Source organism: Brevibacillus sp. LEMMJ03 (assembly GCF_007197875.1).
Lineage (GTDB): Bacteria > Bacillota > Bacilli > Brevibacillales > Brevibacillaceae > Brevibacillus > Brevibacillus thermoruber.
The window spans coordinates 283628-370483 of sequence record NZ_VKJN01000003.1 but is presented as its reverse complement, the minus strand read 5'-3'; the positions used below and the strand labels follow the sequence as shown (position 1 = coordinate 370483).

Sequence of the window (86856 nt, the reverse complement as noted above, 5' to 3'; positions counted from 1 at the left end):
CGACTTGCATGTATTAGGCACGCCGCCAGCGTTCGTCCTGAGCCAGGATCAAACTCTCCAATAAAGTTGAGTTGAATCATTAGCTTAAAGAAAAAGAATTGCTAGGCTCGTTCAACGCTTTCGCTGTTCAGTTTTCAAGGAGCATTCATTTTCTCAGTCGCTCAAGCGCGACTTTTTCATTATATCACATCGTCTTCGCTATTGCAAGAAGTTTTTTTATTTTCCTTCTCGCTCAGCGGCGACAAGATTTAATATAACAAAAACCCATTTGCTAAGTCAAGGGGTTTTTTTATTTTTTTCGCAAGCATGTTAAGTGAACCTGATTGCTCGCGACAGTTTTTAAATATATATGAAATACAGCCGCAGGTCAAGAGAAAAAAACGAATATCGGTTCCTTTTTTATTTCACACTAGCCGTAGGACGTTTTCGCAAGAAAGGACGGTGTCGAAATGGCCCCCAAACCAACGTATGAGGAATACGACAACCAACGTTACAGTGAACTCTCCACGGTGGAATCGCAGCGAAACGAAATCATCCCCGAAGAGTTCCCGGAAGGCCCGTATGGAGCTGCCACGAACGATCGATTGGGCAAAGCGACCGGATGGGAACCCGGCCAGCATGCGATCTCCGCTTTCACTTACGAGTATCGTGATCTCCATCAGGACCTCCCGCGTCAAGACGAAAGCGCCCATCCCGTTCACGACGATCCGGGGATGAACGAGGAGCCGCTGTAAAACCTCATCCTGTCCGGCACAGCAAAACAAGACCCCTCCCACTCTGTGAAGGGGTCTTGTCCGTTGAGTTGAAAAACGGCCTAAGCCTTGCCGACTGTCACACGCGTAGTCAGCGTGCCGATGCCTTCAACGGTCACGGAAATCTCGTCGCCCGGGTGCAGTTCGCCCGCCCCCGCAGGCGTGCCGGTCAAAATCACGTCGCCCGGAAGCAGCGTCATGACGGACGATACCGCCTCCAGCAGACGAGGGATGGGGAAGATCATCTGCCTGGTGCTGGAATCCTGACGCACCTCCCCATTGACTCGGGTCACGATGCGCAAATCCTCGTAATCCAGCTTGGCGGCGATCGCCGGCCCCAATGCGCAGAACGAGTCAGCTTCCTCGGATTCCGTCTGATGCCCGTCGTGCTGCTGCCGCTCGCCGCCGGCAACTTCGACTGCGCAGGTAAACCCGAGAATGTACTCGTCGGCCTCTTCCGCTGTGATGTGACGCGCCTCCTTTTTGATCACGACAGCCAGTCCCCCTTCAAAATGAAGGGAGTGGGGCCGCCCCGGGAACACAATCGGCTCGCCCGGTCCGGCCGGCGCAGCGGACGGCTTCACAGCGATGGCCGGTTCCGCCGGAGGCTGAATCCCCATCTCTTCCGCGCGGTCCCGGTAGTTGAGACCGATGCCGACCACTTTGCTCGGGGTGCAGGGCGATTTCAGCACGATCTCGTCAAGCGGCAGTTCCAGTCCCGTCATGATGGGCTTGGCCGCCTTCACTTTGTAGATGTCCCCTTCAATCACCCGCACCTTGTTTTCCGCTTCCACCATCCAGCCATGCTTGACTTTGCCGTTTCGTTCATAGCGGATGATCATGGCCTTCCCCTCCCTGTTTTGATTCCGTCTCTTCCATCTGTCTCTGCCGCTCAGAACAAGTCGGTTTCCGCTTCGCGCGGCTCCGCCGTAATCTCCTCGATCACGGTGCGGTTCACGGCGTCCTCCACCAAGGCCTCCACGTCCAGTTTTTCCTCGAAACGTTCAGCCACATGCGGCTTGGGCCGGGTCACCGGATTTTTCGGCGTAAAAATGGTGCAGCAGTCTTCGTACGGCAAAATGGACAGCTCGTACGTATCGATACGCCGGGCAATGTCGGTGATCTCCGTCTTGTCCATGCCGATCAGCGGACGCAAAATCGGAATCGAGACGACCTTGTTGATCGTGTTCATGCTCTCCAGCGTCTGGGAAGCCACCTGGCCCAGGCTTTCGCCGGTCGCCAGCGCCAAGGCGCCGGTCCTGGCGGCGACCCGCTCGGCAATCCGCATCATGAACCGGCGCATGATGGTGATCAGGTAGTCTTCCGGACACTTTTCGCGAATGGCCGTCTGAATCTCCGTAAAGGGAACGACGTGCAGCCGCACGGTCCCGCCCCAGTGGGCCAGCTTGTGGGCCAGATCGCGGACCTTTTGCAGGGCCCGTTCGCTGGTAAACGGATAGCTGTGGAAGTGAATCGCTTCCAGGGTGACGCCCCGCTTCATCATCATCCAGCCGGCAACCGGGCTGTCAATCCCGCCGGAGAGCAAGAGCAGCACTTTGCCGCCGGAGCCGACCGGAAGACCGCCGGGACCGGGAATGGTTTCGCAGCTGATGTACGTGCCCTCGGCGCGGATCTCGATGTTCACGACCGCTTCCGGCTGGTGAACATCCACCTTGATTTCCGGGATGCTGCGCAGAATGTGCGTTCCCACCATGCGGCTTACTTCCATCGACTGTTTCGGGAAACGCTTGTCCGCGCGGCGGGTCTCCACCCGGAAGGTTTTCGGCTGCGGCTGCATGTGGCGGATCAGTTCCAACGCCTTCGCCTTGATCGTCTGTTCATCCGGCTCCACCTGAACAGTGGGGCTGATGGAGGAGATGCCGAAAACGCGGCGCAGCCGTTCCACCACCGCATGGGCGTCCTCTCCGTGCAGTTCCACGTACATGCGGCCGTAGTTGCGGCGCACCTTGATGTTGGCAAACGGGCGCAGCACGCTTTTGACGCTCTGCACCAGGGCTTCTTCGAACAAATCGCGATTCCGGCCTTTCAACGCCAGTTCGCCGTAACGAATCAAAATGACATCGTACTTCATGGTTTGCTCCTTTACATAGTTACGCTTTCGCTTTCATATGGGGACGGATGCTGGCGACGCACTCCGCCGCGGCGGCAACAAACGCTCGGGCCTCCTCGATGGTGTTCTCCCGGCCCACGCTGATGCGAATGGCCGACAGTGCCCGCTCCCGGTCCTGAAGAGCGGCCATCAATACCCGGCTGGGTTCGTTCGCCTTGGAGGAGCAGGCCGATTTGGTGGAGACGAGGTAGCCCCGTTCCTCCAGCGCATGCAGCAGCACTTCCGCCTTCATCCCGGGAAACGAGACGTTGACGATGTGGGGGGCCGCTCCCTCGCTCGGCGTGTTGACGACGCATCCGGGAATCTCGGCCAACCCCTGCCGCAGCACCTGGGTGATGGACGCCAGCCGGGCGGGTTCTTCCGGCCCCATCTCTTCCAGCAATCGGATCGCTTTGGCCATGCCGGCGATGGCCGGCAGATTCTCCGTTCCGGAGCGGAAACCGCCCTCCTGCCCCCCGCCCATCAACAGCGGCTGGAGAATCAATCCCTCCCGTTTGTACAGGATGCCGATACCCCGCGGTCCGTAAAATTTATGGGCCGATACGCTGAGCAGGTCGATGCCCCACTCCTTCAGGCGAATCGGCAGCTTTCCGACGCTTTGCACGGCATCGACGTGGAACAGGATTTTCGGGTACTGCTTCAGCAGGGCGCCGATCTCGGCGATGGGCTGCACCGTCCCCAACTCGTTGTTTACGTGCATGACGGAAACGAGAATGGTGTCGGGCCGGATCGCCCGTTTCAGGTCCTCCACCAAGACACGACCCGCGCTGTCGACCGGCAAATAGGTAACGGAAAAGCCGAACTCTTCCATCTGCTTGCATACATCATAGACGGCGGGATGCTCCACGCTCGTCGTAATGATATGTCTTCCCCGGCTCTGATACTGCATCGCCACACCTTTGATCGCCGCGTTGTTGCTCTCGGTGCCGCCGGACGTAAAGACGATTTCCGACGGTTTGCACCCGAGGAAACGGGCGGCGACCGCACGTGCCTGCTTCAGGATGTTCTCCGCCTCGAGCCCTTTTTGATGCAGCGAGGACGGATTCCCGTAGTAGGTCTCCATCGCCCGTTTGACCACCTCAACCACCTGCGGATGAGGACGGGTCGTGGCGCTGTTGTCCAAATAAATCACCAGTCCACACCTTCCTGAGGGCTGATCGCCCAAAGTCTACTTTTCATCATAACACGACAGTTCCGATCAACATATAGCCGGGAGCATACTTCCCCTTATTTTCTCCCACTTTTCGGCGGGGAACAACGCCGGGGAGAAAAAAGGTGGCACAACCTTCACAAATTGTTCACAAACACAAACGCTTACATTGGCAGGCAGGCTCTTTACATAACGCGGCCTATTCGTTAGAATAGTCAATAAATTTAGAGAACGAGGAGAGAAGCACCATGACGACACGGACGATGGAGATGGAAGAGAAAATCCGCAAAATGGAGGCGGAGCTGAAACGGCTGCAGGCCGAATTGGCGAAGCTGAGCAGCACGCAGTTTGATCAAACGGAAACCGCCTACTTAAACGAGGTGTACAACGGGTGACCCTTTGCCTTTCCTGTCAGCGTGGAAGAAGCACGGCTCCTTGTGCGGACTTCCACGCTTTTTTGCGCCTCTGCCCCGGTCCATGATTCCCCCCTTATCGTCTCACGCTCCGCCAGTACGCGTACCCGACCAGTATCAGCAATCCGACGATCGTCGCTGTCACATACGCAAACTTTGCCGCCATCAGCGCACCTCGCTTCACGTTCTTTTCCATAGTGTGCGCATGTGAGGCCGTTCCTTTGCAAAAAAAGACCGTCCCCTTTGCGCAAAGGGACGGCCAAGGCCAACGATCCATGATCAGCGGTCAGTCTGCATGCGGAATCGGACCGTGATATACGCCAGAATATACCTCTGTTGCCGGCCCGGTCATGTACACGCGGTTGTCGCTCTCCCGCCATTCGACCACCAGATCCCCGCCCGCCAGATGAACGGTTACGGTCCGGTCGGTCATGCCGCTGAGGCTCGCGGCAACCGCCGCGGCGCACGCTCCCGTGCCGCAGGCGAGCGTCACACCCGAACCGCGTTCCCAGACGCGGAACAGCACTTCCCGCCGGTTCAGCACCTGGATGAATTCCACGTTGGTGCGCTCGGGGAACCACTCGTGCCGTTCGATTACCGGCCCGTACTTCACCACGTCCGCTTCGTTCACTTCATCGACAAACAGAACAGCGTGAGGATTGCCCATCGAGACGGCGGTCATGGTAAACGTGCGGCCGTCGACGGTGAGCGGCTGTCCGATCACTCGCTCGGCGGGCTCTCCGGTCATGGGGATGGCCGCCCGGACAAACTGCGGTTCCCCCATGTCAATGGTCACCTGCTCCACCTTGCCGTCCGCTCCCACCGTGACGGACGGGGTGACAATGCCGCCCAGCGTTTCCACGGAAAACGACGTCTTGTCCGTCAGTCCGTGGTCGTACACATACTTGCTCACGCAGCGCAGGCCGTTACCGCAGTTTTTCGCTTCGCTGCCGTCGTTGTTGAAGACCCGCATGCGAAAGTCGGCCCGCTCCGAGGGCATGATCAGGATCAAGCCGTCACCGCCGATGCCGAAGTGGCGGTCGCTGACCCTCCGTGCCAGTTCCGGCAGATCCACGCCCGTCAGCGGTTCGGAAAAACAGTCCACGTATACGTAGTCGTTGCCCAGTCCGTGCATTTTGGTAAATTTCATGGTTCGCCCCTCATTTTTGCTCCGATTGTTTTTCTCGCTTTATCTTACCACAGAAGTCCGGGGCGTGGGAAAGTGGTATACTACCCCTAGCCAATCTGGAGCAGGAGGTGTGCGACATGGATATGTCCGCGCTGCGCTTTGCGCTGGGCACGACCAATCAGGCGAAAAAGACGGCAGTGGTGCTGGCGACGGGAACGGAACCGATCTGTCTGGCGGTGCCGTCCGGCGTCTCCGCCCAGCCGCTTTCGGAAGAAGAGACGATCGCCGGGGCGGTCAACCGGGCCAAAGCGGTGCTTGACCGGGTCCCGAACGCCGACATCGGCTTGGGGCTGGAAGGGGGCCTGACGTTTGACGACCGGTACACGAACCAATGGTATCTGCTCTCCGTCTGCGCTGCCTGGAACGGCAGGCAGCTCTGCCTGGGCAAGGGACTGTTCTTTCCCATCCCCAACAAGGCGGCGGAACGGATCCAGCGGGAAGGCATCGAGCTGCGGACGATCATCGACGAGTGGAGCGGCACCACAGGGAGCAATCAGCGGGGCGGCGCTTACGGATTGTTGACGGGGGGACGGATCCGGCGGGCCGAGGTGTTTCGCGACGCCGTCATCGCCGCCGTCACCCCGTTCGTCTCCGCTTTGTACCGATAATCCCCCAGGCCGCCCAGGCAAAACAGACAGGAAAAAACCTCTCCGTCACCGGAGAGGTTTTTTCGGCGTGGCGCCGTCGTCATCGGGCGATGTAATACGGGTAGATGATCAGCGCACCGAGAATAGCGATCGCCCCTACGATCATCGCCCAGACCCCGAGCGTACGAGCATTTCGCCGGTACGCCAGGTATCCCAGCACCATGCCAATGGGAGCCACGATATACGGGAGTAGGAACAGCGACAGAATGGACAAGCCCAATCCTGTCCAGCCAATCCCGCTGGCTCCGTTTTCCGCCTGCGCGTCGACGTCGTCAGTGGTGCGCGTCTCCCGGATAGGTTCGGCAATTTCGGCCGCCGTTTCCACGTCGTCCCCGGTCAGGGGAGAGGCATCCGGGCGATTGTCGCCCCGTTTGTCCCCTTCCCGGTTCACCTGCTGCGTCAGGTCGGCTCCTGCCGCGTCCACGCTTTGTTCCCCCAGATAACGTTCGGTCTGGGTGTGGGGATCATACTGGATGTTCCCACGGGAACGGACGGGATTCTCATCCAACACAGCCCCCATCCAGGAGTCGGCAAACTCGGTGTCCCGCTGATCGAACATCTCCGCAAGGCCGTTGTCCCCTTCCTTCCGCTCGGCATTCACACGTTCGTCTCGATCGTACGCCATGCCATGCTCAGCTCCTTTTTCCAAAGGATTGTGATGAAGGAAGTAGCCTTATTCTCTGCCGAGGGTGTACAATTTAAACTGGAGGCGAGAGGATGAAACCAGAGAAATCCCTAACGATTGGCATTGACATTGACGGCACCGTCACGGAGCCGAGCAGCATAGTCCCTCTGATGAATGAAAGCTTTGGCAAACAGTTGCGATACGAAGACTGTATCGATTACAATCTGGCCACGGTCTATGGGATCAGCGACGAGGTCTTTGCGGACTGGCTGGACAAGCACGGCGAGCGCCTGTACGACAACGCCCCTGTCCACGGCGCGGCCGACCGGGTACTGCGCCAGTGGTACAAGCGGCACAAGCTGGTGTACATCAGCGCCCGCGAGGCCCGTCATCTGGACGTCACCGCAAACTGGTTCTCCCGCTATCAGATTCCGTACCACCATATGGATTTGATCGGCTCGCACGACAAGTTGGCCGCCGCCCGAAAGTGGCAGGTGGACCTGTTTCTGGAAGACCGGCTGGAAAACGCGCTGCAGCTGGCTGACGCCCTCTGCATCCCGGTCTTTTTGTTCGACACCCCGTACAACCAGGGAACGCTGCCCCGGCTGGTGCACCGGGTCACCTCCTGGGAGCAGGTGGACGCCCTGGTGGAGCGGCTGGCGCTGGAAAAGGCCAACGCGTAAAGCGCCCAACCGCTCAACGGAGAGGGGACTCCCCCGCCGAGGAGCCGGCGAAGGGGCGCACGCCGGTCCGGAACGGTGTGTGCAGCGCTCGGAACGGTGTCCGCAGCGCTTGGAACGGTCCGCAGAGAATGGAACGGTCCGCAGCGCATGGAAAAAGACGCATCCCCGGCACGGGATACGTCTTTTTTTCCTTACTTTTTCTCGGTTTTCCTCGGTTTGAACGTGTGACAACAGGTCTGGGAGGAGTCATTCGCCTGATCCTTGTGCTGGCTGTCGTGTCCGTACTCGCCGGCAAACTCTTCTTTAAAGTCTGCGTGAGCGTGACTGTCCACTTCCACCATGATCATGTCGGCGGTGCAGTTGTTGCCTTCGCTCCAGTATTCACAGTTGGCGACACTGCATTTGACGATGGGCATGTGTTTCACCTCCTAGGGGCTATCCTTCACCACAAACAAACAGCTTATACCCCCGCAAACAGAGGCTTTACATGGCATCGCGCCCGTACAAAAACCATGCCAACTGCCGGTTCCCCCGGCATGTTTTCGCGAAAGGAGACCTGTTTCATGACCAACCCGCGCATCGTCGTCATTACCGGCGCAGCAGGCGGACTCGGGCAGGAACTGACGAGACTTCACCTGACGAAAGGGGATACGGTGATCGCGACCGGCCGGTCCATGGCCGGTCTGGAAGCGATGCGCGAACGGCTGGGCGCTCCGGACCGCCTGTTCCTCCACCGGCTCGACGTCACCGACAACGAAGCCGTGCGGCAATTTGCCGCCTGGGTACAGATTCGCTTCGGCCGCTGCGATCTTCTCTACAACAACGCGGGCACTGCCGTTTTCGTTCCGCTGGCCCAGATGCGCCTGGACGAGCTGGAAACCATCCTGGCCACCAACATCGCGGGTCCGCTGTACGTCATCCGCGCTTTTTTGCCGATGATGCTGGCGGCCCGCTCCGGCCACATCGTAAACATCGCCTCGCTGGCCGGCCAGGTGGCGACGGCAAAAGCGGCCGTGTACGCCGCCAGCAAAGCGGCCGTGATCCGGCTGAGCGAAGGCCTGCGCCATGAGCTGGCGGACAGCGGCATCCACGTCACCTGCGCCATGCCCGGCCCGATCGACACGCCGTTTTTGCAGCGGGCGGACCAGACAGGCGGGTATAGGGAAAAAGTCCGCCGCTATCTCCTGACGCCGGAGCAGACGGCGGCGCGGATCATCCGGGCCGTGGAAGCAAAGCAGCCGGAAGTGGCCATGCCCCTCCGGCTGCATCTCCTGTCACTGCTCTATGCGATGCTGCCCCACGGCGTGAAGCGCCTCCTCGCCCCCCTGCTGAACCGGAAGTAGCTCCGGCTCATCCAGCCGCCGCAGTGCCATAAACGCGAGCAGACCGGTCGCGGCGCAGACGACGGAGGCGGCGCCGAACAATCCCTGCACTCCGCATACGGGGATGAGCCAGCCGGCAGCGGCCGCCCCGGCGGGCATTCCCGTCCCCGTAATCGTGCGGACGCTCGTCAGCACCCGCCCCAGCAGTTCTTCGGGCACGTGTTTTTGCAGATGGCTGCGGTACAGGATGTTGTAGGGCGAAAAACTGAGTCCGGCCAGCCCCATCGCCAGCATCGCCACATCGATGCGGGTAAAGAGGGCAAGCGGCAGCGTCGTGATCCCCCACAGGCCGATGATGGCCGCCAGCGTCACGCCGGTCGGGATTTTCCAGGTAACGGCGGAAAACAGGATCGACCCGAGCAGCGCCCCCGCCGCCATGGCAGACCAGAGCAGGCCCAGCGAGACCGCCCCGCCGTCCAGGTCGTTCTTGGCGTACAGCGGCAGCCCCACCTCCACCGGGCCGTACGCCATGTTGAAGAAAAAGGTGAACAGCACGAGCCACAACAGGCGGCGACGCCCCAGCAGGTAGCGGTAGCCGGTGCGGATATCGGCGGCCAGCGAGCGCAGAAACGGACCGATCGCGACTACGCCTGTTCCGCCGCCGCTTTCCGCAGCCTTCCCTTGGACCCCCTCCGCCTCTTTTTCGTCCATCCGCCCGACGGCGAAGCTGCCCGATCCCGCCGCCGGCTTCAGGCGGGCGAAACAGAAGGCACAGAGGAAAAAGCTGATGGCGTCCACCACCAGCACGTTGGCCGCCCCGATCCAGGCGATCAACACCCCGGCCACGGCGGGCCCGAACAGATACGTGATCTGCCACTGGCTTTCCATCAGACCGTTCGCCTTGACCAGAAGGGATTTGTCTATCACCAGCCGGGGCAGCAGGGTCTGGGCACCCGCGCTGCTGAGCGGCGAGAGCATCCCGGCGATGACGATCAGCACGTACACCAGCCACAGCGGCGTCCCCTCCATCTGCAGCAGCACCACCAGCGCGAAAAAGATCAAGCCGCGCAGCACGTTGTCCAGCATGATCAGTTTTCGCCGGTCAAAGCGATCCAACAGAACGCCGGCGACCAGTCCGACCAAGACCGCGGGAATGTTGTACGCCAGGACGACACCGCCCATGGCGGCGGATGAACCGGTTTTGTTCATCACAAACCAGGTCAAGGCCATCCATCCGAACTGATTGCCCAGGCCGGACAGAAACACCCCCAACCAGTACCAGCGAAACGACGATTGCCTCCACAGTTCTTTCACGCGCATCTTCCTTTTCTTTCCGGTATGGCATCATTGTAGCCAATTTATTAAACTTTTTCAATTATTATATTTATAAATATACCGAAAAAATCCTCCCCTGCCTGTCTTCAGGCAAAGGGGATAGGTCCTCGCCGTCGGTGTGATCCGTTTACATCCCGGCTCTCGTTTCCTTTTCAAGCTGCCTGCCCGTCCTGCTGTCCGTTTGGCCGCGGCTGCCCAACAGCCAGATCAGGCCGGCCGCTGCCCCGAACACGGCCAACCCGCTGGAGACGGCGGCGCTTCCCGCCTGTTGGGCGCCGTACCCGTCGATCAGGCAGCCAACCGAGTAGCTGCCCATCGTCACCATTTCCCTGATGGAAAAGACGCGGGCCAGGTAATCGGGATCGGCCAACTGCTGCAGGCGCGTCACCGCCAGGATCGACGAGCCAAACGAGGCAAAGGCGCAGAACAGCGACGCTGCCGCCAGAGCGGCGATCGGCCCGGAGTGGAAGATCGCGTAGATTGAGACCCCCATCGCCGCCAGTGCCCAGCCGAGCGCCATGTTGATCCCTTTTGTCCCCATGCGGTCGGCCAGCCTGCCCGCCACCAGACCGGCACAAACGCCGCCCAGGCCGAGCGGGATGTCCAGCAGCCCGAAGACGAACAACCCCTCGCCTCTCTCCTGCAGCACGAAGTACATCAGCATGACGTAATACGCTCCCAGGAACCGCTCCGCCATCTGGTACAGCAGAACCCCGGCGATCTCCCGCTGCCTGCCGATGTATCGAAAGCCTTCGCGCAGGCGCTGCACAAAGCCGCTGCCGGTCCGCTCCGGCTCGTCCGCAAAGGCGGGCAGCCGCAGCAGGATCAAAAGCGAGACAGCGTAGCAGGCGGCGTCCAGAAGAAAGTTAAACCGGTAGGAAAACAAGTAGACCAACATGGCCGCGATCCCCTGGCAGACGATGATCAAAAACGACGTCGTGCCCTGCAGGAGCGAATTGGCCGCCAGCCTGTCGTCGGCTTTCACCGTGCGGACGATGGCCACCTGCATGGCCGGCTGAAAAAAGGCGCTGCAGATGTTGACCAGAATAAGGAGCACATAGGCCGCCCAGAGATAGGCTGGCGACGTGATCCAGAAGAAGAGGCTGACGAGGATGCCCCGCAGCAGATTGACGACGATCATGACGCGCCGTTTGTCCCAATGCTCCAGCAAGGCGCCGGAAAAAACGCTGGTGATCACATAAGGCATCAGGCGAAACACCGTGCCGGCCGCAAACGACAGCCCGGACCCGCTCAGGTCGTGCAGCAGGCCGACGACGGCGATAAACGTGAACTCGTTTCCGATGATATGGATGACATGAGCCGTGTACAGACGGCGAAAGACAGGATGACGCAGAAGCGCCGTCATGGTCAAACCCCTTTCACCGTTTTCTCCGTATTGTACCACGTTGCGTCAGGAAACGCTTCTATTGATCCCCCGTCCGAGAAGCCGGTTCATTTGCAGCGGACGATTTCACCGAAGCGTATGCCGGATGCTGACGCGGAGGTGCATCGTCCCGCAGAATCAGGAGGTGGCCTCAAGGAACATGCGATGCGGATTCCATCACAAATCGAAAAACATGCTTGAAAACCTGCAAGTTCATCTGATACAATTTGTTCAAACAAATTTGAACGTTTCAATAATAACGTTATGTTCAAATATTTAAAAGAGGGTGATTGTTTCTTGAAACGCTATCTGGTCATCGAAAGTCTGGAACAACTGCGCGCCATTAGTGACGCGCTGCGCCTGGAAATGATCACGCTGCTGACCAAAGACGCATACACGGGAAAACAGTTGGCCGGGATGCTTTCCCTCTCCCCTTCCAAGGTTCACTACCATCTGAAGGAGCTGGAGCACCACGGCTTTGTCCATGTGGTCCGCACCGAGGAGAAAAACGGGATTGTGCAGAAGTTCTACCGCTCCGTCGCTTTCGATTTCAAGGTGAGCGAAGACCTGCTGCCTTCCCTGCGCGAGGACACGCTTTTGCAGCAGGAAGCGATGCTCAACCACCTGCGTTCCAGCATCACCCGGCTGTACAACGCGCCGGACGAATCGTTTCTGCTCTTTGCCGAAGAGGAGAAACGGCCGCCGCTCTACGCCTTCAACGGGGAAGTAAAGGCGCCGCGGGACGAGCTCAAGGCGTGGATCAAAAAGTATCGCGCCCTGCTGGAGGAATTGAACGACATGGAGAAACGCCACCTGCAGCGGATCAAGGCCGGGGAGGCGGAAGACACGGGAGAAGTGTTTTACTTCGTCGGCGTCGGCTTCATGACCAACGAGCAGATCTACGTGGCCGACGATGAATCGCTGCCCGAGGGATTCGTGCATGCAGACGATGTGACGGCAGGGAAAATGTGCAGGAGGAAAACGGAACATGACCCGTCAGGAAAATAAACGCGCGCTGTGGAAAAACAGCCAGTTTGTCCGGCTCTGGTTCGGCAACCTGATTTCGGCGCTGGCCGACGGTGCGTTCTTCGTCGCCCTCTCCTGGTTTATCGTGGACGTGACCGGATCGGAGACGGTGCTCGGCACCACCCTGATCTGCATGTCCATTCCCCGCCTGCTGTTTATGCTGGCGGGCGGAGTGGCCGCCGACAGGTTCAGCCGCAAGCGGATCATGGTCGGCTCCATTCTGGCCCGGGGGATGGTGCTCTCCGGCTTCGGCCTGCTGCTCTTGTACGACTCCGGCCAACTGCTTCCCTACTCCGCCTACGCGATGGCCGCCCTGTTCGGCACGGTGGACGCCTTTTTCTGGCCGGCGCGCAGTTCCATTCTGCCGTTTGTCGTCGGCCGCGACCAGTTGGCCGGGGCCAACAGCCTGATGGAAATCTCGCAGCAGCTCAGCATGGTCGGCGGTCCGCTGGTCGCCGCCCTGCTGCTGCACGCCGTCCCGTACCCGCCGATGTTTTTGATCATGGCCGCCGCCTTTTTCGCCGGTACGCTGATTCTCTTCACGCTCCGGCTCCAGCCCGTCCCATCGGAGCCGGCAGCGGGACCGGATCGCCCGCACGCGTCGCGGCCTTCCTACTTCCGCGACGTCTGGGAAGGCATCCGCTTCACCTTTTCCATCCCGATCCTGACGATCATCTTCGGGACGTCCCTGGTGCTCAACATGATGTTTTCCGGTCCGGTCAACATGGGGCTGCCCCTTTTGGTCAAGCAGCTCGGCTGGGACGGCAGCGCCTACAGCTCGCTCAGTTCGGCGCTCGGCGTGGGCACCATCGCCGGCGGCGTCATCACTGCCCTGTGCGGCGGATTCCGCGGGCGCTACACGTTCCTGCCCCTGGTGGTCGGGCTGATGGGAGCGGGCATCGCCGCCGTCTCGCTCATGCATCAACTGGCGTTTGGGCTGGCAATGCTGTTCGCCGTCGGCATGGCGATGAGCATGACCAACATCCCGCTGATCACCTACATACAGGCGATCGTTCCCGCCGCCAAGCTGGGCAGGGTGATGTCGCTGCTCACGCTGATGTCGGTCGGCCTGGGACCGGTCAGCTACGCGCTTTGCTCTGTTCTCCTGGAGCGCAGGTGGGCCGCTCCGGACACGCTGCTCCTGGTCGGCGGCCTGGCGCTTGGGACGATCGGCCTCAGCCTGCTTTTGTTCCGGGAGTTTCGCCGAATGGAGGAGCATCCGCTCTGGTCCGGCCGGACGGCGGCGGAAACGACCGACTCGCCGCAGCCGCACCAACCTGGCGACGGCAGCCGCAACGAAAACACACCCGCAGCGCTGTAACGCCTGCGGGTGTGTGTGTTCGCCGTTCGAAGGCGCATCGGCCGGGCATGCATGCGCCCTTTCCCTGCGGAAACGGGCGCGTTTTGCCGCTACGTGCTACGACGTCTTCCATTTCGCCAGTTCGGCCGGAAACTTGTCGTTCAGCACTTTAATGTAGGTACCTTTCATGCCGAGAGAGCGGGACTCCAGCACACCGGCGCTGGCCAGTTTTCTGAGCGCGTTGACGATGACGGAGCGGGTCAGGCCGGCCTGGTCGGCCAGTTGGCTGGCGACGAGCAGCCCTTCTCTGGCATCGAGCTGTTCCATGATTTTCTCGATCGCGATCTGCTCGCTGTACGACAGCGACGAGAGCGCAATCTTGGCAAAGGTTTTGTCGCGCACCTCGCTTTCGATCTGCTCCGTGCGCTGACGGACGATTTTCATGCCGATCACGGTGGCGCCGATTTCCGCCAGGATCAGATCTTCCGTCTCAAACAGGCCGTACGCCCGCATCAGGACGAGCGTGCCGAGGCGGCTGCCTCCGGCGTTGATCGGCACGATGGTGGTCATCATCTGCGGGAAGAGTGACACCAGGTCGGGCGTCACCATGCTGTAAGGGCTTTGCACCGGTTCGTTGGCCAGTGATTGGCTTACCTCCAGCAGCCGCTGATGATAGCCAGACGGGAGCAGGTCATGCGTCCGCTCCCCGACGGCAAAGTCCTGCCGCAGGCCGCTGCCGATGATGGAGCCGTCGGCGGTGATGATGTAGACGTTGGCGTCGATGACGTCGGACAAAAGACGGGCCAGGTCATGGTAGCCGACACCGCTGCCTCCCATCGTTTTTTGCAGCATCACATTAATCTTTCTCGTTTTCTCCAGCAAATTCATTCCATTTCTTCCTCCTTGCGGTTATGTATGGTCTCAGTATTGTCTGAAAAATCCCGGCTCATACATGCAAATCAAAAAATAGGCAATAAAGGAACAGGCACCTTCAGGTCGTTGACCCATCGGCGCCTGTCCTGCACCTGCGCGGGTATTTGCCAATACCATGATAGAGAACCACATCCGGGAAGGGGCGAAGAGAATGAACCTGTTTAAAGGTGGAGGCTTCACCGGCATCGCTTTGATTCTCGTCCTGTTTGTCCTGCTGTCGATCGTCGGGGTAGATAACTGACCGCTGGTATCCGTGAGCGAAAAAAAACTGCCTGAGCGGCACTCGCCAGGCAGTCTTTTTGCCGTGCTTAGTGAATTTGACGGCGGATCAGTTCGTCGATCTGGTCGGCAATCACATCGGTCGGACGGTTCAGATCGGCCGCAGTCAGGCGGAAGCGGGCATACCGTTCATCCAGGTTGAACGCTTCTTCAAAGACGCCCAGGAAACCGCGCGCCCGTTTGTCCAGTTCCAGCAGCACTTCCAGCTCTCCGTCGCGAAGGTGGAAGACCGCTTCCAGCTCTTCCAGACGGCTGCGGTACGGGCCGGTCGGACGGAATTCGAATTCCTGCACGAACGGATAGCGGCGGCCCAGGTAGCGATTGTACTCGCAGTCCACCTTGAACAGTTGGAACCCGATCAGGTGGATGGCGTCCAGCACTTTTTCCATCAGGGGATGGGGCCGTACCTCGATGAAGTCGGAATCGCCCGGATCGATGGCGTTCTTGATGTCCAGCCCGGTGCGCAGATAGACCGGCTGCCGCCCCATCGTCAGGGGCGTCTCGTACGGCAGTTGGAAGGCAAACGGCAGCACTCTTTGTTCTTTCGGCTGCAGCGTGAAGCGCTCGGACAGACGGTGCTTGACCAGTATGCACTCCTCTTTTACCTTGTTGTCGTTCACTTCCCGTTCGTAGTGGGTGACGACGTACATGTAGATGTCGTCGATCTCCTGGGCTACGTCGCCGCCCACCATGTGGACTTCCCCTCTCACCATGTCGCCGGGGATGAGGGAATCCTGCTCCAGTCGGGTGTCAACCTGCGCGGAGCCGATCCCGACGCTGGCCAGCAGCTTTTTGAACATCGACATCGCTTCATTCTCTCCTTCGTTCCGTTTGCTCCGCTGCGGATCGCGGTCCGCCGGAGTTTCTGTATGGATATACGGGAGGAGGATCAGAAAGTTTCATCGCGGCGGCGTTTTTTCCGGCGATACCGCCTGTTCGCCGTCAGGTTCCCTCCCGCTTCGTTTCCACCGTGACGAACAGAAACAGATCGCGGCTGATCGCCACCGTTTTCACCCGCACCTCGGCCATCGTGCCCTCGTCGTCCACGACGTACTCCCTGCGCCTGAGCATTTCATGCAGCACCTCGTGCACGCCGGCCACCTGCTCCACTTTTTTGCCCTTCAGGGAGGCGAGGTCTTTTTCCAAATGGCGCACCACCTGCACCTCGATTGTCGGGTGCGGCTTCGGATCCAGCACGACCACGCGGATCTCCTCGATCACGACGTCCTGCTGTTTGCGGGAAACCCGCTGGGACTGCCTCAGCGCCTCGTTCTCTTCCCGCAATTTCTCCGTCAACAGTTTCAAACTCTGGTTCAGGACCAGCATTTGCTCCATTTCCCGCCCGTATACCAGCAGCACCCCGGTTCCGCCCAGCACGGCGCCTACCACCAGCAGGGCGACGTACCGCTTCCACAGACTCACGCTCATGAACGCACCTGCCACAGCCATTGGACGGTGATCGTGCCCATGTGGGCGCCGAGAAACGCCACCACGATCATCACCAACTGTTTTACCACGGGGTGGAAGTGGCCCACGAGGATCTTTTCGATCTGCAAAAAGGAGTCGAACGTGCCGCCCAGAGCGCCCACCAGCCCCCAGATCTTCAACTGGTCCGCCAGTTCCTTCATCGACCAGAGCGGCGGTTTTTCTGCCGCCAGAAAATAGCCCAATCCGCCGGAAAGGGACCCTCCGACGACAATGCCGTACGCGATAAAAAAGGTAAGAATCACCTGAGACATGCCTTCATTCCTCCCGACTTGGCAGCGTATGCTTATCCCTACGCCGCTTGTCAGGCAAATATGAAGAGGAAAACAACGGTGCCATATCAGGGGGCATGGCAATCCCGCCGGGTCGCCGGCGAGTTCCCGGGACACCACGCAAACGCAACCTGTCCCGGACGCGAAAAAACGGCATGCCTGCCGCTGACATGCCGCTCGTTCTCATCCTTTTTTTCGTCTCATCCGGCCCAGCTTGCGTTGGATGCGCGGCGCGTGCATGACCATCAAATTCATGAACAGATTGACCATGTTCGGATTGCGCAGAAGCTGCTGGAACACTTCCGGATTTTCCTTGAACCACTGTTCATTGGCCTGTACCCAAGCCCTGAAGCCCTTGTTGTCTTTGTAGTAGCGGTTCAATCGGCTGATCGGGCGGTATACGCTCATCCTACTCTATCCCTTCGTCAAAAAAAATGGAGAGAAGAAAGACAATCACCAGGATCCAGATGATGACTTCAAACCCTTCGTGTTTGAAAAAACTATTCATATCTGTCCCTCCTTGTTCCTCCAGCCTGTACCCGTGCTCCGTACGTTCGGCCCATGGCCGTATACAGTAATAGATATATGTCGCGGGGAGTCTGATGGATTGGACAGCCGCCTGTTCGCCGCGATTTTCCGCTTTCGCCCAACGGCAAGCTCGGGTGCATAGTTTTTGCCAGCGTTCATCCATACTATCGGAGAGACTGTGTCACAAGGAGGCGGCGCCATGATTTGGGGAACGGAATCGCTCCGGCGAAACAAAACCTACACGCTGCTCTTGGCGCTGGTTTTTTTCATGCATCTGGCCGCCTATCTGATCGTCCCCGTGTTTCCCGTCTTCCTGCAAAACGTGCGAGCCTTTTCCATCGCGCAAGTCGGACTGGTTCTCGGGGTGGGGAGCATTGCCTATCAGGCGGCCAGTCTCCTCGGGGGACCTCTGTCCGACCGCTTCGGCAGACGCTCCGTCATGATAGCGGGCGCGCTGCTGCAAGGGCTGGCGATGCTCGGCTATCACTGGGGCCAGACGTTTTGGCTGTTTCTCGTGTTTTCGGGCGTAAACGGGCTGGGCGTCGGGCTTCTCGCCCCGACGATCAAGGCCACGATTGCCGACGCCGTGGCGGAGGAGGAGCGGACGGCCGCCTTTTCCTGGCGGGGCATTTTTGCCCATCTGGGGATTATTGTCGCCGGGCTGACCATCACCTGGCTGACTGCCCTTGGCCGAACGCCCTTTCTGCTCGCCTCCCTGGTGTTTGCCACGCTGGCCGTCATCACGTGGCTGACGCTGCCCAACGACCGCTGCGTGGGGCCGGACTGCCGCCGGACGCCGCTGCCGGAGTATCTGCACATCCTGCGTCACCGCAGTTTCCTGCTGTTCTCCGGCATCTCGCTGCTCATCTGGGCGTTCTATGCCCAGTTTGCCCTGGTGCTCCCCCTGCGCGGCGAACACGTGCTGCACACTTCGACCCTGATCGGCCTGATCTGGACCATCAACTCCGTCAGCGTTGTGCTGCTGCAGGGGGTTATCTCCCGCTTCGTGCTCGCGCGGATCAATCCGTATCTGGCGCTTGTGGCGGGGATTGCGCTGTTGGGTGCCGGGCTGTTCGGGATCGGCTTTGCCAGGCAGTTCGCCACGCTCAGCGCATCGGCCGTGCTGTTCATTATTGGAGAAATGCTGTTTCTGCCCGTACTGGACAGCCTTGTCGGCTATTTTGCCAAGGAGAACTGGCTGAACGCCTACTTCGGTGTGGCCAACTTCGTCTCCGGGATCGGCACGGCGCTCGGCACCAGCATCGGCGGCGCCCTGGTGGAACGGCTGGGCGGAGTGGGCAGCCCTTACCCGTGGATCGCCTACGCGCTGGCAACGGTGCTGCTGGCTGCCATTCTCGGCCTGTTTGCCTTGTACGCCATGCCGCGCCACAAGCGGGGCCGGGTGCCGGACGCACAGGGAAAGCCGCGGACAGCGGGCAGAAAGGAGGGAGCCCGATGAATGGGGAACCGGGAGCCGACGAGCGGGAGATGCCCGCAGCCGAGGCGAAAATCCTGCTGCGCCTGCCGCTTTCGTCCCTGTTGATCCATCTCGAAGACAGCCTGCAGTACAAGCGTCTGAGCCGCGGGGAAACGGCCAGCCGCAAACCATGGCTGTGAAAGGAGGGAAACACACGTGAAGCTACCGGAAAAACGCGTCTCCAACAATCAGGACGTGCGTGCCGAGCGCAACGTCCAGCCTGCATCCACGCAAAACGACAGTCCGGGGTACGGGGACAAGAAGCTGGAAGGGCCAAATCGTCCCTCGACATAGCGGAAGGAGTGGTTCGACCACTCCTTCACTATTTTTCGACAATATTCGGGGAATTTATTGAAGGTTATGTCGATTTGCCCTATTATGAGGAAGAAGAATACCAAAATGCGGAAAGGACGTAGCGCCTTGCCTCTAAAACCTGCAACCCAATCGCGCCTTTACCCCTTTTTCCTCGTGCTGCTGCCCATTCTGTTTACCTGCGTCGTGTTCTTCGGGTACTCACAGGCACAACTGCTGTACTACAAAAACGGAGTGCAAGCGATGGACAGGCAGTTGGACACTGTCTTCCAAATCCTTTCCCTGTTTCACGAACGGGTCGAGGAGGGCTCCCTCACCTTCACCGAAGCCCAACAGCGGGTGAAGGATCTGATTGCCGGCCCCAAACGGCCTGACGGCACGCGCGACAGCAGCGCCGTCCGGTTGACGATGGGCGAGGGAGAAAACCTGTTTGCGTTCAATTCTCAGGGAACCCTGACGGTTCATGCCGAATGGGAAGGGCAGAACCTGAACAACACCCCCACTCCAGAAGGGCGCTATCTCATCCGGGAAGTGCTGAACGAGGGAAAACACCACCTCTCGTATCAGTGGCAACCCCCGGACGGCGCTTCTCCCGAAAGCAGAATTTCCGTCGTCCGCTACTTTCCGCAGTGGGACTGGTACGTCGGCATTGTCACGTCGGAAGAGCGTTTTTACCAGCAGTTTTCCAGCTTCAAGACGCTGCTGGTCCTGCTGGTGGCCGGCAGCTACCTGATCACGCCCGTCCTGATCTACCTGACCCAGCGGCAGGAAAAGCTGCTGCTGAGTTCCAAGCGGCGCGGCGAACAACTGGCCGAAGCCAACCAAAGCATCCTGAAATCGCTGGCGGTCGCCCTGGAGGAGCGGGATTCCTACACCTCGGGCCACTCCCAGCGGGTCGCCTACTACATGCGCGTCATCGGGAAGCAGATGGGCATGGACGAGGCGATGCTGGATACGGTGTACACCGGCGGACTGCTGCACGACATCGGCAAAATCGGCATTGAGGACAGCATTCTGCTGAAGCCGGGGCGGCTTACGGACGAAGAATACGAGATCATCAAAGCCCATCCGGTACGCGGGGAAGCGCTGCTGCGCAAACTGTTTGCCCAGGCCGGAACGCAGGATTCGCAGCAGATCGAGACGATTCTCGTCATCACCCGTCACCATCACGAACGCTTTGACGGAAAAGGGTACCCCGATGGGTTGAAGGGAGAGGACATTCCGCTCGTCGCCCGGATCTCCGCCGTAGCCGACGCGTTTGACGCGATGACCTCGTCCCGCGCCTACCGCAAAGGACTCTCCTTTTCCAAAGCGTGCGACGAAATCATCCGCAACACGGGCACGCAGTTTTGTCCCCAAGTGGTGGACGCCTTTTTTCAAAGCGTGACGGAAGAGACGTTCTTTCACGCCCATCACATCTCCCGGGCCAACCAGCTCCTGCTCGACCGCTTCGACGAGGCCCGCGAAATTGCCCTGGCCCAGCCGCCGTTCAACCGGGAACCGGGCATTCCGCAATAAAACAGCCATGCTGCTCACCCGTTTGGAGCAACATGGCTGTTTGTTTTTCAATCCTCCCCGTCGATGGGCACCCATCTATACGGCAGTCCGTACGCTTCCAGACGGGCGGCAAAGCGTTCCGCTTCCCGCTGTGGCGCGATCAACTGCAGGTAACGGGTAAAGTAAAAGACGATCCGGTCCTTCTCCTGTTCCTGCAGCCGGTAGTGGGACAACTGGGAAACGTCCGGGAGGGTATGAAAGTAGTCGTAGCGCTCGGGCGTCAGCGGGGCGCGAAACACGCGGCTGACCACCACGTCCCCGCTGTAGGTTTCCCTCATGTTCGCTTTGGACGCCCCCAGAAACCGGAGCAGTTCGCCCGCCCGGCGGGCCCCCAGTTTGTCGGCCAGCATGCCGTCGTTGTACTCCACTTCCAGGTGGGTCAAGCGGGGGCGGACGCTCTCCAGCATCGCCATAAGCACTTTGCGGACGGCCAGATTGCTCGGGGAGAAGCCATTGTCGTAGAAGTTGTACTCAAACGACGTCTCTTCGCCCTGACGCCGGGTGTAAAACGTTACAGCGTTCACGCCTCGTCCCTCCTAGCGCGGCAGGATTGCGTCCAGCGCCGACCGGTCCAGCCTGCGCACGGCGGCAAACAGCAGGCGCTTGGCCGCTTCGTAGTCGTCCCGGTCGATGATGGCCGCATGGCTGTGAATGTAGCGGGCCGGGATGCCGATGACAGCGGAAGGAACGCCCTTTCCGTGGTACTGAACCGGTCCGGCGTCCGTTCCCCCTTTGGCGACGTAGAACTGGTAGGGGATGTTCTCTTCTTCGCAGATCGCGATCAAAAAGTCGCGCAGTCCCGGCAGCAGGATAAAGAGCGGATCGTACAGCCGCATCAGCACGCCGCCGCCCAGTTTGCCGCCCTCCTCCCTGACGCCGGGGATGTCGCCGGCCGGACTCGCATCCAGCGCCAGGAACAGATCCGGTTCAATGACGGCCGCCGCCGTCTTGGCCCCGCGGGCGCCCGGCAATTCTTCCTGCACCGTGGCTCCCACGTAGACCACGTTGGGGTGGTCGGGGCGTTCGTGCAGTTCCTTGGCCAGCTCTACCGCCAGGCTGCAGCCGTAGCGGTTGTCCCACGCTTTTGCCATCAGCCGCTTCGGATTTGCCATCACGGTAAACGGACAGACCGGCACCACCGGCTGCCCCGGCCGCACGCCCAGCCGCTCCGCCTCCTGGCGCGAATCCACGCCGATGTCGATGTACATGTTGCGGATGTCCATCGGCCGGTGGCGCTGATCGTCGTTCAGCACGTGCGGCGGGATGGAACTGATCACTCCGTCGATCGCGCCGGCAGGCGTCAAGACCTGCACCCGCTGGGCCAGCAGGACCTGTCCCCACCAGCCGCCGACGGTTTGAAACGAGAGGAACCCCTTGTCCGAGATCCGCGTCACCATGAAGCCCACTTCGTCCAAGTGGCCCGCCACCATGATGCGGGGGCCGTTTTCATCCCCGCGCATGACGCCGAACAAGCTTCCCAGATTATCGCAGACGATTTCCTGCGTGTATGTCGATATGTACTCCCGCATAACGGTTCGCACGGGCCCTTCAAAACCGGGAATCCCCGGCGCTTCGGTCAATCGCTTCCACAGCTCAAGCTGAAACTGATGTTCCATTCCGGCAAACCTCCTCCTGTACGCGGCGAACCGCGTCCCTTCTATTATTAGCCAAGGGGTAGCGGGATGCAACCGCCCATCCGGCAGGAATACGGTTTCCCGCCCCGAATGGATGTACAGACACACACGGATGGAGGAAGCAGTCATGACCATAACCTTTCGCAAATTGACGGACAAGGCGGAGCTGCAGGAACTGGAAGCATTGGAAGGAACCATATGGAGCGGCTCGTCCGTGATTCCGCTGCACATGACGCTGACGGTCGCCAAGTTTGGCGGCCTCTTTCTCGGCGCCTACGACGGCGACCGGATGATCGGCTTTCTGTACAGCTTTCCCGGCTACACGGACGGGGAACTGCACCTCTGCTCGCACATGCTGGGATTTCTGCCCGAGTACCGCAAACAGGGGTTGGGTGTCCGGATGAAATGGATGCAGCGGGAGGAAGCCCTGCTCGCCGGGTATCCCAAGATCACCTGGACGTACGACCCGCTGGAGACGGTGAACGGCTATCTGAACATCGCCAAGCTGGGCGGCGTCGTCCGCCGTTATCTCCCCGACTGTTACGGCGAGCTGAACGACGACCTGAACCGGGGGCTGCCGACCGACCGCTTCCTGGTCGAGTGGTTCATCGCCAGCAACCGGGTGGAGCGGCACCGCGCCGGTCAGCCCAGACGCCCGGACACGGCCGGTGTGCCGGAGGTGCTGTCCTGCGACCTGAGCGGCGAGCTGCCCCGCCCGCGGGACATCCGGCCGGACTACGTCGGCGAACGGCTGCTGCTGCCCGTCCCCGCTCATTTTCAGGCGGTGAAACAGGCGGACATGGGAGCGGCCGCAGCCTGGCGGGAAGCGACCCGCACGCTGTTTACCCGTTACTTGGAGCAGGGCTATGTGGTGACCGATCTTCTGCGGGATCAGTCGGTCGTCCGCTACGTCCTGGAGAAGCGTCCGGTGGAGGACATTCTGCGGGGCTGAACGGGCGAAAGCGCTCGTCTTTTTGCTGTGGTACAATGGGAGATGCCATTTATCACAACGACAAAGGACGAGAAGACATGAAGGCAAGCGAATACGACGTGATCGTCATCGGCGGCGGACCGGCCGGGCTGATGGCTGCGATCGCCGCCTCCGGGGAAGGAGCGCGGGTCTGCCTGGTGGAAAAAGGGGCCAAGCTGGGACGCAAGCTGATCATCTCCGGCGGCGGGCGCTGCAACGTGACCAACGCCAAGGACATGGACGAGCTGATCAAGCAGATGCCGGGCAATGGCCGGTTCATGTACAGCGCGTTTACCCAGTTCGGCAACCGGGAGATCATCCGCTTCTTCGAAGAGATGGGCGTCGCCCTGAAGGAAGAAGACCGCGGCCGGATGTTTCCCGTCACCGACAAGGCGATTACCGTGGCTAATGCGCTGATCGAGCGGATGAAGCGGCAGGGGGTGCAGATTCGCCTGAACAGTCCGGTGGAGCGTGTCCTGTACGCGGACGGCCGCACCTGCGGGGTACAGCTCCGTAGCGGCGAGCGGCTCCACGCCCCCTGTGTGGTGATCGCCGTCGGGGGATGCTCCGTTCCGCAAACCGGTTCCACCGGAGACGGCTACGCTTGGGCGCGGGAAGCGGGACACACCATCACCGAATTGTATCCGACGGAAGTGCCGCTGGTGGCGAGTGACCCGTTCATCCGGGACAAGTCGCTGCAGGGGCTGTCTCTGCGCGATGTGGCATTGACGCTTTACGACGCCAAAGGCAAAAGGGTAACCACCCAGGAAGGCGACATGATTTTCACCCACTTTGGCATCTCCGGGCCGGCCGCCCTGCGCATGGGCCACTACGTCTCGGTGACGAAACGGAAGCAGGGCGACGCGCCGCTGCTGCTCACCATCGACCTGATGCCGGCGAAGCACCTTGACGAAGTGGCCGAGGAAAGCTGGCGCCTCCTGGAGGACCAGCCGAAAAAAGCGGCGAAAAACGTGCTGAAAGGCTATCTGCCGGAACGGATGATTCCGCTGCTGCTGGCGATGGCCGCCATCCCGGAGGACCAAACCGGAAACCACATGGGCAAACAGCAGTGGATGACCCTGGTCCGGCTGATCAAGGCGTTTCCCCTGACCGTGACCGGCACCCTGTCGCTCGAAGAGGCGTTCATCACGGGGGGCGGCGTCAGCGTCAAGGAGATCGATCCCCGGACCATGCAGTCAAAGCGGATGGCCGGGCTGTTTTTTGCCGGCGAAGTGATGGATGTGCACGCCCACACCGGCGGATACAACATCACCATCGCCTTCTCCTCCGGCTTCGTGGCCGGCACCCACAGCGCACGGATGGCGTTGGGGACGGCGTAACGGAAAAAACCTCTTCGTTTTGGGACGAAGAGGTTTGAATTGGGAGAAAACGGGAAAACTATGGAGCAGGTACTCTTTTCTTCGGAAAAAGAGTGAGCAGAACCCCTACTCCCCCTAGTTGCGGGGTTCTCACACCTCTACTCCCTTTATCTTCCTACATGGGGCGTCGATGAAACAGTCGGCGCTCCCCTTTTTTTGCCTTCCGACTTTACATCCCGGCGTCCGTTATTGTCTGCGGGCGGCTGTCCCTACACGGTCAGCCGGTACAGGTAGGCCAGCGCCGACAGGATGAAGGCGAAGCCCAGGAGAAAAAAGGTATGGGCCCGCTGCCTGACGCGCCGCTCGTCGCCGTTGAAGTGGGCGAGCAGGCGGGCGCGCCAGCGTTTGGTGCGGGGCTGCCACATCAGAAGCAGGCCGACGGCGAAGAGAAACAGGGGGAGCATCATCCACGCCTCACCCCTTTTTCTTGCGCCGCAAGAGCCATCCTTTTTCCGGCTCTTCGGATGCCCCTTCCACGATCAGGCGGGCTGCCTCCGCAAGCTGGTACGCCTCGTCGAACGCCAGTTGGCGAAACGCCTGCTCCGCTTTGGTCAGCATGTCATCCACCTGCCGGTTTTGGCGGCGGTAGCGGTTGGTATACTGGATCGCTCCCTCCGCCTTTTGGCAGGTGGAGATCGTCATTTCCGCCAGACGCTCCGTCTCCAGCAGCAGTTCATTGGCTTCATTGATCAGGATGGCCACCTCGTCCAGATCGTAGCGGTACTGCTCCATCATCGCCTTGATCCGCGCGAGGATCTGCACCACGTCTTCAAACAGGTATTTCAACCGGGCCGGAATCCCCGGCAGGTAGCTCCGCTTGATCTCCTGGCGAAGCCGCACCAGCGTGCCGGAGATTCGCTCCAGCTCGTCGAGGGCGTCATCCTCCGTCTCGATGACCAGCCGCTCCGGTTCCGGCTGCTCCTCCGCTTCCGCCTCTTCCCGCGTATCGTGGCCCTTGGGAATTACCAGTTCAAATTCTGCGTCCTTCTGGTCCGCCGGTTCTTCCATATGGCTGGCAGCCATGCGTTCCTCGGCTTGAAGCGCCGGGTTCTCACCGGGACGGGCAGCCGGGTGTTCCCGGACAGCAATGCCCCCCGCATGCCGGTCGTCCGCCTTTTCCCTGACACCAGCCGATTTCGTTCCGCCCAGGGCAGCCGGCGTGTCAAATAGCCATTCCCGCTCCGCCTGGGTCAGCGCCTCGTCCGCCGCTGCGGAGAGGGAGACACCGCCTTCCTCCCGCCGGCCTTCAACGCGCCCCGGTGCCGCAGGTGTCCGTTCCTCTCCTTCTCCTGTCCGGACATGTCCTGCTGCGCCCAATGCGGCGGCTCCCAATGCGGCGGCTCCCGATGCGGTTTCAGCCGCCGCCGCGGAAATGGCCGCCGCTGCCGTATCGGCGAGAGCAGCCGCAGGTGCCGCCGAACGGTCAACCACCGCCGCCGCCTCGCTCGGCATCTCGTCAGAAGAGACGTGTCCGATGCTCCCATCCGGCTCACCGCCAGCCTGCTCCCATTCCTCCGGTTCCGCCGCGGAAACGGTCGCTGCCGCCTGCCGTTGGCTCAGGACCATGTTCTCGATATTCTGGTACGTATTGTCAATCAGCACGTCAAACGCTTTGACATGGGTCTCCACCATGTCCAGGCTTCCCTCTTCCAAAGCCGACTTCGCCGCGTTGATGAGCTGCTTGGCCTGCAGCAGGGAGCCTTCCAGCGGGTCCTGGTTCAGATCGTACCCGTCGCCCGTCGCCTGGATGATGCCCTCCTCCAACTGCTTGAACTCTTCCGGCATCTCCTTCAACACGCGTCCGACCAGCGCCGGAATCCGCTCCAGGTCGCTCGCCAGCGTGCCCAGAAGCTTCTGCGCCTTCAGCGTGATGTCGTAGGCCAGCACGTCGTCGCCGTCCGCGCGCGCTTCCTTGATCTTGGCGCGCATGGTTTCCACCTCATCCAGCGCCGTCTTCAGTTCGTGGAACGACAGCCCGTACTCCAGACGCAGGTCGGACAGGCGCCGTTCCACCTGCTCCACCTGCTTGCCGATTTCCGGAATGGCCAGCTTGCTTTCCTTTTTCGTGGCGACCACCTGGGTGGTATCCGTCTTCAGTTCGTCCAGTTCCTGCTCGATGGCGCCGAGCATGTCCCGCGCTTCCGCCAGCAGGCCGAGCGCCAGTTGGAAGCGGAAGCGGTCGCACGCCTCCTCCGCGTCCAGAATCATCATCTCCACGTCGGGGATGCGGATGCGCAGCAGGTTTTCCTTCCGGTCGGCCAGATGCATGTACCGCTCCTCGGTCTTGCCGCGGGAACGGCGCAGCGGCTTGTCCACCTCGATGACGTTGATTTTTTCCACCAGTTCGTCCTTCCACTCCTCCACCGCATCCACCTGGGCAAAAATGGCGCGGCGGCGGATCATCGCGTACACCAGCGCAGCGGAGAGAGCGGCAAAGACCGCGCCGATCCCGTACAGCCACCAGGGCAGGCCCGCATCCGATTGTTCCTCCGGCTTCGCCGCCGGAGCGGACGGCTGGGCAGCGTCAGGGGAACCTGCCGCTGCGCCCGTCTTGTTTTTCATCCCTTCCAATTCTCCCTTGACTTCCGCCAGAAACGCCTGGATCCCCTGCAGGTACTGTTTTTCCACGCGGAACGGTTCATAGTAGGCCGCCACTTTTTCGCGCAGCATGTCCGGGGTGGCCCCTTTTGCCTCCAGCGCGGGTCCGGCGTGCACCCCAAGCTGTTGGGTGTTGATGTCGAGCACGATCATCAGGGTGTCCTCGGGCAGGTTGTAGTTGTCGTACAGCTTTTTCGCGTATTCGTCGGGCGTTTGGGCCTCCGGCTGGGTGCTTTCGACAACCACCACCTTGTAGTTGCCGCCGAGCTGCCTGATCGCTTCGGCAGCGCTCTGCCGCTCGTTCTGTTTCAGATAGCCGTCGGCGTCTTGAATCACTTCGTCCGTTTTGTCCGGAAACGGCGTAGCCATCGCCGGATTGGCATATAACAGCATGCCTGCCAGACAGAGCAGGACCCATTTTCTTTTCACGGTCATGACAACCCCTTAGCGTAAAATTCTCGAGTGGCGCGAGCCGGCTTACCCGCGAGCCGGGAGCAGCCACGCCTCCAGATAGCGCATGACGGAGACGAGCAGCCATTCCGCAAACTCCTCCGAGGCCGGCTCCAGATAGTAGACTTCCCGCACCGATTGCGGCTGCAAAAACGGATAAATGAGCTGGCTGGCCGTGGCCAGGGCGATGCGATCCACCGGCACGACACGAAACTCTCCCGCAGCGATTCCTTCTTCGATCACGTTGGCGATGCCGTGCTTCCAGCGGCTCAGGTACAGCGTCATCACTTCCCGCGCCAGCATGGACTCCACGCTCAATTCGCGCTGAATCAGCCGGGTGATGGGCGCGTGCTCCCGCTGAAACGACAGGTAGAGGCGAATCACCCGCTCCAGCCGTTCCATGGAAGGCAGTCCGCTGTCTTCTTTTTCCCGATTTTCCAGCAGACGAAACAGCGTCTCGAAGTATGAGGCGATCAGCGTCTCCAGCACGCCCTGTTTTCCCCGGAAGTGGTAGGAAATGAGCGCGACGTTCACCCGCGCTTCTTCCGCGATCTGACGCACGGACGTGCCGTGGTAGCCGTGTATGTCAAACAGCTTGGCCGCTGCCGACAGAATGCGCAGTTTGGTCTGATCCATTCGCCATTCCCCTCTCCTGTTCCGGCCATCGCAAATCCGAACCGGGCAGCAAGGCCGCTCAGGCAAATTCCCTTGTACAGACCATTCGCCAACAAACAGATAGTCCTGTAGATAGTTCGACAAAGTTTTCCAGAGTTCCTCCTGCCAATTTTAGCAAGTACGCGAAAGCGGCACGACCGCACATGGTGCGGCTGCCGCGACGCCCCGCCCCGCGCAAAAAGGCGTTCACACACCGCACCTGCGGCACGTGAACGCCTGCTTCCATTCCCTCACTTTGCCGTTTTCTCCGCGCTCGTCGGTTCCGGCAGCGGCGGCACTTGTCCGTAGTTTTGCAGAAACGTCTCCACCTGGGCGTGTTCCAGCACCCGCTGGTTGTTGGCGTCGTACTCGGAGCGGATGGACATCACCAGACTGGTGGGCAGCATGGTGGTCTTGTTGTAATACACGGTGTACTCCGCCTCCAGCTCCATCTGGTCGATCATCTCGTCAACGTTCGGCTCCGCCGCCTGGATGGCCGCTCCCTGCCGGGGCGCTCTCCACGCGCCGTCGGAGAGCATCATCGCCAGCTTGAGCCGCGGCTGATGGGCGGACTGGACATGCGGGCCCGCCTGCTCCTTCATTTGTTCCGCCAGCCAATTCTTCAGCCTCGTCGAGTCCAGCAGCACCCGCACCGCTTCGATGTCGTCTGCCGTATTGCGGTCGGTCAGCGGCAGTACGCTCTTTTTCAACTCGTCCATCTGTCGGAAGGCAAAGACCGGGTCCCAGTTGTTCAGCTCCTGGCGAAATGACCCGTCGCGGCCCACGCTCTTCCACTCCCGGTCGCTGCCCTGCTTGACGTACAGCCGCTGCTGCCTGGACAAAAGCGACAGGGTGTTCACCCGTTTCCGTTCAGGCTGCGACAGATTCACATTCATCAGGATTCCGTCCCCATGCTTCCGCCCGGAGAAACTGACGACGTTTCCGTTGGCGGTATCCCCTGTCAGCAGCTTGGTCTGGCCGTAAAACGCAAACGCCTCCTGCTCCGCAAAACGGTCGCGGACCTGGTCAAAGGCGGCTGCCGCGTTTGGCCTGGCCCCCATCGTGTTGCAGCCCGCCAGCGCCGCGCACAGCAGGGGCAAGAATATGAAGTTCCACGCTTTGCGCATGTTCGTCCCTCCTCCTCGTCGCCATTAGGGTTTCCGAGGAAGAAAAGGCTTATTCTGCTGGCAGGTCAAAGGGAATAGTAGAGCACGCCGTCCTTCTTCCTGATCTCCACCTGGTGCAGAATCGCCAACAGGTCGATGTGGCCCAGCGTCTCCGAGAGCGTGAGCGGCAGTTCCTTTTCGTACAGCGACGGAAACAGGAGCGCGTTCAGCTCGTAGGCCGTCTTTTCGCCGTCAGCCAGGAACCGGCGGAGCATGCCCGTCCGCTCCCAGTTTTTCTGCAATCGCGCCAGGATCAGTTCGCGGTGATTGGTCACCGGCTCGCCGTGCCCGGACAGCACCAGGTCGATCTCCATGTCGGCGCACATCTGAAGCGCCGTCCGGTACTGCACCAGGGTCAGCGGTCGGGCCCGCGACTGGTCACGGGGCGGCTCGACAAAGGCGTTGGAAGAGATGTGCTTGATGATGTGATCCCCGGCGATCATGACGCGATCGGCCGCCCGGTACAGGGAAAGATGGCTCTGCGAGTGGCCCGGGGTGTAGAGAACCTGCCACTCGGGCAGATGGGGCGCAGCCTGCTCGTGCTTCAACAAATCGTCGATGCGGCTGCGTTGGGAAAACGTCATCATCAACTGGTGGAACTTCCGGATGAGGAAAAGCTTCTCCTCCGGCACGCCGCTCTCCCGGTAGAGCTCGTGGAAAAACCGGTCGTGAAAGGCGAGAAACGGTTCGTGCCACTCCACGTACGGGACGGCGAGCGGATGGGCGTAGGTGCACGCTCCCGACGCCTGACGGACCCGTTCCAACAGCCCGCAGTGGTCGACGTGATGGTGGGTCAAAATGACCTGTTCAATCGCTTCCACCCGGTATCCGAGCTCGTCCAGTCCGTCCGTCAGCGCCTGCCAGGCCTCCTCGGTCAGCGGTCCGGCATCCACCAGCGTCAAACGCTCCCCTTCCACCAGATAGACGTTGACCGCTCCGACGGAAAAGGGAGTGGGAATCTCCAGCCGGTACACCCCATTCGCCACTTGCTCCGCAATTCGCTTGTGCTTGTCACTTCCCATTCGCCATTCCCCCGTCCTGTCTGTGTATTGGTCGTTACGAAAGACGTGTACCGCGTCCCTGTCGGCGCAGCCGGTTCATCGTTGGCAGATGCTTTTCTTGCTGTATCAGGAAGCGGACTCATGGACGTTCACACTCTCTGATCCAGGAAGAAAAAGCAAAGAGCCTCGTCCGGCTCCTACGCGAGAATCACTTGGTTTCTGCCTTTGTTTTTCGCCTCGTACAAGGCGACGTCGGCCTGGTGGAACAGCTCCTCCACGCTGAACTGCGGCTGCAGGTCCCGGCTCCATGCTGCCAGGCCGCAGGAGATGGTGACCCGCGGAGTGGTTTCCGCCTCCACCAGGGAGCGGATGCGCTCGGCGATGCCATGGGCGGTCACCTTGTCCACGCGCGGCAGGTAGATCGCCAGTTCTTCGCCGCCCCAGCGGGCCGCGATATCCGATTCACGAATGTTGCGTCGAATCAGCTCGGACACCTGCAGCAGCACTTCGTCGCCCACCTGATGTCCGTACGTGTCGTTCACCGTTTTGAAATAGTCGATGTCGATCAAGAGGAGCGAACCATAGCAGTCTTTCTCCAGCGACGACCGCACGCAGTCGTTCAGGTGGCGCCGGGTGTAGAGACCGGTCAGGTTGTCGGTGATCACCATCCGCTCCACTTCGTTGTGCAGCATGGCGTTGGTCATGGCCAGGCTGACGTGCTGCCCGAAGATCTCCAGCAGTTTATAATCGTCAAAACCAAAGAAATGATGGCGGGAATCGGCAGCGAGCAGCACGCCTCCCAGCTCTCCTTCCACCACCAGCGGCACTCCCATCAGCGACGCGCAGGGCTTCAGGGAAAAGGGCAGCGGTTTGGCGCCGGGCTGTGCGAGCATGAGCACCTGTTTGCCGGCCACTGCATCCGCCAACGGTTTTTCGGAGGCGGACACCAGCCGTCCGTGACACGCGGGCAGCGATGAAGAGATGACTTCGAAGCGGTCTTCATCCGGCCGTTTGCGCAGGATGGCGACAAATTCGGCCGAGAAGGTCTCCAGGAGCATCTTCGTCACAAAGTCGAGGATTTCCTTCAGATTCAGGCTGCGGTTCAACTGCCGTGCCATTTCGTTGATCAGGCGCAGCTCCCGGATCAGGTTGCGCGACTGCTGGTAGAGCTGGGCGTTTTCAAAGGCTTTCCCCGCCGTCTCCGCCAGGATCGAGATGTACTCCGTCTCCTGCGGCCCCGGTGCTGCCTGCCGTTCGGCCGTTAGCTGCAGCACCCCGTAAATGCCCTGTTTGCCCAACAGCGGCGCGGCGATCACGGCCATTGGGATGCCGTCGCGCTCTTCGTAATCGACGACCAGTCTTCCCTCCAGGTACGCCCGCGTGCTGGTGGACGCGTCATCGTCCTGAAAGGAGAGGGGTTTGACGGGTGTGGTGGCGTTGGTTTCCACGGTCAGAAACAGTTCGACAAAAGCCGTCGGATAGAGCTTCCGGATGCTGGTCACGATCTCGCTCAGCACGTCTTCCACGTCGATGGACGCCTGAATCCTGGTCATCAACTGATACAGCAGATCCTTTTGGGTGGCCTCGCGGCGCAGCGCATCGGCGACCATGGTCCGCCACAAGGCGTAGCTCGCCTTTTCCCCCACTTCCTGCAGGAAGGCGACATCCCGTTCGTCGTACACACAGTCCGGCTCGTCAGGCGGGAGGTGCAGAAACAGCGCGTACAGCGGCCTGTTTTCGCAGGAGATGGGAAAAACGACGGTGCGATGCTCGTCCCACACGGACGGCGTGATCATCCGCTCGCCCAGGCGGGCCGCCACCTGCTTGATGTGGCAGTCCCCCTCGCCTGCCGGCTCGGTGGTCACCAGTTCCCGGCTGTTCAGCGTTCCGACTTCCGTCAGCCTGACGGCGGAGCAGTACCCTTTTTCCACGATGTCCGCGATCTGCCCCACCAAACTGGTCAGCAGATCCTTCGTGTTGTCGTGCCTGGTGAGGTTCATCACGATTTCGCTGGTGGCGTGCTGAATGTAGGCATCGTACCCCATCCGGATCAACGGTTCCAATCCGCGCATGAAGGAACAGAAGTCGAAGTCTACCTCCGTCTGGGGGGCCAGCATGCCGATAACGGCGCGGGCACGCCCGTCGCGTTCGCACAGCGGAAACGCGCCCCAGACCAGGGGACCGCTGTCCGCCACACATACCGTGATCTCTCCCGTACGCAGGGCGCGGGATACGGGCGAGCGGGCATCGCCGCAAAGCGAGCTGCCCTTTTGCAGGTCAAGTCCGTTGGGATTCCAGGTTTGGCCGACTTGCATCCTGATGACGTTGAGCAAACGGCCGACGGAATCTGTCAAGAAAAGAATGCCTGGGCGCTTTTCCGGCCAGGATTGCAGAATAAAGTGGGCCATGTAGGAAAAGACAGTCTCCAACTTCCCCAACATTTTGCTTGACACGAGAATTCCCTCTCTCAGCGTTTTCTCATTTTTCCAAATGGTCAGTATCATTGACCTGCAGCACTTCCCAACGCTGCCCGGTGTAACGGAACACGTTGACTGCCGTGTTGTCGATCCGCGTTACGCCCGTTCCCTGCTCACCGTTGGTCACGTAGTGCAAAAAGCAATTAATAAAGCCTCCGTGGGATACGACGACAATCTCTTCGCCCGGATGGCCGGCCGCCAGCCCGGTCAACGTCGTCACAGCTCGCTGTTGCATTCCCTCGAAGGTCTCGATTCCGCATGCCACTTCATCTTGATGTGCAAACCGTTCCCTGATTTCCTCGTACGTCAACCCTTCCCACTGACCGTAGCACCGCTCCCTGAGCGCGCTCAAGGCGGAAACGGAGACGCCGGCGTTCTCCGCAATCTGGCGGGCTGTTTGCAGCGCCCGGCTGAGATCGCTGGAGTAGACGGCACGGATGGTCTTGCCGCGAAAACGGGCAGCCACCTGCCGCGCCTGGCGCAGGCCCGCTTCGTTCAGCGCCACGTCGCTGTGGCCCTGAATGCGGCGCGCGAGGTTCCAATCCGTTTCACCGTGGCGAATCAAGTAGACGATCGTATCCAAGTTGCTTACTCCTCCCCGGCCGTGATTCTGGTGCTGGTCCTTTTTCATTATATAAGATGAATGTTTGCAATTCCATATAGATTGCGACACATCTGGGACAAAATTCCCATTTTTCCTCGCCTCTCCATTTCCCCCGTCCGCGTGAAACGAGCGTGCGGTTCCACGCGTCAGAGAAGGTGTACGCTTGATTTTGACACCGTGGAGGGATTGTACATGAAACCGTGGATCATCCGATCGGGCTCCGTTGTGCTGAGCGCCGCCCTGCTGGCGCCTGCCGCCCAGGCTTACGCGGAGCAACCGCTGCCGTCCGCCGCCCCCGTCCAGTCCGGACCGGTCAGCGCCCCGGCGGGCAAGCCGCTGGCCGATGCCGCCGGCAAAGCCAAACTGTCCAAGGAGGCGGCGCTGAACATCGCCAGACAACTGGTTCCGGAGGGACTGGAGCTGGAAAACGTGTCGTTCCGTTCGGCTGACATCTGGCGCACGTTTCCGGAATGGACGTTTATCTGGGTGAAAAAAGACCGGAACCAAAACGAGATCACGTTCTCCTATACCGTCAGCATCCACGCCGACAGCGGGGAGCTGACCGGCTATTCCCGCTACGAACAACATCCGTCCAAACCCGCCTACACCAGCCGCGTGTCGTATGCTGAGGCACAGAAGGTGGCGGAGCAGTTCCTCGCCCGGCACAACCCGGCCAAAGCGGCGGCGACCCGCCTGTATGTGCGCGATCTGCCGCAGCCCAAAACGCCGCTTGATGCCGGCACCTCCTACACGTTCCGGTTTGTCCGCCTGGTGGACGGCGTGCCGTTCCCCGACAACGGCGCGGACATCACCGTCAGCGCCGCCGGTACGGTCACCGGCTACACGCTGAGCTGGAGCGATGGCGTCCGCTTTGAAAAGCCGCAGCGGATGCTTTCGCCCGAGGAAGCCGCCGCGCTGTTCAAGCAGCACGCGAAAGCGAAGCTCTCCTACGTGCTTCCCTGGGATGCGCGGGGAGAGGAGCGGAACAACCCGATTCTGGCCTATCAGAACCCGTTCTCCTTTTACCTGGACGCAGGAGACGGCACGCCCTTGACGGAGACGCTCGCGCCGCTCAAACCCGAGGTGGAGAAACCGCCCGCAAGCGGCAAGCGCCTGCCCCCGCGCCACACGGGCAGCCCGCTCGGACAGGATGCCGCCGTCCAGTTGGCGGAACGAACGTTTGACCTCTCCGGATACCAACTGCGTGCCGCCACCTACAACGAAAAGGACTACAACGGCAGCCGGCCGGTCTGGAACCTGGAATACGAAGCGAAGAACGCCACCGGCCAAAGCTATGTCTTCATCGCCATGGACGCGCTCAACGGGGACGTGTACCACTTCAGCAAAAACAACCGGCTGCCGGAGCCGCGAAAGGCGGCGGCCAAAAACGCAGACGCGGACAGCTTGAAGAAAAAAGCGGCGGAAGCGATCCGCTCCTGGACGCCGACCTGGGCCGACCGGCTCTATCTGACGGAATCAGCGGAGCCGCAGCAGCCGGACGCCGAGCGGTACGAGGTGCGGTTCCAGCGGCTGGTCAACGGCATTCCGGCCGCCACCGGCTCCGCCAGCGTCTCGTTTGATGCCGCCACCGGCGAACTGCTCTCCTACAACGTGAATGTGGGACCGGAAACCTACCCGGCGCAGGTGCCGAAACACCGCCCCGCCGAAGAAGCGCTGGCGGCCTGGCAGAATGAAACGGAGATGGAAGCGGTCTACGTGCTCGAGCCCTTCCCGGATGGCGCGGCCGCTTCCCGCGTCGGCAAAGCCGCCACTTTGCCCGCGCGCAAGGCGAAGCTGGTGTACCGCGCCGCAGTGACGCCGCTGGATCAGCCGTACGTCTTTGACGCCGTCAGCGGCGGCTGGCGCAGCCTGGCGACGGGCAAGCCGATCCAGCTTCATCGTCCCGCCCCCGCCGACCTGAAGGGACACCCTGCCGAAAAAGAGCTCATGCTGATGTACGAGTACGAGGCGCTCTCCCTGATCGACGGCAACATCCTGCCGGAGCGGAGCATCACCCGCGGCGAAATGATCCAGATGCTGATGCTCAGCCTCAACGAGGGACGGGTTTTGCCCTTGGCCGCCGAGCGGAAAGCGAGCTTTCGCGACGTCGCCAGCGACTCCCGCTACTTCGCCGCCGTCGAAGCCGCCGTCGACCGCGGCCTGCTGGACAAGGACTCCCCGTCGCTGAAGCCGGATGAGACGATCACCCGGGAGGAGCTGGCGGACATGATCGTGCGCGCCCTGGGATACCGCAAACTGGCGGAGCACGCCGAGATGTTCGCGACGAAGCTGACCGACATCGACCAGTCCACACACCGGGGCGCCATCGTCATCGTGACGACGCTGGGCATCATGCCGCCCGGCGAAGGGGAGTTCCGGCCGAAGGGCAGCGTCTCCCGGGCGGACGCCGCCATTGCGTTTGCCCGTTTCCTGGAAAAACGGAGCGAGCTGGAAGAGAGCCGCACGTTTTAACCGGCAGCAAAACCAGCGGCCGGGAACGCAGCCGGGGCGTGCCCAAGCAGGCCGCCCCGTACATTTTCCTTGACTTTGCGCGGCCCAAGACTATAATATTGGATGTATGTGTACAGGGTAGCATTGATTGCAGGTAAAAACGGGAGGTACCACCCTCTTAGTTTCATCCCTTTACAGGCTGCGGCTGAACTACCTGTGAGGAGCACGATGCGGAAACGCTACCGTCCGAAGTTCGTGTAGGTAAAGATGGAACTAGCCTTCCGGAAGTAAACACCTGTGAATCCCATTTCAAAGGAGAATGAAAACATGGCACGTTACACTGGTCCACGTCACAAACTGGCCCGTCGTCTGGGCATCTCCCTGGATGGCACCGGCAAAGACATCAAGCGCAACTTCCCGCCTGGCCAACACGGCCACAGCCGTCGCAAACTGAGCGAATACGGCATCCAGCTGCAAGAAAAACAAAAACTGCGCCACATGTTCGGCGTAAGCGAGAAACAATTCCGCCGCACGTTCGAGCAAGCTACCAAAATGCACGGCGTTGTTGGCGAAAACTTCATGAAACTGCTGGAATCCCGTCTGGACAACGTGGTATACCGCATGGGCTTCGCGCCGACTCGTCCGGCTGCGCGCCAACTGGTTAACCACGGCCACTTCCTGGTAAACGGCAAAAAAGTGAACATCCCGTCCTACCGCGTACAACCGGGCGACGTGATCAGCGTTCGCGAGAAGTCCCGCAACCTGCAAATCATCAAGGATTCGCTGGAAGCGCGCAGCTTCCTGCCGAACTACATCTCGTTCAACGACAACGCGATGGAAGGTACGTTCACCCGCCTGCCGGACCGCGAAGAAATGCCGGCGGAAATCAACGAAAAACTGATCGTCGAGTTCTACAGCCGTTAATCTGTGGAGCGAGTCGAAAAAAGAGCAGTGCCGATTGCCGGCCTGCTCTTTTTTGATGGGCGCAACGTTTTTTCATCCGCTGCATGCCGTCGCTAACATAAAGAAGAAAACCCGCGCCAAATCGGCACGGGCTTTCGTGGCGTTATCCCAGCTTTACCTTCGCAAACTTTCGCTTGCCCACCTGGACGACCATGCCGTCCGCAAGCGGCACGCTCTGATTGATGTCGGCCACTTTCTCCTCGTTTACCTTGACCGCTCCCTGCTGTACCATGCGGCGGGCTTCCCCCTTGGAGTCGACCAGCTTCAGGTCAAACACGAGATTGACGATGTTGGCCTCGCCGTTTTCGTAGGCGGACCCATCCAGCGCCACTTCCGGCAGATCGGTCGGCAGGGCGCGCTGCTGGAAGACGGTTTTGAAGTAGGTCTCCGCCTCTTCTGCCGCCTCCTCCCCGTGGAACATGCGCACAAAGGTTTTCGCCAGCCGCATCTTGGCGTCGCGCGGGTGCACGCTGCCGTCGGCGAGGCCGCTCTTCAGCGCTTCCAGTTCCTCGCTGGAGATGTCGGTCGCCAGTTCGTAGTAGCGGAGCATCAGCTCGTCCGGCACGGACATCGCTTTGCCGTAAATTTCGTTCGGCGGCTCGTTGACCCCGATGTAGTTGCCCAGGCTCTTGGACATCTTCTGCACGCCGTCCAGCCCTTCCAACAGCGGCATGGTGAGGATCACCTGCTGCTCCTGGCCGAACTCTTTCTGCAGGTGGCGGCCCATCAGCAGGTTGAACTTCTGGTCGGTGCCGCCCAGCTCCACGTCGCTTTCCAGCGCCACCGAATCGTAGCCCTGCATCAGCGGGTAGAAGAATTCATGCAGCGAGATGGCCTGGCCGCTGTTGAAGCGCTTCTCGAAATCGTCCCGCTCCATCATCCGGGCCACCGTGGTCTTGGCCGCCAACTGCACGACGTCGGCGAACGTCAGCGGCGCCAGCCAACTGGAGTTGTAGTGCACTTCCACGCGGCTCGCGTCCAGCACCTTGCCGAACTGCTCCACGTAGCTTTTCGCATTTTCCTTCACCTGTTCCTCGGTCAACTGCTTGCGCGTCTCCGACTTGCCCGTCGGGTCGCCGATGCGGCCGGTGAAGTCGCCGATGACCAGTTGGATGGTGTGGCCCAGTTCCTGGAACTGGCGCAGCTTTTGCAGCACGACCGTATGGCCGACGTGAATGTCGGGAGCGGACGGATCCAGCCCCAGCTTCACTTTCAGCGGCCGGCCGGTCGCGACAAAGCGCTCCAGCTTGCGCCGCAGCTCCTCCTCGGGAATGATTTCCACCGCCCCTCGGCGAATCACCGCCAACTGGCGTTCCACTTCCTGCTTCTGCGCTTCCGTCAGCGCGTACGTCTCGTTTGTCTGTTCGACACTCATCCCTGTACAGCTCCTTTTCCTTGATCCCTGACATCCATAAAAATAAGAAAAACCCGCCCCTGGTTAGGGACGAGTCTGCACCCGCGGTACCACCCTAGTTGAAAAGATGCGCACGGCACCCTTTCCGCTCATTGCGCAGGGTAACGGCCTGCTCCGTCCGGATTGTCCGGAAGGCTCCCGGCGTGTACTTCGCGATGTGGAAGGGGCTGGTTTGCACCGACCACCAGCTCTCTGAAAACTCCGCTTGTCACTCGCTACTGTCACCGTTCGACGCCACGGTCTGCTGTAAAAACGTATACCGTTATTGTTGCACAGCGGCTATCCCCTGTCAACGGCGCACTTCTATCCTCCCGATCCCTCCTATGGTATAATCAGGATAACGCTAGGGGGTCGTAGATCTATGTCGAACAAGCACTCTTCTTCCTCTGAACCGGCCAAGCGCAAGCGCCGCCGCGGCCGCAGGCGGACAGTCCTGCTGATGGTCCAGGGCCTGCTGCTGATGGGGCTGTTGGGCGTCATTCTGGCCGGAGGCATCGTGACAGGCTACGTCGCCGCGCTCGTCAAGGACGAGCCTGTGCGCAGCCGGGAAGAACTGCAGAAAAAAATCTTCACCAACTACCTCACCGGCTTCGCCTATTACAACGACGGTTCGCTGATCGGACAGCTCCGCGCGTCCGAAGGGGACAGGCGGCTGGTGAGGAAATCCGAAGTCTCTCCTTATCTGATCAACGCCATCATCGCCACCGAAGACAAAAACTTCTTTCACCACAAGGGAGTCGTGCTCCAGTCGACGCTGCGCGGCGCCTATCAGGACTTGACCAACCAGCCTGTCGTCACCGGCGGCAGCACGCTGACCCAGCAGTTGGTCAAAAACACCATCCTCTCCCATGAAGTGAGCCACATGCGCAAAGCGCGGGAGATCTTCAACGCGCTGCGCATCGAGCGGATGTTTTCCAAGGACCAGATTCTCGAAGCCTACATGAACGAGATCTACCTCGGGAAAAACGCCAACGGCTCCAATGTGTACGGCGTCCAGGCCGCAGCCAAGGGCATTTTCAACAAGGACGTGAAGGACCTGGACCTGGCGGAAGCCTCCTATCTGGCGGGGATGATTCAAAATCCCGGGGCGTATTCGCCGTTTAACTCCGAAGGGTACCGGCGCGGAAAGGATCGCCAGAAGATGGTGCTGGACCGGATGATGGAAAACGGGTACATCACCCAGACCCAGTACGATGAAGCGCTGGCGTCCGATCTGAAGGCGCGGCTGGCCAAACCGACGCAGCAGGCGTACCGGGAAGTGCCGTTCCTGATGATGGAAATCGAAGAGCGGGCCGCCCGCGCGCTGGTCGACGCCGAATTAAAGGAAAAAGGGCGGGACAAGTCCAGCGTCGGACGCAACGAGTACCGCCAGTTGATCGAAGAAAAGCGGCGCGACATCCTGCGCAACGGCTACAAGGTGTACACCACGATCGACAAGGACGTCAACGCGATCATGCAGGACGTGGCCCAGGACCCGAAAAACTTCGGAAAAAACGCGACATACACGATTCGCCGCTCCAACGGCAAGACGGAAAAGATCGAAAACGCCCTGGAAGAAGTCGGCGCCATGCTGATTCACAACAAAACCGGCGCCATCCTTGGCATGATCGGCGGACGGGATTTCAACGTGGAACAGACCAACCACGCCACCGTTCCCCGTCAGCCGGGTTCGGCCATGAAGCCGCTGGCCGCCTACGCGCCCGCGTTTGAACTGGGACTGCTGCAGCCCGCCTCGCCGATCGACGATTCCCCCGTGCTGCTGGCGGACGGGCAAACCGGCTCCCACCTGCCGATGAACTGGAACAACAAGTTTCACGGCATCATGAGCGCCCGCGAAGCGCTGCGGATGTCCTGGAACATCCCGGCGATCAAGACGTACCTGAAGGTAGGCATCCCGACGGCGCTGGAATACGTGAAAAAAATGGGCGTCACCACGCTGGTCGACAGCGACAATTACGCCGCCACGGGGGTGATCGGCGGGCTGACGTACGGATTGACGGTGGAGGAAATCACCAACGCCTACGCCACCTTTGCCAATCACGGGTCGTTCGTGGACGCCTACCTGATCGAGCGGATCGAGGACAGCCAGGGCAGGGTCATCTACCGGCACGAAGGGGAGCCGGTACAGGTGTACAGCGAACAGACCGCCTATCTGATCACGGACGTGCTCCGCTCGGTGGTCAACGCCGGCACCGGCACCCACATCCGCCAGTACGTTCCGCGCAAGGTGGACGTCGCCGGCAAGACGGGGACGACCAACAACAGCAACGACCTGTGGTTCGTCGGGTACACCCCCGACCTTTCCATGGGCGTCTGGATCGGGTACGACGAGCCCTATCCCATACCGGACCGGGACAAATACGTGCCGATGGCCGTGTGGGGCAAGATCATGAAACAGATTCTCGACAAACACCCGGACTTGTCGCCGCCCGACAAGACCTTCGACAAACCGGCTGGCATCGTTACCGCCACCGTGGACAGCAAGTCCGGGCTCCTGCCGAGTGAACTGTCCAAAGAGGCGGGCCACCTGATCACCGATCTGTTCAACCGGCAGTTCCTGCCGACCAAAACGGACGACTCCCATCAGAAAGCCCGTGTCGTCCTCTACAACGGCGAGCGCTACCTGGCCAAGGAAGGAACGCCGGACGACTTCGTGTCGGAGGGCATCTTCTTCCGCTCGCCGGACCCGCTGCCCGACAAGGAGCAGATTCTCGCCAAAAACAAAAAGGCCAGCGTCAAGCCGCTTGATTGGGAGCAGCGCCTGCCCGACAAGGAGGACCCCAGGACCGAGGTGGCCGGCGCTCCCGCCGCTCCCGCCAACGTCACCGCCGTCCGTTCCGGCGAGCACGTGACGCTTTCGTGGAAGTCGGGCGGCGAAGCGGACCTGATCGGCTACCGCGTCTACCGCGCCAACGCGCAGAACGGATTCGTCCGCATCGCCACGGTGAAGGACCCGGCCGTGCTCAGCTATACGGATGCGTCGGCAAACGGCGGGCGGTACGGCTACTACGTCACCGCCGTGGACATCACCGGCCAGGAGTCGGCGCCGTCAGCGGTGGCCTCGGCCGGCGATTCCGCAGGCACCTGGGGGAACCCGACCGTCCCCGGCCAAACGGAAACGCCGCTCCCTGGACCAAACGGTTCGACCGACGTCGGATCCGGCGGAGAGCCGGCCGGAAACGGCGGAGAGCCCGCTGCCGCGCCGCCCAGTGCGCCCAAGTCTTTGACGCTGAAAAAGGCCCAGGACGGCTGGAAGCTGCAGTGGAAGGCCAACAGCGCAAATGAACAGGTCATCGCGTACAACGTCTACTTCAGCCCGGACCCGGCAACCGGATACCTGCTCCTGGAATCGGTGACCGGCACCAGCTACGTGCACATGACCGAAGACGCCGGCGGCACGTATTACGTCACCGCCGTCAACAGTTTCGGAGAATCGCCGCAATCGAACAGCGTCTCCGCCCACTAAACGACGTATGATAGGGATAGAGAGGTGAACAAGAGATGGTTTGGCTGCCATCTCTTGTTTTCTAGACCAGGAGGTGCATCGATGAAGCACGTCAAGCGCTATCATTCACAGCAGCTCGTCGCCGGCGGAAAGCGGCTGCTGGTGGAAGGGCCCATCGAACCGGAACGTCTGGCCTCCCTCCGCTTCGACGAAGGGCTCAAGGCATTCCGCGTTCCCGAAGAGCAGCACAAGGCCCTCGTGGAAATTGCCGCCCTGCCGGAGGGGCGGATTATCGTGGCCCGGGAAGAGGAGCTGGTGCTGGGCTACGTCACGTTTCTCTATCCCGACCCGCTGGAGCGCTGGTCGCAGGCCCAACTCCCCGACCTGCTCGAGCTGGGGGCAATCGAAGTGAGCCAGGCCGTGCGGGGCGGCGGCGTCGCCAAGACGATGCTGCAGGTGGCCTTTGCGGACGACGCGATGGAAGACTATATCGTCATCACGACGGAATATTACTGGCACTGGGACCTGAAAGGAACGGGGCTGGATGTGTGGCAGTACCGGAAAGTGATGGAAAAGGTGATGGGCAGCGTCGGCATGGTCTGGATGGCCACGGACGATCCGGAAATCTGCTCCCATCCGGCCAACTGCCTGATGGCCCGAATCGGCAGGCGGGTCCCGCCGGAGAGCATCGCCGCTTTTGACGCCATGCGCTTTCAAAACCGCTATTTCTATTAGGAGCGCCAGGGAAAGGGGGAGGTTTTGCCCATGCGAATCGAGAAGATCATGCGCCGGCGGGTCGTCACCGTCCACCCCGCCACCAGCATCGGCGACGCGCTGAAACTGCTGCGCGGCAACCGCATCCGGCATCTGCCCGTCGTGGAACAGGAGCGCCTCGTGGGAATCATCTCCGACCGCGACCTGCGCGATGCCCTGCCGTCCACGCTGCTCGTCCACGACGACGATCACACCGTCCTGCAAAAGCCAGTGGCGGACATCATGCAGCGTCAGGTGATCACCGCCCATCCGCTCGATTTCATCGAAGACGCGGCGGTGCAAATCTACGAACACAAGGTGGGTTCGCTCCCGGTCGTGGAAGGAAACCGGCTGGTCGGCATCATCACGGAATCGGACCTGTTCAACAGCCTGATCGAACTGTTTGGCGTGAACAAACCCAGTTCCCACATCGAGGTGGAGGTGGACGACCGCGTGGGCATGCTGGCGGAAGTCAGCCAGGTGATGCGTGAAGCCCAGGTGAACGTCTGCAGCGTGGTCGTCTTCCCCGGGGGCCGGCCGGGCAGGAAGAATCTGGTCTTCCGCGTCCAGACGATCGACCCGCGCCCCGTCGTTCAACTGCTGCGCGACAAGGGCTTTGCGGTCGTCGCTCCCGGGGAAGGGGGGGACCGGCGTTGAGCCGCAACGCTCGTCTGATCTACTCCGCCGACTACACCCGGTATTACTTTCACGACGAACATCCGTTCAACCAGCGCCGTCTGCTCCTGACCTACGATCTGATGAGCGCCTACGGATTGCTGAACGACGCCGACATCCTGCCGCCGCGGATGGCGACCGACGAGGAACTGGCCCTGATCCACGATCCGCGCTACATCCAGTTTGTGCGGCAGCAGGGGGAAAGCGACGCCGAGCTGCCGCTGGCGGCCGGGTACGGGATTGGCACCGAAGACGTCCCCTGCTTCCGGCAGATGCACGAGGCCGCCGCCCTGATCGTCGGCGGCACCCTGCAGGCGGTGGACGCGGTGATGAACGGACAGGCGGAGCACGCCTTCAACCCCGCCGGCGGGCTGCACCACGCCTTTCGCGGGCGGGCATCCGGCTTTTGCATCTACAACGACTGCTCCGTCGCCATCGCCTATCTGCGCAAGCACTGGGACGCCAGGATCCTGTACATCGACACCGACGCCCATCACGGAGACGGCGTGCAGTGGGCCTTTTACGACGATCCCAACGTCCTGACCGTCTCCCTGCACGAGACCGGCAAATACCTCTTTCCCGGCACCGGCAGCCTGACGGAGCGGGGGGAAGGCAGCGGCTACGGCTATACGGTTAACATTCCTCTGGAAGCGTTTACAGAAGATCAGTCGTTTTTGGACATTTACCACGAGTTGGTTCCCAAATTGGCGCGCGGCTTCAAGCCGGACGTGATCGTGACGCAAAACGGCTGCGACGCCCACGCCTACGACCCGCTTACGCACCTCTCCTGTTCAATGCGCATCTACCAGGAGATTCCCCGGCTGGCTCATCGCCTGGCGCACGAGTGGTGCCAGGGCCGCTGGATCGCCGTGGGCGGCGGAGGCTACGACATCTGGCGGGTGGTGCCCCGCGCCTGGACGCTGCTCTGGAGCGAGATGACCGATCAGCCGCTCGCGGACGGCCCGCTGCCGGAGGCGTGGCGCTCCCGCTGGCAGCCGCTGAGCAGTCTGGAACTGCCGGCCCGGCTGTTTGACGACCCGTTTCCCCCGATCCCCCGCCGCGCGGAGATCACTGAGAAAAACCGCATCACGCTGGAGAGGGCGCTGATGTACGCGCCGATCGGAGCGGACAACTGAACGGGCAGACAGCGGGCCGGTTCGCCGGCCAAAAACGAAAAACCGGTCTCTCCCGCGAGAAACCGGTTTTTTCATGCGCGTTTTGTTACGAACGGCTCAGCAGCTTCTCCAGCTCGTCTGGCTGGAAGCCTTTGACCGCTTTGCCGCCGACCACCGTCACGGGCACGCCCATGAAGCCGAAGCGCTCCACTTCTTCCTGGTAGGCGCGGCTGGTCATCACGTCCCGCACCTCAAACGCGACGCCCTTTGCGGTCAGCCACTGTTTCACCATGTCGCAGTCGATGCAGTTTTTGGTGGAGTACACGATCACGCCGGGCGTCATCGCGCGCAGCATCCGGCTGACGATCGCGTAAGAACGGCGGGACGCCAACTGGGTAAACTCCGCGAAGTTGACGTGCGCGGAGCCGTCCGCCTTGTCCGACATGGAGCGAACGATCACAAACGGCACGCCGTTCATGGCGCACACCTGCGCGACGGCTGCGCCCTCCATCTCCGTGCAGTGGGCGTCAAACTGCTCGCGGAGCCACTTGACCTTTTCCCGGCTGGCGACGAACTGGTCGCCGGAGAGAATCCGCCCGCTCGCGACCTGCACGCCGTCTTCCAGGTCCTTGCCCGCTGCGATCGCCAGCTCCCGCAGCTCCGGGTCAGCCTGCCACACCCACTGCTCGGTGTACGGAATCTGGCCGGGGGCGAATCCCAGTGCTGTCACGTCAATGTCGTGCTGCACGCAGTCCGTGGAGACGACGATATCGCCGATGTTCAGATCGGGGTGAACCGCTCCCGCCACCCCGGTGAAAATGACGCGGTCCACCTTGAACTGATCGATCAGCATTTGCGTGGTGACGGCGGCGTTTACCTTGCCCACCCCCGATTTACAGAGAACGACGGATGTTCCCTCCATCTCTCCCTCGTGGTAGACGATGCCCGCCTTCTCCGTGCTGACCGTGCCGGTCATCGCTTCCAGATACAGCGCAATTTCCTCGTCCATCGCGCCGATAATCCCAATGCGCATCTCTTTTTCCCTCCTGCTTCTCCTGCTGTCAAACGCTTCGTCCCTCGCGGCGCTTCAGGTTTCCCGCGGCCGGGTGCTTTCGCGGTATTCGATGCGGTGGGGCAGCAGCACGACGTGCTCCTCCACGTGCTCGTTGTTCATGTACTTGGTCAACAGGCGCATCGCCACCGCTCCGATGTCGTACATCGGCTGGACGACCGAGGTGAGCCGCGGCCGCACCATTTCCACCAGCCGGATGTTGTCGTGCCCGATCACTTCGATGTCGGCCGGCACGTTCAAGCCGGCATCCTGCACGGCGTGAATCGCCCCGATCGCCATTTCGTCGCTGGCGGCAAAAATGGCGGTCGGCGGGTCGGACAGCTTGAGAAACTCTCCGGCGGTGCGCAGCCCCGATTCGTAGAAGTAGTTGCCGTGGGCCACCAGCTTCTCGTCAAGCGGAATCCCGGCGTCGGCCAGCGCCTTTTTGTAGCCCTCGTAGCGCATCAGACCGCCCAGCGGGTCGTTGATCGGTCCGGTGATCATCGCGATCCGCTTGTGTCCGTGATCGATCAGCGCCTTGGTGGCGTCGTAGGCCGCCTGGAAATGGTCGATGGTGACGGACGGCAGCGTGTTGTCCGCATCCCGCGTCGCCGCCAGAACGGTCGGCACCGATGCGCTGGTGAGCGCCTGCAAATGGTCTTCCTTGATTTCCGCTCCCATGAACAAAAGGCCGTCCACCTGCTTTTCCAAAAGCGTGTTGATCAACTGCAGTTCCTTTTCCATGCGCTGGTCCGAATTGCACAGGATGATGTTGTACTTGTACATGGTGGCGATATCTTCGATGCCGCGGGCCAATTCGGAAAAAAACAGACTGGAGATGTCCGGGATGATGACACCGACCGTCGTTGTTTTCTTGCTGGCCAATCCGCGCGCGACTGCGTTGGGCCGATACCCGAGTCGTTCGATCGCAGCCAACACTTTTTTGCGCGTCAATGGTTTGACATTCGGGTTCCCGTTGACAACCCGGGAAACCGTCGCCATCGAAACTCCCGCTTCTCGTGCCACATCATAGATAGTAACCGGCATCACATACCCTCACTTTCCCCATTTTATGGTTTTCATGATCATTTTCATAAATGTATGCACTTATGATACGACAAGCCGTGCCCGGTTGCAATCGTTTTCCGGGCGAGCGGCCCCTCATCTCATCAGCTTGTTCATCGTCTTCAAGAGTTCGTCAATCACTTCGCTGTCTCCCTGTTGAATGCGGTCGATGACACAGCTTTTCATGTGTCCTTCCAGCAGCATTCTGCCCACCGCGTTCAGCGCCGACTGGGCCGCCGCGATCTGATTCAGGATGTCGTCGCAGTACACGTCCTTTTCCACCATGCCGCGGATGCCGCGAATTTGTCCTTCCACCCGGTTCAGCCGGGAGATGAGATTGCTCTTGATCTTGTCCGGACGCGGGGTGGACCGCTCCGACGTACAGCAGTGCTCCTGTTCACTCATCCGCCATCGCTCCCTTCAGCCATGTCCTCTTGTGCTTAGCTTACTGGCTGGGACGCGTTTCGTCAAATGAGGAGGGCCCTCCCGCCGATCGGAAGAGCCCTGGACACTGCTTATTCAGACGGACGGATCAGCGCCGTACCGTTGCCGTTTCTTCCTTATAAAGACCGGATGCGAGCAGTTCGTCGAGGATATGGTTGAACTGCGGGATGTTGACCTGCTGCTTGGCGTCGGACAGGGCGACGTCCGGATCCGGATGCACTTCGATCATGACGCCGTCCGCGCCGACAGCGAGACCGGCCTTGGCCGTAGGCAGGAGCAGATCGCGGCGGCCGGTGGAGTGGGTCACGTCGACGAATACCGGCAGGTGGGTCTCCTGTTTCAACAGCGGCACGGCGGAGATGTCCAGCGTGTTGCGGGTCGCTTTCTCGTAGGTGCGGATGCCGCGCTCGCAGAGCATCACCTGCTTGTTGCCCTCGGACAGGATGTACTCCGCGGCGTAGATGAACTCTTCGATCGTCGCCGACAGCCCGCGCTTCAGCAGGATCGGATGGTTGATGCGTCCGGCCGCTTTCAGCAGTTCAAAGTTCTGCATGTTGCGGGCCCCGATCTGAATCACGTCGATGTAGCGGGTGGCCAGTTCCAGGTCGGCGGGATTGACGATTTCGCTGATCGTCACCAGGTTGAATTCGTCCCCGATCCGCTTGAGAATCTCCAGGCCTTCCACGCCCAGACCCTGGAAGTCGTACGGCGAGGTGCGCGGCTTGTACGCTCCCCCGCGCAGGACGCGAAGACCGCGCTTGACGTGATTCTCCGCCACGGCGCGCACCTGCTCGTAGCTCTCCACGGAGCACGGGCCGGCAATCAGGATCGGACGGCCTCCGCCGAACTCCACGCCCTTGACCGTGATCACGGTGTCTTCCGGCTGTTTCTTGCGGCTGACCAAGAGAACCTTTTTGTTGTCGTCGTTCATCAGGTCGAGCGACGCCTGGAAAATTTGCTTGAACAGGTGGCGGATCGTGTTGTCGCTGAACGGACCGTTGTTGTTTTCCACCAGTTGGGTAAGCATTTGGCGCTCCCGTTCCGGGTCGAAGGGGTTGACGCCCTGCTTCACCTTTTCCTTGCCCAGCTCCTGGACGAGTTCGGCCCGCCTGTTGATCAACGAGAGAATCTGCAGGTTGATCTCGTCGATCTGTTTGCGCATGGTTTCGATTTGGTCGTGTGCCATCTTCGTCTCCACTCTCCTCGTTTTCCTTTGTACTCACACGATAAATTAGGGTTATTATAATCAATCAAACTGCCCTTGTCAGCAGTTTAGCGCCAAAAAGCGCGAAAGTAAATTGTAAATTTGTTTTAAAACGTTTGCAAAATTCCTCCTGTCGAGAAGATTGCCTGTTTCGACAGGATTCTCCGCGCTTCGAGTCGAAATCATTCCCGAAGTGATTTCCCGGATTTTCCTCCGGAACGAGGAGTGACCTGGTTTTGTCGGACATTGTGCAAACAGCCTCGGATGAGCTGATCTTTGCTTTGGATATTGGAACCCGCAGCGTGGTCGGGCTGATCGTGGAGCCGGTGGGCGATCGGTTCCGCATCGTCGACTGCGCCATCCGCGAGCATGACGAACGCTCCATGCTGGACGGACAGATTCACGACGTCGTCGCCGTCTCCAAAGTCATTCGGCAGGTCAAGGAGCAGTTGGAAGAAACGCACGGCCCGCTGAAACGGGTGGCCGTGGCGGCGGCCGGCCGTTCGCTGCGGACGCGGCGGGTGCGGATGGAGATGCCGATTGCCCGGCACGCCGCCATCTCCCGCGACGACGTGCTGACCCTGGAGTTTTCCGCCGTGCAGGAAGCCCAGGCCCAACTGGCCCAGGAGCTGAACGAACGGGACGTCACCCGCTACTACTGCGTCGGGTACAGCGTCGTCAACTACTACCTGGACGGCGAACTGATCGGCAGCCTGATCGACCAGCGCGGGGAGACGGCCAGCGTCGACGTGATCGCCACATTTTTGCCCCGCGTGGTCGTGGACTCGCTGCTAGCGGCGCTGCAGCGCTGCGACCTGGAAATGCAGGCGCTGACCCTGGAACCGATCGCGGCGATCAACGTGCTGATCCCCGTCACCATGCGCAGGCTGAACATCGCGTTGGTGGACATCGGCGCCGGCACCTCCGACGTGGCCCTGACCGAGGAAGGGGCAATCACCGCCTACGGCATGGTGCCGGTGGCCGGCGACGAGATCACCGACGCCCTGATGAACGCCTTTTTGCTCGACTTCCCGATGGCGGAGGAAGTGAAGCGAGCGCTCACTTCCCGCGAAACGGTGACATTCACCGACATTCTCGGGATGGAGCACAGCCTGTCTTCCGCCGAGGTGGCGGCCGCCATCGACAGCGACATCCGCCACCTGGCCGCCAACATCGCGAACAAAATCCTGGAACTGAACGGCAAGCCGCCGCAGGCCGTGATGCTGATCGGCGGAGGCAGCCTGACGCCAAGACTGACGGAACGCGTCGCGGAAGCGCTGAAGCTGCCGCCGGCCCGCGTCGCCGTCCGGGGAGCGGACGCCATCCGGCAGTTTGTGGACGAACATCCGCAAATCACCGGACCGGAATTCGTGACGCCTGTCGGCATCGCCGTCGCGGCGCGCCGCCATCCGGTCAAATACGTGACCGTCACCGTCAACGACGCGCCGGTCCGCATCTTCGACCTGCGCAAAATGACGCTCGGTGACGCCCTGATCGCGGCCGGCATGGACATCCGCCGCCTCTACGGCCGCCCCGGCATGGCGATTTCGCTGACCGTGAACGGCCGGATCAAAATCATTCCGGGCGGCCACGGCACCCCGCCCGTCATCGAGAAAAACGGGGAAGCGTCGGGCCTGGACGCCCCTGTGGCCGACGGCGATGTGATCGTCGTCGTGCCCGGTCAGGACGGCCGGGAAGCGGAGGCGCGGGTGCTCGATCTGCTGGACCACCTGGACACGCTGGAACTCACCTGCAACGGCCAACCGCTTTCGCTCGGCCCCATCGCCCTGGTCAACGGCGTGCGGCAGCCGCTGGACGCCCCGCTCGCCGACCGCAGCGAGGTGGAGATCCGCCTGCCCCGCACGGTGGAAGAGGTGCTGCGGGAAGCGGGGCTGCTCCCGGACGGAGACGAAGAAGCGACGCCTCCCCTCCGGTTCAGCGTCAACGGCCGGTCGTACACTCTGCCAGCCCGCATCCTCCGGGTGGAGGTAAACGGCAAACCGGCCGCACTGGACGATCGCGTGCGGCCGGGCGACGATCTGGTATTCCGGGCGGAAGAGCCGCCGATCCCCGCCATCCGCGACGTCATTCCTCCCGAGGAGTGGGGGCAGGAGACGATCACCGTCCACTTCAACGGTCAGCCTGTCGTGCTGCCCGTGGGCGGCGTATCCATCACGATGGACGGCCTCCCCGCCCAGGCGGACGATCCCGTCCGGGACGGCGCGGTGATTACGGTGAAGACCGCCGCTCCTGCCGCTCCCCTGTTCAGCGACGTCTTCCGCTATGTCGACGTCTCGCTGGAAAAGCCGACGGGCGAAGGCATCTCCCGGCTGGTGACGCTGGTCAACGGGGAGCCGGCCTCGTTCCAGACGGAGTTGAAGAGCGGCGACAAGCTGGAGCTGTATTGGGAGTAACCGTCTGCTCTGCACAGAAAAAAACGGGTGCGGCCCTTACAATGCCCACCCGTTTTTTTGCGTTTTCGATTCGCGGCACGCCGCGATGGGGCCAAGCCGCCCGCCGTTTCATGCGAAGGGCGGACGCTTGCCGCTCCCCGCACCCTCCCCCGTCGTTCGCCGCATCCGCTCTAGCCCTGCACCGCCTCACGGATGGCGTCCTTGGTAATTTTCCAGTGGGAGGTGTGCCATTTTACCTGGCCGTCCTCCAACAGAAAGATCTGCGGCGACTCGTGCTTGATGCCAAAGCGCTCCTCCACCGCGTTGGAGACGGGACGGTCCTCGCGCACGAGAATGACCGCCGCGGGGAGTTCCTGTTCGCGAAGAAACGCCTGATACTCTTCATAAGCGGCCGAGCTGATCGGGCAGATGGTGCTGTGCTTGAACAGCAGCCGCTTGCCCGCGCCCGCCACGAATTGATCCAGTTCTTCCAGCGTGTGCAGTTGTACTTCCGTCACGATGAATCGCTCCTCTCACATCTGGTGCATGTGGTTACCAGTATACGGAATCGCATCGGCGAAGTCTACGTTTCAAGTGTGGATGCGGTCCGCTGATCCGCGGGGCAATGCCTCATAACCGCATCCGCGATATCGCGGCACAGCGAAAAAAGAGCCGTCCCTGCCGTGAGGACAACCCGGTTCGCCTAGACCATGATCTTCGTCAAACGCTGCCGCAGTTCGTGCATCCAATTCTGATCCCCCAGCGATCGGGCCAGCAAAAACAGGTCCAGGAGTTCGTTCACCCGCTCCTGCAGCGCCTCTCGCACAGTCGCATCCTCTTTCTCTTTGGCGATGAGCACCATCAAATGGGAAAGCTCCGACACTTCTTCAAATTCAATCGATTGGCGCTGCGGATGTTGGCCCCATTCCTCCATGAGTTTCTTCAGATCATCTTTGATGACATCCACCACCTGGGAATGACCGCAGGCATCGTTTCCGCAGACGTGTACCGGCACGTTCATGATTTTCACGCGGCTGCGGTACACGACGTTGCGCAGCACGAGCTCCATGTCACTTCCGCAGCGGCTGCATTTCTTGTACATGGGTTCACCTCTATCCGCATCTGTATACTCCTCCTACTATTCGAGCCTTCTCCCTGCAATCCTGCCCCAAACGAGGTGGTACTTGGTGGATGGATTGTCAGTCCCAAGCAGCGAAAAAACGCCCGGCGGCTGACCTCCATCCGTCCGTGAGAACAGGACCGGACAGGGGATCAACCGCCGGGCGCAGGCACCAAGCGGCATCGCTCGGCAACGCTGCCGGCGATCAGGCGTAAATGGCGTTCACTTTCTCGCAATGGGGGCAGACGGCCACTTTTCCGGAACGGCCCAGCTCGTCCTCGACGCGGTATCCGGTGATTCGCTCGGAAAAGCAAAACAGGCATTCCGTATTAAAATCCATATCGTACTGTGCCTTCCATACAATCGATTTAAAATCCTCGCCGACGCTGATCAGGATCGCCGGGATTTCGTGAGGCGTGCTGGACAAAGCTCTGCGCATGACAACTGCCATCCTTTCGTTTCGCATAGTCTTTTCGTATCCTCTAGCTTTTCCATGTTTTCAGAATAATATACTTCCCAAAAATGGGCATTTGCCCGTTACGGCTCTGTGCGAAAACCCATATGTTATGGATGTAAGCACAAGAGGCTTAACAAACAAAAGGAGGATGTTTGATGAGCAGCATCTTTAACGGCGACCTGGACGATTTCACTCTGGTGTTGATCCTGTTCATCCTGCTGGTAATTGTTGGTTGTTCGTGCGACAATTAAACGGCAGTGCGCACATCCGCGCAAATGATTGCATATACATTAGCACCGAATCCTGCACAGCGCGTTTCATACGCACGCTACCCTGACCACGGGTAGCTTTTTTCTCGTCGATTTGTGTACAATACATACTGAATGCAATGGAAAGCGAGGTACATCCTTCCGATGAAAGATCCCCGTATCGACAAACTGGCCGATGTCCTGGTGAACTACTCGACGCGCGTCCAGCGCGGTGAAAACGTTCTCATCTACGCGATCGGCGCGGTAAGCGAACTGGTTCGCGCCGTCATTCGCAAGGTGTACGAGGCGGGCGGCAACCCGTACGTGCAGTTGATCGACCAAACGATCCAGCGGGAACTCCTGCTCGGCGCAAACGAAACGCAGTTGGGCGTGATGCGCGACGCGGAGGTTTCCTTCATGAAGCAAATGGACTGCTACATCGGCATCCGCGGCGGCGACAACATCAGCGAGCTGTCCGACGTACCGGGGGACAAGATGCAGCTCTACTCCAAGCTCCTGCTTCGTCCCGTGCTGGACGTGCGCGTGCCGGAGACGAAGTGGGTCGTGCTGCGCTACCCCAACGCGTCCATGGCCCAGTTGGCCAACATGAGCACCGATGCCTTCGAAGACTTCTACTTCAAGGTCTGCACCCTGGATTACGGCAAGATGGACAAGGCGATGGACAGCCTCGTCGAGCTGATGGAAAAGACGGACAAGGTGCGCATCACCGGCCCGGGCACCGATCTCACCTTTTCCATCAAAGGCATTCCGGCGATCAAGTGCGCCGGGCAAGCCAACATCCCGGACGGCGAAGTGTTCACCGCTCCCGTCCGCGACTCCGTCAACGGCGTCATCAGCTACAACACCCCGTCGCCGTACCAGGGCTACACGTTTGACAACATCAAGCTGACCTTCAAGGACGGCAAAATCGTCGACGCGACCGCCAACGACACGAAGCGGATCAACGAAGTGTTCGACACGGACGAAGGCGCGCGCTACATCGGCGAATTTGCCATCGGGGTCAACCCGTACATCCAGAACCCGATGAAAGACATCCTGTTCGACGAAAAAATCGACGGCAGCTTCCACTTCACGCCCGGTCAGGCCTACGACGAAGCGTTCAACGGCAACAAGTCGTCCATCCACTGGGACCTGGTCTGCATCCAGCGTCCGGAGTGGGGCGGCGGCGAGATCTGGTTCGACGATCGCCTGATCCGCAAAGACGGCCGCTTTGTCGTTCCGGAGCTGGAATGCCTCAACCCGGAAAACCTGAAATAACGCAACATGCGCCGCACAAAAAAGCGAAGGGACGCAGCATCCCTTCGCTTTTTTATGTCCGCTCTCCCCGCTCGCTGCGGATCGGACGGTCCCGTCCGTTCCTACAGGGTACAGGCGGGCTCCTGTTTCAGCAGGGCCGGCATTTTTTGTTCCAAAAACGCAATCGTGGTCTCCAGGTGGTGGATCGTGTACTCCCAGCAAAATCGCTGGTATTCGTCAAAGTGCTGCTGCAGTTTCTGGTACGAACGGCGGCTCTGCTGCAGCATGTGCCGCTGCATCTCCAGACAGCTCTGCAGCAGTTCTCTTTGCTCCTCCGGCGTGCGGCTCTTGCCGAAGAAGATTTTTACCAGCATGTCGGAACGCAGCACCGGCGGCAGAATCGGGGTCTGAATCTCCTTGCGGAACGCCTCCCGACCGGCCTCCGTGATACTGTACAGGATCTTGTTCGGCTTGCCCGACTGGATGACCTCCTGCTTGGTCACGTATCCTTCTTCCTCCAGCTTGCGGAGCGCCGGGTAAATGGCTCCGAAGCTGGCGTCATAGAAAAAGCCGATGCTGTTGGAAAACGCCTGTTTGATATCGTACCCGCTCATCTCTCCGTAGCTCAAAAATCCGAGAATAATTGTTTTGACATCCATCTCTCTACATCCCTCCAACACGCTGTCTGCTCTCTCTCGCGAATGTGCTTTATGTTCAAAATATTCTCTATATGTATTATAAGCACTTTCTTATGATTATACCAATCCTATTTCTTTATTATATCAATCAAAAATATTGATATATCCCTTCCGTGGATTTTTGGGCGTCCCTTCCCCCCCGCCGTGCCATAAGATGATACATACCTATCTGCTGTGGGGGGAGATACCGTGAAAAGTAAAAAATGGTCCCATTACACCAAAGTCAAGTACCCTGTGAGCAGCAGTTTGCATCCTCTCAATTTTTTCGTGCCGATTGTGGAGCGCGTCAAGGAAGGCGTCGTCTCCATTGTGACCGAGGATGCGCCCCACGGGCACAACGTGGAATCGCTGATCCGCAGTCTGATCACCGACGAGTCCCCGCTTCCCTCCGAGCGGAGTTACGGCTCCGGTTTTATATTTCATCCCAAAGGATACATTCTAACCAGCGAGCACGTGGTCGGAAAATCGCGGACCATCCTCGTCAAGCTGTACAACGGGAAGGTGTATGAAGCGAAACGCGTGCTGGCCGACCGCGTCCGCGACTACGCCGTCATCAAAATCGACGCGGATTGCAAACTGACCCCGCTGCGGCTGGGCAGCTCATCCGACACGAAGGTGGGCGAATGGGTCATCAGCATTGGTTCCCCGCCTGCCGCCATAGAGGCAAACTGAAGACAGGATTTCCCCATGCGCCAGTCATCACCCATGCGCCTGCTTGGGGGTGGCGGTCCCTGCCCCCGGAACGCCGACGCGGGAAACGGGCGTCCGCCCGACCGGTCACCTGTGTGCATAGCGGGACCGTTCGCGGGAGACAACATGACGAGAGCCGATTGGCGGTGAATGCAACTTACCTTTCTCAAGTAAGTGTGTTACAATTAAGGGCAATACAAAAAGCTGTTTCACAGAGGTGACACCGACGTGGGTCAAGAATTTGCTGGCGAGCAAATGTGCCCGAAGTACGAAGGGGCCATGAACATTCTCGGCAAGAGATGGACCGGATTGATCATCCATGTGCTGCTGCTCGGGGCTGTCCGCTTCAAGGACATCCGCGAAATGGTGCCGCACATGAGCGATAAAATGCTGTCGGAACGATTGAAAGAACTGGAGGAACTGGGCATCCTGGAACGCAAGGTGTTTCCGGAAATTCCCGTCCGCATCGAATACCATCTCACGGAAAAAGGAAAAGACCTGCGCCCCGTAATCGAATCGATTCACGCCTGGGGCCAGAAGTGGATGTAGCCGGCCGCACCGGCTGATCCGCGCCCCGCTGCGTTCCGCCGGGAACGACGGCGGGGCTTTTTTGGCTGTCCAGGCATACGCGCCGCCTCCCTGCTGTAGACTCTACCATCCGCGATGAGGGAAGGTGGTTCGATGAGAACGGCTGTCTACGTTCGCGTCAGTACGGAGGAACAGGCAAAGGAAGGATTTTCCGTGGCAGCCCAGCGGGAACGGCTGCTCGCCTACATCCGCTCCCAGGGCTGGACGCTGGCGGACATTTACGCCGACGAAGGCGAGAGCGCCAAGGATACGCGCCGGCCTGCGCTGCAGCGGATGCTGGCAGACGTGCGGCAGGGGCGGGTAGACGTCGTGCTGGTGTACCGGCTGGACCGCCTGACCCGCTCCGTCCTGGACCTGTACCGGCTGCTGAGCCAGTTTGAACGGCACGGCGTCCGCTTCAAAAGCTGCACGGAAGTCTACGACACGACGACGGCGATCGGTCGGCTGTTCATCACGCTGGTGGCGGCTCTGGCCCAATGGGAACGGGAAAACCTGGCGGAGCGGGTGAAGCTGGGGATGGAGCAGATGGTGCGGGAGCGAAAACGGCCGGGCGGCCCCCCGCCCTACGGATACGAATGGCGGGACGGCCGGCTGGCGGTGCATCCGACAGAGGGGGATGCGGTGCGCGGCATGTTCCGGCACTTTCTGGCCGGATGGTCTCCCCGGCAGATCGCGGAATGGGCCAACCAAGAGGGCTTTCGCGGAAAACACGGCGCCCGCTGGAGCGCCGGCGCGGTGACCCGCCTGTTGAAAAATCCGGTGTACTACGGGGCCCTGCGGTGGAACTACGCGGAAGGCGGCCAGCGGCTCAACCGGCCGGAGGAGTGGGTGATCGTCGAGCGGGCACACCCGGCCATCGTCGACGCCTCCACGTTTGCGGCGGCTCAACGGCGGCTTTCGGAGCGGCGGTCTCATCATCCACGGGTCCTCTCTTCACCGTTCATCTTTTCCGGCCTCCTGTACTGCTCCCGCTGCGGCTCGCCGATGCGCGGCAAGACGGCCCATACCAACAAGCCCAACGGCAAACGGTACACGCACCACTATTACCTGTGCAAAAACAGGCAGAAGGGCGGGTGCCAGGCCCCCGCGATCCGCGAAGACCGCCTGGCCCGGGAAGTGATCAGCCACCTCCTCCGCTATCGGGAGGAACTCCGTGCGGCCTGCCGCGAAGCCGTCTCGTCCGGGGCGCCACCAACGGAATGGGAGGCGGCCCAGGCGCTGCTGCAAAAATGCAGGCAAAAGCGGAAGCGCTGGGAAGACGCCTACGCCGAAGGGGTCATCACGCTGGCGGAGTATCGCGCCAAACTCGGAGAGCTGAAGCGGGCGGAACGGGAGGCGCAGGCCACGGGGCGGCGCTGCCCTCCTGCGGGCGGGCCGGACGAGTGGCAGGAAGCGCTGGCCGACTGGTCCTCCATCTGGGAGTGGGCCACGCGGGAAGAGCGCCGGCAGTTGGCGGACATCCTGCTCCACCGTCTGGAAGCGGAGGCGTGTCCGTCAGCGTCCGCCCCCGGGCTGGCCGTGCGCCTCACGCTGCTCGCGTTTCGCTGACGCGGTTTGCCCCTACGGGAGCAGACGGTTCCCCGCTGGGTCTGGAAAACTCCGTCACGGCCGGCATCATCAGCGCCAAAAACCGGCGCCTGCAGGTGGCCAAGCGGATGTACGAGGATATTTTTCAGACGGACGCGGCCATCAACCCCGGCAACAGCGGCGGCCCGCTGATCAATCTGAACGGCGAAGTGGTCGGACTCAACGCGTTCATCATTCAATCCAGCCAATGTCTCGGGTTTGCCATCGGCATCGACGCGCTGAAAGAGCGGTTGGGACAGTTCGTGTTCACCTAAGCCCCTCTTCGTCCCGTCCGGCCGATGATGCCGCCGCCCCGCCGCATTGGCTTTTGCCCCCAACAAAAAACCCCGTCTACCGTGGTGACGGGGCTTGTTTTTCAAAGGCAATCAGGTACACGCCGCTGCCCTGCTGGTTGAGCTGTTGTTCCGCCTGCTTCAGCTGCTGAAGCTGGGCCTCCGTCAAGCGGGCAATCGGCAGTTCGTCGAGCCGGTTCTGTTTCACGTGCCATTCCTCCGTTTGATGTCAGACTCGCTGTCTAGTCTGCCCACTCCGGAGGCTATGTATTTACGCCACGTGCAGGAGCGCCTTGGCAATGGCGGCACAAGAACGCTTGCAGAACACAATCGGCAGTTCCCGGTCTTTTGCCTGATTTTTTACCGTCTTGGCCAGATTGTGGTTGACGAAGTCGGTCAACACCAAAATCATGTGGACGCCGGTCGGGATTTTCACGCCGGTTTGGGAGCTTTTCCGGCCGGTCACGTGATGAATCTCGGTAAATCCTTGATCTTGCAGAAAATCAACGATATTGCCCAGGCGGTCACCGCCGATGACGAGAATGGACGACATTTCAAATTCCCTCCTACATGAATGGTTCTCTGACTCGTTGTATGTGGTGCCTCGCTTGTTTTCTAATTGATAATGAATCTCACTCTTATTGATAAATATTATCATTCCCAATTAGCTTTGACAATACTCTCCGTGGTAACATTTTTGTGTCAGCCGGAATACTAAGAACGACTCTGCATTGTTCTTTCCCGGTGCTTTTTTCCAGCGGTATGATATAATGAAGACACACATCACCAGTGAGGAGGTAGCGTTGGGTGCAAGAGATGTCGCAACTGCACGCCATATTTACCCGCACCAGCGGCTTTATCGAGCGCTTCATGGGCATCATCCAGCCGATTATCGACGCGGCGCAGGATGAGCATACCCGCCTGTACTATCACCACATTTTGGAAGAAGAAGAGCAGCGCCTCGGCCGCCTGAACGAACTGATTCCCTACCTCGGCTCCCTCATCGACGGGAACAAGGCGGAACAGCTCAGCGACCGGGAACTTTCCCGCCTGCTTTCTGACATAAACCTGGAGCGTTTCGGCCTGCACAACTTCCGCGAGCACCTGGAACTCTCCCTGTACGAGTTTCAGGACGAGGAGACGCGCAGTGCCCTGAACAGCATGCGCGAAGCGACACAGGAAGATTACCTCCGCGTCAAGGAGATCATCGCCGCGCTGAGCGAACGCTTTTCCGACGGCGACCGCCGTCCTGATCTGACGGACCACGACGAAGGGCACGACATTCACCAGGTGGATCACCTGAAGGCTTCCGCGGCACAGACAGGAGCCGCCCATGCAGGGAAAGCGCCGGGAGCCGCACAGACCGCTTCCGCCCCGGCCGCCAAAAAAGGATTGACCGTCGGCAGTTTGAAAGGATTGTAAGAGGCCGTTTCGGCTCTGCCGCCTACACCGCTTCATCACCATTTCGAACGATTTGGAGGTACAACGATGGACAAGCTCCGCAAGTTTCCCGACTCTCCCTTGACGAATGACGAGTGGCGCCAACTGGACGAGACCGTCGTCGAGATGGCCCGCCGCCAACTGGTCGGACGCCGCTTTATCGATATCTACGGACCGCTTGGCGAAGGCATCCAGACGATCACCAACGACATTTACGAGGAATCCCGCTTCGGGGGGTTAAGCCTGCGCGGCGAATCCCTGGAGCTGACCCAGCCGAGCCGGCGGGTCAGCCTGACCATCCCGATCCTGTACAAAGACTTCGTGCTGTACTGGCGCGACGTCGCCCAGGCCCGCACCCTGGGGATGCCTCTGGACATGAGCGCCGCAGCCAATGCGGCCGCAGGATGCGCCCTTATGGAAGACGACCTGATTTTCAACGGCTCCGCGGAGTTTGATCTGCCCGGCCTGATGAACGTCAAGGGTCGCCTCACCCACCTGAAGAGCGACTGGATGGAATCCGGCAACGCGTTTGCCGACATCGTCGAGGCCCGCAACAAGCTGTTGAAAATGGGACACAGCGGCCCGTACGCGCTGGTCGTCTCTCCGGAGCTGTACTCGCTTCTGCACCGCGTCCACAAGGGGACCAACGTCCTGGAAATCGAGCACATTCGCAATCTGGTGACCGACGGGGTGTACCAATCCCCCACCATCAAGGGACGCACCGGCGTGCTGGTTGCCACCGGCCGGCACAACCTGGACCTGGCGATCGCCGAAGACTTCGACACGGCGTTCCTCGGCGACGAGCAGATGAACAGCTTCTTCCGCGTCTACGAGTGCGTCGTGCTCCGCATCAAGCGGCCGAGCGCCATCTGCACGCTGGAAGAAACGGAGGAATGAGTCCGCAGACGCGGGGCTTTCGCTTGCTGCGAATCAACCAAAAAGTGAGCGGCTGTCTCCCGTTCGGAGAGCAGCCGCTCTTCTTTTTCCTGCCCAGGCTGTGATCATCTTCCCTTACTCCGCGACAACGCGATGCAGGACGCCACGATCAGGACTCCCCCGAATACCGTGAGCAGATCGGGCACTTCCGCCCAAAACAAGAAGAGTCCTCCATGACAGAGGACTCTTTCGTGTGAGGATCACGCTGTTCCGGCAGCCGCTTTCGTACGGTCGGCTGCTTACTGCGCCGCAACGGCGGTGTATGCGGCAAATGCGCTGTACAGGCGGCTGATGGCCAGCTTGGTATCTTCCCTGTTCAACAGGGTGTAGTTGAGCCGCATCGTGTTCACCTGCGGTTCGGCCGCGTAAAACGGGATGCCCGGAACGAACGCGACGCCTTCGCGCACGGCCTGGGCAAGCAGTTTTTCCGAATGGACGTGCTCCGGCAGCTTCACCCAGAGGAACATGCCTCCCCGCGGCTTGTTCCAGGTAACGCCGCTCCAATTCTGGCTGGCCAGCAGTTGGTGCATCCATTCCATCCGCTCCTGGTAGGCGGCGCGGATTTTGCCGATGTGGGCGTCCAGATCAAAGTGGGACAGCAGTTGATGCAGCGCGATCTGGTCAATGGAGCTGGAGTGCAGGTCGACCGCCTGTTTCGCTTTGACCATCGTCTGGATCACCTGAGCGTCTCCGATCGCCCAGCCGATCCGCAGCGCCGGCGCCACCGTTTTCGAAAAAGTGCTGGTGTAGACGACCGCCGAACCGTCGGGATGCTGATCCAGCGAGAAGATGGTCGGATACGGCCCCTCCCCGTCAAACTGAATCTCGCCGTACGGGTCGTCTTCCAGGATCAGGATGTTGTTGTCGCGGCACTGGCGCAAGAGGCCGAGACGCCGTTCCAGACTCCATACCTTGCCGGTCGGGTTGGCAAACGTGGGAATCACATACGCCATTTTGGGACGGTACTGGGCGATCTTGCGGGCCAGATCCTCCATGTCCATGCCCTCGTCGTCCCCCTCCACCGGAACTGCGCGAATGCCGCGGAACTGAAAAAGCTGCACGGCAGCCAGATACGTGGGGTTTTCTACCAGCACGACGTCGCCTTCGTCCAGATAGACGCGACAGAGCAAGTCGACGGCCTGCTGGGAGCCGGTGGTGAGCAGCATGTTCTCCACGCCGACGTTCATGTTCTTTTGTTTCATCCGGGACGCCACCCACTCGCGCAGCGGCAGGTATCCGTCCGTCAGACCGTATTGCAGCGATTTCGGCCCTTGACTGAGCGCGCGGTCAAAAGCGCCTTTCATTTCTTCCAGCGGAAAAAACTCCTCCGCCGGCAGTCCGCCGGCCAGCGACAGCACCTGGGTGCCCTGCGTCAATTTCAGGATTTCCCGCACGGCCGAGGAGCTCAGTGCGTCAACCGAGTGTGAAAAAGAGTACTCCATGTTCCGTTCCCCCTTGATTGAGCTTATCCTTGTTGTATCACTCACGCCGGGAGAAGTCCAATCTATCCTTGCTATAAGCGGAATAGGTTTTGGCTATTGTTCTCTGATCATGACATATCAAAACGGGCCCCCTTATGTTTTAAGGAGACCCGTTCTTCTTTATCAGCCTTTATCTGCAGCTCATTTGCAAATCGTTTGAAGATGAAAGGAACCGCTCGTGATTGTAAATACCTTTATGGTGATGGATAATTGATTTTACCCGTTTCAACCAATTGCTTTACCCCAAGAAACATGAAATTCCAACCCTGTTCTGTACTGTCATGGTACTCACGAAGTGCTTGTTCAATGTCTTTCTCCGTCCAGCCTTCTTCATGAGGAACGACAATCTCTTGTGTGAAAGTCATCTCGCATCCCTTTTCAAGAGGTTTACATTCAACGGTAATCCTGTCTTCTGTGTCACTAAATTGCGGCATTTTAAAGGTAAACACCAATCGATTGGGCGGGTCAATTTCGATGTATTCACCAATTGCCCTGTAATCTTTCCCTCCACGATGATCCACAATTTCCCATGTTCCACCGACATGAGGTTCGTTCTTTGCCACTTTATTCGTCGATTCCATCGTAAACAGCCATTTTCTCATCATTTCCGGGTTGAGCCAAGCGTCAAACACTCTGTCTGCAGAGACATCAAAAGAACGTTTCATCGTTAACGTTATGGTAGATGCATGAACCATTCTCATCATCCTTTACAACGTGATTAATTAGGTGCAAATCGTTCCACAAACGTTCGCAAAAACGAAGCCATTCTGCTGCAGGAGGTAACAATTCGAGTTGAAGACGACACGTATGTGTCCGTCCTTGCACGGTCCTTTCAAGCAAGTCTGCCCGTTCTACTATTTTGATAAACCATTAGGTAGATGATTCCAGATGGATGTCGGTGTAAAACCTGAGCGGATTCAGCGGGCACCACCGGTTTCGTTACGCCAACAAGCTCATGATCACAGCGAGGATGACCTTTTTCAAACTGGACTTCGCCAGCCGGCAGGTTCACACTCTCACCTGTGACAACTGCGGACTGATTCATTGGTTTGCCAAGAACATTGATCGCCTGCGGGAGTAATTCGGGCAAGCAAAAAGGGAAGCGTGAACCGCTTCCCGTCTTTTTTCTCTGGAACGTTTTCGTCTCTTTGGCACGCCAGATTCCCCTACGCGATGCGAACAACCCGTGCCTTTTCCGTCTGCGGCAGGAACGGCAGATCGACGTGTTCCCGCGCCACGTCGAAGCCAATGTCTTCGGCAAGCAGCAGCGCTTCTTCACGGAACGTCGGCGTACAGCTTCCTTCGTTCAACTGGCACAGCCGCTTCAGGCGCTTCAGACGCTCCGCCATCTTCTCCGCGCGCATCACCTCGTTGCGCAGGTCGCATACGTTTACGTGCACCGCGTCGGCGATCATGCTGATGTCATTGACATGGACAATGAGCCGCTTGCCCTCCTCCGTGACAAAACCGAGCGAGCAATACTGCGCGCCGGACATCTCCAGCCGCGTGAGAACGGCGTTGGTAAACTCTTCGCCGGACCGCAGGCGAATCAGGCCCGCTTCGACGGCGCCGCCTACCTTGCGCTCATTGGTGATGACCGTGTACATATCGGTGTATCCGTTGATCTGATAGCGCATGACACCCTCCTGCCGAGCAAACGTGATCATTGAGATCAATTATCATTACCATACCCATCGTATAATGAAAATCATTATCTGTCAATGCTGAGAATGATTTTTACTGAGAATGTTTTTTGCACACCACCGTGTTACGGATTATTGTCTCCGCCCTTTTTCCATGCTATTCGCCCACCCGGTTTCGGGCTCTACGACACTCGCCTATTTTGGCCGGAAGTCACTTCAAAAAAATCAAACCGCCAAGGCCGTTCTGCGAACACCCTGGCGGTCAGATCTCTTTCTCTATGACATGAACTATTTTTTGCACGGGGAGAAAATACCCAAACGCTCAATCCGCTCCACCGCTTCCGCCAGCCGCTCCTCGCTGGCCAGCAGCGCGGCGCGGACGTACCCTTCGCCGGTGGGACCGAAGCCGACGCCTGGCGCGACGGCGACATGGGCCTTCTCCAGCAGCAGGTCGGCAAAATCAGCGGACGTAAACCCTTTCGGCACCGGCAGCCAGGTGAAGAACGATCCCTGCGACGGTGCCGCCTCCCAGCCGATTCGGTGCAGGTTGGAAAACAGCGCGTTGCGCCGGCTTTCGTAGACGGCGACCAGCTCGCGGACACACTGCTGGGAATCGGTCAGCGCCCGGGCCGCCGCCATCTGGATGGCGCCGAACAGGCTGCAGAAGTAGTGGTCCTGGATCAGGTTGATCAGCCGGACCAGTTCCCGGTTGCCGACCATCGCGCCGACGCGCCAGCCGGCCATGTTGTAGGTCTTGGACAGCGTGTAGAACTCCACGCCCACCTCTTTGGCCCCCGGCACCTGCAGGAAGCTGACCGGCTTCTTGCCGTCGAAGCTGATCGCTCCGTAGGCGAAGTCGTGGCAGACGACGATTTCGTGCTTGCGGGCGAAGCGGACCGTCTCTTCGAAAAATTCGAACGGCGCATTGACCGCTGTCGGATTGTTGGGATAGTTCAGGAACATCAGCTTGGCCTTGTCCAGATCCTCCCGGGCCAATTCGCCGTAGTCCGGCAGGAAGCCGTTCGCGGCGCGCAGCGGCATCATCACCATCCGCCCGTCGGCGATCGCCACGCCCGACCAGTAATCGGGATAGCCGGGGTCCGGCACCAGGGCCACATCGCCCGGATTGAGCAGCACCTGGCAGATTTCCACCAGTCCGGTCTTGCTGCCGAACAGGATGGCCACTTCCTCTTCCGGGTCCAACTCGACGTCAAACTCCTGCTTGTACCAGTGGGCGACGGCCCGTTTCAGCTCCGGACGGCCGCTGAACGGCGGGTACTTGTGGTGGACCGGCCGGGCCGCGTGGGCCTGCAGTTCCTCGACAATGTGCGGCGGCGTGGGCAGATCGGGGTTGCCCTGCCCCAGGTTGATCACGTCATGGCCGGCGGCGATGGCTTTGTTCACTTTTGCCACCAGCGAGGCAAAAAACTGCGTCGGCAGTCGGTCAATCATGGCGGACGGTTGGATGCGCATCGGTCTCTCGTTCCTTTCCCTCGGGTAAATCGTGCAGACATCGGCACGTAGGCAAAAGCCCCTTTTTCCTGTACAGAAAAAGGGGCAGATCGACATCTCCACGTTCTTATCTGTCAGGAATGCTCCTGCTGGAATTGGCACAGCATCTGCCGCCGTACAGGCAGATCCGCTGCCGGGCTTCATCGGGCCAGTCCCTCCGCCTCTCTGGATAAGGTCATTGCATGCTATTCGGTTTCGTTTGCGTTACAGCTTCATGCCAGCACACATCCGGCGGGACGGCGACCGTGCCGGCCCCTCGTTACGACGTCCGTTCAAGGCCGCCGAAGGGTCCGGACTGCGCTGGTTGGTAATCTCTTTCATACTACTTGAGCAAAACGGCAGTGTCAAGATGTCGGCTGGATGTGCACTTTGGCGCCGTCCTTCAGCAGCGTCTGGCCGCGCACGACGATTTTCTCGCCTTCCTTCAGGCCCGCCTTTACCTCCACCAGATCGCTGGATTCGGTGCCGGTCTGGACTTCCACTTTTTTCGCCGTGTCGCCTTCCAGCTTGTAGACGAACCGCTTGCCGTTCTCGTCAAAGACGGCCTTGAGCGGCACCACCAGCATGTTGGCGGCCTGCTGTTTCGCAAACTGGATGCTGACGACCATGTCCGCCTTCAGCGAGGCGTCCTGCTTGGCCAGGGAAATCTCCACCGGATACGCGCGCAGCGTCTGGTCCATCACGGGACTGATCGCGCTCACCGTGCCGTCCAGCTCCTTGGAGAGGGCGGAGATCTGGATCTTCACCTTGTCCCCTTTTTTCACCGACGTTACTTCCTCTTCGGAGAGGTTGGCCTTGACGATCAGCGGGTCGGTATCCACGATGGTGACCACCGGCGATTGCGGCGAAGCCATCTCCCCTACCTGTCCGTTGACGGCGGAGACGAAGCCGGAGATCGGGGCGGTCACCGTCGCGTTGGCCAACTGTTCACGGGCGTTTTCCAGCGAGACGCGGGCCTGTTCCACGGATGCCTGGGTGACGGCCACTCCCGTCCGCTTTTCTGCCGCCTCCAGCGCCTGCTTGGCGTTGGCATACGCCGTCTGCGCGTTTGTGAGGGTCGCCTGTGCCTGTTCCAATTGCTGAGGAGACACCGCCCCCTGATTGTACAGTTCGGACATGCGCTGGTAGTTGCGTTCCGCGTCCCGCAGCGCCTGCTCGGCCTGCACCAGACCGTTTTTCGCCTGCTGCAGCCCTTGGCTGGTGGTGGCATCACTCTGCTTCAGGTTGGCTACGGCGAGGTCGTACGCCGCCTGCGCCTGCTGCACCGCATTCACCAGGTCCGTTTTTTCCAGGGAGAAGAGCACCTGTCCCTTTTGGACATACTGCCCCAGTTTCACGTTCAACTGCACGATCTTGCCGCTCACTTTGGGCGCCAAGGTGACTTCCTTGTTGGGGGCCAGTTTCCCGGTTACCCCCGCGCGCGTGGACACGCTTCCTTTTTTCACTGTATCGACTTGTACCGGCACCGGCTTGTTTTCCGTTTGCGTCTGCTGCGTGGCCGCATCCGGAGCCGTACAACCTGCCAGGGCGACTGCCAGGGCCAGCAGCAGCCCAAGACTTCCCTTGTTCATCTTCATACCGTGTAGCCTCCTATCCCAACGTCGGCATTTCCTGGCCGGCCGATTTTTTCTGCTTGCGTTTCTCTTTGCGATTGCGCCATTTTTGACCCAGATCGTCAAACCAGGAGTAGACGACCGGAATCAGCACGAGCGTGATCAGCGTGGAGAAGCTGAGACCGAAGATGACGACAACAGCCATCGGCGCCTGCGATTCGTTCCCGTCCCCGCCGCCAAAGGCAAGCGGCGTGATCGCCAGAATCGTCGCCAGCGTCGTCATCAGAATCGGACGCAGCCGGATCGGACCTGCCTGGAGGATGGCCTCGTTCCGCTCCACGCCCCGTTTGCGCAGTTGGTTGACGTAGTCGATCAGGACGATCGCGTTGTTGACGACAATCCCGATGAGCAGGATGTACCCGATCAGCGCCGGAACGCTCAGCGGATAGCCGGTCGTAAGCAGCCCCACGACCACGCCGATGAACGTCGGCGGGATGGAGAACATGATGATAAACGGCGTAAACAGGGATTCAAACTGGCTGGCCATCACCATGTAGACCAGCGCGATCGACAGGATGATCGCCAGTCCCAGGCTTCCGAACGACTCGGCCATCTCCTTGCTCTGACCGCCGACTTCCAGCGTGTAGCCGTCCGGCAGCGACAGGGCGTTCAGCTTGGCCGTCACGTCACGGGTAACGGAGTTCAGGTCGCGTCCGACGATTTCGCTGCTGATCGTCACTTCCCGCGTCTGGTTGGTCCGTTTGATCAACTGCGGCACGTCCTGTTTGACGATCTCGGCGACGGACGAGAGGGCGACCTGCGCACCGCTCGCCGTCGGGATGCGGAGCTGCTGCAGGTAGCTGATGTCGTCCTGATACGACTTGGGCAGCATGATTTTCACGTCAATCTGGTCGTCCCCCGTCTGGTAGGTGGTGACCGTCATGCCGTCAAACGCCGTGCGCACGTTGGACAGCACCTGGCTGGTGGTCAGCCCGTACAGGCTCGCCTTTTGCGGATCGACCAGCACCTGCACTTCCTGGCGCGTCTCTTCCAGCGAGGTGGTGACGTTGCGCGTGCCCGGCACCTGCTTGATCTCGCCGGCGATGATCGAACTGATGTCTTCCAGCACGTCGAGGTTCTCCCCGCGCAAGCTCACTTCCAGCGGTGCCCCCATCGGGCCGCCCGACTGGTCCACTTCCGTTACCTCAATCTCCGCCCCCGAGATGTCGGCCAGCTTTTCGCGCAGTTGTTCCGTCACCTGCTCGGTGCTGACGGAGCGCTGATCCTTGGGGACCAGCTTCACCTGCACCTGCGCCTGGTTGGACGTGGCGTTGGCGATGATCGCGGGGCCGCCGTTGGACCCGATCGAGGTGTACAACTGCTCCAATTCCGGCAAATCCTTTACGCGTTTTTCCACTTCGGCGACGACTTTTTCCGTCTCCGACAGCATGGTGCCGTTCGGCATCTTAATGGAAATGGAAATCTGTCCTTGGTCCATCTTTGGAATAAATTCCGCGCCGACTCCGCCGGAGAGGACGATGGCGCCGACAAACAGGGCAATCGTCACGGCAAACACGGTCTTGCGGTGGCCGAGGGCCCACTTCAGCAGGCGGCCGTAGCCGCGCGCGATCTTGTTAAATCCTTTGTTGAACCACATCACCGGATTGAAGCCCCGGTAGTTGGACACTACCTCTCCTTCGGTGTGCGGCACTGTTTTCAGCCAGCGGGAACTGAGCATCGGCACCAGTGTCAGCGAAGCCAAGAGCGCCGCGATGTGCGAGTAGACGACGGTCAGCGCCAGCGGGCCAAACAGCTCGGAAGCCAGCCCTTCGACGAAGACAATCGGAGCAAATACGGCGATTTGCGCCAGCGCGGAGGCCATCACCGCCGTGCCCACTTCCTTGGAACCGAGCCGGGCCGCTTCCATCATGCTCTTACCCTGTTCCCGGTAGCGGAAGATGTTTTCCAGAATCACGACCGCGAAGTCTACCAGCGACCCCAGCCCCAGGGTCAAACCGGCCAGCGAGATCATGTTGATCGTCTGGCCGGTAAAGTACATCAGGCAGAAGGTCGCCACCACGGAGATCGGAATCACGATGGAGACGATCAGCATGGAGCGGAAGCTGTTCAAAAACAGGAACAGGATGATGATCGAGAACAGCCCGCCCACGAGCGCGTGCTCTCCGACCGTGTAGATGGAATCCTTGATAAACTTGGACGAGTCGAGAATCGTGGTCACCTTGACGTTGGGAGGCAGCACCTGTTTCAGCGCCTCCAGTTCCCGGTTGACCGCGTCCGCCACTTCGATGGTGTTGCCGCCCGAGGCTTTGGTAATGGTCAGGCCTACGCTGGGCATTCCGTTCATGAACGCCTTCTGCGTCACTTCCTTGTACGTCTCGGTGACTGTCGCCAGGTTTTTCAGCGCGATGCTGCCGTTCTGCACGCGAATCGGCGTCTCGCCGATGTCAGCTACGGAGCCGTACTCGCCGTCGACCCGGATGCTCAGCTTGGTGTCGCCCTGACGGATGACGCCGGACGAACCGGACACGTTGGTGGCCATCAAGGCCTGCTGAATCTGATCGATGCCGATCCCGTACGCGGCCAGCCGGTTCGGGTCGAGCACGACCTCGACGATCTTCTCCTGGCCGCCGGAGACGCCGACGGAGGCAACGCCTTCAATCCGCTCCAGGCGCGGCTTGATCGTGTCCTCCGCGATCGACTTCAGCTTGACGACGTCTTCTTCCCCGGTCAGGGAAAAGGTCATGATCGGTTCACTGTTAGGGTCCAGTTTCAGAATGCGGGGAGCCTTGGCGTTGTCCGGCAGGATGCCGCGGACCAGGTCCACCTTGTCCCGCATGTCCAACGCTGCCTGGTCCATGTCGGTTCCCCAGTTGAACTGCAGGATGACCTGGGAGGCCCCTTCGGCGGAGTTGGACATGATTTTGTCTACGTTGGGCACCGTTCCCAATGCTTCCTCGATGGGACGGGTCACCAGCTTTTCCACTTCGGCAGGCGTGCTGCCCTCTACGGTGGTGACGACCACCGCCACCGGCAGATTCAGCTCCGGATACAGCTCAATCGCCAGCTTGGGCAGGGAGACGAAGCCGAAGAGGAGCAGAGCCACCGTCATCATCAGGATGGTAACGGGGCGTTGAATGGAGAATCGGGAAAGATTCATCGTGTACAGCTACCTCCCTTTTTCGGAAACGATTGTTGCCGTTTTTCCAAATAGTGTGTCAAGATCGTCAGCGATCGGCAGACAGCTTCCACGTCTTGGTCGGACATGCCGTCGAACAGCTCGTCAAAGTAGCTGTCCTGCATGAAGGGAATCCGTTGTTTGATCGCTTGCGGGGTGTCGGCAAGTTCCACCCAGACCATGCGCCGGTCCTTTTCGTCCCGCACCCGTTTGACAAAGCCGTCCCGTTCGAGCCGGTCGACGATGCCGGATACGGTGCTGTAGGAGAGGTCGATCAGCCGACTGAGTTCCCCGATGGTCCTAGGCGCCTCCATCACGGGACCCAGGACGAACATCTGCGGAATGGTCAATCCGCATTTGGTCAATTCCTGGGCGATGACGTCCAGGTAGACCTTGTTCATCAGGATCAACTGCATCGACATGCGCCTCATAGGATTCATAGGCCACACCTCTATTATTTCGCGTCACGAAACATTATGACATAGGACATATTTCGCATCAAGAAATTTTCGTGTTGAAAACGTATTATCTTTTCGACAGACCATCCTCCCGCTGTCACGGCGCATCCCCTACCATACCACGCGTTTATGAACCCAATATGAACGGACGGTGACGCATGTCTCCCACAAAAAAAACGCCCCTCGCACGGGAGGGACGCTGCCGTAAGGACGTATCCGCTTCGGTCTTTTTGCCTATTCCGTTTGACTCAAATCCGGGGCCGCGGAGAGAGGCCTCTCCCCTGGCTCATTTCTCCGGCACGCTCAGCACAGGCTGGGTCTCAGGCCGCTTGACAAACGAACTGTACGCGGCAAAACAGCCGACCGCCACCAGCGCCAAGACCGCCATCAGGTAGAGCATCCCTTGCGGAGCGAGCGCCTCGAAGGCCATCGCTCCCACAAGCGGTCCCGCCATCCGGCCGGCGGACGCGATTCCCCCGACAATGCCCTGGACCATCCCTTCCCTCCCGGCCGGGGCCAGATCGGCGGCAATGGTGGGCACCGCCGGCCACACCAGCATTTCGCCGATCGTCATCACGAACATGGCCGCCACGAATCCGGCGTAGGCCGTCGTCTGGGAGAGGATGAGCATCGACAGCGCAAACACGTACGCGCCGAGCAGCAGCTGCGCTTTCAACGTCCGGGCGAATCGGTTGATCATCCAGGAGAGCAGCGGCTGGCCGAACAGGATGAGCGCTCCGTTCAGCGTCCAGAGCAGACTGTACTGCCGAAGCGAAATGCCCAGCGACTGCATGTAGGCGGAGAGCACCGTCGTCCACTGCGCGTAGACGATCCAGCAGACCAACAGGCCGCTGCAAAGCAGGCCGATCGCCCCCCAGGCGACCGGACGGCGTTCCGTTCCCGCCGCAGCCTGCTTCGCCTCCGTCCCGGCCGCTTCCGCCGCGTGGGCTCGTTCGTTCGGTTGTTCCGCGAGATGCTGCGGCAGGCACCGGAGAAACATCGCCAGCGTCGCCGCCTGCGCGATGGCGTTGCCGAAAAACGTCCAGGCGAACGACATGCTGGCCAGGACGCCGCACAAGGCCGAACCGACGGCCACCCCGATGTTGAGGGCGACGTAGATCACGTTCAGCCCCTTGCGCCCGCCTTCCGGCCAGAGGCGGGCAACCAGTGCGTTCAGTACGGGAAAGATGATGCCAAAGAAAAATCCGTTCAACAAAAGCAGCACGGTGTAGGCGGTGAAGTCGGTCGTCAGGCCAAGCGCGACGGAGACAGCGATCGCGCCGACGGAACCGACCGCAATCGTCCGCCTGTGTCCCCAGCGGTCAAAGAGAATGCCGCCCGCCACACTCCCCACGAGGTTCGCTCCCTGGTTCAACAGCAGCAGCAGCCCGGCAACGGTGAGCGGTTTGCCCAGGTAATCGTGGATGTAGATGGTGACCAGCGGCCAAATGCACGCCATGCCCGTGGAAGTCATGGCAGCAACGGCGGCGAGAACCCGTATGCTGCGCGGATACATGCTCCACATTCCGCTCATGACTGATTACTCCTCAATCCGATGAAAATCTCCGCTTTTTCCGCCCGTTTTGCTCATCAGGCAGGTGGGGCCGATGACCATCCCCTTGTCCATCGCCTTGCACATGTCGTAGACAGTGAGGGCGGCGGCACTGACGGCGGTCAGCGCTTCCATCTCCACGCCCGTCTTGCCGGTCGTTTTGACCGTCGCCTCCACCTCCAGCGTGTCGGGGCCGACAAAGGCAAAGCGGATGTCGATGCCGGTCAGCGGCAGCGGATGGCACATCGGGATCAGCTCCCACGTCTTTTTCGCGGCCATCACGCCGGCCACCTGGGCCACCGCGAGCACGTCTCCCTTGGACACGCGCCCTTCCCGGATGCGCTCCAGCGTCTCCGGCTTCATCGTAATCCTGCTCTTCGCCACCGCTTCCCGCCTGGTCTCCTCCTTGTCGGAGACGTCCACCATGCGGGCGCGATTTTGCTCGTTAAAGTGGGTCAATTTATCGTTCATGCTGCGTTCCTCCCATATTCGATCCCCTCAATGGCGGGGAATGGCGTATCACCGTCCAAACCGGCCGGTCCATACCGTCTCCGCCAGTTGGACATGCCTTAGCCCGTCGTTTCTCTCATTATCTCTAACCTTACCGTTGGCGCGGCACAAAATCAATGAGGAAACTGCGCGAAGCGGCACCGTTCATTAGACAGTTTCCGCTTCGGTGTGTTATCGTTTCCGGTAGAAAGCGTTTCAACCTGCCGCCGCTACGCTATACAAGATACCCGGCGTCAGGTTGTTCAAAACCGGGAAATGAGGAGTGCATCGATGCAAATACGCGTGCTGTTGTTTGCCGGCCTCGCCGAGAGGGCCGGTGAACGGGAGATTCGAGTGAGCGTGGCCGAAGGGGCTCTCGTGCGCGACCTGCTGCAAGCGGTCGGGGAGCAGTATCCTGCGCTGGCGCCGCTGTTGGGCGGCTGTTTTGTCTCCGTCAACCAGGAATACGCCGTACCGGACAAGGCGCTGGCGCCGGGCGACGAAGTGGCGATCCTCCCCCCGGTGAGCGGCGGCGAAGAGCCGCGTTTTGCCGTGACGACTGAGCCGCTCAGCGCGGACAAGCTGGTTCGGCTCGTCTCCAATCCGCGGGCCGGGGCCGTGCTCGCCTTTGTCGGAACCGTTCGCGAATTTACCCACGGACAGCGGACCGTCTCCCTCACCTACGAGGCGTACGCCCCGATGGCCGTGGAAAAGATGAAGCAAATTGCCGCGGAGGTGGCCGAGCGCTGGCCGGGGGCGGAGCTTGCCATGCATCACCGCATCGGCGACCTGCAAATCGAGGAGATTGCCGTCGTCGCCGCCGTCGCCACGCCGCACCGGAACGAAGCGTTTGAAGCGGGACGGTACGCGATCGAACGGCTGAAGCAGATCGTTCCCATCTGGAAAAAGGAAGTCTGGGAAGACGGCAGCGAGTGGAAAGGGCACCAGCAGGGACCGTGGAACCCGCTGGCGCTTCCCGACGAAGCGGAAAGGAGATAGAGACGTGAAGACGCGATACTCCCGGCAGATCCTGTTCCCCCCCATTGGCCGGACCGGCCAGGAACAGCTTCTCCAAAGCCGCGTGGCCATCGTCGGCATGGGCGCGCTGGGAACGGTGCTGGCCAACCACATGGTCCGGGCCGGCGTCGGTTTTGTCCGCCTGATCGACCGCGACTTTGTGGAGCCGAGCAACCTGCAGCGGCAGATGCTGTACGACGAAGACGACGCCCGCCAGCACCTGCCCAAGGCGATCGCCGCCCACGCCAAGCTGGCGCGGATCAATTCGGAAGTGACAGTCGAGCCGGTGGTGGCCGACCTGACGGCTCACAATGCGGAAAAGCTGCTCGCCGACGTCCAGCTCGTCCTGGACGCCACGGACAACTTTCAGGTTCGCTATCTGATCAACGACGTCTGCGTCAAGCACGGCATTCCCTGGGTGTACGGCGGGGCGGTCAGCGCGACCGGCACGTTTGCGGCGATCCGGCCGGGGATTACCCCCTGCCTGCGCTGCCTCTTTCCGGAATCGCCCAATCCGGGGGAGATGCCGACCTGCGACACGGCCGGCGTAATCGGCCCGATCATTCACATCGTCGCCTCCTACCAGGCGACGGAAGCGTTGAAACTGCTCGTGGGCGACCAGGAAGCGCTCAACCCCCATCTGGAGCACTTCGACATCTGGAACAACCGCCACCAGCAGATCCGCGTGCAAAACGGCCGGCGGGCCGACTGCCCGACCTGCGGACAGCGCCAGTTTTCCTATCTGATGCCGGACACCCAGGAGGGGCAGGCCGTCTCCCTGTGCGGCCGCGACACGGTGCAGATTTCGCCGGCGGCCGGCGCGCAGCTCGACCTGGACCAACTGGCGGAACGGCTGGCACCGTTGGGGCAGGTCGAGCGAAACAAGTTTCTCCTCCGCTTTCACGTCGACCCGCACACGCTGGTCGTCTTCCCCGACGGCCGCGTGCTGGTGCAGGGAACGGACGACATCAGTCTGGCCCGCACGCTGCATGCGCGGTACATCGGTGCGTAAACCGGCGAAAACCGGCCGTCCGTTCGCTCCGACCGGCCACCGCCGCCTTGTGACCGCGCGGGCAGGGACCGCTGCTTTCGTGGATGGCTGGCAGAAGGCGCGGCGAACGGCTGCCCGCAGCCATATATAGTAGTAAGGAAGCGACTGGCAACGCCCCCCTTGCCGCTGTCAAACGGACGGCGGCCTTTTTTTCAGGCTGGCGGAGGTGGAGATTTCCAGGAAAGGGAGTTCATGTCGCATACATTTGCCTGTTGGGGTTATAGTAAGTCTGGACATTTCTTCGCAAGTACGCGGAACGCTGCAAAATGATTTTTTGACTGATTTTGTGAAGCCATCATGAATTTTGGGGTAGAAGCCGAGCAGCAAATCGAGTATAATAGGGGCGTATCGAAGAAACGAAACTGCGTTTCATCAGATGAAACTCCAAGAGGATAAGGGAGGTTGTGAACTTTGGCTAAACACGATGCTTACAACGTGAAGTCTTCCCTGCAAGTGGGCGGCAAAACGTACGCGTACTACCGCCTGCAAGGCTTGGAAGAACAAGGAATCGGCGAAGTTTCCAAGCTGCCGTTCTCCATTAAAGTGCTGCTGGAAGCGGCTGTGCGTCAGTTTGACGGCCGCGCCATCACCAAAGAACACGTGCAACAACTGGCCAACTGGACAAAAGGCCGCGACGAAAACAAGGAAGTGCCGCTCATGCCGGCCCGTATTGTTCTGCAAGACTTTACGGGTGTGCCGGCCGTCGTCGACCTGGCTGCCATGCGCATCGCGATGAAGCGCGCCGGCGGCGATCCGAAGCGGATCAATCCGCTCGTACCGGTTGACCTGGTCATCGACCACTCCGTCATGGTTGACGATTTCGGCAACGACAAGGCGCTGGAAAACAACATGAAGCTGGAATTCGAACGCAACCAGGAGCGCTACCGCTTCCTGCGCTGGGCGCAAACCGCGTTTGACAACTTCCGCGCCGTTCCGCCGGCAACCGGTATCGTGCACCAGGTAAACCTGGAGTACCTGGCAACTGTCGTGGCAACCCGCGAAGTAAACGGCGAACTGGTGGCCTTCCCGGACTCCCTCGTCGGCACCGACTCCCACACCACGATGATCAACGGTCTGGGCGTGCTGGGCTGGGGCGTCGGCGGCATTGAGGCGGAAGCCGGCATGCTTGGCCAACCGCTCTACTTCGTCACCCCGGAAGTTGTCGGCTTCAAGCTGACCGGCACCCTGAAAGAAGGGGCAACCGCAACCGACCTGGCGCTGACCGTTACGCAAATGCTGCGCAAAAAAGGCGTGGTCGGCAAATTCGTTGAGTTCTACGGCCCGGGCCTGTCCAACATCTCGCTGGCAGACCGCGCGACCGTCGCCAACATGGCGCCTGAATACGGCGCAACCATGGGCTTCTTCCCTGTCGACGCCGAAACGCTCAACTACCTGCGTCAAACCGGCCGCAGCGAAGAGCAAATCGCCCTGGTGGAAGCGTACACCAAAGCGCAAGGTCTGTTCCGCACCGACGACACGCCGGATCCGGTCTTCACCGAAACGCTGGAACTGGATCTGTCCACCGTCGTGCCCAGCCTGGCCGGTCCGAAGCGTCCGCAAGACCGCGTCGAACTGACCAACATGAAGGAATCCTTCAACAACAGCCTGCGCACGCCGATCGAAAAAGGCGGCTTCGGCCTCTCCGAAGAAAAGATCAAGGCGGAAGCAACCGTCACCTACCCGAACGGCGAGACGGCAACCCTGAAAACCGGTTCCGTCGTCATCGCAGCCATCACGTCCTGTACCAATACATCCAACCCGAGCGTAATGCTGGGCGCCGGCATCCTGGCGAAAAAAGCTGTGGAAAAAGGACTGAAAAAACCGCCGTTCGTGAAGAGCTCGCTGGCTCCGGGTTCCCGCGTCGTGACCCAGTACCTGATCGACGCCGGCCTGATCGATTCGCTCAACGCGCTCGGCTTCAACGTGGTCGGTTACGGCTGCACCACCTGCATCGGTAACTCCGGTCCGCTGCCGGAAGAAACCAGCAAGGCGATCGCCGAAAACGACCTGACCGTGGCAGCCGTTCTGTCCGGTAACCGCAACTTCGAAGGCCGCATCCACGCGCAGGTAAAAGCGAACTACCTCGCTTCCCCGCCGCTGGTCATCGCGTACGCCCTGGCCGGCACCGTGGACATCGACCTGACGAAAGACCCGATCGGCATCGGCAAAGACGGCCAGCCGGTTTACCTGAAAGACATCTGGCCGACGCCGCAAGAGCTGGCGGAAGCGATGAACAAGGCGATGAATCCGGAACTGTTCCGCGCCCAATACGCGAACGTGTTTACGCAAAACAAGGCATGGAACGAAATCGACGCACCCAAAGGCGACCTCTACGAGTGGGATGAAAACTCCACCTACATCCAGGAGCCGCCGTTCTTCAAAGACCTTACCGGCGACGTCGGTCACATCGAAGAGATCAAAGGCGCACGCGCACTGGCTCTTCTGGGCGATTCCGTCACCACCGACCACATCTCGCCGGCGGGCAACATCTCGCCGACCAGCCCGGCAGGCCTGTTCCTGCAGTCCAAAGGCGTGGAACGCAAGGACTTCAACTCCTACGGCGCTCGCCGCGGCAGCCACGACGTGATGATGCGCGGTACGTTTGCCAACATCCGCATCCGCAACCAAATCGCTCCGGGCACCGAAGGCGGCGTAACCAAGTACCTGCCGACCGGCGAAATCATGTCCATCTACGATGCGTCCATGAAGTACCAAGCAGACGGCACGCCGCTGGTGGTACTGGCCGGTAAGGAGTACGGTACCGGTTCCTCCCGCGACTGGGCGGCAAAAGGTACGTTCCTGCTCGGCATCAAAGCGGTAATCGCGGAAAGCTTCGAGCGCATCCACCGCTCCAACCTGGTGGGCATGGGCGTGCTCCCGCTGCAGTTCGCCGACGGCCAAAGCTGGAAATCGCTCAACATCGACGGTACGGAAACGTTTGACATCGTCGGCTTGAACGACAACGTACAGCCTGGCCAACGTCTGAAAGTGAAGGCAACCCGTCAGGACGGCAGCCAGTTCGAATTCGACGTCATCGTCCGTCTCGACTCGATGGTGGATGTCGACTACTACCGCAACGGCGGCATCCTGCAAACCGTCCTGCGTCAACTGCTGGACGAAGGCAACCCGGTAACGGCTTAACAACCAACATTCCTTACAGCACCCGCATGAAACAGGCAAGCGAACGCTTGCCTGTTTTGCGTGTGGTGGGAGCGCCCGTCCTTGTAAAAAACGCATGCATGTTCGCCCGGCTGGCAAGGCATCCTTATGAGAGAGGGAAAACGTCTGCGAAAGCGGCAAAACAAGGGGGGCATGCTGTCATGAACGGGCAGGACTTTGAACGGCGGTACGCGGCGTACAAAGCGGACGGCGAGCGGCAGGCCAGGCAGGAAAACGGGCCGGACGCAGCGCCGGCTCCGGTGCAGGAACGGATCGTCGCCGTGCGCAAAAACGAAGACGGCAATCTGATCGCGTTTCAAACCGAGTCCGGGCGGGAGCTGGATTACGTGACCGCCCTGCAGGAAGCGAAAGCGGGCCGCCTGGCACATGTCGACGTGTTTCACAAGTACGGCCGCGACATCCTGCGCAGCGAACCGGACGGAATCAAGGAAAACAATTTGGACAACCTGCCGGAGTTTTGAAAAACAGGCGTCTGATTGCGGTCAGACGCCTGTTTCTTTCCAATATCGGCAACAAAAAAGCTGCCGGACGTTCCCGACAGCGCGCAGCGTTCGTTTTGGACATGGTCGCTTTCGTCGTGTGCTATTTCATCATTTTGCCCATCCGGTACGCAGCCTCCATGATCGGACGGGCAAATTCGCGCATTTTTTCCGGCGTCAGCCGGTTGGACGGCCCGGACGCGGCGATGGCGGCCACCAATTTGCCGTTGCGGTTAAAAATCGGGGCGGCTACGGCGGCGGCCCCCAATTCCCGTTCCTCCACGCTGGTGGCAAAACCCTGCGCCCGAATCTGCTCCAACTGCTCCAGGTACGCCTCCCGATCGATCGATTCCGGCCAGTTGGGATCGTTCAGCACGGCCTCCAGCACCTCCGGCTCGGCGTACGCCACCAGCACCTTGCTGGACGCGCCCACGAAAAGCGGCATGCGGGCCCCAATGGGCGCCACCCGGCGAATCGGCTGGTTGCTCTGCACCGCCTGGATGCGGATCCGCTCGTTGCCGTCGCGCACGTACAGGCTGACAGTCTCGCCCACCAGGTCGCGCAAACGCTCCATCTCCGGCAGCAGGACAGTAGCAGGGTCATCGGAATGGGTCAAATTGGCGGAAAGCTCCCAGATCCGAAAGCCGAGCCGGTATTTCTCCGTCTGTGCGTCGCGGATCAGGAAGCCTTTGTTTTCCAGGGTCGCCAGCAGCCGGTGCACCGTGCTTTTATGCAGGGAGAGGCGGCTCGCGATCTCGCTTAGGCCCAGATCGGTCGAGTCCGTGAAACAGAGCAGGATGTCCAGCGCCCGCTCCACCGCCCGCACGTTTGTTTTTGGCTCTTCCATGTGTTCTCACCCGCTTTCGTTTTGGAATGTCACCGATCGTTTCACTAGATGAAATATGGTTCTACTCTTCAGTATAGAAAAAAGGCGGACGCACGTAAAGCGGAAAAGCGCCGTTCCCGGGCGGCCCAAACGATGTACAACCGCATCGTCCCTACAGGCGGACTTGCCGTGCCGCGTCCAGCAGCAAAAAGGCAGCCGCTTTCAAGGCGGCTGCCTGCGTGTGCCCACCGGGACGGGGCCGCGATGGCGCTTCTTAGAAATCGAAATTGTCCGGGTCGGGACCGAACCGCTTGTTTTGATTCAGCGCGCTGATGCGCTCCATGTCCTCGCCGCTCAGCGTGAAGTCGAACACGTCCGCGTTTTGACGGATGCGCTCCGGCGTGACCGATTTCGGGATGACGACCACGCCGTTTTGCAAATGCCAGCGCAGGACGATCTGCGCGGGCGACTTGCCGTACTTATCGCTCAGTTCCGCCAGCAGCGGCAGGTCCAGATTGCCTTTCATCAACGGGCTCCACGCTTCCAGTTGGATGCCGTTTTCCTTGCAGTATCCGTGCAGTTCCCGCTGGGTCAGAAGCGGATGGCATTCCACCTGGTTTACGGTCGGCACGATCTCGCTCACCTTGCGCAGCTCCTCCAGATGGTGCACCTGGAAGTTGCTTACGCCGATCGCCCGCACGTACCCTTCGCGGTACAGCTTCTCCAGCGCCTTCCACGTCTCCAGGTACTTCTCCTTGACCGGCCAGTGGACCAGGTAGAGATCGAGGTAATCCAGGCGCAGCTTTTTCATGCTCTCGTTAAACGCCTTCAGCGTCGTCTCGTAGCCCTGGTCGGCGTTCCACACCTTGGTCGTGATGAACAACTGATCGCGGGCGATGCCGCTGTCCTTGATCGCGTCGCCGACTCCGGTCTCGTTGCCGTAGACGGCCGCCGTGTCAACGCTGCGGTAGCCCACTTCGATGGCGGTACGAACCGCGCGCTGCACTTCTTCTCCCTCGTTTACCTTGTAGACGCCCAGACCCAGCCACGGCATGCTGACTCCGTTGTTCAATACAGTGCTGTCTCCGATATGCGTTGCCATTGGATCTCCTCCCGTCTTTTCCAATATGTATGACCGTATATAGTGTATCACAACCACAATTCCAAAAAAAGGTTAAAAACTGGATGGAACCTGCCTTACCTGGAGAAAGGCGCCCACCGGATGACTTCTCTTTCATCAGTACAACCGCTTCGTATAGCTCTCCTGCAGCGCTTCCTCCACCTGCCTGGCGGTAAAGCCGGGCGCGTTCATGTTGGCGTGGTCCGCCAGCACCTGGGCCATGGCCGGCAGATTCTCCCTGTCCAGCCACGCTTCCGGCTGCCACAGGCGGGAGCGCTTGAACGCCTTGGCACAGTGGACGAAGCACTCCTCCACCCGCACCCCGATGCCGACGACCGGCGCCTTGCCGTTTACCGCCATCCGGCTCAGGATGTCGGCGTCCCGGATGACGCAGGCCCGGCCGTTGACGCGCAGCGTTTCTTCCAGACCGGGGATGAGAAAGATCACCCCCACCCGGGGATTGGTCAGGATGTTGCGCATCGAGTCCATCCGTCGGTTGCCGGGTCGTTCGGGAATGATCAAGTGAAAGTCATCCAGCACGTGCACAAAGCCCGGCCCATCCCCGCGCGGCGAAGCGTCGCAGTTGCCGGCAGCGTCCACCGTGGCCAGAACCAGAAACGGCGATTTGGCAATGAACGCACGGCAGTGCCGGTCCAGGCGGTCAATGGCCTTTTGCTTTACCAGTTCCTTCGGCTCGCCCAACAGTTCGCGCAGCTCCGCCTCGGCGGTCACCACGTCCCGAAACATCGCCTCCTTTTCCATACGATCACACCTTTTCCTGCCAGTGTTTTTCCATGCTGCTGCCGATCATCGCGCAGAATTGTCCAACGATTGCGTCAATCAAACATGGACATGGGACGCGAAATCCCCCGCACATCACGCTGCTCATCACGCGAAGCGGGCACCGGAGTCTGCCGGTCTGGGACAGGCTGTCATGCGCTATCCCCTGACTTCCAGCAATACTTTCCCTGTGCTTTGTCTGCTCTCCACCCACTCGTGGGCTTTGGCCGCTTCTTCCAGCGGAAACCGCCTCCCGATCTTGATGCGCAGACGCCCGTCGGCCAGCAGGCGAAACACCTGCTCCGCCGTGCCGCGCAAGAGATGGGGACGCATTTTCCGGGTCGTGCCGAAGCTGAATCCGAGCACGGAGCGGCAGCTTGCATGCAAGTCTTTTGTCGCAAACGTCCCGACGGCCCCGCCTGCATTGCCGAAGTGAACCAGCCTGCCGTACGGAGCGAGGCAGGTCATGCTTTTTTCCGAGACCCACCCGGAAATCGAATCCAGGATGACATTGGCCCCTTCCCCGTTTGTGAGCTGGTTTACCTTTTCCGCAAAGTCTTCCCGCTCGTAGCAGATGACGTGATCCGCACCGGCTTCCAGAGCGGCCGCCGCTTTTGCCTCGCTGCCGACCGTCCCGATGACGAGGCCGGCACCCAGAATCTTGGCCAACTGGATCGCCGTCGTGCCGATGCCGCCTGCCGCGGCATGGATCAGGACCGTTTCGCCCGGTTCCAGTCTGGCCACATCGGCGAGCAGTTTGTAGGACGTAAAGGAAACGACCGGACAGGCCGCTGCCGTATCCACATCCACCTCGTCGGGGAGTGCAAAGGTGAGCTGTTCGTCCGCGACCGCATACTCCGCGTACGACCCGTGCTGCGGAAACGCAATCACGCGCTGGCCCACCTTGACGTGCTTCACGTCGGCCCCCACCCGCTCGACAATTCCGACCGCATCCAGGCCGGGAATGAACGGGAGCGTGCCTGTCCCCTTTTTCCCGTACCTCGATTTAATATCAGCAAAATTCACGCTGGTTTTTTCGACACGAATTAATACTTGTCGGGAATGGATCTCCGGCATTTCCACGTCCGTGTAGATCATCGTTTCCGGTCCGCCAAACTGCGTGACGACGATCGCTTTCATCCCTTCATTCCCCCCAACGGCCGTTTTCCTATTATTTCTTTAGGGCTTCCTCATTTCCTCCTCGTTTCGTCCAGTCAGCTGCGAGCCGCTGCTTCCGGCTGGGACGTACCCGTGCCCCCTTCGTCGCGAAACCCGCGAATGGTCTCAAGCAGCTTCCGCATCGAACTGGACGAGATCGCGTCGCGCCGGCGGATGAACACCGTGGAGACGCGGCCGAATTCGCGCGGAATGGAATGGCAGCGGATGCGCCCCGCCGCTTCCAGGTGAGCGACGGCTGCCCTGGGCACGAGCGAGACCCCCAATCCGGAGGCGACCACGGCCAAAATCGTCTCCAGCGTGCCAAACTCCATGATCCTGGCCGGTGTGATCCCTTCCGCCGCAAGCCACTGCACCAATCGTGCCCGATAGCCGCAGCCGGAGCGAAACACGAGCAGCGGCCTGGTTTTGCATTCGTCCAGCGAATGGGGGGCGCCGTCGCCGCTCGCGATCAGGACAAGCTCTTCTTCCGTCAAGAGCTCCTGGACAATCTCCGGATGCTCGATCGGTCCGCTGACAAACGCCCCGTCCAGCTCATAGGCCAGCACTTCGTTCACCAGGTGTTCCGTCACCCCGGTCACCAGAGACAGATCGACGCGCGGATAACGCCTGCAGTAGACGGACAGGATCGCAGGCAGGCAGGAGACCGTCTCGACGGAGCCGATCAACAGCGGGCCGGACGGATTCTCCTCGTCCTGAAACGCCTTTTCCATCTCGTCCATCATCGCCAAAATCTTCTGCGCGTAGGCCAGCAGCTTTCTGCCGTCGGGATTCAGCGTCACCCCTCTCGCGTGCCGGTAAAACAAGGACGTTCCCAGCTCCCGCTCCAAATGTTGAATGCGCGCCGTCACGTTGGACTGCACGTAATTGAGCTCCCGGGCCGCCCGGCTGACGCTGCCGTGCTCGGCAACGGTTTGAAAAATGCGCAGGTCGCTCAGTTCCACTTCGTTCCTCTCCCTTCCGTTCCGGTATCAATCATAGTGATGCACACGATCATTTTCAATCATTTTACATGATGAAATTTCCGGAATATGATGGTGATCGTGAAAATTGGTCAAGGTAAGGGAAAGGCAGGCAGGTACAGCGACATGAACACCAACCACATCCTGAAAGGGGCTTTTTTGTGCCTGATCGCCAGCGTGGCGTGGGGGGCGATGTTCCCCGTGGCCGAAAGCGCGTTTGCGCATCTCGATCCGTTTTTCTTTTCCGTCATCCGCTACTCCGCCGTCTCCGTCATCCTGCTGGTCCTCTTGTGGCTGAAGGAAGGCGGGCGGGCGCTCCGTTTCGACGGCCGCGGCGCACCGCTCTGGTTCTTCGGCACGATGGCGTTTACGGTCTATAACCTGTTGGTCTTTTGGGGCCAAAACCGCTTGGGCACGTCGGGCGTGATTCTCGCCTCGGTGATGGAAGCGCTGATGCCGATGATTTCGGTGCTGGTGCTGTGGATCTGGAGTCGGAAGCGGCCGGCGCCGTTTACCGTCGGCTGCATCGCGGTGGCCCTCGTCGGCTGCTTCCTGGTGATCACCAAGGGGGATTTCCACGCGTTTCTCCTGGGAGCCGACCGGCTGTTTCCGGTTCTCGTGATCTTCGTCGGCGTCCTGGGCTGGGTCATCTACACGATCGGCGGCGACGTCTTTGCCGAATGGTCCGTGCTGCGCTACTCCACGCTGAGCTGCGTGCTGGGCACCGCCACCTCGCTTGCGGTCGTCCTGGTGCTGGCCGCTTTCGGCATTTTGTCCGTCCCTTCGCTGCCGTCGATCTGGTCGGCCGGCCCCGAGCTCGGCTTCATGATCCTGGTCGCCGGCGTGCTGGCGCTGGTCAGTTGGAATGCGGGCGTGAAGCAGTTGACGCCGATCAACGGCATCCTGTTTATCAACTTCGTGCCCGTCACGACCTTTGTCATCTCCGTCATGCAGGGGTATCGCCTCACCCTGTTTGACGCCGGCGGAACGCTCCTGATCATCGCGGCGCTGGTCGCCAACAACCTGTATCAGCGCAGACAGCTCAAGCTGTCCGCCGCGGCCGCCCGCGCAGCGTCGTAGCGAGCGGGGCGCCGAATTCGGCACCGCTCCGCAAAAAGGTCGGGATATGCTTCCGGGCAAAAAAGGACCAAGACCAGCCAGTCTTGATCCCCAGAGGGCGGATTTTACCTCACCAGTGCGTGTACGGCCGGCAGAAACACGAAACGGAAGCGAGTCCCTTGTCGGGCCCGCTTCCGTTTTCGTTGTCCGCTTCTTCATTCACCAGTCTGCGGCGGCCAGCTTGTCAAACCACCTTTAGAACGGCCACTCCAATTTGGTGCCGATCACGTGGTCGAGCGGAATAAAGCCGATGTCCCGACTGTCCCGGCTGTTGTTGCGGTTGTCCCCCATCACGAAGATGTGGTTGTCGGGCACAACGACTTTCCCCAGGCCGTCGTACTGGGCCGTCTCCTTGATGTACGGTTCGTCCAGCGGCTTGCCGTTGCGGTATACCAGGTGATCCTTAAATTCCAGGACGTCGCCCGGTTTGCCGATCACCCGCTTGACGTACATGAAATCTTCCTTCTGGTTGCCCAGCATCAGGTGAATCAACGGATGGCCCAAGAGGTCATCCCGGAATGTCCGCTTTCGGTTCACGCGGCTGTCGATCACGACGATGTCGCCGTAATCGGGCAGGTACGAAAAGGTGTGGGGGAGTTTGGAAACGTAGATTCTCTGCTGATCGTGCAGTGTCGGGTCCATGGAGTGGCCTTCCACCTTGAACGGCTGGAAGACGAAGATGCCCAGAACCAGCGCCAGCGTTGCCGCGAAGGCCAGGGAACGAATCCAATCCCAGATCTCTTTGAGCTTCACAGGCAGCCCGCCTTTCGTACAGGTTTGTCTACCACGTATGATAGCACAAATGCGGCTGCAAATTAAACGAGGCCCCTCCGTTCCAAACAGACACCCCTTGCAGGCAGCGGCGCAATCCCCGTGGATTCGTCCACTCGTGGGCAAGGGGTGATTGGGTTTCCGTTCCTTCTTTTCTCCTGGACAACCGTCAGGCCGTCACGTCCAGATTGGGATTGTAGCGCCGTACATACCGAAGCATGTCGTCTCCGGCCACCCGGCTGGACGCCGGACGATGCGGCTGCCGCGTCAGATGGGCGGCAAGCTGTTCCGCTCCTCTCTCCAGGCGTTTGCGGGCCGCATCCGGCAGCGTCAGCACGTGCGGCACGAGCAGCTGCAGGTACCAGATCCCCTGATGCTCCTCGGAGATGTCGATCTCCAGTTCGATGTCGCCGCTGTCAAACGCGAACAGGTGGTTGAACAGCGACGCTCTCGCTTCCGCGTCCAGGCCTGACACATCAAGCCTTTGCACGCTCAGGTAATGCTCGTCATTGAACAGGACAATCTGTTCGTCAATCGGTTGGTACTTCTTTTTCAGCGGGTCCATGTGCGTACCTCCGCTTCCTTTTGTCATATTTTTCAGAATAACGCAGCAACGGATGTTTCGGCAAGATCTGTCTGTCTGATGGCTCACGTCATTTATCGATCAGCGCAAAAACCCTTCCACGCTGTCCGGTATCGTGCCGACAAGGAGCCAACCACGACCTGGCTGTCCCAGAAAGCCAAAAAAAGGCCTTGCCGAATCGGCAAGACCTTTGCTGCTTCCCTCTTTTTTCCCTAGAACAGTGTCGATCCTTCTGCAAGCGCCTCGGCGTCCTCGCGGGTGATCAGCACGGCGCGGGGCTTGCCGCCGCTCTGGCCGGCGACGTAGCCGTCCGCCTCCATCATCTCGATCAGGCGGGCTGCCCGGTTGTACCCGATGCGGAAGCGGCGCTGCAGCGCGGAAGCGGAGGCCTGTCCCTGTTCCGCGACAAAGAGCAGCGCCTCGTGGTACAGCGGATCGTCGCCCATGTCGTACGACTGGACCTGCTGCTCAAGCTCCTCTTTGCTGAACAGGTAGGACGGCTTTCGCTGCTGTTTGATCGCGCGCGTGACCCGTTCGATTTCGTCGTCCGAGACGTAGTTCCCCTGCAGGCGGACAGGCGTGACCCCGCTCTCCAAAAAGAGCATGTCGCCCCGTCCCAACAGCCGCTCCGCCCCCGACTGGTCGAGGATGGTGCGGGAATCCACCTGCGAGAAGACGGCAAACGCGAGACGGGTGGGCACGTTGGCCTTGATGTTGCCGGTGATGACGTCCACGGACGGCCGCTGCGTGGCCAGCAGCAGGTGAATGCCGCAGGCCCGCGCCTTTTGCGCGATGCGGATGATGCATTCCTCCACGTCCTGCGGCGAGACCATCATCAGGTCGGCCAGCTCGTCGATCACGATGACGATGTACGGCAGCGGCTGGTCGACGGTCTGGTTGTAGCGTTCGATGTCCCGCGCCCCCGCGTCGACGAAGAGGGCGTAGCGTTTTTCCATCTCCTCCACCGCCCACTTCAGGGCGGCCGTCGCCTGCTTGGCGTCCGTCACCACCGGCGTCACCAGATGGGGCAGGTGGTTGTACGGAGCCAGTTCCACCATTTTCGGGTCGATCAGCAGCAGCCGCACTTGTTCCGGCGTCGCCTTGTACAAGAGGCTGACGATGATCGAGTTGATGCAGACGCTTTTCCCCGAGCCGGTGGCGCCCGCGATCAGTCCGTGCGGCATCTTCTTGATGTCGGCGACGATCGGCTCCCCGCCAATGTCCATGCCGAGCGCCACGGCCAGCGGTGACGGATGCTCGCGGAATTTCGCCGAGCCGATGATCCGGCTGATCAGGACCGGCTGGCTGGTCAGGTTGGGTACCTCGATCCCGACGGCGTTGCGGCCGGGAATCGGCGCCTCGATGCGAATGTCCTTGGCCGCCAGGTTCAGCTTGATGTCGTCAATGAGGCTGGTGATTTTGTTCACCTTGACCCCCGGCGCCGGCTGCAGCTCAAAGCGCGTGACGGACGGCCCTTTGACGATGCCCACCACCTGGGCGTTGACGTTGAAATTGGCCAGCGTCTCCTCCAGAAGCAGTTTTTGGAGCTGCGTGTGCTCGTCGTCGTCTTCGCTCATCGGCGGGCTGGGGTCGAGCAGATCGAGCGACGGCAGCACGTAAGAGGCGGCCGGTTCCGCCGCTCCTACAGCCGACGATGCCCTTTCCTGATCGACGGCGGAGGCGGACGATGCGGCGGTTTCTCCTGCGCTCGTCTCTTCCTCCCGGGCTGTCCACTCTGCGGCAGCATCCAGCCCGGCTGCTGCAGGCTGTTCATCATGGGCGCGAGCGGGCAGTACGGGAGCGGACGACTCCCATGAAGGAGAGAGCGGTTTTGCCGCCGATGCGTCGGACATCGCTGCCGCCAGCGGTTCGACCGGCTCTTCCGGTGCCTCTGACTTCACTGCCGCCA

The 86856-nt window shown here is 60.4% G+C and carries 83 protein-coding genes, 1 rRNA gene, 1 riboswitch and 1 other annotated feature (1 of these 86 running past the window's edge); of the genes, 33 read left to right on the top strand and 51 right to left on the bottom strand.

The features are described from left to right. Nucleotides 1–64: ribosomal RNA gene (locus FOI68_RS06440) — 16S ribosomal RNA — on the bottom strand; the annotation flags it as partial. A 385-nt stretch (nt 65–449) separates the two neighbouring features. Here FOI68_RS06440 and FOI68_RS06435 point away from each other — a divergent pair. Beyond that, nucleotides 450–734: a hypothetical protein gene (locus tag FOI68_RS06435; RefSeq protein WP_029098736.1), complete on the top strand. Its 285-nt coding sequence runs from the start codon at nt 450–452 to the stop codon at nt 732–734. 80 nt (nt 735–814) lie between these two features. On the opposite strand, the gene FOI68_RS06430 is transcribed toward FOI68_RS06435, so the two are convergent. From FOI68_RS06430 to FOI68_RS06420, 3 genes are read right to left on the bottom strand one after another with little or no spacing between them, the layout of a single operon-like run. Further along, on the bottom strand, nt 815–1594 hold the full coding sequence (locus FOI68_RS06430) for a fumarylacetoacetate hydrolase family protein (RefSeq protein ID WP_143862645.1): 780 nt from the start codon (nt 1592–1594) through the stop codon (nt 815–817). Between the two features lie 50 nt (nt 1595–1644). After that, nucleotides 1645–2844, bottom strand: coding sequence for a tRNA uracil 4-sulfurtransferase ThiI (thiI, locus tag FOI68_RS06425; protein ID WP_143862644.1), 1200 nt, complete (start codon nt 2842–2844; stop codon nt 1645–1647). A gap of 19 nt (nt 2845–2863) precedes the next feature. Beyond that, the gene (locus tag FOI68_RS06420; RefSeq protein WP_029098733.1) at nt 2864–4015 is read right to left on the bottom strand and encodes a cysteine desulfurase family protein; all 1152 of its coding nucleotides are present in this window, start codon (nt 4013–4015) and stop codon (nt 2864–2866) included. 266 nt (nt 4016–4281) lie between these two features. Between FOI68_RS06420 and FOI68_RS23325 the strand changes: the two genes are divergently transcribed. Then, nucleotides 4282–4428: a hypothetical protein gene (locus FOI68_RS23325; RefSeq protein WP_162836735.1), complete on the top strand. Its 147-nt coding sequence runs from the start codon at nt 4282–4284 to the stop codon at nt 4426–4428. Between the two features lie 304 nt (nt 4429–4732). Here FOI68_RS23325 and dapF read toward each other — a convergent pair whose 3' ends face one another. Next, nucleotides 4733–5596, bottom strand: a complete 864-nt coding sequence (gene dapF / locus FOI68_RS06415; protein ID WP_143862643.1) for a diaminopimelate epimerase — start codon at nt 5594–5596, stop codon at nt 4733–4735. A gap of 116 nt (nt 5597–5712) precedes the next feature. Here dapF and FOI68_RS06410 point away from each other — a divergent pair, with 116 nt between their 5' ends. Then, entirely contained in the window at nt 5713–6243 is a 531-nt protein-coding gene (locus tag FOI68_RS06410; protein ID WP_143862642.1) for a DUF84 family protein, read from the top strand. A gap of 79 nt (nt 6244–6322) precedes the next feature. On the opposite strand, the gene FOI68_RS06405 is transcribed toward FOI68_RS06410, so the two are convergent. Then, nucleotides 6323–6907, bottom strand: coding sequence for a cytochrome d ubiquinol oxidase subunit II (locus FOI68_RS06405; protein WP_143862641.1), 585 nt, complete (start codon nt 6905–6907; stop codon nt 6323–6325). Between the two features lie 92 nt (nt 6908–6999). Here FOI68_RS06405 and FOI68_RS06400 point away from each other — a divergent pair, with 92 nt between their 5' ends. Continuing rightward, nucleotides 7000–7590, top strand: a complete 591-nt coding sequence (locus FOI68_RS06400; protein ID WP_029098729.1) for a 5' nucleotidase, NT5C type — start codon at nt 7000–7002, stop codon at nt 7588–7590. A 191-nt stretch (nt 7591–7781) separates the two neighbouring features. Here FOI68_RS06400 and FOI68_RS06395 read toward each other — a convergent pair whose 3' ends face one another. Further along, the gene (locus FOI68_RS06395; RefSeq protein WP_029098728.1) at nt 7782–8006 is read right to left on the bottom strand and encodes a DUF1540 domain-containing protein; all 225 of its coding nucleotides are present in this window, start codon (nt 8004–8006) and stop codon (nt 7782–7784) included. 147 nt (nt 8007–8153) lie between these two features. On the opposite strand from FOI68_RS06395, the gene FOI68_RS06390 reads away from it, so the two are divergent. Beyond that, nucleotides 8154–8933 carry an SDR family NAD(P)-dependent oxidoreductase gene (locus FOI68_RS06390; RefSeq protein WP_029098727.1) on the top strand — a complete coding sequence of 260 codons (780 nt, stop codon included), beginning with the start codon at nt 8154–8156 and terminating at the stop codon, nt 8931–8933. Here the strand turns inward: FOI68_RS06390 and FOI68_RS06385 are convergent. Both FOI68_RS06385 and FOI68_RS06380 read right to left on the bottom strand, forming a co-directional pair. Beyond that, entirely contained in the window at nt 8865–10226 is a 1362-nt protein-coding gene (locus FOI68_RS06385) for an MFS transporter (protein ID WP_143862640.1), read from the bottom strand. The two genes, FOI68_RS06390 and FOI68_RS06385, sit on opposite strands and share 69 nt — an antisense overlap. A gap of 148 nt (nt 10227–10374) precedes the next feature. Beyond that, nucleotides 10375–11613, bottom strand: coding sequence for an MFS transporter (locus FOI68_RS06380; RefSeq protein WP_143862639.1), 1239 nt, complete (start codon nt 11611–11613; stop codon nt 10375–10377). Between the two features lie 315 nt (nt 11614–11928). Here FOI68_RS06380 and FOI68_RS06375 point away from each other — a divergent pair, with 315 nt between their 5' ends. Both FOI68_RS06375 and FOI68_RS06370 read left to right on the top strand, forming a co-directional pair. After that, nucleotides 11929–12639 (top strand): ArsR/SmtB family transcription factor, encoded by a 711-nt coding sequence (locus tag FOI68_RS06375; protein ID WP_081656477.1) that lies wholly within the window; start codon nt 11929–11931, stop codon nt 12637–12639. After that, on the top strand, nt 12620–13978 hold the full coding sequence (locus FOI68_RS06370) for an MFS transporter (RefSeq protein ID WP_051188143.1): 1359 nt from the start codon (nt 12620–12622) through the stop codon (nt 13976–13978). The genes FOI68_RS06375 and FOI68_RS06370 overlap by 20 nt, the downstream gene beginning before the upstream one ends. A 96-nt stretch (nt 13979–14074) precedes the next feature. On the opposite strand, the gene codY is transcribed toward FOI68_RS06370, so the two are convergent. From codY to FOI68_RS06345, 5 genes are all read right to left on the bottom strand, one after another. Continuing rightward, nucleotides 14075–14845 carry a GTP-sensing pleiotropic transcriptional regulator CodY gene (gene codY / locus FOI68_RS06365; RefSeq protein WP_035299890.1) on the bottom strand — a complete coding sequence of 257 codons (771 nt, stop codon included), beginning with the start codon at nt 14843–14845 and terminating at the stop codon, nt 14075–14077. A 353-nt stretch (nt 14846–15198) separates the two neighbouring features. Then, nucleotides 15199–15975, bottom strand: coding sequence for a sporulation protein (locus FOI68_RS06360; RefSeq protein WP_143862638.1), 777 nt, complete (start codon nt 15973–15975; stop codon nt 15199–15201). A 136-nt stretch (nt 15976–16111) separates the two neighbouring features. Continuing rightward, complete coding sequence (locus FOI68_RS06355; protein ID WP_035299885.1) at nt 16112–16597, bottom strand: sporulation membrane protein YtrI; 486 nt, start codon at nt 16595–16597, stop codon at nt 16112–16114. Further along, nucleotides 16594–16908, bottom strand: coding sequence for a YtrH family sporulation protein (locus FOI68_RS06350; protein ID WP_029098722.1), 315 nt, complete (start codon nt 16906–16908; stop codon nt 16594–16596). Before FOI68_RS06350 ends, FOI68_RS06355 begins: the two co-directional genes overlap by 4 nt. 201 nt (nt 16909–17109) lie before the next feature. Beyond that, the gene (locus FOI68_RS06345; protein ID WP_035299884.1) at nt 17110–17334 is read right to left on the bottom strand and encodes a hypothetical protein; all 225 of its coding nucleotides are present in this window, start codon (nt 17332–17334) and stop codon (nt 17110–17112) included. 319 nt (nt 17335–17653) lie between these two features. On the opposite strand from FOI68_RS06345, the gene FOI68_RS06335 reads away from it, so the two are divergent. The 4 genes from FOI68_RS06335 (at nt 17654) to FOI68_RS06330 (ending at nt 20761) form a co-directional block, all read left to right on the top strand. Continuing rightward, on the top strand, nt 17654–18913 hold the full coding sequence (locus FOI68_RS06335) for an MFS transporter (protein WP_143862637.1): 1260 nt from the start codon (nt 17654–17656) through the stop codon (nt 18911–18913). Next, a complete protein-coding gene (locus FOI68_RS23320; RefSeq protein ID WP_160297121.1) occupies nt 18910–19071 on the top strand; it encodes a hypothetical protein in 162 nt (53 codons plus the stop codon). The genes FOI68_RS06335 and FOI68_RS23320 overlap by 4 nt, the downstream gene beginning before the upstream one ends. A 16-nt stretch (nt 19072–19087) precedes the next feature. Beyond that, nucleotides 19088–19225: a hypothetical protein gene (locus FOI68_RS23315; RefSeq protein ID WP_162836736.1), complete on the top strand. Its 138-nt coding sequence runs from the start codon at nt 19088–19090 to the stop codon at nt 19223–19225. A gap of 126 nt (nt 19226–19351) precedes the next feature. Next, a complete protein-coding gene (locus FOI68_RS06330) occupies nt 19352–20761 on the top strand; it encodes an HD domain-containing phosphohydrolase (RefSeq protein ID WP_185973881.1) in 1410 nt (469 codons plus the stop codon). Between the two features lie 47 nt (nt 20762–20808). Here FOI68_RS06330 and FOI68_RS06325 read toward each other — a convergent pair whose 3' ends face one another. Next, on the bottom strand, nt 20809–21324 hold the full coding sequence (locus FOI68_RS06325; RefSeq protein ID WP_035299880.1) for a hypothetical protein: 516 nt from the start codon (nt 21322–21324) through the stop codon (nt 20809–20811). Between the two features lie 12 nt (nt 21325–21336). Continuing rightward, nucleotides 21337–22416, bottom strand: coding sequence for a M42 family metallopeptidase (locus FOI68_RS06320; RefSeq protein WP_143862635.1), 1080 nt, complete (start codon nt 22414–22416; stop codon nt 21337–21339). 145 nt (nt 22417–22561) lie between these two features. Here FOI68_RS06320 and FOI68_RS06315 point away from each other — a divergent pair, with 145 nt between their 5' ends. Next, nucleotides 22562–23386: a hypothetical protein gene (locus FOI68_RS06315; RefSeq protein ID WP_143862634.1), complete on the top strand. Its 825-nt coding sequence runs from the start codon at nt 22562–22564 to the stop codon at nt 23384–23386. A 77-nt stretch (nt 23387–23463) separates the two neighbouring features. Further along, the gene (locus FOI68_RS06310) at nt 23464–24744 is read left to right on the top strand and encodes a BaiN/RdsA family NAD(P)/FAD-dependent oxidoreductase (protein WP_143862633.1); all 1281 of its coding nucleotides are present in this window, start codon (nt 23464–23466) and stop codon (nt 24742–24744) included. A gap of 248 nt (nt 24745–24992) precedes the next feature. Here the strand turns inward: FOI68_RS06310 and FOI68_RS06305 are convergent, their stop codons facing one another. The 7 genes from FOI68_RS06305 to FOI68_RS06275 form a co-directional block, all read right to left on the bottom strand. Beyond that, the gene (locus tag FOI68_RS06305) at nt 24993–25190 is read right to left on the bottom strand and encodes a hypothetical protein (RefSeq protein WP_029098715.1); all 198 of its coding nucleotides are present in this window, start codon (nt 25188–25190) and stop codon (nt 24993–24995) included. Nucleotides 25191–25197: 7 nt separating this feature from the next. Next, a complete protein-coding gene (locus tag FOI68_RS06300) occupies nt 25198–27816 on the bottom strand; it encodes a septation ring formation regulator EzrA (protein WP_483296162.1) in 2619 nt (872 codons plus the stop codon). A 42-nt stretch (nt 27817–27858) separates the two neighbouring features. Next, a complete protein-coding gene (gene refZ, locus FOI68_RS06295) occupies nt 27859–28467 on the bottom strand; it encodes a forespore capture DNA-binding protein RefZ (RefSeq protein WP_029098713.1) in 609 nt (202 codons plus the stop codon). Nucleotides 28468–28736: 269 nt separating this feature from the next. Further along, entirely contained in the window at nt 28737–29612 is an 876-nt protein-coding gene (locus FOI68_RS06290) for a hypothetical protein (RefSeq protein WP_143862632.1), read from the bottom strand. Nucleotides 29613–29677: 65 nt separating this feature from the next. Continuing rightward, nucleotides 29678–30673, bottom strand: a complete 996-nt coding sequence (locus FOI68_RS06285; RefSeq protein ID WP_143862631.1) for an MBL fold metallo-hydrolase — start codon at nt 30671–30673, stop codon at nt 29678–29680. Nucleotides 30674–30849: 176 nt separating this feature from the next. Next, entirely contained in the window at nt 30850–33105 is a 2256-nt protein-coding gene (locus tag FOI68_RS06280) for a GGDEF domain-containing protein (RefSeq protein ID WP_255433380.1), read from the bottom strand. Nucleotides 33106–33130: 25 nt separating this feature from the next. Further along, a complete protein-coding gene (locus tag FOI68_RS06275) occupies nt 33131–33712 on the bottom strand; it encodes a histidine phosphatase family protein (protein ID WP_044897344.1) in 582 nt (193 codons plus the stop codon). Nucleotides 33713–33925: 213 nt separating this feature from the next. Between FOI68_RS06275 and FOI68_RS06270 the strand changes: the two genes are divergently transcribed. Together FOI68_RS06270 and rpsD are read left to right on the top strand one after the other, a co-directional pair. Further along, a complete protein-coding gene (locus FOI68_RS06270) occupies nt 33926–36205 on the top strand; it encodes an S-layer homology domain-containing protein (RefSeq protein ID WP_143862630.1) in 2280 nt (759 codons plus the stop codon). 306 nt (nt 36206–36511) lie between these two features. After that, nucleotides 36512–37108 (top strand): 30S ribosomal protein S4, encoded by a 597-nt coding sequence (rpsD, locus tag FOI68_RS06265; protein ID WP_029098707.1) that lies wholly within the window; start codon nt 36512–36514, stop codon nt 37106–37108. 142 nt (nt 37109–37250) lie between these two features. Here rpsD and tyrS read toward each other — a convergent pair whose 3' ends face one another. After that, nucleotides 37251–38522 carry a tyrosine--tRNA ligase gene (gene tyrS / locus FOI68_RS06260; protein ID WP_143862629.1) on the bottom strand — a complete coding sequence of 424 codons (1272 nt, stop codon included), beginning with the start codon at nt 38520–38522 and terminating at the stop codon, nt 37251–37253. A 62-nt stretch (nt 38523–38584) separates the two neighbouring features. Continuing rightward, nucleotides 38585–38802 (bottom strand) — a binding site (T-box leader). A 120-nt stretch (nt 38803–38922) separates the two neighbouring features. Here tyrS and FOI68_RS06255 point away from each other — a divergent pair. From FOI68_RS06255 to FOI68_RS06240, 4 genes are all read left to right on the top strand, one after another. Further along, entirely contained in the window at nt 38923–42027 is a 3105-nt protein-coding gene (locus tag FOI68_RS06255) for a transglycosylase domain-containing protein (RefSeq protein ID WP_143862628.1), read from the top strand. An 81-nt stretch (nt 42028–42108) separates the two neighbouring features. After that, on the top strand, nt 42109–42741 hold the full coding sequence (locus FOI68_RS06250; RefSeq protein WP_143862627.1) for a GNAT family N-acetyltransferase: 633 nt from the start codon (nt 42109–42111) through the stop codon (nt 42739–42741). A gap of 30 nt (nt 42742–42771) precedes the next feature. Then, nucleotides 42772–43416: a CBS and ACT domain-containing protein gene (locus tag FOI68_RS06245; protein WP_029098703.1), complete on the top strand. Its 645-nt coding sequence runs from the start codon at nt 42772–42774 to the stop codon at nt 43414–43416. After that, complete coding sequence (locus FOI68_RS06240) at nt 43413–44570, top strand: acetoin utilization protein AcuC (RefSeq protein WP_029098702.1); 1158 nt, start codon at nt 43413–43415, stop codon at nt 44568–44570. The genes FOI68_RS06245 and FOI68_RS06240 overlap by 4 nt, the downstream gene beginning before the upstream one ends. Before the next feature lie 85 nt (nt 44571–44655). On the opposite strand, the gene FOI68_RS06235 is transcribed toward FOI68_RS06240, so the two are convergent. The 4 genes from FOI68_RS06235 to FOI68_RS06220 all read right to left on the bottom strand — a co-directional run bounded on the left by FOI68_RS06235 (nt 44656) and on the right by FOI68_RS06220 (nt 48295). Then, nucleotides 44656–45582, bottom strand: coding sequence for a 5'-methylthioadenosine/adenosylhomocysteine nucleosidase (locus FOI68_RS06235; protein WP_065067005.1), 927 nt, complete (start codon nt 45580–45582; stop codon nt 44656–44658). A 54-nt stretch (nt 45583–45636) separates the two neighbouring features. Next, nucleotides 45637–46647 carry a catabolite control protein A gene (gene ccpA / locus FOI68_RS06230; RefSeq protein ID WP_044897348.1) on the bottom strand — a complete coding sequence of 337 codons (1011 nt, stop codon included), beginning with the start codon at nt 46645–46647 and terminating at the stop codon, nt 45637–45639. 114 nt (nt 46648–46761) lie between these two features. After that, the gene (locus FOI68_RS06225) at nt 46762–47070 is read right to left on the bottom strand and encodes a metal-sensitive transcriptional regulator (RefSeq protein ID WP_029098699.1); all 309 of its coding nucleotides are present in this window, start codon (nt 47068–47070) and stop codon (nt 46762–46764) included. A 127-nt stretch (nt 47071–47197) separates the two neighbouring features. Further along, nucleotides 47198–48295: a bifunctional 3-deoxy-7-phosphoheptulonate synthase/chorismate mutase gene (locus FOI68_RS06220; protein WP_044897349.1), complete on the bottom strand. Its 1098-nt coding sequence runs from the start codon at nt 48293–48295 to the stop codon at nt 47198–47200. Nucleotides 48296–48549: 254 nt separating this feature from the next. Here FOI68_RS06220 and FOI68_RS06215 point away from each other — a divergent pair, with 254 nt between their 5' ends. After that, entirely contained in the window at nt 48550–50727 is a 2178-nt protein-coding gene (locus tag FOI68_RS06215) for a cell division protein FtsA (protein ID WP_143862626.1), read from the top strand. A gap of 170 nt (nt 50728–50897) precedes the next feature. On the opposite strand, the gene ytxJ is transcribed toward FOI68_RS06215, so the two are convergent. The 3 genes from ytxJ to FOI68_RS06200 form a co-directional block, all read right to left on the bottom strand. Further along, nucleotides 50898–51224 (bottom strand): bacillithiol system redox-active protein YtxJ, encoded by a 327-nt coding sequence (gene ytxJ / locus FOI68_RS06210; RefSeq protein ID WP_143862625.1) that lies wholly within the window; start codon nt 51222–51224, stop codon nt 50898–50900. A 185-nt stretch (nt 51225–51409) separates the two neighbouring features. Further along, nucleotides 51410–51808 (bottom strand): hypothetical protein, encoded by a 399-nt coding sequence (locus tag FOI68_RS06205; RefSeq protein ID WP_029098695.1) that lies wholly within the window; start codon nt 51806–51808, stop codon nt 51410–51412. Nucleotides 51809–52031: 223 nt separating this feature from the next. Beyond that, nucleotides 52032–52265, bottom strand: a complete 234-nt coding sequence (locus FOI68_RS06200; RefSeq protein WP_029098694.1) for a hypothetical protein — start codon at nt 52263–52265, stop codon at nt 52032–52034. A gap of 173 nt (nt 52266–52438) precedes the next feature. Between FOI68_RS06200 and FOI68_RS06195 the strand changes: the two genes are divergently transcribed. Together FOI68_RS06195 and FOI68_RS06190 are read left to right on the top strand one after the other, a co-directional pair. After that, nucleotides 52439–52534, top strand: coding sequence for a YjcZ family sporulation protein (locus tag FOI68_RS06195; protein ID WP_029098693.1), 96 nt, complete (start codon nt 52439–52441; stop codon nt 52532–52534). A 162-nt stretch (nt 52535–52696) separates the two neighbouring features. Then, nucleotides 52697–53809 (top strand): aminopeptidase, encoded by a 1113-nt coding sequence (locus FOI68_RS06190; protein ID WP_029098692.1) that lies wholly within the window; start codon nt 52697–52699, stop codon nt 53807–53809. Nucleotides 53810–53910: 101 nt separating this feature from the next. On the opposite strand, the gene FOI68_RS06185 is transcribed toward FOI68_RS06190, so the two are convergent. Then, nucleotides 53911–54447 carry a PadR family transcriptional regulator gene (locus tag FOI68_RS06185; protein ID WP_029098691.1) on the bottom strand — a complete coding sequence of 179 codons (537 nt, stop codon included), beginning with the start codon at nt 54445–54447 and terminating at the stop codon, nt 53911–53913. Nucleotides 54448–54675: 228 nt separating this feature from the next. Here FOI68_RS06185 and FOI68_RS06180 point away from each other — a divergent pair, with 228 nt between their 5' ends. From FOI68_RS06180 to FOI68_RS06165, 4 genes are all read left to right on the top strand, one after another. Further along, nucleotides 54676–55158 carry a S1C family serine protease gene (locus FOI68_RS06180; protein ID WP_143862624.1) on the top strand — a complete coding sequence of 161 codons (483 nt, stop codon included), beginning with the start codon at nt 54676–54678 and terminating at the stop codon, nt 55156–55158. A gap of 246 nt (nt 55159–55404) precedes the next feature. Further along, a complete protein-coding gene (locus FOI68_RS06175; protein WP_029098690.1) occupies nt 55405–55725 on the top strand; it encodes a winged helix-turn-helix transcriptional regulator in 321 nt (106 codons plus the stop codon). 132 nt (nt 55726–55857) lie between these two features. Next, nucleotides 55858–57312, top strand: a complete 1455-nt coding sequence (locus tag FOI68_RS06170) for a recombinase family protein (RefSeq protein ID WP_143862623.1) — start codon at nt 55858–55860, stop codon at nt 57310–57312. Beyond that, on the top strand, nt 57252–57605 hold the full coding sequence (locus FOI68_RS06165; RefSeq protein WP_269320169.1) for a S1C family serine protease: 354 nt from the start codon (nt 57252–57254) through the stop codon (nt 57603–57605). The genes FOI68_RS06170 and FOI68_RS06165 overlap by 61 nt, the downstream gene beginning before the upstream one ends. Nucleotides 57606–57681: 76 nt before the next feature. Here FOI68_RS06165 and FOI68_RS23310 read toward each other — a convergent pair whose 3' ends face one another. Both FOI68_RS23310 and FOI68_RS06160 read right to left on the bottom strand, forming a co-directional pair. Further along, nucleotides 57682–57831, bottom strand: coding sequence for a hypothetical protein (locus FOI68_RS23310; protein WP_162836710.1), 150 nt, complete (start codon nt 57829–57831; stop codon nt 57682–57684). Nucleotides 57832–57894: 63 nt separating this feature from the next. Beyond that, complete coding sequence (locus FOI68_RS06160; protein WP_029098687.1) at nt 57895–58176, bottom strand: DUF2325 domain-containing protein; 282 nt, start codon at nt 58174–58176, stop codon at nt 57895–57897. Nucleotides 58177–58430: 254 nt separating this feature from the next. Between FOI68_RS06160 and FOI68_RS06155 the strand changes: the two genes are divergently transcribed. Both FOI68_RS06155 and FOI68_RS06150 read left to right on the top strand, forming a co-directional pair. Further along, entirely contained in the window at nt 58431–59045 is a 615-nt protein-coding gene (locus FOI68_RS06155; protein WP_035299848.1) for an IMEF encapsulin system ferritin-like cargo protein, read from the top strand. Nucleotides 59046–59111: 66 nt separating this feature from the next. After that, on the top strand, nt 59112–59960 hold the full coding sequence (locus tag FOI68_RS06150) for a family 1 encapsulin nanocompartment shell protein (protein WP_044897355.1): 849 nt from the start codon (nt 59112–59114) through the stop codon (nt 59958–59960). Between the two features lie 278 nt (nt 59961–60238). Here FOI68_RS06150 and FOI68_RS06140 read toward each other — a convergent pair whose 3' ends face one another. The 9 genes from FOI68_RS06140 to moaC all read right to left on the bottom strand — a co-directional run bounded on the left by FOI68_RS06140 (nt 60239) and on the right by moaC (nt 71865). Next, the gene (locus FOI68_RS06140) at nt 60239–61441 is read right to left on the bottom strand and encodes an aminotransferase-like domain-containing protein (RefSeq protein ID WP_029098684.1); all 1203 of its coding nucleotides are present in this window, start codon (nt 61439–61441) and stop codon (nt 60239–60241) included. Nucleotides 61442–61674: 233 nt separating this feature from the next. Further along, nucleotides 61675–62175, bottom strand: coding sequence for an SRPBCC family protein (locus FOI68_RS06135; protein ID WP_143862622.1), 501 nt, complete (start codon nt 62173–62175; stop codon nt 61675–61677). A gap of 471 nt (nt 62176–62646) precedes the next feature. Next, on the bottom strand, nt 62647–63117 hold the full coding sequence (locus tag FOI68_RS06130) for a hypothetical protein (RefSeq protein WP_044897358.1): 471 nt from the start codon (nt 63115–63117) through the stop codon (nt 62647–62649). Between the two features lie 294 nt (nt 63118–63411). After that, complete coding sequence (locus FOI68_RS06125) at nt 63412–64596, bottom strand: pyridoxal phosphate-dependent aminotransferase (protein WP_029098681.1); 1185 nt, start codon at nt 64594–64596, stop codon at nt 63412–63414. Nucleotides 64597–64699: 103 nt separating this feature from the next. Continuing rightward, a riboswitch (SAM riboswitch) is annotated at nt 64700–64811 on the bottom strand. Between the two features lie 168 nt (nt 64812–64979). Further along, entirely contained in the window at nt 64980–66212 is a 1233-nt protein-coding gene (locus FOI68_RS06120) for an efflux RND transporter periplasmic adaptor subunit (RefSeq protein ID WP_029098680.1), read from the bottom strand. A 13-nt stretch (nt 66213–66225) separates the two neighbouring features. After that, a complete protein-coding gene (locus FOI68_RS06115) occupies nt 66226–69366 on the bottom strand; it encodes an efflux RND transporter permease subunit (RefSeq protein ID WP_044897360.1) in 3141 nt (1046 codons plus the stop codon). Next, nucleotides 69363–69824, bottom strand: a complete 462-nt coding sequence (locus tag FOI68_RS06110; protein ID WP_081656474.1) for a MarR family winged helix-turn-helix transcriptional regulator — start codon at nt 69822–69824, stop codon at nt 69363–69365. The genes FOI68_RS06115 and FOI68_RS06110 overlap by 4 nt, the downstream gene beginning before the upstream one ends. Nucleotides 69825–70128: 304 nt before the next feature. Beyond that, nucleotides 70129–71376, bottom strand: coding sequence for an MDR family MFS transporter (locus FOI68_RS06105; protein ID WP_143862621.1), 1248 nt, complete (start codon nt 71374–71376; stop codon nt 70129–70131). Nucleotides 71377–71382: 6 nt separating this feature from the next. Beyond that, nucleotides 71383–71865: a cyclic pyranopterin monophosphate synthase MoaC gene (moaC, locus tag FOI68_RS06100; RefSeq protein WP_029098677.1), complete on the bottom strand. Its 483-nt coding sequence runs from the start codon at nt 71863–71865 to the stop codon at nt 71383–71385. Between the two features lie 309 nt (nt 71866–72174). Between moaC and FOI68_RS06095 the strand changes: the two genes are divergently transcribed. From FOI68_RS06095 to FOI68_RS06080, 4 genes are all read left to right on the top strand, one after another. Continuing rightward, complete coding sequence (locus FOI68_RS06095) at nt 72175–72882, top strand: molybdenum cofactor biosynthesis protein (RefSeq protein WP_143862620.1); 708 nt, start codon at nt 72175–72177, stop codon at nt 72880–72882. Between the two features lie 4 nt (nt 72883–72886). Continuing rightward, nucleotides 72887–73912, top strand: coding sequence for a ThiF family adenylyltransferase (locus FOI68_RS06090; protein ID WP_143862619.1), 1026 nt, complete (start codon nt 72887–72889; stop codon nt 73910–73912). A 450-nt stretch (nt 73913–74362) separates the two neighbouring features. Continuing rightward, nucleotides 74363–77092: an aconitate hydratase AcnA gene (gene acnA, locus FOI68_RS06085; RefSeq protein ID WP_143862618.1), complete on the top strand. Its 2730-nt coding sequence runs from the start codon at nt 74363–74365 to the stop codon at nt 77090–77092. A 179-nt stretch (nt 77093–77271) separates the two neighbouring features. Further along, a complete protein-coding gene (locus tag FOI68_RS06080) occupies nt 77272–77592 on the top strand; it encodes a DUF3892 domain-containing protein (RefSeq protein ID WP_029098673.1) in 321 nt (106 codons plus the stop codon). A gap of 121 nt (nt 77593–77713) precedes the next feature. Here FOI68_RS06080 and FOI68_RS06075 read toward each other — a convergent pair whose 3' ends face one another. The 5 genes from FOI68_RS06075 to FOI68_RS06055 all read right to left on the bottom strand — a co-directional run bounded on the left by FOI68_RS06075 (nt 77714) and on the right by FOI68_RS06055 (nt 82456). Continuing rightward, the gene (locus tag FOI68_RS06075) at nt 77714–78457 is read right to left on the bottom strand and encodes an IclR family transcriptional regulator (RefSeq protein WP_029098672.1); all 744 of its coding nucleotides are present in this window, start codon (nt 78455–78457) and stop codon (nt 77714–77716) included. Between the two features lie 253 nt (nt 78458–78710). Then, nucleotides 78711–79538, bottom strand: a complete 828-nt coding sequence (locus FOI68_RS06070) for an aldo/keto reductase (RefSeq protein WP_035299824.1) — start codon at nt 79536–79538, stop codon at nt 78711–78713. 135 nt (nt 79539–79673) lie between these two features. Next, nucleotides 79674–80318 (bottom strand): pyridoxamine 5'-phosphate oxidase family protein, encoded by a 645-nt coding sequence (locus tag FOI68_RS06065; RefSeq protein WP_143862617.1) that lies wholly within the window; start codon nt 80316–80318, stop codon nt 79674–79676. A 177-nt stretch (nt 80319–80495) separates the two neighbouring features. Then, nucleotides 80496–81476, bottom strand: coding sequence for a quinone oxidoreductase family protein (locus tag FOI68_RS06060; RefSeq protein ID WP_143862616.1), 981 nt, complete (start codon nt 81474–81476; stop codon nt 80496–80498). Between the two features lie 74 nt (nt 81477–81550). Then, nucleotides 81551–82456 (bottom strand): LysR family transcriptional regulator, encoded by a 906-nt coding sequence (locus FOI68_RS06055; protein WP_051188140.1) that lies wholly within the window; start codon nt 82454–82456, stop codon nt 81551–81553. A gap of 144 nt (nt 82457–82600) precedes the next feature. Here FOI68_RS06055 and FOI68_RS06050 point away from each other — a divergent pair, with 144 nt between their 5' ends. Next, nucleotides 82601–83554, top strand: coding sequence for a DMT family transporter (locus FOI68_RS06050; protein ID WP_044897375.1), 954 nt, complete (start codon nt 82601–82603; stop codon nt 83552–83554). Between the two features lie 234 nt (nt 83555–83788). On the opposite strand, the gene lepB is transcribed toward FOI68_RS06050, so the two are convergent. The 3 genes from lepB to FOI68_RS06035 all read right to left on the bottom strand — a co-directional run. Continuing rightward, the gene (gene lepB / locus FOI68_RS06045; protein WP_029098666.1) at nt 83789–84346 is read right to left on the bottom strand and encodes a signal peptidase I; all 558 of its coding nucleotides are present in this window, start codon (nt 84344–84346) and stop codon (nt 83789–83791) included. 187 nt (nt 84347–84533) lie between these two features. After that, complete coding sequence (locus FOI68_RS06040; RefSeq protein WP_143862615.1) at nt 84534–84929, bottom strand: hypothetical protein; 396 nt, start codon at nt 84927–84929, stop codon at nt 84534–84536. 230 nt (nt 84930–85159) lie between these two features. Then, nucleotides 85160–86856 carry the 3' portion of a DNA translocase FtsK gene (locus FOI68_RS06035; RefSeq protein ID WP_143862614.1) on the bottom strand. 1297 nt of this gene lie beyond the right edge of the window, so the window shows 1697 of its 2994 coding nt (coding positions 1298–2994); the start codon falls outside the window, past its right edge; the stop codon is at nt 85160–85162.

Bases quoted from the DNA above. Each gene is read 5' to 3' on its own strand.
- FOI68_RS06435 (WP_029098736.1), top strand. From the start codon at position 450: ATGGCCCCCAAACCAACGTATGAGGAATACGACAACCAACGTTACAGT.
- FOI68_RS06430 (WP_143862645.1), bottom strand. From the start codon at position 1,594: ATGATCATCCGCTATGAACGAAACGGCAAAGTCAAGCATGGCTGGATG.
- thiI (WP_143862644.1), bottom strand. From the start codon at position 2,844: ATGAAGTACGATGTCATTTTGATTCGTTACGGCGAACTGGCGTTGAAA.
- FOI68_RS23325 (WP_162836735.1), top strand. From the start codon at position 4,282: ATGACGACACGGACGATGGAGATGGAAGAGAAAATCCGCAAAATGGAG.
- dapF (WP_143862643.1), bottom strand. From the start codon at position 5,596: ATGAAATTTACCAAAATGCACGGACTGGGCAACGACTACGTATACGTG.
- FOI68_RS06410 (WP_143862642.1), top strand. From the start codon at position 5,713: ATGGATATGTCCGCGCTGCGCTTTGCGCTGGGCACGACCAATCAGGCG.
- FOI68_RS06405 (WP_143862641.1), bottom strand. From the start codon at position 6,907: ATGGCGTACGATCGAGACGAACGTGTGAATGCCGAGCGGAAGGAAGGG.
- FOI68_RS06400 (WP_029098729.1), top strand. From the start codon at position 7,000: ATGAAACCAGAGAAATCCCTAACGATTGGCATTGACATTGACGGCACC.
- FOI68_RS06395 (WP_029098728.1), bottom strand. From the start codon at position 8,006: ATGCCCATCGTCAAATGCAGTGTCGCCAACTGTGAATACTGGAGCGAA.
- FOI68_RS06390 (WP_029098727.1), top strand. From the start codon at position 8,154: ATGACCAACCCGCGCATCGTCGTCATTACCGGCGCAGCAGGCGGACTC.
- FOI68_RS06380 (WP_143862639.1), bottom strand. From the start codon at position 11,613: ATGACGGCGCTTCTGCGTCATCCTGTCTTTCGCCGTCTGTACACGGCT.
- FOI68_RS06370 (WP_051188143.1), top strand. From the start codon at position 12,620: ATGACCCGTCAGGAAAATAAACGCGCGCTGTGGAAAAACAGCCAGTTT.
- codY (WP_035299890.1), bottom strand. From the start codon at position 14,845: ATGAATTTGCTGGAGAAAACGAGAAAGATTAATGTGATGCTGCAAAAA.
- FOI68_RS06360 (WP_143862638.1), bottom strand. From the start codon at position 15,975: ATGTCGATGTTCAAAAAGCTGCTGGCCAGCGTCGGGATCGGCTCCGCG.
- FOI68_RS06355 (WP_035299885.1), bottom strand. From the start codon at position 16,597: ATGAGCGTGAGTCTGTGGAAGCGGTACGTCGCCCTGCTGGTGGTAGGC.
- FOI68_RS06350 (WP_029098722.1), bottom strand. From the start codon at position 16,908: ATGTCTCAGGTGATTCTTACCTTTTTTATCGCGTACGGCATTGTCGTC.
- FOI68_RS06345 (WP_035299884.1), bottom strand. From the start codon at position 17,334: ATGAGCGTATACCGCCCGATCAGCCGATTGAACCGCTACTACAAAGAC.
- FOI68_RS06335 (WP_143862637.1), top strand. From the start codon at position 17,654: ATGATTTGGGGAACGGAATCGCTCCGGCGAAACAAAACCTACACGCTG.
- FOI68_RS23320 (WP_160297121.1), top strand. From the start codon at position 18,910: ATGAATGGGGAACCGGGAGCCGACGAGCGGGAGATGCCCGCAGCCGAG.
- FOI68_RS06320 (WP_143862635.1), bottom strand. From the start codon at position 22,416: ATGGAACATCAGTTTCAGCTTGAGCTGTGGAAGCGATTGACCGAAGCG.
- FOI68_RS06315 (WP_143862634.1), top strand. From the start codon at position 22,562: ATGACCATAACCTTTCGCAAATTGACGGACAAGGCGGAGCTGCAGGAA.
- FOI68_RS06310 (WP_143862633.1), top strand. From the start codon at position 23,464: ATGAAGGCAAGCGAATACGACGTGATCGTCATCGGCGGCGGACCGGCC.
- FOI68_RS06305 (WP_029098715.1), bottom strand. From the start codon at position 25,190: ATGATGCTCCCCCTGTTTCTCTTCGCCGTCGGCCTGCTTCTGATGTGG.
- FOI68_RS06300 (WP_483296162.1), bottom strand. From the start codon at position 27,816: ATGACCGTGAAAAGAAAATGGGTCCTGCTCTGTCTGGCAGGCATGCTG.
- refZ (WP_029098713.1), bottom strand. From the start codon at position 28,467: ATGGATCAGACCAAACTGCGCATTCTGTCGGCAGCGGCCAAGCTGTTT.
- FOI68_RS06290 (WP_143862632.1), bottom strand. From the start codon at position 29,612: ATGCGCAAAGCGTGGAACTTCATATTCTTGCCCCTGCTGTGCGCGGCG.
- FOI68_RS06285 (WP_143862631.1), bottom strand. From the start codon at position 30,673: ATGGGAAGTGACAAGCACAAGCGAATTGCGGAGCAAGTGGCGAATGGG.
- FOI68_RS06270 (WP_143862630.1), top strand. From the start codon at position 33,926: ATGAAACCGTGGATCATCCGATCGGGCTCCGTTGTGCTGAGCGCCGCC.
- rpsD (WP_029098707.1), top strand. From the start codon at position 36,512: ATGGCACGTTACACTGGTCCACGTCACAAACTGGCCCGTCGTCTGGGC.
- tyrS (WP_143862629.1), bottom strand. From the start codon at position 38,522: ATGAGTGTCGAACAGACAAACGAGACGTACGCGCTGACGGAAGCGCAG.
- FOI68_RS06255 (WP_143862628.1), top strand. From the start codon at position 38,923: ATGTCGAACAAGCACTCTTCTTCCTCTGAACCGGCCAAGCGCAAGCGC.
- FOI68_RS06250 (WP_143862627.1), top strand. From the start codon at position 42,109: ATGAAGCACGTCAAGCGCTATCATTCACAGCAGCTCGTCGCCGGCGGA.
- FOI68_RS06245 (WP_029098703.1), top strand. From the start codon at position 42,772: ATGCGAATCGAGAAGATCATGCGCCGGCGGGTCGTCACCGTCCACCCC.
- FOI68_RS06235 (WP_065067005.1), bottom strand. From the start codon at position 45,582: ATGCGCATTGGGATTATCGGCGCGATGGACGAGGAAATTGCGCTGTAT.
- ccpA (WP_044897348.1), bottom strand. From the start codon at position 46,647: ATGCCGGTTACTATCTATGATGTGGCACGAGAAGCGGGAGTTTCGATG.
- FOI68_RS06225 (WP_029098699.1), bottom strand. From the start codon at position 47,070: ATGAGTGAACAGGAGCACTGCTGTACGTCGGAGCGGTCCACCCCGCGT.
- FOI68_RS06220 (WP_044897349.1), bottom strand. From the start codon at position 48,295: ATGGCACACGACCAAATCGAAACCATGCGCAAACAGATCGACGAGATC.
- FOI68_RS06205 (WP_029098695.1), bottom strand. From the start codon at position 51,808: ATGTACAAGAAATGCAGCCGCTGCGGAAGTGACATGGAGCTCGTGCTG.
- FOI68_RS06200 (WP_029098694.1), bottom strand. From the start codon at position 52,265: ATGCGCAGAGCTTTGTCCAGCACGCCTCACGAAATCCCGGCGATCCTG.
- FOI68_RS06195 (WP_029098693.1), top strand. From the start codon at position 52,439: ATGAGCAGCATCTTTAACGGCGACCTGGACGATTTCACTCTGGTGTTG.
- FOI68_RS06190 (WP_029098692.1), top strand. From the start codon at position 52,697: ATGAAAGATCCCCGTATCGACAAACTGGCCGATGTCCTGGTGAACTAC.
- FOI68_RS06185 (WP_029098691.1), bottom strand. From the start codon at position 54,447: ATGGATGTCAAAACAATTATTCTCGGATTTTTGAGCTACGGAGAGATG.
- FOI68_RS06170 (WP_143862623.1), top strand. From the start codon at position 55,858: ATGAGAACGGCTGTCTACGTTCGCGTCAGTACGGAGGAACAGGCAAAG.
- FOI68_RS06160 (WP_029098687.1), bottom strand. From the start codon at position 58,176: ATGTCGTCCATTCTCGTCATCGGCGGTGACCGCCTGGGCAATATCGTT.
- FOI68_RS06150 (WP_044897355.1), top strand. From the start codon at position 59,112: ATGGACAAGCTCCGCAAGTTTCCCGACTCTCCCTTGACGAATGACGAG.
- FOI68_RS06140 (WP_029098684.1), bottom strand. From the start codon at position 61,441: ATGGAGTACTCTTTTTCACACTCGGTTGACGCACTGAGCTCCTCGGCC.
- FOI68_RS06135 (WP_143862622.1), bottom strand. From the start codon at position 62,175: ATGGTTCATGCATCTACCATAACGTTAACGATGAAACGTTCTTTTGAT.
- FOI68_RS06130 (WP_044897358.1), bottom strand. From the start codon at position 63,117: ATGCGCTATCAGATCAACGGATACACCGATATGTACACGGTCATCACC.
- FOI68_RS06125 (WP_029098681.1), bottom strand. From the start codon at position 64,596: ATGCGCATCCAACCGTCCGCCATGATTGACCGACTGCCGACGCAGTTT.
- FOI68_RS06120 (WP_029098680.1), bottom strand. From the start codon at position 66,212: ATGAAGATGAACAAGGGAAGTCTTGGGCTGCTGCTGGCCCTGGCAGTC.
- FOI68_RS06115 (WP_044897360.1), bottom strand. From the start codon at position 69,366: ATGAATCTTTCCCGATTCTCCATTCAACGCCCCGTTACCATCCTGATG.
- FOI68_RS06110 (WP_081656474.1), bottom strand. From the start codon at position 69,824: ATGAATCCTATGAGGCGCATGTCGATGCAGTTGATCCTGATGAACAAG.
- FOI68_RS06105 (WP_143862621.1), bottom strand. From the start codon at position 71,376: ATGAGCGGAATGTGGAGCATGTATCCGCGCAGCATACGGGTTCTCGCC.
- moaC (WP_029098677.1), bottom strand. From the start codon at position 71,865: ATGAACGATAAATTGACCCACTTTAACGAGCAAAATCGCGCCCGCATG.
- FOI68_RS06095 (WP_143862620.1), top strand. From the start codon at position 72,175: ATGCAAATACGCGTGCTGTTGTTTGCCGGCCTCGCCGAGAGGGCCGGT.
- FOI68_RS06080 (WP_029098673.1), top strand. From the start codon at position 77,272: ATGAACGGGCAGGACTTTGAACGGCGGTACGCGGCGTACAAAGCGGAC.
- FOI68_RS06075 (WP_029098672.1), bottom strand. From the start codon at position 78,457: ATGGAAGAGCCAAAAACAAACGTGCGGGCGGTGGAGCGGGCGCTGGAC.
- FOI68_RS06070 (WP_035299824.1), bottom strand. From the start codon at position 79,538: ATGGCAACGCATATCGGAGACAGCACTGTATTGAACAACGGAGTCAGC.
- FOI68_RS06065 (WP_143862617.1), bottom strand. From the start codon at position 80,318: ATGGAAAAGGAGGCGATGTTTCGGGACGTGGTGACCGCCGAGGCGGAG.
- FOI68_RS06060 (WP_143862616.1), bottom strand. From the start codon at position 81,476: ATGAAAGCGATCGTCGTCACGCAGTTTGGCGGACCGGAAACGATGATC.
- FOI68_RS06050 (WP_044897375.1), top strand. From the start codon at position 82,601: ATGAACACCAACCACATCCTGAAAGGGGCTTTTTTGTGCCTGATCGCC.
- FOI68_RS06040 (WP_143862615.1), bottom strand. From the start codon at position 84,929: ATGGACCCGCTGAAAAAGAAGTACCAACCGATTGACGAACAGATTGTC.